Origin of the sequence: Undibacterium sp. TJN25 (genome assembly GCF_049339885.1) — a bacterium.
Classification (GTDB): domain Bacteria; phylum Pseudomonadota; class Gammaproteobacteria; order Burkholderiales; family Burkholderiaceae_D; genus Undibacterium.
Genome location: NZ_JBMPPM010000016.1, coordinates 1 through 86,592, shown reverse-complemented (window position 1 = coordinate 86,592; position 86,592 = coordinate 1). Strand labels below are relative to the sequence as shown.

Annotated in this window: 79 protein-coding genes and 2 tRNA genes; 46 read left to right on the top strand and 35 right to left on the bottom strand. The window is 58.0% G+C overall.

Annotated features, from left to right (window positions below):
• Window positions 1–153: 153 nt before the first annotated feature.
• Complete coding sequence (locus ACO0LO_RS27175) at window positions 154–930, bottom strand: enoyl-CoA hydratase (RefSeq protein ID WP_422969358.1); 777 nt, start codon at window positions 928–930, stop codon at window positions 154–156.
• A gap of 195 nt (window positions 931–1,125) precedes the next feature.
• Here ACO0LO_RS27175 and paaG point away from each other — a divergent pair, with 195 nt between their 5' ends.
• From paaG to paaK, 3 genes are read left to right on the top strand one after another with little or no spacing between them, the layout of a single operon-like run.
• The gene (gene paaG, locus ACO0LO_RS27170) at window positions 1,126–1,920 is read left to right on the top strand and encodes a 2-(1,2-epoxy-1,2-dihydrophenyl)acetyl-CoA isomerase PaaG (RefSeq protein ID WP_422969356.1); all 795 of its coding nucleotides are present in this window, start codon (window positions 1,126–1,128) and stop codon (window positions 1,918–1,920) included.
• Between the two features lie 10 nt (window positions 1,921–1,930).
• On the top strand, window positions 1,931–2,380 hold the full coding sequence (gene paaI, locus ACO0LO_RS27165) for a hydroxyphenylacetyl-CoA thioesterase PaaI (RefSeq protein ID WP_422969355.1): 450 nt from the start codon (window positions 1,931–1,933) through the stop codon (window positions 2,378–2,380).
• Between the two features lie 12 nt (window positions 2,381–2,392).
• The gene (gene paaK, locus ACO0LO_RS27160; protein WP_422969353.1) at window positions 2,393–3,700 is read left to right on the top strand and encodes a phenylacetate--CoA ligase PaaK; all 1,308 of its coding nucleotides are present in this window, start codon (window positions 2,393–2,395) and stop codon (window positions 3,698–3,700) included.
• Between the two features lie 33 nt (window positions 3,701–3,733).
• On the opposite strand, the gene ACO0LO_RS27155 is transcribed toward paaK, so the two are convergent.
• Window positions 3,734–4,735 (bottom strand): murein transglycosylase A, encoded by a 1,002-nt coding sequence (locus ACO0LO_RS27155; RefSeq protein ID WP_422969352.1) that lies wholly within the window; start codon window positions 4,733–4,735, stop codon window positions 3,734–3,736.
• A gap of 19 nt (window positions 4,736–4,754) precedes the next feature.
• On the opposite strand from ACO0LO_RS27155, the gene ACO0LO_RS27150 reads away from it, so the two are divergent.
• Window positions 4,755–5,105, top strand: a complete 351-nt coding sequence (locus ACO0LO_RS27150) for a hypothetical protein (RefSeq protein WP_422969350.1) — start codon at window positions 4,755–4,757, stop codon at window positions 5,103–5,105.
• 2 nt (window positions 5,106–5,107) lie between these two features.
• On the opposite strand, the gene apaG is transcribed toward ACO0LO_RS27150, so the two are convergent.
• Complete coding sequence (gene apaG, locus ACO0LO_RS27145) at window positions 5,108–5,482, bottom strand: Co2+/Mg2+ efflux protein ApaG (protein ID WP_422969348.1); 375 nt, start codon at window positions 5,480–5,482, stop codon at window positions 5,108–5,110.
• A 153-nt stretch (window positions 5,483–5,635) separates the two neighbouring features.
• On the opposite strand from apaG, the gene rpe reads away from it, so the two are divergent.
• The 6 genes from rpe to trpC all read left to right on the top strand — a co-directional run bounded on the left by rpe (window position 5,636) and on the right by trpC (window position 11,231).
• Complete coding sequence (rpe, locus tag ACO0LO_RS27140; RefSeq protein ID WP_422969346.1) at window positions 5,636–6,301, top strand: ribulose-phosphate 3-epimerase; 666 nt, start codon at window positions 5,636–5,638, stop codon at window positions 6,299–6,301.
• 77 nt (window positions 6,302–6,378) lie between these two features.
• The gene (locus tag ACO0LO_RS27135; protein ID WP_422969344.1) at window positions 6,379–7,053 is read left to right on the top strand and encodes a phosphoglycolate phosphatase; all 675 of its coding nucleotides are present in this window, start codon (window positions 6,379–6,381) and stop codon (window positions 7,051–7,053) included.
• A 263-nt stretch (window positions 7,054–7,316) separates the two neighbouring features.
• Window positions 7,317–8,813, top strand: a complete 1,497-nt coding sequence (gene trpE / locus ACO0LO_RS27130; RefSeq protein ID WP_422969342.1) for an anthranilate synthase component I — start codon at window positions 7,317–7,319, stop codon at window positions 8,811–8,813.
• Window positions 8,814–9,380: an aminodeoxychorismate/anthranilate synthase component II gene (locus tag ACO0LO_RS27125; protein WP_422969340.1), complete on the top strand. Its 567-nt coding sequence runs from the start codon at window positions 8,814–8,816 to the stop codon at window positions 9,378–9,380.
• Window positions 9,381–9,397: 17 nt separating this feature from the next.
• A complete protein-coding gene (trpD, locus tag ACO0LO_RS27120; RefSeq protein WP_422969338.1) occupies window positions 9,398–10,429 on the top strand; it encodes an anthranilate phosphoribosyltransferase in 1,032 nt (343 codons plus the stop codon).
• 1 nt (window position 10,430) lies between these two features.
• Window positions 10,431–11,231, top strand: a complete 801-nt coding sequence (gene trpC / locus ACO0LO_RS27115; protein ID WP_422969337.1) for an indole-3-glycerol phosphate synthase TrpC — start codon at window positions 10,431–10,433, stop codon at window positions 11,229–11,231.
• 77 nt (window positions 11,232–11,308) lie between these two features.
• Here the strand turns inward: trpC and ACO0LO_RS27110 are convergent, their stop codons facing one another.
• A complete protein-coding gene (locus ACO0LO_RS27110; RefSeq protein WP_422969335.1) occupies window positions 11,309–13,252 on the bottom strand; it encodes a M61 family metallopeptidase in 1,944 nt (647 codons plus the stop codon).
• A gap of 162 nt (window positions 13,253–13,414) precedes the next feature.
• Complete coding sequence (locus ACO0LO_RS27105) at window positions 13,415–13,870, bottom strand: DUF3429 domain-containing protein (RefSeq protein WP_422969333.1); 456 nt, start codon at window positions 13,868–13,870, stop codon at window positions 13,415–13,417.
• Between the two features lie 340 nt (window positions 13,871–14,210).
• Here ACO0LO_RS27105 and ACO0LO_RS27100 point away from each other — a divergent pair, with 340 nt between their 5' ends.
• Window positions 14,211–18,173 (top strand): PAS domain S-box protein, encoded by a 3,963-nt coding sequence (locus tag ACO0LO_RS27100; protein ID WP_422969331.1) that lies wholly within the window; start codon window positions 14,211–14,213, stop codon window positions 18,171–18,173.
• Between the two features lie 21 nt (window positions 18,174–18,194).
• Here the strand turns inward: ACO0LO_RS27100 and ACO0LO_RS27095 are convergent, their stop codons facing one another.
• The 3 genes from ACO0LO_RS27095 to ACO0LO_RS27085 form a co-directional block, all read right to left on the bottom strand.
• The gene (locus tag ACO0LO_RS27095; protein WP_422969329.1) at window positions 18,195–18,776 is read right to left on the bottom strand and encodes a nucleotidyltransferase family protein; all 582 of its coding nucleotides are present in this window, start codon (window positions 18,774–18,776) and stop codon (window positions 18,195–18,197) included.
• A 37-nt stretch (window positions 18,777–18,813) separates the two neighbouring features.
• A complete protein-coding gene (locus ACO0LO_RS27090) occupies window positions 18,814–19,533 on the bottom strand; it encodes a DsbC family protein (protein ID WP_422969327.1) in 720 nt (239 codons plus the stop codon).
• A gap of 152 nt (window positions 19,534–19,685) precedes the next feature.
• Window positions 19,686–20,882, bottom strand: a complete 1,197-nt coding sequence (locus tag ACO0LO_RS27085) for a UbiH/UbiF family hydroxylase (RefSeq protein ID WP_422969325.1) — start codon at window positions 20,880–20,882, stop codon at window positions 19,686–19,688.
• A gap of 242 nt (window positions 20,883–21,124) precedes the next feature.
• Between ACO0LO_RS27085 and ACO0LO_RS27080 the strand changes: the two genes are divergently transcribed.
• Together ACO0LO_RS27080 and ACO0LO_RS27075 are read left to right on the top strand one after the other, a co-directional pair.
• A tRNA-Phe gene (locus ACO0LO_RS27080) sits at window positions 21,125–21,200 on the top strand.
• A 138-nt stretch (window positions 21,201–21,338) separates the two neighbouring features.
• Window positions 21,339–21,674 (top strand): hypothetical protein, encoded by a 336-nt coding sequence (locus ACO0LO_RS27075; protein WP_422969324.1) that lies wholly within the window; start codon window positions 21,339–21,341, stop codon window positions 21,672–21,674.
• Window positions 21,675–21,973: 299 nt separating this feature from the next.
• On the opposite strand, the gene ACO0LO_RS27070 is transcribed toward ACO0LO_RS27075, so the two are convergent.
• Window positions 21,974–22,231, bottom strand: a complete 258-nt coding sequence (locus ACO0LO_RS27070) for a hypothetical protein (RefSeq protein ID WP_422969322.1) — start codon at window positions 22,229–22,231, stop codon at window positions 21,974–21,976.
• Window positions 22,228–22,860 (bottom strand): TetR/AcrR family transcriptional regulator, encoded by a 633-nt coding sequence (locus ACO0LO_RS27065; RefSeq protein ID WP_422969320.1) that lies wholly within the window; start codon window positions 22,858–22,860, stop codon window positions 22,228–22,230. The genes ACO0LO_RS27070 and ACO0LO_RS27065 overlap by 4 nt, the downstream gene beginning before the upstream one ends.
• 126 nt (window positions 22,861–22,986) lie before the next feature.
• Here ACO0LO_RS27065 and ACO0LO_RS27060 point away from each other — a divergent pair, with 126 nt between their 5' ends.
• The 5 genes from ACO0LO_RS27060 to ACO0LO_RS27040 all read left to right on the top strand — a co-directional run bounded on the left by ACO0LO_RS27060 (window position 22,987) and on the right by ACO0LO_RS27040 (window position 26,432).
• A complete protein-coding gene (locus tag ACO0LO_RS27060; protein WP_422969318.1) occupies window positions 22,987–23,946 on the top strand; it encodes an SDR family NAD(P)-dependent oxidoreductase in 960 nt (319 codons plus the stop codon).
• Between the two features lie 214 nt (window positions 23,947–24,160).
• On the top strand, window positions 24,161–24,907 hold the full coding sequence (locus ACO0LO_RS27055; RefSeq protein ID WP_422969316.1) for an SDR family oxidoreductase: 747 nt from the start codon (window positions 24,161–24,163) through the stop codon (window positions 24,905–24,907).
• A 42-nt stretch (window positions 24,908–24,949) separates the two neighbouring features.
• Window positions 24,950–25,696 (top strand): SDR family NAD(P)-dependent oxidoreductase, encoded by a 747-nt coding sequence (locus ACO0LO_RS27050; protein ID WP_422969314.1) that lies wholly within the window; start codon window positions 24,950–24,952, stop codon window positions 25,694–25,696.
• 35 nt (window positions 25,697–25,731) lie between these two features.
• Window positions 25,732–25,962: a hypothetical protein gene (locus ACO0LO_RS27045; RefSeq protein ID WP_422969312.1), complete on the top strand. Its 231-nt coding sequence runs from the start codon at window positions 25,732–25,734 to the stop codon at window positions 25,960–25,962.
• A 396-nt stretch (window positions 25,963–26,358) separates the two neighbouring features.
• Window positions 26,359–26,432: transfer RNA gene (locus ACO0LO_RS27040), tRNA-Phe, on the top strand.
• A 113-nt stretch (window positions 26,433–26,545) separates the two neighbouring features.
• On the opposite strand, the gene ACO0LO_RS27035 is transcribed toward ACO0LO_RS27040, so the two are convergent.
• The 6 genes from ACO0LO_RS27035 to ACO0LO_RS27010 all read right to left on the bottom strand — a co-directional run bounded on the left by ACO0LO_RS27035 (window position 26,546) and on the right by ACO0LO_RS27010 (window position 34,060).
• Complete coding sequence (locus tag ACO0LO_RS27035; protein WP_422969310.1) at window positions 26,546–28,090, bottom strand: cryptochrome/photolyase family protein; 1,545 nt, start codon at window positions 28,088–28,090, stop codon at window positions 26,546–26,548.
• A gap of 373 nt (window positions 28,091–28,463) precedes the next feature.
• Window positions 28,464–30,164: a methyl-accepting chemotaxis protein gene (locus tag ACO0LO_RS27030; protein WP_422969308.1), complete on the bottom strand. Its 1,701-nt coding sequence runs from the start codon at window positions 30,162–30,164 to the stop codon at window positions 28,464–28,466.
• A 95-nt stretch (window positions 30,165–30,259) separates the two neighbouring features.
• Window positions 30,260–31,675, bottom strand: coding sequence for an MFS transporter (locus ACO0LO_RS27025; RefSeq protein ID WP_422969306.1), 1,416 nt, complete (start codon window positions 31,673–31,675; stop codon window positions 30,260–30,262).
• Between the two features lie 410 nt (window positions 31,676–32,085).
• Window positions 32,086–32,793 (bottom strand): SDR family NAD(P)-dependent oxidoreductase, encoded by a 708-nt coding sequence (locus ACO0LO_RS27020; RefSeq protein WP_422969304.1) that lies wholly within the window; start codon window positions 32,791–32,793, stop codon window positions 32,086–32,088.
• A gap of 321 nt (window positions 32,794–33,114) precedes the next feature.
• Window positions 33,115–33,393: a hypothetical protein gene (locus ACO0LO_RS27015; RefSeq protein WP_422969302.1), complete on the bottom strand. Its 279-nt coding sequence runs from the start codon at window positions 33,391–33,393 to the stop codon at window positions 33,115–33,117.
• A gap of 79 nt (window positions 33,394–33,472) precedes the next feature.
• The gene (locus ACO0LO_RS27010; protein ID WP_422969300.1) at window positions 33,473–34,060 is read right to left on the bottom strand and encodes a flavin reductase family protein; all 588 of its coding nucleotides are present in this window, start codon (window positions 34,058–34,060) and stop codon (window positions 33,473–33,475) included.
• A 276-nt stretch (window positions 34,061–34,336) separates the two neighbouring features.
• Between ACO0LO_RS27010 and ACO0LO_RS27005 the strand changes: the two genes are divergently transcribed.
• Entirely contained in the window at window positions 34,337–34,501 is a 165-nt protein-coding gene (locus tag ACO0LO_RS27005) for a hypothetical protein (protein ID WP_422969298.1), read from the top strand.
• Window positions 34,502–34,668: 167 nt separating this feature from the next.
• Here the strand turns inward: ACO0LO_RS27005 and ACO0LO_RS27000 are convergent, their stop codons facing one another.
• Window positions 34,669–35,055, bottom strand: a complete 387-nt coding sequence (locus tag ACO0LO_RS27000) for a VOC family protein (protein ID WP_422969296.1) — start codon at window positions 35,053–35,055, stop codon at window positions 34,669–34,671.
• 189 nt (window positions 35,056–35,244) lie between these two features.
• The gene (locus tag ACO0LO_RS26995) at window positions 35,245–35,667 is read right to left on the bottom strand and encodes a hypothetical protein (RefSeq protein ID WP_422969294.1); all 423 of its coding nucleotides are present in this window, start codon (window positions 35,665–35,667) and stop codon (window positions 35,245–35,247) included.
• Window positions 35,668–35,741: 74 nt separating this feature from the next.
• Between ACO0LO_RS26995 and ACO0LO_RS26990 the strand changes: the two genes are divergently transcribed.
• Window positions 35,742–36,122, top strand: a complete 381-nt coding sequence (locus tag ACO0LO_RS26990; protein WP_422969293.1) for a MerR family transcriptional regulator — start codon at window positions 35,742–35,744, stop codon at window positions 36,120–36,122.
• 33 nt (window positions 36,123–36,155) lie between these two features.
• On the opposite strand, the gene ACO0LO_RS26985 is transcribed toward ACO0LO_RS26990, so the two are convergent.
• The 7 genes from ACO0LO_RS26985 to ACO0LO_RS26955 form a co-directional block, all read right to left on the bottom strand.
• Window positions 36,156–37,133: an alpha/beta hydrolase family esterase gene (locus tag ACO0LO_RS26985; protein ID WP_422969291.1), complete on the bottom strand. Its 978-nt coding sequence runs from the start codon at window positions 37,131–37,133 to the stop codon at window positions 36,156–36,158.
• A gap of 224 nt (window positions 37,134–37,357) precedes the next feature.
• Complete coding sequence (locus tag ACO0LO_RS26980; RefSeq protein WP_422969289.1) at window positions 37,358–37,651, bottom strand: hypothetical protein; 294 nt, start codon at window positions 37,649–37,651, stop codon at window positions 37,358–37,360.
• A gap of 136 nt (window positions 37,652–37,787) precedes the next feature.
• Window positions 37,788–38,216 (bottom strand): hypothetical protein, encoded by a 429-nt coding sequence (locus ACO0LO_RS26975; protein ID WP_422969287.1) that lies wholly within the window; start codon window positions 38,214–38,216, stop codon window positions 37,788–37,790.
• Window positions 38,217–38,302: 86 nt separating this feature from the next.
• The gene (locus tag ACO0LO_RS26970; RefSeq protein WP_422969285.1) at window positions 38,303–38,560 is read right to left on the bottom strand and encodes a hypothetical protein; all 258 of its coding nucleotides are present in this window, start codon (window positions 38,558–38,560) and stop codon (window positions 38,303–38,305) included.
• A gap of 8 nt (window positions 38,561–38,568) precedes the next feature.
• Window positions 38,569–38,865, bottom strand: a complete 297-nt coding sequence (locus ACO0LO_RS26965) for an ArsR/SmtB family transcription factor (RefSeq protein ID WP_422969283.1) — start codon at window positions 38,863–38,865, stop codon at window positions 38,569–38,571.
• Window positions 38,866–39,212: 347 nt separating this feature from the next.
• Window positions 39,213–39,914, bottom strand: a complete 702-nt coding sequence (locus ACO0LO_RS26960; RefSeq protein ID WP_422969281.1) for a PEP-CTERM sorting domain-containing protein — start codon at window positions 39,912–39,914, stop codon at window positions 39,213–39,215.
• Between the two features lie 275 nt (window positions 39,915–40,189).
• Window positions 40,190–45,292 (bottom strand): diguanylate cyclase, encoded by a 5,103-nt coding sequence (locus ACO0LO_RS26955; RefSeq protein ID WP_422969279.1) that lies wholly within the window; start codon window positions 45,290–45,292, stop codon window positions 40,190–40,192.
• 271 nt (window positions 45,293–45,563) lie between these two features.
• Between ACO0LO_RS26955 and ACO0LO_RS26950 the strand changes: the two genes are divergently transcribed.
• Window positions 45,564–46,490, top strand: coding sequence for a hypothetical protein (locus ACO0LO_RS26950; RefSeq protein ID WP_422969278.1), 927 nt, complete (start codon window positions 45,564–45,566; stop codon window positions 46,488–46,490).
• Here the strand turns inward: ACO0LO_RS26950 and ACO0LO_RS26945 are convergent.
• On the bottom strand, window positions 46,487–47,617 hold the full coding sequence (locus ACO0LO_RS26945; protein ID WP_422969276.1) for a Gfo/Idh/MocA family protein: 1,131 nt from the start codon (window positions 47,615–47,617) through the stop codon (window positions 46,487–46,489). The genes ACO0LO_RS26950 and ACO0LO_RS26945 overlap by 4 nt on opposite strands.
• A gap of 405 nt (window positions 47,618–48,022) precedes the next feature.
• Here ACO0LO_RS26945 and ACO0LO_RS26940 point away from each other — a divergent pair, with 405 nt between their 5' ends.
• Window positions 48,023–48,730, top strand: coding sequence for a PEP-CTERM sorting domain-containing protein (locus ACO0LO_RS26940; RefSeq protein ID WP_422969274.1), 708 nt, complete (start codon window positions 48,023–48,025; stop codon window positions 48,728–48,730).
• Window positions 48,731–49,010: 280 nt separating this feature from the next.
• Here the strand turns inward: ACO0LO_RS26940 and ACO0LO_RS26935 are convergent, their stop codons facing one another.
• The 3 genes from ACO0LO_RS26935 to ACO0LO_RS26925 all read right to left on the bottom strand — a co-directional run bounded on the left by ACO0LO_RS26935 (window position 49,011) and on the right by ACO0LO_RS26925 (window position 52,029).
• A complete protein-coding gene (locus ACO0LO_RS26935) occupies window positions 49,011–50,219 on the bottom strand; it encodes an ABC transporter substrate-binding protein (protein ID WP_422969272.1) in 1,209 nt (402 codons plus the stop codon).
• Between the two features lie 81 nt (window positions 50,220–50,300).
• Complete coding sequence (locus ACO0LO_RS26930; protein ID WP_422969270.1) at window positions 50,301–51,479, bottom strand: acyl-CoA dehydrogenase family protein; 1,179 nt, start codon at window positions 51,477–51,479, stop codon at window positions 50,301–50,303.
• 85 nt (window positions 51,480–51,564) lie between these two features.
• Window positions 51,565–52,029, bottom strand: coding sequence for a MaoC family dehydratase (locus ACO0LO_RS26925; protein ID WP_422969360.1), 465 nt, complete (start codon window positions 52,027–52,029; stop codon window positions 51,565–51,567).
• A gap of 224 nt (window positions 52,030–52,253) precedes the next feature.
• On the opposite strand from ACO0LO_RS26925, the gene ACO0LO_RS26920 reads away from it, so the two are divergent.
• The 3 genes from ACO0LO_RS26920 to ACO0LO_RS26910 all read left to right on the top strand — a co-directional run bounded on the left by ACO0LO_RS26920 (window position 52,254) and on the right by ACO0LO_RS26910 (window position 55,547).
• Window positions 52,254–53,765 carry a class I adenylate-forming enzyme family protein gene (locus ACO0LO_RS26920; RefSeq protein ID WP_422969268.1) on the top strand — a complete coding sequence of 504 codons (1,512 nt, stop codon included), beginning with the start codon at window positions 52,254–52,256 and terminating at the stop codon, window positions 53,763–53,765.
• 16 nt (window positions 53,766–53,781) lie between these two features.
• Complete coding sequence (locus ACO0LO_RS26915; protein ID WP_422969266.1) at window positions 53,782–54,510, top strand: IclR family transcriptional regulator; 729 nt, start codon at window positions 53,782–53,784, stop codon at window positions 54,508–54,510.
• Window positions 54,511–54,716: 206 nt separating this feature from the next.
• Entirely contained in the window at window positions 54,717–55,547 is an 831-nt protein-coding gene (locus ACO0LO_RS26910) for an aldo/keto reductase (protein ID WP_422969264.1), read from the top strand.
• 48 nt (window positions 55,548–55,595) lie between these two features.
• Here ACO0LO_RS26910 and ACO0LO_RS26905 read toward each other — a convergent pair whose 3' ends face one another.
• Together ACO0LO_RS26905 and ACO0LO_RS26900 are read right to left on the bottom strand one after the other, a co-directional pair.
• A complete protein-coding gene (locus ACO0LO_RS26905) occupies window positions 55,596–57,212 on the bottom strand; it encodes a CHAD domain-containing protein (protein WP_422969262.1) in 1,617 nt (538 codons plus the stop codon).
• A gap of 350 nt (window positions 57,213–57,562) precedes the next feature.
• Window positions 57,563–57,742, bottom strand: coding sequence for a hypothetical protein (locus tag ACO0LO_RS26900; RefSeq protein ID WP_422969260.1), 180 nt, complete (start codon window positions 57,740–57,742; stop codon window positions 57,563–57,565).
• 387 nt (window positions 57,743–58,129) lie between these two features.
• Here ACO0LO_RS26900 and ACO0LO_RS26895 point away from each other — a divergent pair, with 387 nt between their 5' ends.
• A complete protein-coding gene (locus ACO0LO_RS26895; protein ID WP_422969258.1) occupies window positions 58,130–59,776 on the top strand; it encodes a DUF4214 domain-containing protein in 1,647 nt (548 codons plus the stop codon).
• A gap of 29 nt (window positions 59,777–59,805) precedes the next feature.
• On the opposite strand, the gene ACO0LO_RS26890 is transcribed toward ACO0LO_RS26895, so the two are convergent.
• Window positions 59,806–60,420 (bottom strand): glutathione S-transferase family protein, encoded by a 615-nt coding sequence (locus tag ACO0LO_RS26890; RefSeq protein WP_422969256.1) that lies wholly within the window; start codon window positions 60,418–60,420, stop codon window positions 59,806–59,808.
• 368 nt (window positions 60,421–60,788) lie between these two features.
• Here ACO0LO_RS26890 and minC point away from each other — a divergent pair, with 368 nt between their 5' ends.
• The 10 genes from minC (at window position 60,789) to prmC (ending at window position 72,322) form a co-directional block, all read left to right on the top strand.
• Window positions 60,789–61,571, top strand: coding sequence for a septum site-determining protein MinC (minC, locus tag ACO0LO_RS26885; RefSeq protein WP_422969254.1), 783 nt, complete (start codon window positions 60,789–60,791; stop codon window positions 61,569–61,571).
• A gap of 54 nt (window positions 61,572–61,625) precedes the next feature.
• Window positions 61,626–62,441, top strand: coding sequence for a septum site-determining protein MinD (minD, locus tag ACO0LO_RS26880; protein ID WP_422969252.1), 816 nt, complete (start codon window positions 61,626–61,628; stop codon window positions 62,439–62,441).
• 1 nt (window position 62,442) lies between these two features.
• Window positions 62,443–62,706, top strand: a complete 264-nt coding sequence (minE, locus tag ACO0LO_RS26875) for a cell division topological specificity factor MinE (protein WP_188567979.1) — start codon at window positions 62,443–62,445, stop codon at window positions 62,704–62,706.
• A 400-nt stretch (window positions 62,707–63,106) separates the two neighbouring features.
• Window positions 63,107–63,799 (top strand): response regulator transcription factor, encoded by a 693-nt coding sequence (locus ACO0LO_RS26870; RefSeq protein ID WP_394779956.1) that lies wholly within the window; start codon window positions 63,107–63,109, stop codon window positions 63,797–63,799.
• 145 nt (window positions 63,800–63,944) lie between these two features.
• Window positions 63,945–65,657, top strand: a complete 1,713-nt coding sequence (locus ACO0LO_RS26865) for a FecR domain-containing protein (protein WP_422969250.1) — start codon at window positions 63,945–63,947, stop codon at window positions 65,655–65,657.
• A gap of 78 nt (window positions 65,658–65,735) precedes the next feature.
• Complete coding sequence (locus ACO0LO_RS26860; protein WP_422969248.1) at window positions 65,736–68,171, top strand: CHASE2 domain-containing protein; 2,436 nt, start codon at window positions 65,736–65,738, stop codon at window positions 68,169–68,171.
• A 113-nt stretch (window positions 68,172–68,284) separates the two neighbouring features.
• Window positions 68,285–69,559 (top strand): glutamyl-tRNA reductase, encoded by a 1,275-nt coding sequence (hemA, locus tag ACO0LO_RS26855; RefSeq protein ID WP_422969246.1) that lies wholly within the window; start codon window positions 68,285–68,287, stop codon window positions 69,557–69,559.
• Window positions 69,560–69,672: 113 nt separating this feature from the next.
• Window positions 69,673–70,752, top strand: a complete 1,080-nt coding sequence (gene prfA / locus ACO0LO_RS26850) for a peptide chain release factor 1 (RefSeq protein ID WP_422969244.1) — start codon at window positions 69,673–69,675, stop codon at window positions 70,750–70,752.
• Between the two features lie 209 nt (window positions 70,753–70,961).
• Complete coding sequence (locus tag ACO0LO_RS26845; protein ID WP_422969242.1) at window positions 70,962–71,471, top strand: disulfide bond formation protein B; 510 nt, start codon at window positions 70,962–70,964, stop codon at window positions 71,469–71,471.
• 5 nt (window positions 71,472–71,476) lie between these two features.
• Window positions 71,477–72,322 carry a peptide chain release factor N(5)-glutamine methyltransferase gene (gene prmC / locus ACO0LO_RS26840; RefSeq protein WP_422969240.1) on the top strand — a complete coding sequence of 282 codons (846 nt, stop codon included), beginning with the start codon at window positions 71,477–71,479 and terminating at the stop codon, window positions 72,320–72,322.
• A gap of 7 nt (window positions 72,323–72,329) precedes the next feature.
• On the opposite strand, the gene ACO0LO_RS26835 is transcribed toward prmC, so the two are convergent.
• Entirely contained in the window at window positions 72,330–73,799 is a 1,470-nt protein-coding gene (locus ACO0LO_RS26835) for an ATP-binding protein (RefSeq protein WP_422969238.1), read from the bottom strand.
• 83 nt (window positions 73,800–73,882) lie between these two features.
• Window positions 73,883–74,572, bottom strand: a complete 690-nt coding sequence (locus ACO0LO_RS26830; RefSeq protein ID WP_394779948.1) for a response regulator — start codon at window positions 74,570–74,572, stop codon at window positions 73,883–73,885.
• 329 nt (window positions 74,573–74,901) lie between these two features.
• Here ACO0LO_RS26830 and ACO0LO_RS26825 point away from each other — a divergent pair, with 329 nt between their 5' ends.
• From ACO0LO_RS26825 to ACO0LO_RS26780, 10 genes are all read left to right on the top strand, one after another.
• Window positions 74,902–75,453 (top strand): Spy/CpxP family protein refolding chaperone, encoded by a 552-nt coding sequence (locus tag ACO0LO_RS26825; RefSeq protein ID WP_422969235.1) that lies wholly within the window; start codon window positions 74,902–74,904, stop codon window positions 75,451–75,453.
• Window positions 75,454–75,492: 39 nt separating this feature from the next.
• On the top strand, window positions 75,493–75,705 hold the full coding sequence (locus tag ACO0LO_RS26820; protein ID WP_422969233.1) for a hypothetical protein: 213 nt from the start codon (window positions 75,493–75,495) through the stop codon (window positions 75,703–75,705).
• A gap of 106 nt (window positions 75,706–75,811) precedes the next feature.
• The gene (locus tag ACO0LO_RS26815; RefSeq protein WP_422969231.1) at window positions 75,812–76,864 is read left to right on the top strand and encodes a cadherin-like beta sandwich domain-containing protein; all 1,053 of its coding nucleotides are present in this window, start codon (window positions 75,812–75,814) and stop codon (window positions 76,862–76,864) included.
• 85 nt (window positions 76,865–76,949) lie between these two features.
• Window positions 76,950–77,363, top strand: a complete 414-nt coding sequence (locus tag ACO0LO_RS26810) for a GNAT family N-acetyltransferase (RefSeq protein WP_422969229.1) — start codon at window positions 76,950–76,952, stop codon at window positions 77,361–77,363.
• Window positions 77,364–77,611: 248 nt separating this feature from the next.
• Window positions 77,612–79,960 carry a Tex family protein gene (locus ACO0LO_RS26805; protein ID WP_422969227.1) on the top strand — a complete coding sequence of 783 codons (2,349 nt, stop codon included), beginning with the start codon at window positions 77,612–77,614 and terminating at the stop codon, window positions 79,958–79,960.
• Between the two features lie 214 nt (window positions 79,961–80,174).
• The gene (gene grxD, locus ACO0LO_RS26800; protein ID WP_422969225.1) at window positions 80,175–80,492 is read left to right on the top strand and encodes a Grx4 family monothiol glutaredoxin; all 318 of its coding nucleotides are present in this window, start codon (window positions 80,175–80,177) and stop codon (window positions 80,490–80,492) included.
• Between the two features lie 438 nt (window positions 80,493–80,930).
• Window positions 80,931–82,559, top strand: coding sequence for an HD domain-containing phosphohydrolase (locus tag ACO0LO_RS26795; RefSeq protein ID WP_422969223.1), 1,629 nt, complete (start codon window positions 80,931–80,933; stop codon window positions 82,557–82,559).
• Between the two features lie 47 nt (window positions 82,560–82,606).
• Window positions 82,607–84,442, top strand: a complete 1,836-nt coding sequence (locus tag ACO0LO_RS26790; RefSeq protein WP_422969221.1) for a CHASE2 domain-containing protein — start codon at window positions 82,607–82,609, stop codon at window positions 84,440–84,442.
• Complete coding sequence (locus ACO0LO_RS26785; protein ID WP_422969219.1) at window positions 84,439–84,966, top strand: hypothetical protein; 528 nt, start codon at window positions 84,439–84,441, stop codon at window positions 84,964–84,966. Before ACO0LO_RS26790 ends, ACO0LO_RS26785 begins: the two co-directional genes overlap by 4 nt.
• Window positions 84,963–85,844: a M48 family metallopeptidase gene (locus ACO0LO_RS26780; RefSeq protein WP_422969217.1), complete on the top strand. Its 882-nt coding sequence runs from the start codon at window positions 84,963–84,965 to the stop codon at window positions 85,842–85,844. The genes ACO0LO_RS26785 and ACO0LO_RS26780 overlap by 4 nt, the downstream gene beginning before the upstream one ends.
• A 373-nt stretch (window positions 85,845–86,217) precedes the next feature.
• On the opposite strand, the gene ACO0LO_RS26775 is transcribed toward ACO0LO_RS26780, so the two are convergent.
• Window positions 86,218–86,451 carry an XRE family transcriptional regulator gene (locus tag ACO0LO_RS26775; protein ID WP_422969215.1) on the bottom strand — a complete coding sequence of 78 codons (234 nt, stop codon included), beginning with the start codon at window positions 86,449–86,451 and terminating at the stop codon, window positions 86,218–86,220.
• Window positions 86,452–86,592 lie beyond the last annotated feature (141 nt).

Sequence of the window (86,592 nt, the reverse complement as noted above, 5' to 3'; positions counted from 1 at the left end):
CATCCCGCTCAAAAACAGCCCAACTTCCCGCTGTCCCTTTCGCGTTATTTGCTGCTTGCCTCGACGGGAGCCGAACTATAGCAAGCCTCATCCAAACTTGGCAAGCGCTTTTTGAAAATAATTTATTTCATTACCGCGCCCGCCAGATTCACCTTACTTATTAGTGAAGTTCGCAGGACGTTTTTCCATGAAGGCTTTCATGCCTTCCTTCTGGTCGTCGGTGCCGAAGCTGCTATGGAACAGGCGGCGCTCATACTGCACGCCTTCCGACAGCGTAGTTTCGTAGGCGCGGTTGACCGAGTCCTTTACCATCATGATGATGGGCAGGGACATCGATGCAATCGTGTTCGCCGCCGCCAGCGCCTCTTCCAGCAACTTCTCCAGCGGCACAATGCGCGATACCAGACCGGCACGTTCCGCCTCTACCGCATCCATCATCCGCGCGGTCAGGCACATATCCATGGCCTTGGATTTGGAGATCGCGCGCGGCAGGCGTTGCGTGCCGCCGGCGCCGGGCAAGGTGCCCAGCTTGATCTCAGGCTGGCCGAACTTGGCATTCTCTGCGGCGATGATGAAATCGCACATCATCGCCAGCTCGCAGCCGCCGCCCAGCGCATAGCCTGCCACCGCGGCGATGACCGGCTTGCGGATCTGGCGTATCTGTTCCCAGTTGCGCGTAATGTAATCGTTCTTATAAGCGTCCATATAGGTATAGCCAGCCATCGCGCCGATATCGGCGCCGGCGGCAAAGGCTTTTTCGCTGCCGGTGATAACGATGCAGGCAATCGCCTCATCCTTGTCGAAGGCTTTCAGCGCAAAACCCAGCTCATCCATCAGCTGGTCATTCAGCGCATTCAGGGCCTTGGGGCGGTTCAGCGTAATCAGGCCTACTTTCTCTCTGGTTTCCACCAGAATATTTTGATAATCCATATCAGCTCCTTTGTTTTTGATGATTTTTGCCATGCGTTATTTGCAGGCGCGACGAATTGACAGCTAGATTGTAGCGTTTCAGCCGGAGAGGTTAGCACAAATCATTTAATTAACCGACTGGTCGGTTTTTTAATTACAATCAGAGTCAGCGAGCTGATACTGCTTACTATTTACCTGCAGAAAGAGGATACGCACATGCCTGAAATCCTGTTTTCCCGTAGCGACGCTGTCGCCACCATCACGCTGAACCGGCCCGACAAGCTGAACAGCTTCACCCGCTCCATGCATGCGGAACTGAGTACCGCGCTGAGCCAGATTGAAAATGATCCTGCTATCAGGGTACTCGTGCTGACCGGTGCCGGGCGTGGCTTCTGCGCCGGCCAGGATCTGGCGGACCTGTCGTTCGAACCCGGCGCCATGACGGATCTGGGCGAATTAATAGACAAGCACTTTAATCCACTGATACGCCGGCTGCAGGACCTGCCCATGCCGGTGATTGCCAGCGTACGCGGCGCGGCGGCTGGCGCCGGCGCCAACCTGGCACTGGCCTGCGACATCGTGCTGGCCTCACACTCCGCCAGCTTCCTGCAGGCTTTTGCCAAAATCGGCCTGCTGCCGGATTCCGGCGGCACCTGGTTCCTGCCGCAGAAGGTCGGCATGGCGCGCGCCATGGGCCTGGCCATGCTGGCCGACAAGCTGCCAGCGGAAAAAGCCGAGCAATGGGGCCTGATCTGGAAATGCGTGGACGACCGCGAAGACAAAGACGCACTGGACAAGGAAACCCAGGCGCTGGCAACCCATCTTGCCAGCCAGCCGACCAAGGCGCTGGCAATGATCAAGCATGCCTTGCGCGCCAGTCTGCACAACACGCTGCCGCAGCAACTGGCGCTGGAGCGCGACATGCAGAGTGAACTCGGCAACTCGCACGACTATGCCGAAGGCGTCAATGCCTTCCTCGAAAAACGCGCACCGCGTTTTACCGGCAACTGAGGGCTCCCGCATGGACGATGCACTGATACCGCCTGAGCCACCGTCGCCGGCCATCGTGGCGGCTGCCATGTATGCACGCGACACGGCTGCACAGAGCATGGGCATCAAGATCACCGATATACAGCCGGGCAGCGCGGTCGCCAGCATGCCGGTCAGGCCGGATATGATACAGGGACACAATACCTGCCACGGCGGCATGATCTTCAGCCTGGCGGACACTGCTTTTGCCTATGCCTGCAACAGCCAGAACCAGGCCACTGTCGCAGCCGGCTGCAATATCGAATTCCTGAAGCCGGCCTTCCTGGACGACCTGCTGACGGCCGATGCCAGGCAAGTCACGCTGTCAGGCCGCAGCGGCATCTATGACGTGCTGGTCAGCAACCAGCATGGCGAAATCATCGCCGTATTCAGGGGCAAGTCGGCAGCAATCAAAGGACAGGTCATTCCACAGGCAGAGTAATCAGAGGGCAGCATGAGCGCAACAGCATTCCCACTTGAAGCGATAGAAACCGCCAGCCGCGACGAATTACAGGCCTTGCAGCTGCAGAGACTGCAATGGTCGCTGCGCCACGCGTACGACAATGTTGCCTACTACCGCGAAGCCTTTGACGCCGTCGGCGCCCATCCCGACGACTTGCGCAGCCTGGCAGACCTGGCCCGATTCCCATTCACGACCAAGAAAAGCCTGCGCGACAATTATCCCTACGGCATGTTCGCGATACCGCGCGAGCGTATAGTACGCATCCACGCCTCCAGTGGCACGACCGGCAAACCCACGGTGGTCGGCTATTCGCAAAACGACATCGACACCTGGGCCAATTGCGTGGCGCGCTCCATCCGCGCAGCCGGCGCCAGACCGGGCGATATCTGCCACATCAGCTACGGCTACGGCCTGTTTACCGGCGGCCTGGGCGCGCACTATGGCGCAGAACGCCTGGGCCTGACCGTCGTGCCCTTCGGTGGCGGCCAAACCGAGAGACAGGTGCAGCTGATACAGGACTTCAGGCCCGACATCATCATGGTCACGCCTTCGTACATGCTGGCCATTGCCGATGAAATGGAGCGCCAGGGCATAGATCCCACGTCCACATCGCTGAAGACGGGCATCTTCGGCGCTGAACCGTGGACGCCTGAAATGCGTAGCGCCATCGAAAAACGGCTGTCGCTGTCCGCTGTCGATATCTACGGCCTGTCGGAAGTGATGGGGCCGGGCGTCGCCAGCGAGTGCGCTGAAAGCAAGGACGGCCCCACGGTATGGGAAGACCATTTCTATCCCGAAATCATCGACCCCGATACCGGCGAAGTATTGCCGGACGGAGAATTCGGCGAGCTGGTGTTCACCTCGCTGAGCAAGGAAGCGCTACCCATCATCCGCTATCGCACCCGCGACTTGACGCGCCTGCTGCCGGCCAACCCGGACAATGGCGGTCGTACAATGCGCCGCATGCAAAAAATCACCGGCCGCAGTGACGACATGATGATCGTGCGCGGCGTCAATGTATTCCCCACGCAGATAGAAGAACTGATCCTGAAACAGGCGGTGCTGTCGCCGCACTATCAGTGCGTGTTGACCAGGGAAGGCCCGCTGGACACGCTGACCGTGAGGGTGGAAGTGAAGCCCGGCGGTGCCGGTGCGGAAACAACATCGGCAAAGCTGGCGCTGATGCACGACATCAAGGCGTATATAGGCACTTCCGCCGATGTAGAGATACTGCCGGTCGGCGGCATAGAGCGCAGCGTCGGCAAAGCCAGACGGGTAGTGGACCAGCGCAGCAAGTAGCGCCGCGCCTTAGCTATTCTGTAATACCCAGGATCAGGATTTAGGCAGCAGCAGCCACATCTGGCCGCGCTGCTTCATGCGCCCGGCCTGCTCGCCCGCTTCCGAACCGAAGCCCCAAAAATAATCCGCCCTGACCGCGCCACGAATCGCGCCACCGGTATCTTGCGCAACGACCAGCTTTTGCAGCAGTTGCGTACTATTAGGCTGCGTCGTCGCTAGGAACACGGGCGCACCCAGCGGCAGGAACTGCGCATCCACGGCGATAGAGCGCTGCGCCGTCAGCGGCAGACCCTGCGCGCCTTTCGGACCTATCCTCGGATCGGCCAGCTTTTCTTCCTTGAAGAACACGACGCTGGGATTGCTGTTGAACAGTTCATTCTGGCGGGTGGGATTTTGTTTGATCCACTCCTTGATACCTTGCGCGGACGCTTGGCTGGTGGTCATTTCCCCTTTATCCACCAGGTAGCGGCCTATGGATTTGTATGGATAGCCGTTCTGGTCTGCATAAGCGACGCGGATAGTTTCATTCGTATCGGCGAAATACACGCGGCCCGAGCCCTGCACCTGCAGAAAGAAAGCCTCCACCGCATCATCAACCCATAGCATCTCCTTGCCTGCCAACGCCTGCTCGGTATCGGCACGCGACGCATACGGCACCACCTTGTTGCCGACCAGGCGGCCCCGCAGGCGCATATTTTTCAACTCTGGATAAATGCTGCCCAGATCTATCGTCAGCAGATCGGCCGGCACCGGATACAGCGGCGTCTGGTAAACGCCGCCCCGGGTGCGGGAGCCGCGCAGCAGCGGTTCGTAGTAACCGGTGATCAGGCCTTCATTGCTGCCGTCCGGGTTGATGACCTGATAAGGCGTGAACAGAGATTCGAAAAAGACGCGCATCGCAGCGCCGTCTTTTACATCAATGTCCTTGGCAATCGTGCACGGCTCCTTCCATTCCGGCTTGAAGCGCATCGCATTGCAAGACGCCATGAACACCGGCCACGTTTCGGTCAGGTCGTCTGCCCCCCAGCCCGGCATGTCGGCAAAAGAACCTGCCTTGAAATTCGCATTCGGCTTGGCGGCTGTCTGCGGAATAGGCTTGGCGGTCGGCGCAGCAGGCGTAACTGGCTGCGGTTTAGGTGTTTCCTTGAGTGAAACCGGGGTAGTACAAGCGGAAATCAGTAATGCCATCGCGAGTACGGGTAAAATTGCAGGAAATTTGAACATCAGGAAGATAAATATGTGGTTATTGGGACTGGAAGCCGGCACGGCAATGTTTTTGCTGATCTTTATTGTATGGTGGACGATGTTTTCAGGTAAGAAACCGGAACATCCGCCACAACAGCCGCCCGTTGACAACAAGGAGGCCGATTCTACAGGCTCCGCAAAATCCGGGCCGGATCAATAAGATCAGTGCAGCGTGCGCGGCAGCGACAATACGAACTCCGGTATCGTCACATTGAACTGGTGGCCGTCTTCCGCCACGCAAAAGTAAGTACCTGTCATGCTGCCCTGCGGCGTCGTGAATGAAGTGCCGCTGGTATATTCAAAAGCCTGGCCAGGTTGCAGCAAAGGCTGATGACCGACAACACCCAGCCCCTTCACTTCCTGGCTGCGATTCTTGGCGTCGGTAATGATCCAATGGCGCGAAATCACCTGGGCCGCCACCGAACCGGTATTCTTGATCGTAATCGTATAGGCATATACATAGTTGCCGTGATCGGGATCGGACTGCTCTTCCAGGTATTGTGTCGCGACCGACACGTTCATTTCGTATGCTGACATGCAGTATTCCTTCAATAAATTGGCCGCCCTGCAGGTTCAATAAGAACCAGTAGCAAAGGCATATCGGCTCATTGCACACCAAAAGCCCCTCCATTGCAAGACCTGATCAGCGCGCAAGGGTAAAATAGCGCATCTTTATTGCTATTGACCATCATGACAACTTACCGCATCGCTCCCAGTATCCTGTCCGCCGATTTCGCCCGCTTGGGGGAGGAAGTCCGCAACGTCGTCGCGGCCGGCGCCGACATGATCCACTTTGATGTGATGGACAACCATTACGTTCCCAACCTGACGATAGGGCCGATGATATGCGAAGCGATACGTCCGCACGTGCAAGTGCCCATCGACGTGCATCTGATGGTCAAGCCGGTGGACCGGATCATCCCCGACTTTGCCAAGGCCGGCGCCAATATCATCAGCTTCCATCCTGAAGGCTCGGAACATATAGACCGCAGCCTGCAACTGATACGCGACCACGGCTGCAAGGCAGGCCTGGTGCTGAACCCGGCCACGCCGCTGAACGTGCTGGAACATGTGATGGACAAACTGGACCTGATCCTGCTGATGTCGGTCAACCCCGGCTTCGGCGGCCAATCTTTCATTCCGCACACCTTGAAGAAAATTGCGGCCGTCCGAAAACTGATAGACGAATCCGGCCGCGACATCCTTCTGGAAGTCGATGGCGGCATCAAGGTCGATAATATCGCCGCGGCGGCACAGGCAGGCGCTGATACCTTTGTCGCCGGCTCCGCCATCTTCGGCAAACCCGATTATGCGGCTGTCATCAAGGCCATGCGCGCCGAATTAGCCGGCATCTGATCCGCCCCGGGCCCACCAAGCCCGCGCAATCCAGCGGCAGCTTCTTCCTGCCGCTGCCAATTTACTTCCGGAAAAGCATGTTCACACATATCAAGGCCGCCATCATCGACCTGGACGGCACAATGCTCGATACCGCGCCCGATTTCCTGGTTGCCATCAACCGTATGCGCGCCGAGTTCAGCCTCGCGCCGCTGGCCCTGGAAACCATCAAGCATTTTGTCGGCAAGGGCTCGGAAAACCTGATTCACCGGGTACTGGCAGTCGACTATGCCGAGCCGCAGGTGGCGCAGCATTTCGACGCCGCAATAGATTCCTACCAGCGCCATTATCTCAGCATCAACGGCGACTACAGCACGCTGTACCCGGACGTCATCCAAGGCTTGCAGGCACTGCGCGCCAAAGGGCTACGGCTGGCCTGCGTCACCAACAAGCCGATTGCCTTCACCACGCCGCTGCTACAAAAGAAGGGGCTGAGCAATTATTTCGACGTGGTCTACGGCGGCGATTCCCTGGTTCGTAAAAAGCCAGACCCGCTGCCCTTGTTGCAAGTTTGCACGGATTTTGATCTGCCCCCCGCACAGGTGATTGCCATAGGCGACTCTTCCAACGACGCTATCGCCGCTCGCGCAGCCGGTTGCCCAGTGCTGAGCGTTCCCTACGGATACAATCACGGGGAGGCTATACAAAATATTGACAGTGATGGTATAGTCGAAACCTTATTGGAAGCGGCACGACTGATTTCACTAAACTAGTTTATTATTTAATCGCTACACTATCCCCAACGTTCACTATCCAAAGAATGTTTCTCGATAAAAAACGTCCCGCAATCACACCAGGCACTTTTGAGGCCTGGCTATGGCGACGCTGGCAATTCTGGTCTAACTAACCACCTATTTGCCGCGAAAGCTTCTGCACACCCTCGCAAAAGCTTTGCACGTTTTACAATTTGTCTTATCCGCCCCAACTCCACCCTCCGTGGACGCTGTGAGTCCGCAAGGGCGGCAGAAAGAGAACCATGACCGAACTCGAATTCAAATCGCTGGCCGCGCAAGGCTACAACCGTATCCCCATGATCGCGGAAGCTTTTGCCGATCTGGAAACGCCCCTCACGCTTTACCTGAAACTGGCCCAGCCCCAGCAAGGCGGCAAGAATACCTTCCTGCTGGAATCGGTCATGGGCGGCGAACGTTTTGGACGCTACTCCTTCATCGGCCTACCGGCGTCGACACTAATGCGCAGCTACGGCACACGCAGCGAAGTCGTCAAAAACGGCGAGGTGATAGAAACCGTGGAAGGCAATCCGCTGGATTTCATCGCCGATTTCCAGGCCCGCTTTAAAGTAGCGCTGCGCCCCGGCATGCCGCGCTTCTGCGGCGGCCTGGCCGGGTATTTCGGCTACGACACCGTGCGCCATGTAGAAAAACGGCTGGCGCACTCCACCCCGAAGGATGACCTGGGCCTGCCCGACATCCAGCTGCTGGTAACGGAGGAACTGGCCGTCATCGACAACCTGTCCGGCAAGCTGTACCTGATCGTGTACGCCGACCCTACGCAGCCGGAAGCCTATTCCAAGGCAAGGCAAAGGCTGAAGGATTTGCGCGGCATGCTGCGCAGGAGCGTCGATGCCCCTGTCACTTCCGCATCGGTACGGACCGACACCATACGCGACTTTGCCAAGGCCGATTATCTGAAGGCCGTGGACAAAGCCAAGGAATACATCATGGCCGGCGACCTGATGCAGGTGCAGGTGGGCCAACGTATCAGGAAACCATATGTCGATGCACCGCTGTCGCTGTACCGCGCGCTGCGCTCGCTGAATCCCTCTCCTTACATGTACTTCTACAATTTCGGCGACATGCAGATCATCGGCGCGTCTCCGGAAATCCTGGTCCGCAACGAAAGCCTGAACGACGGCAGCAAGAAGGTCACGATACGGCCGCTGGCCGGCACCCGCCCGCGCGGCTCGACACCGGAACGCGATGCAGAACTGGCGACCGAGCTGTTGTCCGACCCGAAGGAAATCGCCGAGCACGTGATGCTGATCGACTTGGCCCGCAACGACATCGGCCGCATTGCAAAAACCGGCAGCGTCAAGGTCACCGACCAGATGGTCATCGAAAAATACTCGCATGTGCAGCACATCGTCTCCAACGTGGAAGGCGCGCTGCAGCCCAACCTTTCCAACCTGGACGTGTTGAAAGCAACCTTCCCGGCAGGTACGCTGTCGGGCGCGCCGAAAGTGCGCGCCATGGAACTGATCGATGAACTGGAGCTGACCAAGCGCGGCATCTACGGCGGCGCCTGTGGCTACCTGTCCTTCGGCGGCGAAATGGATTTGGCGATTGCCATCCGCACCGGCGTACTGAAAGACGGCATGCTGTACGTGCAGGCGGCGGCCGGCATCGTGGCCGACTCAGTGCCCGAAATGGAATGGCAGGAAACCGAGAACAAGGCGCGCGCGGTATTGCGCGCAGCGGAACAAGTGCAGGACGGCCTGGACGGAGATATTTAAATGCTGCTGATGATAGACAACTACGATTCCTTCACCTACAACCTCGTGCAATATTTTGCCGAACTCGGTGAAGACGTGCGCACCTACCGCAACGACGAAATCACGCTGGACGAAATCGCCGTGCTGAAGCCCGACCACATCTGCATCTCGCCCGGCCCATGCACCCCGCGCGAGGCCGGCATCTCGGTGCCGCTGCTGCAACGCTTTTCCGGCGAGATCCCCATTCTCGGCGTCTGCCTCGGCCACCAGGCGATAGGCGATGCCTTCGGCGGCAAGGTGATCCGCTCCAAGCAGGTCATGCATGGAAAAACCTCGGCCATCGCGCATACCGGCGTCGGCGTGTTCAAGGACTTGCCCAGCCCGTATACCGTTATCCGCTACCACTCGCTGGCGATAGAACGGTCTTCGCTGCCGGCTTGCCTGGAAGTGACGGCCTGGACCGAAGACGGCGAAATCATGGGCGTACGCCACAGGGAGTTTAATCTGCAGGGGGTGCAGTTCCATCCGGAATCCATCCTGTCCGAGCACGGGCACGCACTGCTGAAAAACTTCCTTCTCAATGCATAAACTGTATCGGATCTGACATGACGATTACCCAACAAGAAGCCTTGCTGCGCTGTATTGAGCACAGGGAAATATTCCACGACGAAATGCTGTCGCTATTCCGCCAGATCATGGGCGGCGAGATGTCCCCCATCATGATTGCCGCGCTGACTATGGGCCTGCGCGTGAAAAAAGAAAGCATAGGCGAGATCACTGCAGCGGCCCAGGTCATGCGCGAATTCTCGACCAAGGTGCCGATGGCTAACACCAAAAACCTGATCGACATTGTCGGCACAGGCGGCGACGGCGCGCTGACGTTCAATATCTCCACCGCGTCGATGTTTGTCACTGCTGCAGCCGGTGCGCGCGTGGCCAAGCACGGAGGGCGCAGCGTATCCTCGTCCTCCGGCAGTGCCGACGTGCTGGAATCCTTCGGCGTCAACATCAACCTGACACCGGAACAGATCGCGCAGTCCATCGCGCAGACCGGCATAGGTTTCATGTTTGCGCCCAACCACCATGCAGCGATGAAACACGCCGCGCCGGTACGCAAGGAACTGGGCGTACGCACCATCTTCAACATCCTGGGACCACTGACCAATCCTGCCGGCGCGCCGAATATCCTGATGGGCGTGTTCCATCCCGACCTGGTGGGCATCCAGGTGCGCGTACTGCAAAGGCTGGGCGCACAGCATGCACTGGTAGTCTGGGGGCGCGACAACATGGATGAAGTGTCGCTAGGCGCACCTACCATGGTCGGCGAACTGGTGAATGGAGAAATCCGCGAATACGATGTCCATCCCGAAGATTTCGGCCTGCAGATGGTATCCAACCGCAACCTCAAGGTCTCCAATTCCACGGAGTCCAAGGACAAGATACTGGAAGCACTGAACAATGTCCCCGGCCCGGCCACCGACATCGTTGCGCTGAATGCAGGCACTGCCATCTACGGCGCCGGCATTGCCGATTCGATTGCGGACGGCGTCAAGAAAGCGCAGGAAGCGATACGCTCCGGCGCCGCGCGCGCCAAGCTGGAACAGTTCATCCAGGTCACACAGCAACTGGGGGCATGAGATGTCGGACATCCTCAACAAAATCCTGGACGTCAAAAAAGACGAAGTGGCAGCAGCAAAAAAGCATCAGTCGCTGGCCAGCCTGCGCGGCGACGTGGAATCGAACCTGGAAGCCCGGGCCGGCCTGCGTGGCTTTGAAGCCAGCCTGCGCGGCAAGATCGGCGCTGGCCGGGCCGGCGTGATTGCCGAAATCAAAAAGGCATCACCGTCCAAGGGCATCTTGCGCGCCGACTTCCACCCTGCCGATATCGCCACCAGCTATGCACAGCATGGCGCCGCTTGCCTGTCGGTGCTGACGGACGTGCAATTCTTCCAGGGTTCGCCCGACTACCTGCAACAGGCCCGCGCGGCCTGCGACATCCCGGTACTGCGCAAGGATTTCATGATCGATCCTTACCAGGTTTACCAGGCGCGCAACTGGGGTGCGGATTGCATCCTGCTGATTGTTGCGGCGCTGGACCATGGGCTGATGGCGGAGCTGGAGGCCTGCGCACATGAACTCGGCATGGACGTGCTGGTGGAGGTGCATAATGGCGAAGAACTGGACGCTGCGCTGAAATTGAACACCGCACTACTGGGCATCAACAACCGCAACCTGCGTACTTTTGAAGTGTCACTGGACAATACGCTGGCGCTGCTACCGCGCATCGCCCCGGATAAACTGGTCATTACCGAATCCGGCATCATGAACAGTGGTGACGTCAAACGCATGCGCGACGCCGATGTGCATGGCTTCCTTGTCGGCGAGGCCTTCATGCGTGCCGAGAATCCCGGACAGGAATTGCAACGGCTATTCAGTTAAAACGATAATAGCGTATTCCATAAAAAAGCCGCAGCCGGTTAAGTCCGGGTGCGGCTTTTACTTTGGTGCACGCCGGATCAGCCCTTGCGCGCCTTTGTAAAGGTGGGGCGATAGGCCTGCAAGGGAAAGGCCTTCTGTTTTGCCCCTGCCTTTTCGGGACCTTTTACTACGAACTGAAGCGCGGGTACATCGTCAGCCTGCAACTTCGCATCCACGGTGAACAGTTCATCACGGCGGAATGCATGGATCTCTACGCTAGTTCCGACGGTATAGCGTGCCAGCGCACTGGCGAGTCCGTCTGCTGCATCGGCCGCAGTAACGCGTAAACCGTTGACAGCCACCAGTACGTCCCCTGCTGACAAGCCGGCACGATGCGCCGCCCGGCCTTCAAAGACGCTGGCAAGCCTGGCATCTCCGCCTTCTTTCACCACGCGCACACCGAGTCCGGGTTTCGACGCAATACGCTTGTCTTCCAATGTCACGCCAAAATCCGCATACAGCGTCGCCAGCGGCAGATCTTCCGTGCCGCGCACATAGCGGTCAAAGAAGCGCTTCAGCTTCAGTCCTGTCACTTCTTCCACCAGCGCTTCTATTGCATTCTCGGGCAGGCCCTGCTGCTTGCCTGACAAGGCTTTCTGGTAAAAATCGCGGCCATAGGCCTGCCACAGCGCGCGCATGACATCATCCAGCGATTTCTTGCCGCCGGTTTCTGCACGTATCGTCAGGTCCAGCCCCAATGCAACCAGCGAGCCCTTGGTATAATAGCTGACGATGGCATTCGGCGAATTTTCATCCTGGCGGTAGTATTTGGTCCATGCATCGAAACTGGACTCCGCCACGCTTTGCTTGCTGCGGCCCGAACCGCGCGTCACCGCATTGACGGTCTTGGAAATCAGCTTGAAGTAAGCCGCTTCGTCAATGACGCCGGAACGCACCAGCATCAGGTCGTCGTAGTAACTGGTGAAGCCTTCAAACAGCCACAGCAGGCTGGTGTAATTCTCGCGCTGCAGATCATAGCTGGCGAATACCGCCGGCTTGATGCGCTTGACATTCCAGGTATGGAAATATTCGTGGCTGCACAGACCAAGGAAATTGCGGTAAGCATCGCTCATCTCAGGCTGGTGCTTCAGCGGCAAATCATTGCGTGAGCAGACCAGCGCCGTGGATGCCCGATGTTCCAGGCCGCCGTAGCCGTCCCCGACCACCATCGTCATGAACACATAGCGCTCCATCGGCGCGCGCCTGCTGCGCGGCTCGAAAAGCGCAATCTGCGATTCGCAGATTTTTTTCAGATCGACGGCAATACGCGGCAGATCCAAATTGGGCACTTTGCCGGTCACGACAAAATCATGCGGCACGCCGCAAGCCTCGAAACTGACCAGCGCAAACGTGCCCATCTCCACAGGATGATCAATCAGCGCGTCATAATTTTCTGCAATATAGGTGCCGAAGCCGTAACGCCTGGCTTTCAGTTCCGGCAGGGATGTTGCCACGCGCCAGGCCTTGCAAGCCTCATCATCGGCACGCTGGATATCAACGACGTGCGCAGATGACTCCTGACCCACAACCCGCAGGAAAACGCTGGTGCCATTGAAGAAACCGTGGTTCTGGTCCAAGTGCGCCGCGCGTACCGAAAGATCCCACGCATAGACTTCGTATTCCACCGTCAGCGGGCCGGCACATGGCGCGGCCTGCCAGCTATCCTTGTCTATCTTCTTCAGTGCAATCTTTTTGCCACCGCTCTGCGCGCTGATGCTGACAATATGCCGCGCAAACTCGCGCACCATGTAGCTGCCGGGGATCCACGCGGGCAAAGCGAAAATCTGTCCTTCAGAATCGGGCGCCGCCACCTGCAGGCTCACCTGGAACAGGTGTCCCGCCAGGTCTTTGGGGACAATAGCGTATTGCACAGGATGGGTTGCTGGACTGACGGACTGCGCGGAGCGGCTGCTGGATGTATTTGTATTGCCATGCGGGCTTTTGGCCTTTGCTGCCATCTTGGGTTGCAAGATTTTTTTCATGCTGAACATTCTTTCTGTAGAGACTATTCTTGGAAGCTGTCGCAAAAACTACGCTGGCGTTGTTGTTTCTCCCAGCCAGCCTGAATTTGCAACGACTTCTTATTTCTTATTGCACTATGATCTGTTCAAATACTTGCCTGCATTGCTCCGGCAGGCCTTACCTTATTGGCGCAGGTTCGCGGCGATGAAGGTAAACGCCAGCGCAGTCACCACGACGCAGGTCAGCCGGAAGCGCAGCACGGCAAACCAGTCGGGCAAATTGTATCCCTGGTACAGTTTTTTATCGACGCGGTACAGCACGACAAAACCGACGATCTGCACCAGGAAACCCAGGCCGGGATCCACCGTCATCGCACACCATGCGACCAGGCTGGGCAGCACGCCCCACAGCAGCGCCTGCCTGATTTCTTCGGAGGGCTTGTTGGGCGACATCAGCGCGATCCCCCATTGCAGGCCGCCGCGGAAAGCCAGGATGGCAATGCCATAGGCCAGTTGCGCCTTGATCAGGTAGGGTAGCCAATCGGGATGAAACAGCCAGCACGCCAAACTAAGGAAAACAAAAGGAATCAGGCCGGAAAAACCCAATTGGTTTGCCAGGCGCTTGTTAATAAAATCCATGTCTGAGGCTGATAGGTTATTTGAGACGAATGCGGGATAGGTTGATACTTTTTTTATAACCCACGATATCGATCGATGCCGCAAGTTCTAGTGCAGAACAATAATTCGCTGCTATTTTATGGGGAAACCCGACTATTAGATATATTCAGCTGTCCTATACGCAATATATACACAATAAAAAACGTTTTTCTTTATCCAAAAAGCGTCACCCTGCTTTAAAAGCAGACTAATTTCCTTTTCGGAAACACAATAAAAGCGTAATCTGTCACCAGGGAGATGGCCGCGCAGACTTTAAAGGTTCCCACCTCGTTTTCGCCTGATGTTGAAGTCCTATAAAAAAATGACATCGAATCACACGCTGCAAAAATTCCGTCAGTTGTTTACCAGCATGGCCAGAGTATTCTGCTGTGCAGTATTTCTGCTGATGTTTGCCGGAGCAGCCCGCGCAGAAACCGGCGAACAGGCCAGCCAGACTGCCGGTGCCCGCTTGCCTCTGGCGGTGATGCTGGTGTCCTACCATGCCGGCCTTTCCTGGAGCGACGACCAGGTGGAAGGCGTCAAACAGGCGCTTGCGAACGAAGCAATCGACCTGCGCATCGAATACATGGATACGCGCCATGTAGCGCCCACCGCCGCCTACTATGCGCAGCTGGAACAGCTGCTGCTGGACAAATATGCCGGCACGCCCCCGGCCGTCTTGCTGGCCAGCGATGACAATGCGCTGGACCTTGCCTTGCAACTGAGGCAGGCGCACTTTCCCGGCATTCCCATCCTCTTCAGCGGCATAGGCAGCAACCGCGGCGACAGCCTGAAGCAATCCGCCCGAGTGGCGGGAGTGTTCGACAATGTCGACGTCAACAAGAACATAGGCCTGCTGACCCGGCTGCGGCCGCAAACCACAAGGCTGCTATTCATCCATGACGACAGCCGCACCAGCCGCATCCAGCTGGAAGAGGTGCAGAAAATAGCACCGAACTGGCCGCAATTCAGGTTTGAATATCTGGGCGGCATGACGGTGAAGGCCTTGCAACAAAAACTCTCCAGCCTGGGCGACAGCGACATGGTGTTCATGCTGTCGTTTGCGCGCGACGCAGACGACAGGGTATTCAGCCCCAGCGAGGCTACCGACATGTGGGCTGCAGCGGCCAATGCCCCGCTGGTGGCGCAACGCGACATTGAAATGCGGCCGGGCGTGCTGGGCGGCTTCCTGGTAACCGGGCGGCATCAGGGCAAGATACTGGGAGACCTGGCCGTCAAATGGCTGCACGGCACGCCGGTGGAACAGCTGCCCCTGCTGGAAAGCGCCACGGCGCCGACCTTTGACTACGCGATGCTGCAGCGCTGGAAGATAGACGCCGCCAGCCTGCCTGCCGACAGCATCATCCTCAACAAGCCTGCACCTTTTTTTGACACCTCCAGCCCCTTCTTCAGCCTGACGCTGTCCATGCTGATCAGCCTGATGGTGATCATTGCATTGCTGCTCTTCCTGCTGCAGACAAAAAAACGCAGCCAGCTCGCCTTGCGGGAAAGTGAAAAAAATTACCGCGAGCTATTCAATTCCAGCAACGAAGCGATCTTCATCCATGACATGCACAATGGCGCGATCATCGACGTGAATGCCCGCTTCACCGCGCTGTACGGCTACCCGCGCAGCGCCGTCCCTAGCCTACAGATAGAAGACCTGAGCTCCAATGTCGCCCCCTACACGCGCGCAGATGCCTGGGCCTGGCTGCTGAAGGCCCGCGATGAAGGGCCGCAGCTTTTCGAATGGAACGCCAAGCACCAGGACGGTACCTTGTTCTGGGCCGAGGTTTCGCTGCACCTGGAAGACATCAACGGCAGCCGGCGCATCGTTGCTTCTGCGCGCGACGTGACCGAACGGAAACGCGCGGTAGCGCGCGCCAATGCGCTGGAATATCACATGCAGCAGGTTTTCCAGAACCTGCCCGTGGCGCTGTTTGCCGTTGATGAATCGCACAGGGTCACGCAGTGGAACACGCTGATGGAAAACATCACCGGCGTACCGTGCGCAGAAATGCTGGGCCGCAGCGAGGCCTGGCGCGGTTTTTATCCAACGGCCCGCGCCACGCTGGCCGATATGGTGCTGGACGGCGCCAACCTCGACGACCTCAAGAAACTGTACAGCGGCGATATTACCAATAGCAAGGTATTACAGGGCGCGGTAGAAGCGGAAAACATGTTCTACCGGACGGATGGTCCTGCGATATGGGTGCACATTACCTCCGTGGCTTTGCGGGACGAATCCGGCACGCTGGTTGGTGCACTGGAAACCATGGTCGACATCAATGAACGCAAGGTGGCCGAACTGGCCTTGCGAGAAAGCGAATTCAGGCTGCGCGCCTTCATCGACAATACACCGTCCATCGTCTACATGAAGGATCTGCAGGGCAAGTACGTGATGGTCAACGACAAATTCAGGCACGTGTTCGATGTGACCGACGATGATCTGCTGGACAAAACGGACCACGGCATCTTGCCTCAGGAAACGGCTGACGTCATTCGGCAGACGGACCTGGAAATGCTACAGCTGAAGGCGCCCATCACGCGGGAAGAAAAGATCGAACAAGACGGCATGGTCTATGAATACCTGTCGATAAAATTTCCCATTTTCGGCGCCAAGGGAGAAGTTGCCTATATCGCCGGCATTTCCACGGATATCACCGAACGCAAGAAAATCGAGGCCGCGCTACAGGCCAGCGAGGCCAGCTACCGCACGCTGATAGAACATGCGCCCGAGGCCATCCTGGTTTTCGACGTCCAGGATAATTCACGCATCATCGAACTTAACCGCCATGCAGTGCAGCTTTACGGCTACGGACAGGCCGAACTGCTGGGAAAAACACCGGTAGAGCTGAGCCGCCCCGTGCAGGCCGATGGCCGCAGCGCGGTAACGGCGGCAGCCGAATATATAAACCAGGCGCTGAGCGGCGTGGAAACCCGCTTTGAATGGATCAGCAGGCATGCCGACGGGCACGACATTCCCTGCGAAGTACAACTGGTCCGCCTGCCTGGAAAGAACAATGAAGTCCACGTGCGCGGCAGCGTCACCGACATTACAGAACGCAAGGCCGCCCAGGCGGTGATACTACGCGAACGCAATTTCCTGCAGGCGCTGCTGGAAGCGATCCCCATTCCCATCTTTTACAAAAACCGGGCCGGCATCTACGTAGGATGCAATGAGGCCTTCCTGACCATCATGCGGCTGAAACGGGAAGACATCATCGGCAGGGAGTTGACCGACTGGCTGCCGCAGAACCTGGCCCAGATCTACCTGGATAAAGACAAGGAACTGTATGTCGGAGACGGCCGGCAGGTGTTTGAAAAACTGATCAACCAGCACCTGGGTGACCCGCGTCACATCGTTTTCCACCGCGCGGTATTCAAGGACATGGAGGGCAATATAGGCGGCGTCATCGGCGTCATGCTGGACGTGACCGAACTGCAAAATACCCGCATTGCGCTGGAAGAGCTGAACCATGTGCTGGAAAGCCGTGTTACCGAGCGCACCTCCGAGTTGCAGCAGGCCATGAAGCACCTGATACAGTCGGAGAAACTGGCGGCGCTGGGCAACCTAGTGGCGGGCATCGCGCATGAGCTGAACACGCCTATCGGCAACATCGTCACCGTGGCTTCCACGCTGAAAGATGAGACTTCCACCTTCAACAGGAAGCTCAGCGACGGCAGCATGCGCCGTAGCGAAGCACTGGCATCGGCAGCGCTGATGCAGCAGGCGGGGGAGATGATAGAAACCAATGCCGTACGCAGCGCGAAGCTGATTTCCGACTTCAAGCAGGTAGCGGTGGACCAGTCCAGCGCCCGGCGCCGCACTTTCGACCTGAAAGACACGATAGAAGAAGTGCTGACGACGCTACACCCCATGCTGAAACGCACCACGCACCAGATCGCCATCCATATTTCTGAAAAGATCGAGCTGGACAGCTACCCCGGCCCCATAGAACAGATCATCACCAACCTGATCACCAACTCGCTATTGCACGGCCTGGACGACAGCGGCGGCCTGATCAGCATTTCCGCCCATACGGAAAACAGCATCGTCGTCCTGGAATACAGCGACAACGGCAAGGGCATGAGCGAAGATACGCTGGCCCAGATCTTTGATCCCTTCTACACCACCAAGCTGGGCCAGGGCGGCAGCGGACTGGGGCTGTATATCGTGTACAACCTGGTCAATGGCGTATTGGGTGGAAAAATCAGCGCTACCAGCAGCCCCGGCGCGGGCGCGCATTTTCACATGCGGCTGCCACGGACGGCCGCCGCCTGAACCGCAGAGAATGAATAAAACCTACTCCAGATCGGAAGGCAGGTCGATATCGCGGTGTATGCCAGCATCGTCCACATCCACCTCGGTCACCGGATAATGTTTCAGCAGGCTGCGTGCGCCCTGGTCGCCGCTCAGCGCCAGCAACTGCGGCAAATAACTGCTTGAAAAACCCACAGGATTGCCGCGCTTTCCCTCATGCACCGGTAAAACAATACCGGCGCCGGCGCGCAGCGCCTGCAGCATTGCCTGCAAAGTAGATTGCTGCACATAAGGCATATCGCCCAGCGCAATAATCCAGCCGGCGCAATCGCCACCCTGCTGCAAGCCATGAACAAGGGAAGCCGCCATGCCCTGCCCCGCATCGGCACAGGTCTGCACGCGGCAGCCGGCAGCCTGCAATGCATGCTCCAACGCAGGGGTAGCGGGCCGGGTCACGGCCAGCACATCAGGTAAGACAGCCAGGAGATTGCGCGCACTGGCAACCGCCACGGCTTCGCCGGAAGGCAAAACCTGCATCAGTTTATTTTGCACGCCGCTGGCGTCAAAGCGGGAGCCCTTGCCGGCAGCAAGCAGGATTCCCAGCCAATGGCCGGATGCCGTCATGGCGACATCTCCCTATAGCCTGGCATCTGCGATGGTGTTACTTGAGCGAAGCGAGTTTGGCCTCAAAGGTCTTGGCATCGACCGCGCCCGGCATACGGGTGCCGTCGGCAAAGAAAATGGTCGGCGTGCCGGACACATTCAGCTTGCGGCCCAGTTCATAGACCTTGTCATTCGGTGTATTGCAGCTTGCCGCAGCCACAGGCGCGGCTTTGCCGTTCAGCATCCAGTCGTCCCAGGCCTTGCTCTTGTCGGCCGAGCACCAGACATTCTTGGACTTGGTGGCCGAATCTTCCGCAAGGATGTTATACATGAAGGTGTATACCGTGATGTTGTCCACGCCTTGCAGGGTATGGCGGAATTTTTTGCAGAAACCGCAGTTTGGATCTTCAAAGATCGCCACCACGCGCTTGCCGTTTCCCTTCACCATCTTCACCGCAGCATCCAGCGGCAGGTCGGAGAACTTGATCTTGTTCAGGTCCGCTATCCTGTTCTTGGTATAGTCGACGGAAGTTTGAGAATCGATGACGCTGCCGACAAACAGGAATTTTGCCTTTTCATCTGTGTACAAAATTTCGCTGCCTATGCGTACTTCAAACAAACCCGCATACGGCGTCTTCGTCACGGAATCCACCACCACGCCCTCGCCCAGGCGCGGCTCCACCAGTTTTTTGACGGCCGTCTCTTGCGCGGTTTCAGCAAACACGGAGGCCGATACCAGCATCATCAGCGCAGCCAGGATATTCTTTACGTTCATCATGTCATTCCAATAAAAATTCTGCCGGCTTCCATGCCGGACATTCTTGATGCAGGTGCAACGCCCTGCCTATGCTGCAACGATATCAGAAATACCGGACCGCTTCATGCGGGCGCCATTTGCCGATCCATCTGCTGATTCACTACCTTGCCAACTTACTTCCCCATCGCATGACCGATCAGCTTGCGCTTTAAGACCGGCAAATGGTCCAGCAAGTTCAATCCTATTTTGCGCGCCAGCCGCACCGGTTCCAGGTCGGTGCCGAACAAGCGCGCCAGGCCATCTGTGGTCAGCTGCATCAGCAGCACTTCCTCCTTGCGCGCACGCGCATAACGGTTCAGCACACGCCCGTCGCCGCAATCCCGGTGCTCTTCGCGCTGCGCGATGGTATCCAGCAGCGTGCGCACATCGGCAAAGCCGAGGTTCATGCCATGGCCGGCCAAAGGGTGCACCACATGCGCGGCATCTCCTATCAAGGCCACGCGTGGCGCCGTCATCGCATGCGGACGCATCAGGTTCAGCGGAAACGCCCTGACCAGTTCCGGCTGCAAAGGCGTCAGCTCGCCTAGCTGCTGTGCGCAATACGCGGCCAGCCGCGCCGCCAGCGCTGCCGTCGGCTCACGCAGCAGCTCCTGCGCCAGCGCATCCGGCGCCGACCACACCAGCGATACGCGCTGCCCCGGCAAAGGCAACAGCGCAATAATCCCATGCGCTTCGTCAAACCACTGATACGCAACACCGTTGTGCGGCTTCTCGCAGGCAAAGTTGCTGACCACACCCTGCTGCCCGTATGGCCGGTAATCCAGGCCGATTTCGCATTGCCCACGCACCCAGGACTGCGCCCCGTCCGCACCCACCACCAGCGCTGCACTGAGACTGTCGCCATTTTCCAGCTGCACTCTAGCTTCGTCCGCATCCACCCTCAACTCAGTCGCGCGGCCAGCCACAATGCTTACATTCTGCGCAAACTTCAATGCGCTATCCAGCGCCTGGTTCAGGTTGCGGTCTTCCACGATCCAGGCCAGGCTGTCCGTATGGGCGCCATAGGCATCAAAATTCAACTTGCCGGCGGCCGACGACGCATCGCCATATACCTGCATCGCCTCCACCGGCGCCACCCGCTCCGCATCCAGTGCCCCCCACACCTTGAGGCCGGACAGCAGACGCTGCGCCACATGGTTCAGCGCATACACACGCACGTCCCAATCCTCGGACCGCACCGCAGGCGTGGCACCCGGCGGGCTCAGCAGGCTGACACGCAAACCCGCCTGGGAAAATCCCAGCGCCGCCGCCTTGCCGACCGCACCGTTACCTACAATGCAAACGTCGCTGTGATTAGTGTTCTTGGGCATAAGGGCTCGAAAGGAAGGGCGTGAACGAAAGGATAGATACAAGGGCAAATGCAGGCAAAGTCATGCCATCATTATACGGCAGTGCCCACCGCCGACAGCAGCCCGGAGGCCATGCGCTACGCGCGAGACAGGACTGAAATCCGACAAAAATTGGTCTTTCATCAAGCAATATGGCATGCACGTGAAATTTCTTAAGAAAAAACTTGCATAACGCACCTCGGATCGCTATACTTCTTCGTCTTGGCCTGGTAGCTCAGTCGGTAGAGCAGAGGATTGAAAATCCTTGTGTCGGTGGTTCGATTCCGCCCCGGGCCACCAAGAATAATAAAATGAATCAAGGGCTTACAGTGATGTAAGCCCTTTTTCTTTGCGCCCTCGGTTCTACAATTTTGGATTACGTTCTACAATTATTCCCGTTTTGATTCCAATATGCTGTGAAGTTCATAGGGGTTTCAGATGAAATTGCAAAATAAGAAATTGCGCAATAAGAATATAAACCGCCCCTCCACGAAGGCGTATGACCGCCTAGCCAAAGCTCAATCAATAGCAGCAATTGCAGCCTCTATCGCGATACCGTTAATACTTGCGGTGTTCGGCTTCCTTGTCCAACAACAGTTGGCTTCCCACGGGTTAAAAAAGGATTATGTTCAGATCGCGACTAATATTTTGAAGGAAAATCCAAGCCTGCAAGATAAAGAACTAAGGAAATGGGCTGTCCAGGTTCTCGATCAAAATTCTGTAATACCATTTTCAGCAAACCTTAAGCGAGTTTGGAGAAGGGCAACCCGGTAATCTTGGATAGATACATATTCCCTTCAGCACCGCCGCCCTGCATGGACCCCGCCCAAAGAAATAAAGCTATTCGACCTCATAAAGTCGAAAATCAAAGGTCAAGTATTGGACATAGGTGACCCCACTGTATTTGTAAAAGCTCTCCTTAAAGAAACGGAAACCGCTGCAATCAACACCGCGGCCTTAAAGCGTCTTCAACGCTGGGTAATTCTGAGTAAGGAAATATCAGACAAATACAATGAGTCAATAAATACACACGACTCTGGAGCGAAAGCCAAAACCGGTTCGTAGTATCGAAATTATTTTAACGTACAACAGTGTGCGCTAATTATTTGAGGAGAGATGATTTCAACAGACGTTGGAGGGGCTTCAGGCGCTGCCCTTGAAGCGCCAAAAACCGTAAGCGCTTTTGCGCGCAGCGACGACGGTTGCACCGCGTTCTTGTTGTAGGATTTCGCCATCGCATGGGCCTTGAGTGTCTCCGGCAACTGTCCCACGGTATCGAGCCAACGTTCCAGATGCGGGAACGGATCGACGCCTCCTCCATCCAGCATCAAACTTCTCGCTTCGCATTTCCAAGTCGCGGCAGAAGGACCAATTCCGCCGCTTCTGCGGCGTCATTGAGGAGCGTCTTCCGCGGCGCGCCCATCTGCGCACGCATGGTCAGACCACGGGAAAGGTCGAGAACCTGACTCGCGCGCGCGGCGACGGGAAAGTCAGACTGGATTTCTCCTGTGCTGATCCCATCGCAGAAACGGCGCTCCACGAGTGCCAGGCCGGCAGCCACGGCGTCCTGCAGGAACTGCCGGACCTCAGCATCGTCGACGAGCGGCGCAACGCACAACAGAAGACACCCAGGGGCCGATCCTTCCGCGGTCGCACTTTCTACGGCGTGCTTCAGGAAGCCGACGAGCGAGTCGCGAAGACTCGGCGGCGAGAAGAGCGCCTGCGCAGCGCGAGCGCCCTTCGCTTCAGCATACGCCCTAAGGGCGCGCAGGAATATCGTCCGCTTATCCCCGAAGACGGAATATAGGGTTGGCCGTTTCACACCCATGCCTGCGACGAGATCGTCGATCGTCACGCCGTCGTAACCCTTCGACCGGAACACCTGGGTTGCCTTTTCCAGCGCGTCCCTCTCGTCGAAGCTTCGCGGACGTCCCCGCGGCCTAATGGCATTTTGAGACATTTCAGTTCTAAAATCCTTGACTCTACGTTTACGCCACTATAATATAACTGAACAGTTAAAAAATAACAAGGCCGCCCTTACCTTGCAGGGACTCCTTCAACCTTATTCTTCACTACGGATTCGCCCATGAAATATTCGACCGCTCTCGTCACCGGCGCCACCTCCGGGCTCGGTTATGCGGCAGCCAGCATTCTCGCCGCAGAGGGCTGCCACCAGGTAATCGTCACCGGCCGTAGCCTGGCTCGGGCCCAGGAAACGACCGCTCAGCTCGCGACTGAAACCAAGACCCAGGTCTTCACGCCGCTGGGGCTGGATCTGGAATCGCCGGCCAGCGTTCAGGCCGCCCTCGAAGAGCTTGTCAAGCGAGGTCGGCCGATCGACTTCCTACTTCTCAATGCCGGGATGATCCCTGGCAAGGCGCGCGTGATCACTGCGGCGGGCGTCGAGGCTTCTCAAGCCCCGCTGATCGGCCATCATCAACTGACTGTCGGGTTACTCCGCGCCAACTTGCTAAGCCATGAGGCGCGGATCGTTATCGCCAGTGCGGAACCTGCCCGAGGGGGCGTACCCATGTTCAGCTACACCGACGTGCCGGCCTTCGCGGCCAAGTACTACCGGGGTGACCAAACCGCCGCTGTGGAAGCCCTGATCCGCAACGGGCCGAACGTGAAGTACGTGCCCAACAATGCATATGCCGACGCGAAACTCATTGTCGCTTGGTGGGTCGCGGCACTGGCTCGCCGGCTCCCCTCCGGCATGGGCGTGTACGCCGTGTCGCCCGGTGCCGCGACCGCTACCAATGTTTCGCGACAAGCTAGCCTGGCCGTGAAGTATCTGTTTATCCCAATCGCGAACCTCATTCCCGGCATGAATCAGACGCCGAAGACCGCAGCCCGTCGGTACCTCCAGGCGTCGGAGTTCGGAACCGACATCTCAGGGCAATTCTTCGCCTCGGCTCAAGGGAAGTTCTCCGGCCCAATTGAGGCGCAGCGCCACCCACACCTCCACGATCGCGCCAGCCAAGAAGCCGCGTGGCAGGCCGTCGTCAAGGTCTCCGGCGTCGACTTGTCCAACCGGCACTCTTAAGCTCGGCGTCCTGAAGAAGGGGCGGTCGCGGCGAAATGGACGCGGTCACCAGGATCAGCAGGCGATTGCGGAGTTACATGACGTCCACGGGTCTTACGGTATTCCGAAATAAATAGTTTTTAAAAAAAACTCTAGTCGCGGTCTACCACGCCTATTTTAGTACTAAATAGTTAAAAATAATTAATGCAACCCTAACCTCTCAAGGAGAATACATATGGACCGGTACCAAGATAAAAAGGTGGTGATTATCGGCGGCACGAGCGGCATGGGGCTCGCGACCGCGAAGATGCTTCTCGATGAGGGGGCGAGTGTTCTGGTGACGGGTCGCTCAAAAGCCGGCCTGGAATCGGCACAGAAAGAGCTTGGCACGGGCGCCATCGTTGTTTCGAGCGACGCGCGTTCATTGACGGAAATCGACGCACTCGCCTATCGGGTGAAGGCCGAGTTCGACATCTTCGACCTGCTCTTCGTCAACGCCGGGTTCAGTATTCCAACGCCTCTCGAGAGCGTGACCGAGGCCATCTACGACGAGATGTTCAACCTGAACGCCAAAGGACCGTTTTTCGCGGTCCAGAAGCTCGCACCGATGATCAGTCGGGGAGGCTCCGTCGTCCTCACGACCTCGATCGCCAACGTCAAGGGAATGCCCGGCCAAGCCACATACGGAGCCGCAAAGGCTGCGCTGCGATCATTCGCCCGGGTGCTTGCCGCTGAGCTTCTTCCTCGGGAAATTCGCGTGAACGCGGTGACGCCCGGCCCTATCGACACGGGCATCCTCGACAAGGCGATCCCCGACAAAGATGCGGCCGCCAAGATGAGGGTACATGCGAGCGGGATGGTCCCCATGAAGCGCTTCGGGACGTCGGAGGAAATCGCCAAGGCCGTCCTCTTTCTCGCGTTCGATGCGACCTTCACGACCGGCGCAGAGCTTCCGGTCGATGGCGGTTGGTCGCAAATCTGAACGCGGTGCAGGCCGCACGTTTCACCATACAGGGGGACAATAATGTCTTTATTGAAAAACAAGATTGCCGTCGTCACCGGGGGTAGCAGCGGCATCGGCCTCGCGACCGCAATGAGGTTCGTTGAAGAGGGTGCCTACGTTTTTATCGCCGGCCGCCGGCAGGCCGAGCTCGACAAAGCTGTCGCGGAGATCGGCTCGAACGTCACTAGCGTAAAGATAGACATCGCCAAGCTCGATGACCTCGACCATCTTTACGAGACCGTGGCGAAAAAAGGCAAGATCGATGTGATTTTTGCGGGAGCGGCTTTCGTCGAAAAGACGATGACAGCCGCAGCCACGCCTGAACATTTCGACAAGACCTTCAACACCAACGCTCGCGGCACTTATTTCACCGTTCAAAAGGCGCTGCCTTACTTGAACGATGGTGCTTCCATTATCCTCGTGGCGTCCGCCGGGAAGAACAAAGGCCTTCCAGGCCGCAGCACCTACAGCGCCACCAAGGCAGCGCTCCGGTCATTTGCCCGGACGTGGACTAACGAACTCAAAGAACGGAGGATCAGGACCAACGTGTTGAGTCCTGGCGCGGTCGACACACCAATGTTCGACGACCAGTTCCCATCCAAAGAAGGAGCGGCCGAAGCGAGAAAGCAAATCACTGCGATGACGCCTTTGGCACGTTTGGCGTACCCCGATGAGATCGCCTGCGCTGCTTTGTTCCTTGCCTCGGATCTGAGCAGCTACGTCGCCGGCATTGACCTGCCGGTCGATGGCGGTCTGACGGCTGTCTAGCCCGAACCTCGCGACCACCTTAGGAGGAGTCTCTGATGACACACACAGCGAACCACTCGGTACCAGGGCAGGGCAAGCTTCGCCGCGCCCTCGCGGCCGCCTGGGCTTTCCTACAATCGATGGAGTCCACCAGCTTCGACTATACGCTCGATCGCATCGAACGCTTGGAGCGGGAGGTGGAACGACTGAAAGAGGAAATACGTCAGGGCCGCGATCCGCAGGCAGTCGATGCTCACAACGCGAGCGCCGCTGCATCCGAACAATGACTCGGCCGCTGGCGCATCCCTGAAAGCTTGATTTTGCAAAGATACCGATATGCGTCCCTTCTTGGATTGGCACCGCCAATCCGCACTCCGATAGTGAGGCCTGAAATGCGGATTCTCCTTTGCCAGTCTCTTCGTATGAATCTCAAGAAGGGATGGGGTGACGGCAAAATCGTCGCACCGGAATGATACCTCGCCCCACGCTACCGGACAGGCAGGAAATGGCCGGTCCGTGACCGGTGCTTAGTACAGATTTCGTCGCCGCTGTGACCACAATGCTTGTTGGCGAATGTAGGTATTGGCAGGCAAATTCCCGACGTAATCCACCTGCCGATTTGGTGATGGATTGTATCGGTAACATTTTGTGGATCTTAAGCAGAACGCTGGCGTGACGGATTAGGCATCGCCAGCCAGTCGAAGGCTAGGGATTGAAAATCCTTGTGTCGGTGGTTCGATTCCGCCCCGGGCCGCCAAGAACATGTTTTGGCGATACGCCAACTCTAATGGGTTGGCGTTTTTGTTTCTGAAACAGGGAGCTTTTGCACCCGGCCCATTTTCGATTCTTGAGCCCCTCCCTCTTTCCTCGCTAAATTAAATCCAAATTTTCCAATATCCGTTGCGCTTGCGCCTGGAAGTCCGCGATCGCTGCCTTGTCCATTTTCTCCAACTGCCGATACACCATGCCGATGCGCGGATTCTTCGCTAAAGTAGCCGCATTGCGATGAAAAAAATCCCAATACAGCGCGTTAAACGGGCACGCATGGTCGCCAATCCGAGCTTTTTTATCGTAGTGGCAGCCTTTGCAATAGTCGCTCATGCGGTCGATGTAGGCGGCGCTGGAGACATATGGTTTGGTGGCTAATGCTCCCCCGTCGGCGAATTGACTCATGCCGATGGTATTGGGCAATTCCACCCATTCAAACGCATCGATATAGATGCCCAAATACCAGTGATGCACTTCCACCGGGTCCAGGCCTGCAAGGAGCGAGAAATTCCCGATCACCATCAAGCGTTGAATATGATGCGCGTGTGCCTGATCCAGCGATTGCGTGATCGCGTGGGACACACAATTCATCTTGGTTTTACCATCCCAGAACCACCTCGGGAGAGCGCGCGTGTGACCAAAAAAATTCTTCTGCGCGTACTCGGGCATGCTCGCCCAATAGACACCGCGCACATACTCACGCCATCCCAGTATCTGCCTCACAAAGCCCTCCACAGCGGCCAATGGCGCGCGGCCCTCCTGATATGCCGCCTCCGCTTTGGCAACAACTTCGCGGGGATTCAGCATTTTTACGTTCAACGCAAACGACAGCAGCGAATGAAACAAGCGCCACGCTTTAACACTCATCGCATCTTGAAAATCGCCAAACTGGGGTAAGGCATTGGCGATAAACATATCCAGCTGGTGCAACGCCTCTTCCCGGTTAAGGGCCCATGCCAGCTGATCGGCATTGGGGTTGCCAAAGCTCTTGACGCCCGCATCGACGATGGTCGCCCACAGACCCGAGTGATCATGCAGGGTCCGCGTGTCTTGCGGCTCGGCGGGCGCTCCGCGCCAAGGCTTGCGATTGTCGTGATCGTAGTTCCACTGACCGCCGAGCGGCTTCTTCGAATCGTCCATCAACACTTGATGCTCCAACCGCATCTGGCGGTAGAAGTACTCCATCAACCATTGTTTGCGACCCGTGAAGATATCGGCCGCGTGATTGCGCGTCGTATAAAAATGATCGCTATCGACCATCCGCCATGGGATCGCTGCGCGGCGTCCGTGGTGATATAACTGCTGATCCAGGCGCCATTCATCCGGGGCCTGGTATTCGAATTCGGCAGCTTGGTAATGAGTGGCAAGCGCATCGATATTGGCGCAAATCGCCTGCTGATTGGATGCGTCGTCAATGGCTACATAGTGCACCCTGTGACCGGACTCGCCTAACTGCCGGGCCAGATCGCGCATGGCCGCGAAAATTGCCAGGATTTTTTGGGCGTGGTGCAGGACGTAATCAGTCTCTTGCCGCACTTCCATCAAAACATAGATCGTCGCGTCATCCGTCTCGCGGAACCAGCGATGTTGCAGATTGAGCTGGTCGCCCAGGATCAGTCGGAGCGTGGGTCCGGGATTGCGTTTCATTGCTGTCAAATCATTCTCCGAATACCCTGTTCACCAACGTTGCCCCTCTCGTGCTGGCCCGCCGCGCGCTTGCTGACTGCAAACCCACTCACTCCGGCGCATCAATACAATACTTGAAAATCCTTGGGTCCGTGGTTCGATTTCGCTCCGTGCTACCAAGGAGTTCCATTGCAAGACGCCAAAATTCCCGGGATAGCGTTTTTATTCGCAGGCCGAAATCCGTTTCGTAGCGCCAGGCAAAACGCGCTCACAATGCATGGGCCACAGAAAATCTGTCAAACACGACGTACCTGGCAAATATCGTCGCGCTAGCTAAGATGAGTACCGGGACCAGTATGCTCCCGGCGAGGAGCTTGAACGGGGTTAAAACCCATCAAAATGTTTCCCAACCATCATCGCTGGCGGCATGCGTATGTTCAGCCCGTTTGATAGCATGCAGTTTAAATCCCGAGGGCCTTGCCTGAGCTTTCAATCTCGGCACCGACACGACACCGCGAACAGGAATGGCCGCAGCCTTTACCGGAGCCGCCGTGCTAAGGTGCGCTGCATTGATCTTGAACGTACTGACCAGATCAGCCAGGGTGCCGGCCTGATCCTGCATCGATGACGCGGCAGCGGCGGCCTCCTCCACCAACGCGGAATTCTGTTGGGTCACCATATCCATCTGGGTAATGGCTTGATTTATCTGCTCTATCCCGGCTGCCTGCTCGCGGCCAGCGGCCGTGATCTCACTGATGACATTGCTGACACGCCTGACGCTTGCCACCACCTCATCCATCGTCGCGCCGGCCTGGTTGACCAACTGGCTTCCCGCGTCCACTTGCTCGACTGAATTGGTAATGAGCTCCTTGATTTCTTTCGCCGCGGCGGCTGAACGTTGCGCCAGATTGCGTACCTCGCTTGCTACCACCGCAAATCCGCGCCCTTGTTCGCCGGCTCGCGCGGCCTCCACAGCGGCGTTCAGGGCCAGGATGTTGGTTTGAAACGCAATGCCATCAATGACAGCAATAATATCGACGATCTTTTTTGCGGACTCGTCGATAGAACCCATCGTATGTATGACCTGGGATACTACGGCACCGCCCTTGAGGGCGACATCGGACGCAGAAGCTGCCAATTCGTTGGCCTGCTGGGCATTGGCAGTATTCTGTTTCACGGTACTGGTCAGCTCCTCCATGGAGGATGCGGTTTCTTGCAAGGAACTCGCTTGCTGCTCGGTGCGCGACGATAAATCCAGGTTGCCGCTGGCAATCTGGTCTGAAGCCGCGGCGATGGTATCGGTGCCGGACCGGACCTGGCCAACGATACGGGCCAGACTATCATTCATCTCCTTCAAGGCCAGCAATAATTGCCCGGTCTCATCCTTGGACCTGATCACAATGCTGGAGGTCAAATCACCGGCAGCAACCGTCTGCGCGATTCTCACTGCATCCTTAAGAGACGCAACAAGTTTTCTGGTCAACATCAGGCCCGCGCCTGCAACCACTACAATAACCACAGCGGCAATGCCGACAGCAAGCCACTTGGCGTGGCTCAGCGTTTCGGCAGCCTCTTCGGCAGCCGTCTTGCCAAGCTCGGCATTGTATCGGCGATGCGCATCAATCGCTTCCGCAAGTTTGCTGGTGATGGCCTTGTTGGCAATCGCAAAGTCGCGCGCCTCATCTACCTTATCTTCCTTGGCGAGCGCCTTCACTTTACCTAGAAGCGAGTATAAATTCGCCAGGGCGTCACGGTCAGCTGTCAACAAGGCTTTGTCGTCATCATTGGACAAGTTTTCCTTGTCATATTTGTCAAGCGCTTCAACGACTTCGGCATGCACGCTATTCATCGCATGCTCCGCCTCCACTTTCATGGCGGGGTCTTTCAGTGCAATGTACTGCCAGATCAGCAGGCGTAGCCGCCCAACCGCGCCGGACGCCTTGTCGAGAGCGTGCAAGCTGGGAACGGTATTGACGTTGGCATAATTGGCGCCTTTATAGACCTGCGCCATCTGATAAATCCCCAGACCGGCCAGGCTTGCCAGGCCCAGCACGACAGTTAAAATCAATGCATACAGGCGTTGTGCGATAGTCATTCAATTCCCCTTGTTTATTTTCAAAATCAGTTGCCTGAGCTGCCCTCATCCAGGCTTAAATACCGGTAAATTCAGCGCTATGAGCAGCCCCGACTTCAGACAGCATTTTCCAGCGGAGCCATGCCGGCCCGGCTCCAGAAGGCGGTCGCAGCGGCGACAAGCAGCAGCGCAGCCGAGATGCCCATCACGCAATGCACGCTGCTCGTGATTTCAGCGTTGCTGCCGCCCGCGACAATCGCACCGAAAATGGCGACACCGGTAGCGCCGCCGACCTGGCGCGCCGTGTTCAGCACGGCCGACGCGGTTCCCGCCTGGTGCCGTTCTACGCTGGACAAGATTGATGTCGTCATGGCCGGCACCGCGAAGCCCATGCCGATCGGGACCAGCGCCAGGCCCGGCAACATGTCGAGAAAGCCCGCATGATCCGAGATGCCGAAAATGCCCAGCAGCGCGTAGCCTGAGCAACCGACCAGGGCACCACCCACCATGAGCGCGCGCAGTCCTGTGTGCGCCGACAGGCGGCCGACGACAATGTTGGAAAAGAAGGCCGTCCCGGTCAGCGGCAGGAAGGTCAATCCAGTCTCGATCACCGTATAGCCACGCACTTTTTGCAGATAGAAGCTGAGCACGAAGATCACGCCGTAATAAGTAAAATTGGCGAGCACGCCAAACAGCACGGCGCCCGAAAAGGGCATGCTGTGGAACAGCGCCAACGGCAGCATCGGCGCCCGCGAACGGCTCTCGACCATCAGGAAAACGACGCCGGCGATAACGGCCAGCATAAGGCCGCCTTGCACCACCAGGCTGGAAAAACCCAGTGTGTGGACCTCGATCACCGCGCCAATAAAGCCGATCAGCGCGAGCACCGACAGCAGCTGGCCTGGCAGATCGAAGTGGCGCGCCGGTTCCTTGCTCACCATGCGCGGCACGACGCAATATGTCAGCGCGAAGCCAATCACGCAGATCGGCACATTGACCCAGAAAATGCTGCGCCAGCCCGCCGTCGACAGCAGCAAGCCACCGATCACCGGGCCAGCGGCGATCGATATGCCGCCGGCCGCCGTCCACCAGCCGATCGCCTTGGCCAGCATATTTTTATCGTGGGCATAGGTGGAATTGAGGATGGCCAGCGAGCTGGGCACGAGCAGCGCCGCGCCCACCCCTTGCACAGCCCGCGCCACATTCAACGCCATCGCCGACGGCGCCAGCGCGCAGGCAATGGAGGCCAGCGTAAACAGCGCAAAGCCGCTCAGGAACACGCGCTTCGAGCCGAATTTGTCGCCCATCACGCCGGCCGACAATAGAAAGGCGGCGAAGCCCAGCGTGTAAGCATCAATCACCCACTGCAGGGTGCTGACCTCGGCGCCCAGTTCCGCGCCCATTGTGGGCAGCGCAACGTTGACGATGGTGACGTCCAACTGGACAATGATGAAGGCGAAGCTGCTGGCTAGCAGCACCGCCAGTGACGGCTGCGGCGGCTGCGGCGGCGCCGGGTTTGATGTTGTATGCATATTGTTTTCTATAGACACGCTGAAAAAAAATCCATCTGATCCCGACAACGCCGGTGGCGATGCATGTTTCAGCGTTTCTGGAAGGTGGCCGGCTGCGATGGTTTGACGTCACACGCAATTCGCCCGACGCACAGAAATTTCAGCAAGACAATAGCGCCGCCTTGATTCCGTGAGACCGCCATCGCAACAGCTAATCGGGCACGGGAATGCCCCCTTCATTGAGCGGCACCCGCTGTACGGGCCCATGCAATAGCAGCTGCGGCAGACAAGCTATTGCGGCAAGAGGGATGAAACGCGCGGACTTGGTCTTTGCTACCGGTGAACTGGATGTGAGACATTTCAGTCCGTCTTTAGATGAAGTGTCATGCGGAACCCTTCGCAAGAGCCGGTAAGGGTTCCGTCAGCATCCCTTACCGGCCGGCGCTCTGGCCGCCGTCGACGTGCAGGATTTCTCCCGTAATGAACTCTGCCGTATCCAGGAACACAACAGCGCTGGCAACTTCGCTCGCTTCGCCCATGCGGCCCAGCGGATGGAAGCTGCCCAGCATTTCGTGGTATTCCTCAGCATGCATAGGCGTCTTGGTGACGCCCGGCGCGACGGCATTCACGCGAATGCCTTGCTTGGCGTATTCGATTGCCAGCGCCCTGGTGACGGCGTTGAGGCCACCCTTGGTCATTGCTGCCAGTGCCATATGCGCTCCGCTGATGCCGTTGTCGATACTAGCGGTGACAGTCACCACGTGGCCGCTCGCATGCTTTTCCATTTCGGCGATAGCCAGTTTGGTGATGTGATAGAAGCCCGCCATATTTACGTTCATGACCGCGTTGTAGTCTTCGATGGTGTTCTCGGTGAAAGGCTTGCCGATGTAGATGCCGGCATTGTTCACTAGCGTGTCGATGCGACCAAATCGCGCAATGCCTTCGGAAATAACACGCTGGGCGGTCGCTGGATCACCAATATCACCTGCTACCGTCAGAATGTTCGGGTCCTCCGATGGCTTGATCGACCGCGAAGTCGCGATAACACGGTGGCCGAGCTTGCGAAACGCTTCCACGACTTCAGCGCCTATGCCTTGCGACGCGCCGGTAACGACGACAACCTTTTGTGATGCACTCATGCTTTACTCCAAAATAAGATAGTGGGGTTCAAGGCCGCTCGCACCGATGGCTTCGATGGCGGCACTTATACCCGGCAAGGCCAGCAATCTTCTGGCTACCGATGCGCAAATTTTACGAGTTATGGGTTTTCGCTGAAGCGATAGCTGTGATGATTTTGGGACATTTCCAGTGCATTCCTGGTCACCATCTTTAAATTTCCAGAAACTTATGTATTTGAAATGTCGAACAATTACCACGCAAAGACACGGCCAACTGAACAGCCTCTAGCACGTGCCAGTAGTTTCATTCAGCGGGGATTACTTTGACTACCTGCGCTTTGATCAGAGTCGGCGATGCTGGCTAGAACAACTCGCCCGCATATATATTCGAATGCTAACCGCCGCAGCCTGACGGCCCGCTGCATAGTCCTTGACCGCGACTACCAAGGCGTGGACGGCGCAGTCAAGATCATCTGATTGAGCGATGTCGAAGGAAGCGAGCCCTGCCCGTTCGTCGCTACCCTTAATCTCTGCACACAAGGTTTTGGCCAGCACGTCATAGTGGTTGGCGCGCGTCGGGTCGTCGCTGCCGGATTCAACTTGCAGGGTGATCGCCAGCATGTTGCCACCTCCAACGCGCTGATAGTTTTTAACTATCAGTTGGCATGCGGCCTTTCGGCTCGCTCACCTTGATTCCTGATTAATCGCTGGCATCTGTCCGGGCGTTTAAGCCCTCGCCAATCGCGTAGAAGTGGCCGCCGGCGATATAGTGCAGGCTACGCCAATCCGGGCCTGCATGTTCAAAATTCCAATGGCCATTCTGGAAGACGCGGCTATCGGCCCACGCACCAATGACTTGACCGATAAACAGATCATAGGTGTCCTGGATGTGTGGTTCCGGTATCAGCTTGCAGGCAAGCCAGGCCGAACAACCCGCCACCATAGGCACATCATACCCATCAATGCGGAATATGCTTGCTCCCGACCGGGCCAGCTTTTCCGGGTCTTGATGCAGACTTTTGTTGCCCAGTTCGTAGGTCAGTTGCAGCTGCGCTGCGGTCGGCACCTGAATGACCAAGTGGCCGCTCTTTTCGGCCAGTTCGCGTGTCTTGGTGCTTTTGTCCAGCACTACCGTCAGCTTGGACGGAGAAAAGTCCAGTGCGCATGACCACGCTGCCGCCATCGCATTATCGACGCCCTCAAAGCCGGCCGACACCAGCACGGTGGGGCCATGATTGAGCAGGCGGTAGGCCTTTTCCAGCGGCACCGGTAAAATATGGTTATCCATTTTTCCTCCCATAAAAACTCGCAAAGTCCAGGCAAATAGCATTTTTTCGAAAGAATGAAAGCTACAAACGCTGTATATCAGAATTGCTGCGGCATACCATTGACTACGCCTCCTCCCAAATCTCAATCGGCAGAGGGCACTGAGCCTGAATAGCCAAAATCTTCCATCTCCCGTTCTTCCGAGCAGACATCCCGAAGCCGCAAACGGCGTCTGCATCGCGAACAATCAATATACGCTGAACCTGGCTGAGGAGACCTTGGCCGCGGTGACGACGACTTGTTCAGCATAGGCCGGCCGTTCATCGCCAACTCGGACCTGATCCATCGCCTGAGCAACGACGCACCGCCGGCAGAGGCGCCGAAGGAATACTGGTATGGCGGCAACGCCATCGGCTATTCGGATTGGCCAGGCATGAATGGAAAGGTCTGGCTGGGAAACTAGCGCGGCACCTATCAAAGATCGATGCCCCCTTCGTCGATCTTTGAACTTAACAATCAACGTCACCATGAATCCGTACACTCAAACCAGGATGCGCCGGCTGCACTTGGGTAACGCGTTTATGAGGCCCTGGAATCATAGTAGCGTTTGCTAAAAGCCTGCATCGCTATTCACTGGCCTTCCGGCGGCTGCCACAGTTCGACTTTATTGCCATCCGGATCGATGACCCATCCGAACTTGCCGTACTCCGACTCGTCAATCTTGTCTTCCACCCGGCATCCTTCGGCACGCAGTGCTGCCAGCAGGGCGTGGAGATCATGCACCCGGTAATTGATCATGAACGCAGCGGTACTCGGAGAAAAATAATCGGTGTCCTCCTTGAACAGATTCCACGCTGTTGTTCCCGTGCCTGAGGGATTGTCCGGGCCGGCCCATTCGAAAGCGGCGCCACCCCAGTCTTGAACCTTCAGCCCTAGATGGACCCGATACCATTCGGCCAGCCGCTTCGGGTCTGCCGATTTAAAGAACACGCCGCCAATGCCAGTAACACGTTTCATATGGGCTCCTAGAGTATGCGAGGATCGTAAGGACGTTTGCGTGTCATGTACCATGTACCACGGTGCATGTAACGTAACATGAGCGCAGCCCGCTCCGTGTTTGGCACGGGCCGCAACAGCTGCTCAAGCATCCTACTCTCATGTAAAAGCGCGATCAAGGTGCCCGCTCCTTACATACCCGGCACGCGCTCAGGCATTCGTTGCCTTTGCCTGCTGGATAGATACAGGCAGCCACTGAAGCACGCCCCAGGCCATCTCGGGCACGATGAACAGCCAAAGCAAGGGCGCGCCGGTAACGGCCAGCGCCCAGATCATCCACACCGAAAACAGCAGCCGCGCGAAGCCGTCGAAACGGCCAAAGCGCTGCTGCGGGTCGCCAAGGCGTAGCAGCGCCCACATCAGCACCACACTGCCCAGCAGGCAAGCGAACAGCACATGGAAGGGAGCAAACGCCGGCAGCGCAGCGCCGCCCAACCACTGGTTGATGCCATCCAGCTGGGCATGAACGTAGGCAAAACTCCAGGGCGTGGCGAACGGCGCCGTCACGAGCAGGTCGTAGAGGGCGCTGCCGAGGACGATTTTTCGGAAGGTGGTACTTGAGATAAAAGCCATGGAGTCTCCTTGAATGATGACCCATGCTAAAGCATGGAGTACACTCCAAGGTCAAACGATATTTGGGGTTGAGCATGCAAATCGGTGAAATCGCCGTTGCCACTGGGCTAAGCCGCGACACTTTGCGCTTTTACGAGAAGCGCGGCCTGCTGCGTGCCCGCCGCAGCGCCAACGGCTATCGCGACTACCCGCCGGAAGCCGTGGAATGGCTGCGCTACATCCGCCTGGCGCAAACGCTGGGGTTCAGCCTGGCGGAGATAGAGGCCGACCTTCCGCTGCTGGCCGAGCCGGACTCCTCCGGCCCGCAGTTGCGGGCTGCACTCACGCGCAAACTGGCAGACATCGACCAGCGCATTGACGGCCTGCACATGCTGCGCGCCGAGTTGTCACGTCGTCTCGGCGAGGATATGGTGGCATGCCCGCTGCAACAAGCGCACCTGGCTGTGGACGGGTAAGTTATCTTGCATGTCGCCGGCCAGGCAAATAACTCACTGTTGCCGGGCAAAAAACGCCCAGATCATCTCCGGCCCGTTCGGCTCCATCGGTGATGGACCAAGCAGCCGCGGACGCCGCCAGTAAGGCTGTGGGATGCCGTGTCCGCCACCATGAATGGCAACAAACTCGACTTCCGCTTTACCGTCATTGTGCCAGCCCAGGTGCTCGACGCCGTTGCCGTTGGATACCGTATTCTGCATCGTTGCAGGCGCGCCGGCGATCTTGTTGAAGTCGGCAAAATACTGGGCCGATTCGCGCGCCGAGCGGACATTGCCGCCTTTGTAGAACATACCGAGCAGGTTAACCTCACCGCCCTTGAACGGCACCAGCGGATCCTTGGTGCCGTCCATGATCATCACGGAAGTACCGGGGTTTGCGGGCTTGCACTTGAAATTTTCCGGTGCGGGCACATTCGCCGAAACTGCCGCCACTGCGCGGAAGCGGGAAGGCGCCTCCAATGCCAACCGCAGCGACATGAAACCGCCGGCCGAGACGCCGGTTGCAAACACACGGCCGGGCGCAACGCCGGTATCGATGATGAGCTTATCCACCAACGCTGTCAGGAAACCTACATCATCCACCTCGCGCCCCTTCGCACTGAAGTCGCCGACCTTGCTGCAGTCGTTCCAGTCGAAGCTGTAGGAGTCAGGATACACGACTGCAAATCCGTTCTGGTCGGCAAGACGCTCAAAGCCATAACCGGTGCCGGTGCGGATTTCCGCAGCGCCTTCGCCTGAACCGTGCATGACCAGCACCAGCGGTGCACCTTTCGGCAGCCCCTTCGGCACGTAGCTCAGGTAGGTGCGCTTGAGCCCGCCGACCTCTATCGAGCCCTTGCTCAGCGTGCCGGACAGTTGCGGCAGCTCAGGATCGGGTGAATAAATAAAGTAGCCGAACAGCGCACCGCATAGCGCGACAAAACCAAGTAGCGCCAACAGGCAGTAGCCAAGAAAACGCAGCAGCTTCTTCATCGTGCGCACCCGCTTGCAGAATCCAACACGCGCAGCAAGCAAATGGCGGCAGGCATGGAGGCAGCAGCGCCGTCCATTAATTGCCGGGAACTATCGTGGTGAACCACATTGGACCATACAAGCATGACTAACCTCATTAAAATAAACCGTGCAAATCTAGAAAAGCAGCTTTGGCTTATCCGACTTTCTTTTACATTTTTTCGACAACGGTAGGCCGAATCTGACTATCGCTTTAGCAATTGATCGCAATGTGCGCCCACGGATTCGGCGGCCATTGCGCTCTTTTCACCCTTCGCCGCCTGCATGCAAATGGCGAAGGCCTCTTCTTTCGTCTTCGGCTGATCGCTCTGGCTTCTTAGCCTTGTATTTTCTTCCATCAGCATCTGATTTTGCTTGAGCAGATAGTCGACGCGCTCCCGTTCTGACATCGATGCTGTCAAACCCAAACTGTCTTGTGCGGCGCAGGCGCCGGAAACGAAGCCAGCTGCGATCAATAGCGCGGCGATGATGGTTTTCATGGTGACACCTTTCATTTAATGTAATCGGGCATGGCGAACGCCGACAGAAACTGTTCAGTCGCTCGCAAAGGAGTAGCAGATTTGGCAGCGCTGGAATGACGCTAATCGTTCAGCCGATGGGCGTGAACCTTGCCGGCTAGGTGGCGGTGGCGCCTGACGCAGATTTGATCCACCGGTCGCCACGTTGTTGCACATAGCGTGAAAATACATAGTGCCAAGGGATAACGAACGGCACAATGACGACCCACAAAATGTCTGAGACCATCGCAAAGGAAGGATCGTCCAGCTTACCGGCCGACCATAGTGGAGCGGCAACCACGATCAGCCAGGTTGTCTTCCACAGCAATTCCCACAGCAGCACGGGCAGCATCTGCAACGGATAGCGCAGCCCTAGGAGCGACAGAAACCAAAAAGCGGCCAGCATGCACTGCACCACGCCTCCCGACGGCGTCCAAGGGGTGTCGTGGTGGATCACTCCCGGCAGGACGACAATGCCGAGCCCGACGACGACGAGCAGGTACATGCCCCGCAACAAGTAGAGACGAATCAGAGAAACTTCATTCATGGCCTGTGCTCCTTCTATGGTTTTTCTTGCCTGATGAGTGCTTGAAGCGAGCTACCTGCCGACTGTGCGGCTGGCTGCTCCACTTCCTATTCGACTTCCTTCAGAATTTTCTCCAGCCCGTTCAGCCGGGATTGGATATCAGCCAGCGTCGCCCCCAGGGAGGCGATCGCCGCCGCCGTCTCGGCCTGGGCGGTCGCTGCCTTGGCCGCAATTTCTCGATAGGCTTCATCCTGGCCCAGGCGTACCCTGGCCTGCAGAACGGCCGATACATACTTCATGAAAAAGACAATCACCACTGCGGCGGCCGGGAAAAAGAACGCTGCAAAAAAGACACTTTCGGACATATGAGCCTCTACGCTTCAGGGTTGCTGGTCAGGGACTTCGCCGCCTCGGCAATCGCGGCCGGGGTCAGTTCGATGGCAAAGTTGGAAACTTCAAAATAGTTGAGCGCCTTGCCGTCGTGCGACAACTCAAGTTTGCTGATGACGAGACCCGCGCCTTCAAGCTTCTGAAGATGCAGGTGCAGCAAAGGACGGCTGATGCCGATCTCGCGTGCCAGTTGACTGACGTAATTGCGTCCGCCCGTCTCCAGTGCCGCCATGATGCGCAGCCTGTGCGGATTGGCGAGCGCCGCCAGCATCGCCAGCATCTGATCCCCATCAAGTAATAAGTTTTTTGATTTCACGTGTAAACAATATCTGACATGTGACAGGCGGTCAAGCCTATTTTGCAAATAGTTCGGACGGTAACTTCGGACAGTAACAACACCTGGCGCCATTGATTGGGGGGCGGGCGCAAGCGGATTCGAGAGAAAAACCGGGCTGGATAACGTAGCGCCGGACTCGGCCGGTCAGGAACAAGCCGCGCCTAGTCCAGCCTAGCACTGTACGGCAGCACATGCGATCACTTCACGTCATGGGGAAATACGACCCCTCAATGCAAAACGGCCCGGAATTTCATTCCGGGCCGTTTTCAGCAGAAGTGTCTGAAGGTGAATCAGGCCTGGCGGCGACGCGCCACTGCAAACAAGCCGATCAGTGCAATGCCGAACAGGGCCAGTGATGCAGGTTCTGGGACTGCCCGTACAACAATGGAAGTAGAATCTGCAACGATACCCTTGGAATTAACGGCTTGCAGCTGGAAGCTATATTGACCCGCCGTCAACGGATTAAAGTGATAGTTATAGAGCAGTTCGTCCAAGTCAAAGCCCATGTTCATGGAGTTTTGCGCACCAGTGAATAGACCGATGTCGATTGTCTTAAACGATTCACCGCTGGTAGGATCAACGTCCACCAGCAGGCGATAGCTATACTGCGCCAACGCCAAAGCATCACCACCGATGTAAAAATCAATATTCCAAAGCGCCAGTTTCTGGAAAACGGACGACGCGTCATGTTGATCAGCCCCTGCCGCAGAAAAGAAAGTACCATGGCCATCGTTAGTCAGGGCAGGGTCGTTATAGCGCCCAGTAGCTGTCAGCCCCAGTGTTACTGTGCCGAGCCCAATCTCGTGACCAAAAACGGAAACAGTAGGGTTCAAGGTTGATATCGCGACATTGCTGTTCGAAATACCGGTGCCGCCAAATGTAGCCTGCGGCAAGGCGCCAAACTTGTCGTAAGAAGGAATCAGCGTGGCGGAAGCGCTTAGCGAGGCCAGCGCCAGGCAAAGGGAAAACAGGTATTTGATTGAAAGTTTCATGATCTATTTTAGGTATAGGCATTCGAATGCCATTAATAATTAACACGCCGGCTTTGCTGGCATGTCTCTCCCGTACACCATTCCCTACAGCAAATAGTGTACCAGCGGCAAAATAAATGATATTTATCTTTTAAATCAATTACCTACAAACAAAACAAAGACGCGCTGAATAATTGGCGTGCAGAAAATATTAACAATTGTAAAGTTTACCGACATCCCAACGTCATGGTGCCGGGCAGGGTTGAATGCGTTATCGGCCTTTGATCAGCCTGAGGTCAGCCTTGAGTCAGGGCCACGCAGTTACGCCCGTCACGCTTGGCGCGGTAAAGCGCGTCGTCGGCAGTGCGCACCAGGCTTTCCGAATCTCCGCCGCCCCAGCGCGACTCGATGGCAACGCCTACGCTGATGGTGAGCCTGGCGAGCGCAGAACGCTCATGCGGCAGGTTCAGGTCTTCGATGGAACGCCGCATGGCGTCGGCAACCCGCTGGGCCACGACGGCGTCGGTGTTCGGCAAAACGATGGAAAACTCTTCGCCGCCGTAACGCGCTGCCAGGTCACTGGCGCGCCGCGTGCCTTCCTGCAGCACGCGCGCGACGGTCTTCAAGCATTCATCGCCGGCCAGGTGGCCGTAGTAGTCGTTATATTTTTTAAAGTGGTCCACGTCGATCATGATGACGGCCAGCGGCTGCCGGGTGCGCGTGGCCCGCGCCCATTCGCTGCCCAGCACTTCATCGAAATGGCGGCGGTTGGCCAGCCCGGTAAGGCCGTCAGTTGCAGAAAGCGTGGCCAGCCTGCGGTTGGCGTCTTCCAGCTGGGCGGTGCGTTCTGCGACTCGCTGCTCCAGGCTGTCATACAGCCGCGCGTGCGAAATCGAAATCATCGCCTGCGCGCCCAGGATGCGCAGGAACTCGACGCGCTCTGCCGTGAAGGATGCTTCCGCCAGGTTGTTTTCCAGGTATAGCATGCCGCTGACCAGCCCTGCCTGGCGGATAGGCAGGCACATCACCGATCCCGGTTTATGCTCCAGCACATACGGGTCTCCCGAAAAACGCAGCGAACTGGCAATGCGGTCTTCAATCACTTCCGCGCCGGTGCGGGCGGCGTAGCGCAGCATCGACAATGGAAACTGCGGGTCGCTGCCGGCGTCCAGGATCACCATGCGCGACTGCAGTACCGTTACGCTGTCGCCGGCGATATCCGCTTCCAGCCGCCAGACATCGCCGCTGAGCAACAGCAGGCGCGCCACCTGTGCACCGGAATTTTCCTGCACGATGGCGATCAGCCGCTGCAGCACCTTGCGCAGGCCGACTTCATTCGACAAGGCCAGCGAAGCCTTGACGATGGAAGCCAGGTCCAGCGCAGCGTTGACGGATGCGGCAGTGGTCGCCGTGATGATGCTCTCCGTGATCAGCCCCAGGCCTGCGGGCCGTATGCGCGGCGCAGCGTGCCGGGAAGAGGCTGAGGGCCCCAGGATGTTTTCATGCAACGCAGCCAGTTGGGCCGCCTTGCCTTCCGCACCCCACTGGCGGTAATGGGACAGCGCATCGCGCAAAAACACTTCGGCGGCGCGGTGCTGGCCCTGCTCCAGCCAGAATTCGGAGCACAGCTCGCTGCCCAGCGCCTGGATGTTGATATAAGCTGTGTCGCGCGCAGCATCGATGGCTTGCTGGTAGCGGCGCATGGCAAGCGGCACGTCCTGGTGGTAGCGCGCGACTTCAGCCTGCAGCAAAAGATGCCTGGCGGCGAAGTTATGCGGTCCAAATTCTGCCCACGAAGCCAGCTTGTCCTGCAAGGCCTGCAAACGCTCAAGCAATGCAGCGGCATCCGCGCGCTGAGGATTTCGCCGTAGTGCGCGTATCCAGACCATCGCGGCGTAAAAGCTGGCCTCCGGCACTTTTGCCTGGCCGCGCAGCATCTGCGCCACCACGTCCAGCTGGCCGGCCAGCACTTCTGCATCAGCACCATCGAACAAATACGCGTTGCGAATTTTCCCCTGCAAAAAATAAGCCTGGTACAGGCGCGAGCCGGCATAGTCAGCCATGAAACGCTCTTCACTGAAGGCCGCATCGTCATAGCTGCCTTCGCGCACGGTCTGGCCCATCAATGCCTTGATAGGCTGCACCGCACCTGCGACAGTGCAGTCGGCCAGGTTGGCCTGTCCGTTGGCGCGCATCAGCACCACGTCGCGCTCGGTGGCCTGCAGCAAATCCGGCAAGTATTGCCCCAGGATCAGCTTGTCGGTCGCGCGCACAGCGGCAACCACACCCACATTGACGAAGTCGCCGCTGTCCAGCGCATAGCCGAAGGCATCGTCGTACAATGTGCCGGAAATGCTCAGGGGGCGCGACCAGTGGTTGATCAGCGTGGCAAACATTAGGCAGGTCAAAGCGCGGGTCTTCAGGTCAGTGCGGCGGTTCGCCAGTTCAAGCGCCATCGCGCCGAAGCTGTAATCGGGCCTGTCGTTTTGTGCGCGCGTCGCCTTGAAGGATGCATAGCCCACATAGGCTGCCGACGTAAAATCGCTATTTCCCTGCGACAGAGACAGCCGCGCCATCGACAGCAGCATGACCTGGCTCAGCGGCTGCTTGCCGGCGTAATAGGCGGAAACCCAGATGCTTTGCATCATTTGCATGGCAGCAACCGAGTGCGGGTCCTGAAGGTCGCCGGCCGCCAGCAGTTCTTCCGTGCTTTTGCCGGCACGCAGGCTCTCATTGTCGGCCGCGATAGCGTTCACGCTGGCCATCAATGCTGCATCGTCGTCCGGGATATCAATCTGCAATAGCGCCAGCCCCCCTCGCAGCACGGCAATGGCATCCAGCAGCCTCCCTTGCAATTGGTATTGGTGAGCCTGCACGCTGAGACAGCGGATTTTCTGCAAAGGCGCATCGTAACGTGCCAGCACCACAGGATACACCTCCTCCGCAGCATCGAATTCGCCACACAGATAGGCGGTCTCTGCTACGCCTAGCTGCAAGTCCAGAGACAAATCCGGATGCTGCAGCCATGCAGCGTCCGGCAGCAAGGCTGCGCCTATACGCATGTGACGCAGCGCCGCCTGGAACGCCGCCGAGCTGCGCGCTTTCGCGCCCGCCCGCAGGTTCAAGCCGGCCAGCAACAGGCGTTCATCCACATCCGTCATCAGGCCGCACCCTGCATTGAGCTGGTCGGTGATGGCGAACAGCTGCTCCTCCAGCATCTCCGGAGTCGCATGGAGGTAAAGCAGGCGGCCTGTTTTCAGGTGGTTTTCCTGCCGCTGGTTTTCTTCAGCAACTGCATAGGCCGCCTGCTGCACCCGGTCATGCAAAAAACGGTAGCCTATCTGTGCAGCGGGCTCGTCCTCATCCAGGTATTTATAGGCATGGTCCAGCGGGTGAATCAGGCCGGCCTTCAGCGCGGGCCATAGTGTTTGCTGCGCCGCGTACAGGGATTTTTCGCTGACGACGGCCAGTGTTTCCAGGGTGAAGCGGTTGCCGACGGACGCAGCCAGCTGCAGCATGCGCTGGGTGTCTTGCGGCAGGCGCCGGATTTTTTCCAGCATCAGGTCAACCACGTTGTCGGTGTAGTCGGCATTTTCCAGCGGCTGCATATCCCAGCGCCAGCTGTTTTGCCCGAAGTGGTAGCGCAGGTGGCCCGCATCGTGGATCGCATGCAGGAACTGGTTAACGAAAAAGGGATTGCCGCCGGTTTTTTGGTAGCACAGCCGCGTCAACGGTGCGCATTCTGCGACGGAGGCGCGCAAGGTGTCGGCGTTCAGCTGGGCCACGTGAGGCTCGCTCAGCGCAGCCAGCGTCAGCGTCGTCATGCGCACACCTGTTGCATGCAAAGTGTCGCGCAGTGCCATCAGCGGATGGGCGCCGTCCACCTCGTTGTCGCGGTAGGCACCGATAAACAGCATGTAGCGTTCATCCGGCTCGCGCAGGAAAAGCTCTATCATCTTCAGCGTGGGCGCATCCGCCCACTGCAAATCGTCGAGGAAGATCACCAGCGGATGAGACGCGGATGAGAACACCTGGACGAAGCGCTGGAACGCACGGTTCAGCCGGTTTTGCGATTCCACAGGCGGCAATGGCGCCACAGGCTCTGCCGCACCGGTGATCAGTGCAAGTTCAGGTATCAGTTCAATGATGACGCCAAGATTGGCAGCCAGCGCCTCACGCAGCTTGCCCGCCCATTGCTGCACCTGCTCTTCAGGCTCACTCAGCAATTGCCGGATCAGTTCCTGAAACGCCTGGATCAATGAAGCGTATGGCACATGGCGGCGATATTGGTCGAACTTGCCCGACACAAAACAGCCGCGCCGCGCCACGATAGGTTTATGCACCTCATTGATGACAGCCGACTTGCCGATGCCCGAATAGCCGGCCACCAGCAGTATCTCGCCGGGCCCTGCGCTGGCCCGTTCAAACGCCGCCAGCAGCGCCTCAATCTCGCGCTCGCGGCCATACAGCTTTTGCGGAATCAGAAACTTGCCGCTGTGGTCCGACAAACCCGCAGCCAGACTGTGCGCCTGCGCGGGCTCCTGCACCAATTGCCGACATAGTTCAAGGTCTCGTTTTAATCCATGCAGGCTCTGGTAGCGTTGCTCGGCATTCTTTTCCAGCAGGCGCTGCAATACGGACAGCAGCGCCTCCGGCAAGGCGGCCAGCTGCGGCAACGACCAGTCGGGCGCGCGCGCAATATGGCAATGCACCAGTTCCATCGCATCGGTCGCAGCGAACAGCGGCCGCCCTGTCAGCAGCTCATAAAAGGTCGCGCCGACCGCGTAATAATCGGCGCGGTAGTCGATGATGCGGTTCATGCGCCCGGTTTGCTCCGGCGCCATGTAGCGCAGAGTGCCTTCCAGCGTATTCGGATTGTCTATGCGTTGCGCTTCCTGCCCGAGTTCGCAGGCAATGCCGAAATCGATCAGTTGCAGGCGGCGTTGCGCATGGTTCCAGATGATGTTGGAAGGATTGATGTCCTTGTGGATGATGCCGTTGGCGTGGACAACTTCCAGCGCTGCGCACAGCTGCAACGCGATATCGAAGAAATCGTCGAGCGGGAACACGAGTCCGGGCGCGGAATCGCCATTGTGCGGCCAGTGTTCGCGCAGCAACCTGTTCAGTGAATGGCCGCCGATGTCTTCCTGTATCATCGTCCAGCGCCCGGCATCCTGCCGCAGCGCCAGCGGCCGCACCACGCCCGTATGCGCGCAACGCTGCGCTATTGCATGCTCACGCTTGAACTGCGCAATCTCCTGGAAGGAAGGAGATTCCTTGTTGGGAATCTTGACGATGACGGTCGTATTGAATTGTGCAGACGATGCCCGGTAGACCAGCGATCTCTCGCTGGTGTGCAGCCTTTCAATAATATCGTAGTCGTAAGGAGCAGCGCTCACGTTTTCCCCGTTGCAGTGTTAGGGGCACCACGCAATGTGTGCGATTGCGATCTTCGGTTGCGCAGCGGCGCGCGGTCCAAATATGCACAGGTGCCGGGACAGGCTGCTTTAACATATTTAACAATTGCCCTTAGTATACATCGGATACCCCGCCAGCATGCATTCCGCCATGATAAGCGAAGGCTGTTTTCCTTAAGGCCGGCTACGGTAAAATGCCGGAACCGTCGCTCCGCGGCCCCAAGTATCCAGAAGAGACAGATAGCCAGCTGCAATGACAAAAGATCTACTTATTTCTGCCAACAAGCCGCTGCTATCCCAGCAGCCTGCGCCGGTAAGCTCCAGACAGGCCGAACTGACACGGCAGTTTCTGGCGCCGCTATTGGCGGAACTGGAACAGTATCTGCTGGCGGTACGCGCGGAAACCGATGCGGCGCTGGCGCCGCTGCTCAGTAAGGATGCTGAAAGGCCCTACCCGAAAGGCCGCTGCACCGAAATCAGTCTCGATGTGCAGAAGCGCATGCAGCAGCGCCTAAGCCAGCCACAGCATCCGGTGGAGCAGGCGCTTGTCGCCTTCCTGAGAGGGGGCGGCATCATCCGCCATATCTGGGGAGCACTGAGGGAGAGTTATTTCCAGAACGCCTTCCAGTTCGGCGCGCTGTACGTGGACGTGTCCAACGACACCGTGGTCGTCACCAAGCCCAAGGTTGAAATCCTGCCCATGGAAGACAGTGGCCTGCTGGCCATTGCCGACTTGCCGCATTTTGCGCGCGTGGCAGAACGCTATTGGAACACGACGCTGTACGCCAATCATGCGGCACCGTCGCTGGCGCCGGTATTGCCGATGATAGGCTGGACTCCAGGCTCGCCCATGCGCCTGCATTCCGTCAGCGATTACATGATAGACATGATGCGCAGGGACGCATTCAAAGGCGCGCGCGAATGGCTGGCGTCCGCTCCCGTGTTGCCGGATGAAGTCGCTGCACAACTGCGGCAATACGGCAGCGCCCGCGTGCCGATAGTGCAGAGCGATGGCGGCAAGGCAGCGCTGGCCGCCTGTGATAGCGCCGCCCAGGCGGAAGCCCATCTTGATCTTGACTGGCGTGCCGCGCGCATTGCCGATTACTTTGCACTGGTCGCCAACGCCGCAACAGCGCAGGCAGGAGACAGCTCCGCGTTAAGAGCCGGTTCCGCCACCTAAGCCAGCGTGACGCGGGTGCCGGTGCGGTTGGATGTGTCGATATGCGTGATCAGTTCATGCATCTTCAACGCATCCTTGAACGTCGGCGCCAGCGTGCTGCCGTCGCGCACGTCCCTGGCATAAGCCGCATACAGATGCGCCAGCTCCAGCGTACTGCCACCCAGGCTGCTGGCCGGCACCCAATCGTATTCAGCAGGCACCGGTAGTTCCCTGAGCGGCTGCGCATCGCCGCGCGCGCCTTCTATCAGATTGAATGCATCGCCGAAGCTGGTGCTGTTGGATATTTTCAGGTCGCCTTCCGTGCCGGTGATATCAAGCTGGACGCCGAAATTATTGCGCTTGCCTGCCTCCAGATGCACAGACAGCACGGCGCCGTTGGAGAAGGTGCCGCTCAGCACGACCTGGTCGGGGCTGGTATGCGGCTGCGTCTCGCCGGTTTCTATCAGCGTCACTTCCTTGAACTGGTTGACGGTGAGGCCGCTCAAGGTCTCTGGATAGCCGAAATGGGTAAACAGCACGTCAAGGAAATGGCCGCCATAGATCGACAGCAGGCTGGAGAAGTTTGCTTCCGGCACCGTGTAGTACAGCGCGGCGATACGGTGGCGCTGGAAATATTCGACACTGATGTGCAGCCGTATCGAACGCAGTTCGCCTATATAGCCCTGCGCCAGCAGGTCACGCACATAGCGGTAGCCGGGCGCCAGCCGGCGTTGCAGGCCGACGATATGGCGCACGCCGGCCTGGTCGGCCAGCTGCATCAGTTCTTCAGACAACGCGCGGCTCGGCGTCAAGGGCCATTCGCAATACACATCCTTGCCGGCGGCGATGGCGGCGCGTATGCCCTCCTCATGCTGCGGCGCAGGTGTAAGCACCAGCACCAGGTCCACTTCCGGATGCTGCACCAGCGCCTGCAGCGAATTGACTGCATAGCGGATGCCGTGGCGCTGTGCTACCGCATCGGCCTTTTTCTGATCGCGGCTGAACACCGCGGTAATCTCAAACTCCGGCAATAGCTTCAGCGAGGGGATGTGACCGTATTCGGCCCAGGTGCCTGCACCGACAATGCCGACCCGGATTTTGCCCGCTGTATTGCCCGCGAGATTGCGGGCCACGCTTACTGTGTTCATGTTCTCTCCTGATGTGTGATGTAAATGACACGCTGCGTGGAATACCGGTCATCCGGTGATACAGCGCATTCTGTACACACATGGTGAGGCTGTTACAGCTTCAGATAAATGGGCGGAAGTTCCACACATATCGGATATCTTCTTCCGCAATGGGCAGTAACTACCGCGATTTCTGCTTTCAAATTCCGACATATCTGTCGGGCGTTTTTACAAATGTCCTCGCAAGCTCTCCATAAACAGATGCATCAATGCATTTATTTTTTTCAAGCACTTGATTTCAATCAATAAAATTTAACAATCTTGCAATGAGCACGGATGTTGCTTAGTCATGACTGTAGGTAACAACACCAAGTCAAAATCTGATTTCAGATTTCCAAAAAGTAATAATACCCGGGAGAACTAACAATGATCAAAACCACGTTGCGCACACTTACAGCAATCGCACTTGCCGCTTCGACGCTGACAGCATTCGCCGCACCGATCACGCCAACCTACACAACGTTTGCCAACCTTCCAGCGGCAACTTATGGCGGCAGCGGCATCCCTACAGATCCAAGTGCAATAACCGTGGTGGAAGCCAGGACCGGCACACTGACGCTGGGTCTGGCGGCAACACAGCGTGGCGTCGGCCCCAACCTGGGAAACAACAGCGCAGGTACTTATTTGGCAAACCCTGGCGTCAGCAGCGGCAATGCGTCGACCTGGAATTTTGACTACTACGTCAATGTCAGCGCCGGCAGCCTGTCCGACTTCACGTACAAACTGTTCTACGACTTTAATCCAGGTGTCGATACTGATGCATCCCTGCTTGGCGCATGGAATCTGACAGGCAGCGGGACCACCTTGCAGGATTCGCAAAACCTGGGGTTCAGCTTCCTGACAACAGGCTTTCCAGGAGTGATCACTCCGCCGGCAGGAACCTTCAATCCGAATGCCAACGGCGAATACAGCTTTGCGCTGGTGGCATATAACCTCGCAGGACGTGAAGTAGGCCGTTCGGCGATCAATGTCGATGTTGGCACTATCCCTGAGCCAGCCAGCCTGTCGCTGATCGGCCTGGGATTGCTGGGCCTGGCATCACGCCGTAAATCTGCAAAAAGCAAACAAGCTTAAGCTACATCAAGCTTAGTCAAGCCGGACAAATCCCGCCTGCGGCAAACGCCGCAGGCGGGATTTTGCATTACGGCTCTGCCACACTGCCTATAACAGCGTCCCCACCATCCGGGACAGCATGCGGATCGCATCGCTGCGCGCATGAGGTTTTGAGCGGTGCGGAAAGATGGACGCCATCTGTCCCGGGAAATGATTCAGCTGCCGCGTCAACGGCCCCGGAAACCCACGCTTTTCTGCAGCGCAGCTCTGGTCCAAGAATATATTTATTTTTATAGCAGGGTTATTTCCACAGCGCGCAAGCGCTTTCGGATTTTGGCGTAAATGCCTGATCCCCCGGCACAGTCTGCACCAGCTTGTAATAATCCCAAGGGTATTTGGATTCCGCAGGTGACTTCACCTGCATCAGGTACATGTCATGCACCATGCGGCCGTCCGGCCGTATCGTGCCGTTTTTGGCGAACATGTCGTTGATCTTGTTGGCCTTCATATACGCAATCACCTTATCAGAATTATCCGTGCCGGTTGCCTTGATTGCGTTCAGGTAAGTCAGCGTGGCGGAATAATCTCCAGCCTGCGAAGAAGTCGGCTGCATTTTCATCTTTGCATAAAAGCGCTTGGACCAGGCGCGGGTATCGTTGTTCATGTCCCAGTACCAGGAATCGGCAAGGTACATGCCCTGTGTCACGTTCAGCCCCAATGCATGGACGTCGCTGATAAAGATCAGCAGACCGGCCAGGCGCGCGCTCTTGTTCACGCCAAACGCATTGGCAGTCTTGATGGCGTTGATCGTATCGTTGCCTGAATTGGCAAAGCCGATGATCTGCGCCTTGGACGCCTGCGCGGTGATGATGTAAGAAGAAAAATCGGCAGCATCCTGTGGATGCTTGACCGAACCTAATATCGTGCCGCCTGCGGCCTTGATGACCTTGGTTGTATCGCTTTCCAGTGATTTGCCGAAGGCAAAATCGGCCGTCACGAAATACCAGGTTTTTCCCCCTTGTTTGACGATGGCTGAACCGGCCACCCTGGCCAGCGCCACGGTATCGTAAGAATAGTGGATGGTATTGGGATTGCAGTCTTCATTGGTCAGGCGGGCCGAACCTGCCGATACGACAATAGCGAGTTTTTTCTTGTCGGCGGCCAGTTTCGACACCGCCAGCGCGGCAGCGGAATTGGCGCCGTGAATCACCATTCCCACGCCTTCCTCGTCAAACCACTGGCGCGCCTTGGTGACGGCATTGTCGGGTTTGTTCTGATGATCGTAGGTAAGGACTTCAATTTTTTTACCGAGCACTGTACCGCCAAAATCGGCGACGGCCATCTTGATCGCCTCGGCGCCGCCGCGACCGTCCAGGTCGGAATAAGTGCCGGACATGTCGGAGATGAACCCGATCCTGATTTTATCGCCCGCTACCTGGGCAGCCGCCGGCAGGGCCGCGGAAAACGCCAGTGTGCTGGCGATGGCAAGTGCAATGGTACGTATCTTCATCTCTATGTCTCCTGGATGGTCGCGCCTGAGATTGATCTCACGTCGCTTTGGTTTTGGAATGTGCTGCTGCCCGGTGTGTTTTCAGCGCGGCTTTAATGCCTGCTTCGTCAACCCCGCCAGCAAGAATTTTCCGATGGTATTCTTGAGAACCTCGGCCGATCCACCTGCAATCTCGTAGGCTTTGGCATCACGCAGATAGCGGCCGAAAGGTGCATTTTCAGTCGTGCCGTAGGCGCCGCAAATCTGTACCGCCTTGCTGGCGACTTCGGTGGCAACCGCGCAGGCTTTCAGCTTGGCTTCGCTGGAATAGCGGTCTATGCTGTCATGGCGGTCGAGTGCATCGGCAGCGGCGTAAATCAGCAGGCGCGAGGCATCAATGTCCGTCAGCATGTCGGCGAAATACCATTGTATGCCCTGGAAATCGAGCACTTTCTTGTCAAATGCAACGCGGTTCCTTGCGAACTTCAGCGCACCCTCGAACGCTGCACGTGCAATTCCCACGCTGATGGCGCCGGCCAGCGTGCGGGAATAATCGAGCACGGTGACCGCCTGGCGCACACCTTTTCCTTCGGTGCCGACCAGATGGTCCAGCGGCAGCCGCACGTTCTCCAGCCGCATATTCATGTGCGGCCCGTTGCGCAGGCCGAAAGTAGCGGCGGTATGGCCCTTGTAGATCGTCAGCCCTGGCGTATCGCGCGGCAGGGCAAATACGGAAACACCCTGGTCCGTCTCGGCCAGGATAATGAAAAATTCCGCAGCGGAACCGGAAGTGATGAAGGATTTTTCGCCGTTCAGCACCCATTCTCCGCCTTCTACACGGGCCTTGGTGTCCAGGTGGCGGATGTCGCTGCCATGGTTGGCCTCCGTCAGGCTGTAGGAGCTCAGCAAGCCTTTACTGAACAATGGCAAATAACGGTCCTTCAGACTATCCGAGCCGAACAGCCGCAACATCGTCTGCGCCTGGAAAATGGTGATCAACGAAATGCCTACCGCAGCGCTGGCCACCGACAGCTCTTCAAAGATGGCTACCGCATGGGCATAGCTTTTTCCGTCGCCGCCGTAGCGGGTGTCCAGCGTCGCAGTGCTATAGCCCTTGGCCGCCAGCGCTTTCATGATCGCTACAGGGTAGACATCGTCGCGGTCTATGTCGTCTGCCTGGGGTGCTATCTCGGCCGCCGCATACAGGCGGATTTCTTCCGTGAACCGCGGGTCGACCTGCGGCCGCCACAAGGCGGCGCTTATTTCAATGTCATCATTCATGTGTGCTGCCCGATAAGAAACCGATAAGGAACCGATAGAGTACGTGTTGGAGTGACGGCTTAATGCTGAGGAAAGACGACGGAGATCAGCGGCCGGCCAGCAGGCGCTTGGCGGTGTAGGTCATCACACAGTCGCCGTGCTGGTTCAGCACGCGGTTGACCGAGGTCACCACGGCCCTTCCGGCACGCGACGTGGGGCGGATGTCGGTAACTTCAATTTCTGCGTGTATGGTGTCGCCGACATGCACCGGAAGATGGATCACCTGGTGCAACTCCAGCATCGCCAGCCCTGTTCCCTGGATCATGGATTGCAGGATGAACCCCTCGATGAGCGTATACGTCAGCGCCCCCGGCACCGGCCGGCCCGGCATCGCGCCTCCGGCAAACGTGCTGTCGATGAAAATCGCCTCCAGCATGCCCGTCACCGAAATGAAATTTACCAGGTCCGTCTCGGTGACGGTGCGCCTGAAGGTGTCGAACTTCTGCCCTGCCGCCAGATCCTGCCAGTAGGCGCCCTGCCCTAAACGCTGTATGCCGTCGGATTTCACTATGGTCTCCTGCGTTCACGGTCGCCGTGAACAATATTTTATTTGTGCCGCCATCAGGTAAATCTTGATTTCGCGTGTTGGCAGTATAGATTGAAGCAGATAGAATATCAACATACTGAATTTATTTTCAACCAGCTGAATTTTATAAAAATGTTAATTCACGAACGCCGTTCCCAGGCGTTCCGAACACGCCCCAATCGACAGCAAACCTATAAGCGAAAAATCCCATGATCAACCGCCTCTTGCAGCTCGCTGCCACGCAGCCGCTCTCACCATTTATTTTTCATGAGGAATCGGCATGGACTTTCGCCGAAGCCGCGGATCTTGCGCAGCGCGGCGCCAGCTGGCTGGCCAAACTCGGCGTCCAGCCGGGAGACAAGGTGGTGGTGGCAGTCAGCAACCGGCCGCTGTTTCTGTTTTACTGGTTTTCCGCCCTCGCGCGCGGGGCGACAGCGATCCCGGTCAGCCACGAGCTGTTTGGCGACGCACTCCACTACATCGTCACCCAGAGCGAGGCAAGCGTCGTGCTGACAGAAGGCGCAGAACTCAAAAGGATCAGGCTGGATCTCGCCAGCCTGCCGCTGCGGGTGGAAGGACATGAATCGGAACAGGCGTTTGCACAGCAAATGTCTGCTCTGCCGCAGGCCGCGCCGGCAGTGCTCGGCAATGACTTTCTCGCAGCCATCCTGTACACCTCGGGCACCACCGGCCAGCCCAAGGGCACGCTGATCCCCAACCGCAGTTATCTGGCGACCGGGAAAAAAATTACCGAAGCCATCGGCATTACCAGTAGAGACCGCATCCTGACCTTCCTTCCGCTGCATCATGCGAATCCACAGATGTACGCCGTGCTTTCTGCACTGACGGTCGGGTGCAGCGTCATCCTCGTTCCCAGATTCTCCGCGTCCGGCTTCCTTGAGCAGGCCGCCCGGTATCAGGCAACCGGCTTTACTTATGTGGGCACCGTGCTGAATATCCTCGCCAAGACCATCGTGCAGCCGGCCGCAACATCGCTGCGCTGGTGCGTAGGCGGCGGCGCTCCCACGGATATCTGGACCGCCTTGCACGCCAGGCTGTCGCTCGATATTTTTGAGTTATACGGCATGACCGAAACCGGCGGCATGGTAACCATGAATACGGCTACCCATACCCGCGTGGGATCGGTGGGCGTTGCACGCGACGACTTTGAAGTTGCCATACTAGGCCCCGAAGATCAGTTGCTGCCGCCGGAAAACAGCGGTGAAATAGCGGTCAGGCCGAAAGTGCCTTTCGTCATGACCACCGGCTATTTCAGGAAACCGCAGGAGACCCTGGATGCCATGCGCAACCTCTGGTTCCATACCGGCGATCTGGGGCATATGGACAAGGATGGTTTTTTGTATTTCGAACGCCGGAAAAAGGAATTGATACGGCGCGGCGGCGAGATGATCTCACCCGTGGAAATAGAACTTGCCGCGCTCAAGCATGCAGGCATTGTTGACTGCGCCGCAGTCGGGGTCAGCGACCCCATGCTGGACGAGGAGATCAAGCTGGTCATTGTCATGCGCGGCAAACTCGACGCAGACGAAGTGGTTTCATTTTTGAGAACCGTGCTGGAAAAGCATAAAATACCGCGTTATATCGAATTTGCAGACCATATTCCGAAGACCGCTACGCAGAAGGTGCAGCGATTCAAGCTGACATCCAATTCGGACCTTACCATCGATACCAAAGCCGCAAAATCGATATGCGCCCCATAGAAGACAGGACCAGAAAATGACAGTGCCGGCAGCCAGCAAAATTCTTGACATCATTGAAGCCTTCGCGCGCGAACGCCGCCCCATGTCGGTATCCGCGCTTGCCAGCGCGACAGGCATCCCCGTATCGAGCTGCCATGGCCTGGTAAAGACCCTGGAGGAACGCGGATACATATTTGAACTCAAGCATCAGCGCGGGTTTTATCCGACCAAGCTTCTGGAAAAAAGAGTGGATGAAATTGCCAAGCATAATCCACTGCCGCTGTGGGTTTTACCAGCGCTCGAGAAAATCCGCGACCAGAGCAATGAGACCGTGCTGTTTGGCAAGCTGGTGAACGGCGCGGTGCTGTATATCGAAGTAGTGGAAAGCAAGCAATATGTGCGCTACATCGTACAAGTCGGCGACATACGGCCGTTGTATGCATCGGCGGTCGGCAAGGCCCTGCTGGCCGGCCTGGAGGAAAGCGCGCGCATGGCTATCATCAACCGCCTCAAGTTCGTGCAATACAATGAGCAAACCATCTCCAGCAAGCAGCAGCTGATCGATCACCTGAACGAGTGGTCGCCGAAAGGCTGGTTCATGACCGACGGCGATTACCTGGACGGCGTCAATGCCGTTGCGGTATCCATCGTGATAGAAGGCGAGCTTTACGGATGTGCCATCGCCGGACCAACGCACCGTATCGAAGAAAACCTGGAGAAGCACGTCGAACTGATCAAGTCCTTTGGCCCGCACCTCGCAGAATAAGCTACCAGATACAAGAAGGCTGGAAAAACAGAGCCTCAACAGAAAACAATTGATGCCTCGCAGTCACTTATCTAATAACCGCGACGCCATCGCACAATTGGCCGTCGGGGAACAGAATTTCCTTTTTGCGCACCGTCCGTTCCATACGCTAGAACGCCGGCGTTGAATTCAACTGTGTCCCCTCAACCATCTCAAGAGTAACTATTATGCATGCGATACAAACACAAGGAATCAGTTTCCCCAGCCTGGGCCTGGGCACCTTCCGCATGGAGGGAGACGACTGCCGTGTTGCCGTGGAGAGCGCGCTGGACCTGGGCTACCGGCATATAGACACAGCGGCGATGTATAACAATGAAGAAGCGGTAGGCGCCGCCATTGCAGCGTCCGCCATCGCCCGCAAAGACCTGCACGTCACCACCAAGGTGTGGCATGCCAACCTGGCGCCGGATGCGATTCTCCGCTCTTTCGATACCAGCCTGGACAAGTTGAAGCTCGACTATGTGGACCTGTTCATGGTGCACTGGCCCAGCAAGGAGATGGACTTGCCCGCAATTTTCGAGACGCTGGCCGCGCTGAAAGAGCAAGGCCGCATACGCGCAATGGGCGTATGCAATTTCACGATAGACCTGCTGCGCACCGTCATCGAAGACATCGGCGCGCCTCTGGCCTGCAACCAGATTGAATACCATGTATTGCTAGACCAGACACCGGTACGCGCCTACCTGGCAAGCAAGGGCATCCCCATCGTGGCCTATTGCCCGCTGGCGCAGGGCAAGCTCGCCGACAACGCCGCCCTGGCTGCCATCGCCGGCAAGCATGGCGCGACACCGGCCCAAGTGGCGCTGAAGTGGCTGCTGGACCAGGAAGGTGTCGCCGCGATTCCTAAGGCGCAAAGGCCGCAAAGCCAGAAGGCCAATCTCGATGCGCTCAAACTGACGCTTGATGATGAAGACAGGCGCGCCATTGCAGCGCTGCAAAAAGACATGCGTTTTGTCAATCCGCCCTTTGCACCGGCGTGGGATAAATCTCCCGCTTAAAGGCAATAGCACAGGCGGCATGTACGACAGAACCTGGCCGCCCCGGATTCAGGACTTGCCGGGCAACTCTATGGTCTCCAGGTGCCGCCACTGTTTTTCCATTGCCGCAATCGCATGCTCGGCGCGCGCAGCCAGGCAACCCCTGGCAAAACCGACAGGCACACCCAGCTCTGCGTGCGCTTGCTGCAATTGCCCGAGCAGGCCGGATGCAACCACTACGTCGTTGCATTGCCCCAGGATTTCCTGCAAACCCGTCATTGCTTCCATGTACAGCCGCATGCGCCGGGACGGAAATAGTGAATGGAAAAATTCCGCCGTGTAACGCAGCTTCTTGGAGGCGATGCGCAAACGATGCCGCGCATGCACTTCTGCCTGCATGCCATGCCCACTTTCTCCCGTCGGCCCTTGCGCGACAACATCCGTGGCATGCACCTGCTTGCCGCGCTTGCCGCATTTGTACAGGCGGCGTTGCGCCTGCTCCATCTTCCTGCCGGCAAACTTGATGATGCGCTTGTCCAATTCCTGCTGCACATCTTCTCGTCCGGGATCGTTCCAGCCGGCGCCATGGGCGCGTGCACTCAGGTTCAGCACCAGCCGGGCAAAGCGCGGCGATCTGACCGCCACAGCGGCTGCTTCATGCTTTTTGCCCGCCTCGGCCAGCGCTGCCGCTTGCAGCGGCGCCAGTTGAACACCGGCCGGCATGATATCGGCCGCTTCCGCCACTGCAGCCAGCGTGGAATGCGCCAGCACATCCCAGTCTCGGGCAGCACCCAGCTGGCCGGATAGCCATTCCATATCTTCCTCGACCTGTTTCGGCACAATGACGATGTCTTTGTACAGCCCGAATGCTGAACGCAGGCGGCGCAGGCCAACACGCATCTGGTGCAGACTTTCCGGCGCATCGCTGTCTGCCACACCCGCCTCATTGCCCTGTATCTGCGCCACGCAATTGCCGAGGATGACGCGGAACGCCTGCTCCGCATCCATCTTTTTACGCAAAACCAGCTCGCTTGCCTTGACTGCGGAAGGAGCCTGCGGCTGCGCCTGTTGAGACAAATATAGTATATAGCCGCGCTGGGCCTTGCTGATATCGCAGATACGCAGCGGGATCTTTTTTTGCAATTGCAATGCCAGCTCAAACAGGTGTACGGCTTTGCCTGATTTCAGCTCAAGTTCGATCTCGCTAATATCTTTGCGTCTGTCGCCGCTTTGCACATAACCCTGATCCAGCACAAATTCCACCTCTTCGCCAGTGGGCAAACGCAAATCCCAGACGGTACGGGTTATCTGTGTCGTAAAGACTGGTTGTATATTCTTGCCCGCGCATTGCAGCAAAACCGCCCAGGCTTTTTCACCTGCCACGCGCTTTTGCAAGGCGGCAAGATCGGGCAGCGGGCCATCAAGCGCCGACTCCCATTCATGGCGCTGATGCAAGCCCCCGGCTGCGCTGCCTCCGCCCTTCAATGTCTGTATCCAGCGCTTGCCTGTCTGCCTGACCCTGAGACCGAATTTACTGCGCCACAAGTGCAAGTCCGGCGTATCGAAATAAGTATCCGACATCTGTTGCCGGCGCGGATTGCGTACTGCGTATTCTTTCAGCAAAGGATGCTTGCGCAAGATCCCGGCATGCCTTATATGGATGCTCAGTTTCAATTCTGTTTCCATATACATCCTCCCGGGATTTCAAGGCGTGCCAGCTTGATGAACAGATATGCCGGCCGTTTCCATGAATATCAAGCTTATTCGTTCAGCTTGCAGCGCATAGATGTCGCGACGAAAACGCAACAGAAACAACAGTGCCGTCCATCACAGGCAAGCGCGGTATTTGAAATTTTAGGGTAGCGGGAAAGGCACAACAGCCTCGCAGATGGAGGTGCTGCACAGGCAGCGGGGCCAGTGAAAGTGATAACAGCGGCATAGGCAATGTAGACAGCAGGCACGAGGCAAAGCCTGCTCTCTTTTTATCTACCTGCCACCCGGGGAATTGCCGGGTAAGCAGCGCGGACGCTGCAGGCTCAGGCGCCCTGGGCCGATTTTTTTGCCTGTGCATTGGCCAGGCTGGCATCGCGGGCGTCTTCAGCCCTTCTGCGGGAATCCGTACGTTTGCGCATCACGATGGCATATTGCTGGGCGCTCATCGGTGGTACCGTCATCAACTGCTTCAGTAAGGCACTATTTTCTTCAATATATTTCATAACTTTCCTTCCAATATACGATGAAGCTGATCAAGCGCTGGCACAGCTATAGCCGGACATATGGCCAAGACAATGTTGCAAAATCAGACTGGCTCTTATCTGTCGCTGCCAAGGGAATTTTGCAACAATTCTCATGTACTGAACTATCCCATAGTATTACCTGAATCGGCAACCGGCGTATTGATTTCTTTTCCCATACGGACAGATAACAAAAACACCCCTCTAAAATTGCAAAATAAACATTGCTGCAATAATTGCATGATAAAATTTTTATAACAAACCGTTGAGGAAGGCCAGGTGTGATTCTTCCCACCAGCCTGCGTTTCACTTACCAGTTCCAGATATACATCCTGCATTTACACCCTTATACCGGCCACAGCATAAACTATGCCTTCTCCAGCCACTTCCAGCAGCATCAGTGCAGTAAAACAGTCCGGCTCCGTCCTCATCGATGCACTCATCCACGGCTTAAAGTGGGGCGGCTCGCTTGGCTCCGGCGTGGCACTTAGTTACAGTTTTCCCTGGACAAACGGTGACACGGTTTTTTTGGGCTATAACGGATCTTCAGGATATTCAACGCTGGACGAAGCAAATGCGGTTCTGCATTACGGCCTGAACGTACAGCAGCAGCAAGCCGCCAGCGCCGCCTTGCAAGCCTGGGCCAATGTGGCAAATATCCAATTTTCGCAAGTTACCGATACCGCCAGCAATGTCGGCGATATACGCTTTGGCTTTACCTCTGCCAATAATCTGAGCAGCATCGGCACGCAAGCCTGGGGATGGGCGCACTACCCAAGCTCCAGCTCTCCAGTGGGTGGCGATATTTGGCTGAGTACACAGGGTCCCGCTGCAAGCAACCCATCCTGGTCGCCGGGATCCGAAAATTACCAGGCGATTATTCATGAAGTAGGCCATGCGCTTGGTCTCAAGCATTCGTTTGAAGATGGAACAGTATTGCCTGCCTCACTGGATTCCAACACTTATACGGTGATGAGCTATAACGATCCTGTCGACAGCCTTTTCAGGACCATCGTTTACAAACAGAACGGTGCCTACTCATGGCAGACTTTTCACGTTAACGCAGAAACGCCGATGGTGCTGGACATCGCAGCGATGCAATACATCTACGGTGCGAACAAGAGCTTCCATACCTCCGATGATGTCTATACCTTTGATCCTCACATACCGTTTGTCAAAGCCATCTGGGACGCCGGCGGCAATGACAGCATTTCTGTCAGCAATTTCACTGAGGGCTGCGTCATAAACCTGGTTCCAGGCAGCTATTCCAGTATCAGGATTTTGCCGGATGCGGCGCCGGCAAACTATACCGGCCCCACTCCGACCTATGACGGCAGCAATAACTTCGGCATTGCTTTCGGCGCCATCATAGAAAACGCCGTCGGTGGCAAGGGCAACGATGTGTTGACGGGCAACGATGTCGCCAATCGCCTTACCGGCGGCGGCGGAAACGACCAGCTCGATGGCGGCAACGGCACGGATACTGCTGTCTATGCCGGCATCAGGTCTCAATTCACGGTCAGCAAAAACGGCTCGGGTTACAGCGTTACCGACAGCTCGGGTACAGAAGGTGCTGATGCTGTCGTCAATATTGAAAGGCTGCAATTCGCCGATGCGGCAGTTGCACTCGATACCAACGGAGTTGCAGGCGAAGCTTACCGTATCTACCAGGCGGCGTTCGACCGGGTACCGGACCTGGCAGGTCTCGGCTACTGGATCCGCGATATGGACAAGGGTTCCAGCCTGATCGACGTTGCAAGCGGTTTCATCGCCTCCCCGGAGTTCCAAAAACTGTATGGCGCCGCGCCGTCCCATACTGCGATGCTAGACAAGCTGTACCAGAATGTACTGCACCGTACGCCCGACCAGGCCGGATATGCTTACTGGATCAAAGAGCTGGATAGCGGCCAGATATCCGCCGCCGGGATATTGGCCAGCTTTAGCGAAAGCGTAGAAAATCAATTGCAGGTCATAGGCAAGATCAGCAACGGCATAGACTATCTGGTCTATACGTGACTGGAGCCTGCAAGGAAGACCGGCGCACCTCATTTCAGCTCCGTCTTCCGCCATGCATCCAGCTGCTGTACCCGCGCAAACCAGGCCTGGATATGTTCATACTGCTGCAGTGGCAGGCTGGCCTGCTCGATATACATCAGCGGCGAAGCAACGGCAAAATCGGCCAGCGTCAGACCTGATCCGCACATCCACTCCCTTCCGCGCAAATGATCGTCCAGCACCTGTGCGAATTGTTCGATCTGGATCTTGCCGCGCTCCAGTTCGCGCTTGTCCGGCGTGCCGACGCCGTACATCGACTTCATCATGTTTTCCCATACATAGATGCCGAGAGCCGGGCCGAAATGCTGCGACAGCCAGAACAGCCAGCGGTTGACATTCACGCGGGCGCGGGCATCAGCCGGATAGACGGTCTGGCCCGGCGTCAACTCCGCCAGATATTGCATGATCGCGCAGGATTCCCACAGCACAAAATCGCCATCGACCAGCACCGGCACCTTGCTGTTGGCATTCAATTCGGTCAGCTGGCGGCGCTGTTGCAGGCTGGTCAGATCCAGCGTCGCCAGTTCCACCGGCAGGCCGAGGTGGATGGCAGTCATGACGGCGCGGCGGGCGCTGGCGGAATACCGATGGTGATACAGGCGCATGATGAATTCCTTGAGATTGATTGGTATTGTCTGTTTTATCCGCTGAGGCACTGCCAGTCTGGCGGTGTAGAATGACAGAATCTGTCAGTAGTCATTTTTGCAACATCGACAGCTATCGAAAGCCCCTGGCGGATAGCTTGCAAGGTCGCCCACCTGCTGCGTGCAGCATGATGCGCAACAACCCGGCAGGTAAAGGAACGAAATGGAAGGGAAAGCGAAATAGGGAGACTATTTTTTGCAATCTTGCGCTTCGCTTGGTACGATGACTGCTTTATAAGCAAATAAGGCTTTTGCTCCCGGCTTTGCGGTGTTTATGCAGGCAGGAACGGCAGCCCTGCTTCCCTTGGTTTTCTACTTATTTGCCATTTATGCAAAACAGCCTCACGCGCAAGCCCATAGAAATAAAGATATCGACCGTCGTGGCAGTTGCCGTGATTTTGCATGAAGCATCCACCGCAGCGCTGGAAACAGCGCTGAAGGACATGACCGCAGGCACGCCGGATTTTTTTGACGATGAATTTGCGGTCATCGACGTGGAGCCGGTCAGCGAGCAAAAGCTCGACTGGGCTGCGCTGATCCCGCTGTTCAAATCCTTCGGGCTGAATCCGGTCGCGGTGCGCAATGCGCGCGCCGAAGACCATGCCGACATCAGCGCCAACGGCCTCAGCCTGGACATCGTCAGCAAGCCGCGCCAGGAAGTGGACTTGCCGGCAGCGGCTCCCGCTTCTGCAGCTGTCCCTGCACCGGCACCGGTTGTGGAGATACAGCCCGCCCCGGCTCCAGCTGCGGCCCCGCCTTCGACAGGCAATATCCCCGCGATGGTCATCGATACGCCGGTGCGCGCCGGACAGCGCATCTATGCGCGCGGCGCCGACCTGATCATTACCGCCTCCGTTAACAACGGTGCCGAAGTGATCGCCGACGGCAGCATCCATATTTATGCGCCGCTGCGCGGTCGCGCACTGGCCGGTGCGATGGGCAATACCGAGGCGCGCATTTTCGCCATGGGAATGGAGGCCGAACTGGTGTCCATTGCCGGCATCTACAGGACATTTGAAAATGGCCCGCCTGCACTGGCGGCCAACCAGCCGGTACAAATCAAGCTGATAGGCGACAGTATTGAAGTATCATCGGTCAAGTCAACGGGCTGATACGGGAAATACCGTATCCACCACTACAGCATATATATCTAAAAGGAGTTCTTTGTGGCAAGAATCATCGTTGTGACATCCGGCAAGGGCGGCGTAGGCAAGACCACTTCCAGTGCAAGCTTCGCTTCCGGCCTCGCGCTGCGCGGCCACAAGACGGCGGTACTGGATTTTGACGTGGGCTTGCGCAACCTGGACCTGATCATGGGGTGTGAACGCCGTGTGGTCTACGACCTGATCAATGTCATTAGCGGCGAAGCGACGCTGAACCAGGCGCTGATCAAGGACAAGCATTGCGACAACCTGTTCATCCTGCCCGCTTCGCAAACCCGCGACAAAGATGCGCTGACAGAAGAAGGCGTCGAGCGTGTACTGAACGACCTGGTCAAGATGGATTTCGAATACATCGTCTGCGATTCGCCGGCAGGTATAGAACGCGGCGCGGTCATGGCGCTGGCATTTGCCGATGAAGCGATCATCGTCACCAATCCGGAAGTCTCTTCGGTGCGTGATTCCGACCGCATTCTCGGCATTATCCAGGCCAAATCCAAGCGTGCCCAAAACGGTGGCGAGCCGGTCAAGGAACACCTGCTGATCACACGCTACTCGCCGAAACGCGTGGAAGGCGGAGAAATGCTGTCTTACACCGACGTGCAGGAAATCCTGCGCATACCTTTGATCGGCGTCATACCGGAATCCGAAACCGTATTGCATGCGTCCAACCAGGGCAATCCGGCGATCCACATGAAAGGCAGCGACGTCTCCGAAGCTTATGAAGATGTGGTTTCCCGCTTCCTCGGCCAGGAACTGCCTTTACGCTTTATCGCCTACGAAAAACCAGGGCTGCTTCAGCGTATCTTTGGAGGAAAGTAATATGGCCTTGCTCTCTTTTTTATTCAACACCAAGCCGAAAAGCGCGAATACCGCGAAGGAGCGCCTGCAGATCATCATTGCCCGCGAGCGCAGCGGCCGCGACGGCTATGATTTCCTGCCGGCGCTGCATGCAGAACTGATCGCCGTCATTTCCAAGTACACCAAGGTCAATGCCGACGACATCAAAGTCTCTCTGGACCGCCAGGGCAACCTGGAAGTGCTGGATGTCAATGTGGTATTGCCGGAGGCGGAACTGCGCAGCTGAAACTATTTTGTAAAACCGGGCCGTTAAATTTGTTAATCCATTAGCTTATTGACTATACTGGAACTCATTGTTAAATATTGATAACGATTGACGATGCGTTCTGAACTATTCCGGCCGGCGTTTCCATGGCGCCGGCCTCTTCCTGCAAACAAGTCCAGACACTGCTCGCTGACGCAGCCGATAGTTTTTAACTATCATTTTTACTTAAACTCTGAGAACTTTGCTTAACTTCGGTCAAATTAATTCTCAAAAGCAACATTAAGTGGTTTTTTTGAACTTTATTGTTTCATTATAGAAAACTTTACTTATCATTAGGTACAATGACGCTTTTATCAATATGTAAAATGGCACAATTTGCATTTCTGCCTTATCTATTGCATAACTTTATAAGTGGGCCCCTATGAGAATTGCCGTACTGGACGATGACAACAACTTGCTCGAGTTAGTCTGCACCATACTCAGTGCGGCCGGCCACTCCTGCCATCCCTTCCTCAGCGGAAAAGAAATGCTGCATCACCTGCGGCGCGACAGCTACGACATGCTGATCCTGGACTGGCAAGTGCCGGACCTGAGCGGCACCGAGATCCTGCAATGGGTCAGGGAAAAACTGTCGCCCACGCTACCCGTACTGTTCATGACTAGCCGTTCCGGCGAAGACGACATCGTTGCCGGCCTGGCAGCAGGCGCCGACGACTATATGATCAAGCCTATCCGCCGCAGCGAACTGGTCGCGCGCGTGCAGGCCTTGCTGCGCCGCGCTTATCCGGCGCAGGCCATGTCCGAACATCTGCAGTTCGGCATCTACAAATTTGAAACACGCGCTGGCCGCGTCAGCATCAACGACGTGCCGGTGGAAATGACGCAAAAAGAATTCGACCTGGCGCTGCTGCTATTTCGCAACCTGGGCCGCCCATTGTCACGCGCTTACATCCTGGAAGCAGTATGGTCGCGCGATATCGACATCCCTTCGCGCACGATGGATACGCATATTTCGCGCGTGCGCAGCAAGCTGGAACTGCGGCCGGAAAACGGCTACCGTCTGGCCCCTGTGTACAGCTACGGCTACCGGCTGGAGCAGGTTACCGCTGAATAGCAGCGGCCCGGCAATGCCGGGTTCCGCTGCCCCATTCCACTCATTCCTTCCTTTGCAGAACAACGCTTTACCTGCCTGATACAAGTACAAAGTGCCAGGGTACCAAGTACCACATCAGCGCAGCTGGCAAGACCCAGGAGATTGCATGACCACCGCTTTTCGCTTTATTTTTCTTCTGGCACTGGTTGGTGCAGGTCCCGGTCTCCCCCCTTCATTCGCAGCGCCCACAGCGTCTCCGGCCCGGCCGGCAGGCGAACCTGGCACGATCGTCAGCACGCCGCCGGACATGACTTATTACGCGCTGAAAGGCGACACACTCTCCACCATCGCACTGCGTTTCACCGAAAAGCTCAGCAACTGGAGCATCATCGGCAAACGCAACCGCATCACCAACGACCGCACCATCCCCGTCGGTTCCGCGATCCTGGTGCCGCTGGAACTGCTGCCGGAAGAAATGAGCAAGGCCACCGTGGTAGCCCTGGCTGGCCAGTCTGCCGCCAAAAATGCCGATGGCAGCGAATTCACGCTGCAGGTCGGCTCCACGCTGACAGAAGGCAGCCAGGTCACGACCAGCAAGAACGGCTTCCTGTCGCTGGCATTGCCGGATAATTCGCGCATTTCCATCCCGTCCAACAGCCAGGTAAAACTGAGCAAGCTGAGGATGGCGAAATACACCAAGAGCCCACGCACCGAGGTCACGCTGCTGCAGGGCCGCGTCGAATCGACGGTCACGCCGCTGGAGGCCAGCAAAGGCCGTTTTGAAGTGCGCTCACCGCTGGCGATTGCCGGTGTGCGCGGCACGCACTTCAGGGTAGGCATCAACGACAACGGTATTGCCAACGAAGTGCTGACCGGAAAAGTAGCGACCGGCAAACCGGAAAAACCGGATGCGGTGCTGGTGCCCGCTGGTCAGGGCAATATCGTCAGCAGCCAGTCGGTCGGCAAACCGCTGGCACTGCTGCCGCCGCCTGAACTCAGCGGCAATTACCAGTTGCAGGAAAAACCGACGATACAGATAGAGGTGCAAAAGCTGGAACGCGCCGCGGCATACCGCGCGCAGATTGCCAGCGACCCGGAGGCCCAGAACCTGCTGGCCGAAGGCCGCGTCAGCGGCACCGGCACGGATACCCGCTTCAAGTTCGACGGCCTGCCCGACGGCAGCTATTTCGTGCGCGCCACCGCCATCGACGCACTGGGCCTGGAAGGCATACCGACGATCCTGCCGTTCACGCTGAAAGCCCGACCGGAACCGCCGTTCAGCGTGCAGCCCAAGGCCAAGCTGCGCGCCGACAAGGTAGAGTTTTCCTGGACCGAGGCTGCCGATGCCAAGAGCTACCGCCTGCAGGTAGCCAACGATGCGGCATTCAGCAACATCGTGCTGGACCAGGCCGGCATCAACGACATACGGATGACTGCCGAAACCTTGAAGCCGGGCACCTATTTCTGGCGCGCCGCCACCGTTACCGAGAAAAACGGCCGACCGGACCAGGGCCCGTTCAGCGATGTGCAAAGCTTCGTGCTGATGCCGCCGCAGCCGGCCATGGCGCCGTTCACCGACAATGGCGACAAAGAGCTGTCATTCAACTGGCCTTCCGAGCCTGGCCAGAAATTCCTGCTGCAGATAGGGCGCGACCCCACATTCACTTCCTTATATCTGTCAAAAGAACTGGAGCAACCTGAATTGCGCATCCCGCGCCCGGATGCGGGCCAATACTTCATCCGCGTGCGCGCCACCGACGCTGACGGCTATACCGGCGCGTTTTCGTCCACGCAAAAAATCACTATCTACAGCCGCTGGGTCACCGGCAACGGCGAGGCAGTCATATCCAACGGCGGCGCCGTCAAATCCGGACAATAGGTCGCCAGGTAAAAACAAGATTTCCTGAAACTGCAAAAAACCATTCCAACATAAATAAGCGTTCAGAAAAGCCAGCCAATGATGAAGCAAAACGCGGATGCGAAGGCCAATACCGTTCTCAGTGTAGAACGCATCGCATTGCGGGAATGGCTGGTCATCAGCGTGCTGCTGCTGATCCTGGCGGCAGTGCTGAGCCTGTTTGATGTCATGGGCCGGCTGGACCTGAGCCTGTATGACCGCTTCATGCAGGCCAACTCGCGGCCGGCGCGCGATGACGTCATCATCGTTGCCATCGACGACTACAGCCTGGCGGAACTGGGCAAATGGCCGTGGCCGCGCACGCTGCATGCCGACCTGATCAACAGGCTGACGGCCATGCAGCCGCTGGCGATAGGCGTGGACATCAAATTTTCCGAACCGGAGAACGCTCGCGATGGAGCGCCAGACGGCGACGCCGCACTCGCCGCTGCGATCAGCGCCAGCAACCGCGTGGTGCTGCCGCTGAACTCCGAAGATGCCGGCGCCGGCCTGACGGCAACACTGCCGATACCTGCACTGGCCGCCGCGGCGCGCCAGTTGGCCCATATCCATATTGAGCAGGACAGGGACGGCATCGTGCGCAGTGTATTCTTGCGGGAAGGTACACGCGGCGAATGGTGGTCCCATTTCGCACTGGCGATGAAAGACCTGGGCAAGCCGCCCGCCGCCGGAAGGGCTGCGGACCTGCCGGGCGCCCGGCTGCCTGCGAGACTGCGCCAGATACAGTATGGCAGCACGCCGGCGCCGAACGTGTGGCAACGTGACTACCAGATGCACATCCCCTTTTACGGCAGCAGCGGCCATTTCAAGTCGGTTCCGTATGCCGCGGTGCTGCGCGGTGAGGTGCCGGCGGAATTTTTCAGGAATAAGTATGTGCTGGTGGGCCCGACCGCCATCGGCATGGCAGATTCCTTTCCGACCCCGGTGTCCGGCAACGACGGCGTCATTTCCGGCGTGGAAATCAACGCCAATATTTTGGCCGGCCTGCTGGATGGACGCTCGATCGCCTTCGCGCCGGCGTGGCAGTCGCTGCTGTTCTGCCTGTTGCCGGTTGCTTTGACGCTGATGTGCTATTTCCTGCTGTCGCCGCGTATATCACTGCTGGTCACGGCATCCGTGTGCGTGGCGCTGCTGGCGGCCAGCTATGCCGCCCTAGCGACAGGACTGTGGCTGCCGCCATGCGCGGCGCTGCTGACGCTGGTGCTGGCGTATCCGTTGTGGAGCTGGCGCCGGCTGGAAGCGGCAATGCGCTACCTCGCCGCAGAATTCATCTTGCTGGACCAGGAACCCCACGTCCTGCCGGAACTGGCGGCTCCCGGCAAGGCCAAGCCGGCGCCTTTGCAGGACGCGCTGGAACAACGCATCAATGCGATGCAGATTGCCGCCCGCCGCGTCCGGGACCTGCGGCAGTTCGTCACCGACAGCCTCAGCAGCCTGCCGGATGCCACCCTGGTCACAACCATAGATGGAAACGTGCTGCTGTCGAACCAGCCGGCCAAGGCCTACTTCGCCAGCATAGGTTTTCCGAATGTGCAGGACGCGCTGATGCCCTACCTGTTTGCCGGCATGAGCAACCCCAAGGCGCTGGACCAGACGCCCAATGTGGAATTCAGCTGGTGGAATCTGCTGGACCTGCAGCACACCGCTACCATCAGCCAGGGCATAGAAGTGCTGGATACGCAGGGCCGCAACCTGATCGTCAAGAGCGCACCGTGCTATTCCGGCAGCAAGGAGCTGATAGGCTGGATCGTCAGCGTCATTGACATCACTGCCATCCGCAGCGCCGAGCGTAGCCGCGATGAATCCCTGCACTTCATCTCGCACGACATGCGCTCGCCGCAGGCGTCTATCCTGGCTTTGCTGGAATTGCAGCAGGACCAGTCCACCGCACTGCCGCAGGCCGAATTCATCGCGCGCATACAAAAGGCTGCCGGCGCCACGTTGAGCCTGGCAGACGATTTCGTGCAACTGGTGCGCGCCGAATCGCAGAACTACCGCATGGAAGAAACCGACATGCAGGACATCCTGCTGGATGCGACCGAAGAAATGTGGGCGCTGTCGAAGAGCAAGAACATCCGCATCCTCAGCCATACCCCTGCGGACGAATATCCGGTCAATGTGGACCGCAGCCTGATGACCCGCGTGTTGACCAACCTGCTGTCCAATGCCATCAAATACAGCCCCGCTGACACCTCCATTACCTGTAGCTTGCAAATTGAACAAGGCGCAGACGGCACCGTCATCATCTGCAGCATCAGCGACCAGGGCTACGGCATTGCAAGGGCAGACCAGGCCCGCCTGTTCCAGCGCTTTCAGCGTTTCAAGCACGGCGACCAGGTCAAGGCGGACGGCATAGGGCTGGGTATGGTATTTGTCAAAACAGTCATAGACCGGCATCACGGACAGATTGCCTTCCACAGCGTGCTTAACGAAGGAACAACTTTTCATATTAAATTGCCCGTCTTTGATGCATGACAAACTATTCCGGGCAAAATACATAGTTCTTTTAGGCAAGTATGAAACGCGCAACCGGGAGCGCGTTATAATGACGGCTTAATTCCGAGCGCTTGATTCCCCGCCACCACACCATGCAACTGTTAGCTGTCGGCCTCAACCATACGACTGCGCCTGTCTCACTACGCGAAAAAGTCGCTTTTGCTCCTGACCAGATCAGTCAGGCAGTGGTTGCCGCGCGCTCATGGTTTGGACGGGATGGCCAGGATTTCGGCAATGAGGCGGCAATCCTGTCCACCTGCAACCGCACTGAGCTGTATGCGGCCAACCAGGTGGAAAACCCGATCGATGCCACCGCCCACTTCCTCGCAGACTTCCACAAGCTGCCGTATGCCGAGCTGCGCCCCCACCTGTACACCCTGCCGCAGGATAATGCCGTGCGCCATGCGTTCCGCGTCGCCTCCGGCCTGGATTCCATGGTGCTGGGCGAACCGCAGATACTGGGCCAGATGAAGGATGCCGTACGCCAGGCGGATGCCGCCGGCGGCCTGGGCACCTACCTGCACCAGCTGTTCCAGCGCACCTTTGCGGTAGCGAAGGAAGTGCGCACTACCACCGAAATCGGCGCCCATAGCGTATCGATGGCTGCCGCAGCGGTGCGCCTGTCGCAACGCATCTTCGACAAGATCTCAGACCAGCACGTGCTGTTCATCGGCGCCGGCGAAATGATAGAGCTGTGCGCCACGCACTTTGCCGCACAGAACCCGAAAAGCCTGACTATCGCCAACCGCACGATGGAGCGCGGTGAAACGCTGGCGCACCGATTCAACGGCAAGGCAATACGTCTGGCCGAACTGCCGCAGCAGCTCGCCAATTTCGACATCATTATTTCCTGCACCGCGTCGTCGCTGCCCATCATCGGCCTGGGCCTGGTGGAACGCGTCGTCAAGGCGCGCCGCCACCGCCCGATGTTCATGGTGGACCTGGCCGTACCACGCGATATAGAACCTGAAATCGGCGCATTGGACGACGTCTTCCTGTACACCGTGGACGATCTGGGCAACGTCGTACAGACCGGCCTGGAAAACCGCCAGGCCGCAGTCGCCCAGGCGGAAGCCATCATTGAAACCCGTGTGCAGTCCTTCATGCACTGGGTGGACGGCCGCGTGGTCGTGCCCGTGATCCAGGACCTGCATGAAAGCAGCGAACTGATGCGCATGATGGAACTGGAACGCGCGCGCAAGATGCTGGCCAAGGGTGAAGATATCGACGCCGTGCTGGAAGCGCTGTCCAAGGGCATCACTGCCAAATTCCTGCACGGCCCGCAACAGGCCCTGCACCAGGCCAAGGGCGATGAACGCGCCCGTCTGGCCACGCTGCTGCCGCAGCTGTTCCGCACCAAGCGTTAGCGACTCCATCCTTCCCTGCGCATAGCCAGCCTGACCGGCCCGCGCTTCCGCACCACCGAGACCAGGCGCATCCGCGCACTGCTTCCGCAAAAACTCCGCTCTATAGGCAACACATGAAACCATCGATGCTTTCCAAGCTCGACCAACTGGCTGAACGCCTGGTCGAAGTCAACCAGCTGCTGAACCAGGAGGGCAGCACCAATGACATGGACAACTACCGCAAGCTGAACCGCGAGCACGCGGAGCTGGGACCGCTGGTGGAGCTGTACCAGAATTACCAGCAGGCGCAGACTGACATCGACGCCGCGCAGGAAATGATGGGCGATCCGGAAATGAAGGAATTCGCGCAGGAAGAAATCGCTGCCGCCAAGGCCACGATGGAAACGCTGGAAAGCGATTTGCAGAAAATGCTGCTGCCAAAGGACCCGAACGACGAGCGCAATATCCTGCTGGAGGTGCGTGCCGGCACCGGCGGCGACGAGGCGGCACTGTTCGCCGGCGATCTGCTGCGCATGTATACCCGCTTTGCCGAACGCAACCGCTGGCAGATAGAAATGATGTCGGAATCGCCTTCCGAGCTGGGTGGTTACAAGGAGGTCATTGTACGCATCGCCGGCCTGGGCGCGTATTCCAAACTGAAGTTCGAATCCGGCGGCCATCGCGTGCAAAGGGTGCCGGCGACGGAAACCCAGGGACGCATCCACACGTCGGCCTGTACCGTTGCCGTAATGCCGGAAGCGGATGAACTGGCCGATGTCGTCATCAACACCGCCGACCTGCGCATCGACACCTTCCGCGCCTCCGGGGCCGGCGGCCAGCATATCAACAAAACCGACTCTGCAGTGCGCCTGACGCATCTCCCCACCGGCATCGTCGTTGAATGCCAGGACGGCCGCAGCCAGCACCAGAACAAGGCTCAGGCGATGCGTGTGCTGGCCACCCGCATCATGGATGGCCAGCTACGCGAGAAGCAGGCCAAGGAAGCCGCCACCCGCAAGAGCCTGATTGGCTCCGGCGACCGTAGCGAACGCATACGTACCTACAACTATCCCCAGGGCCGCATGACCGATCACAGGATCAACCTGACGCTGTACAAGCTGGACTTCATCATGGACGGCGAGTTGACCGAACTGACCAACGCGCTGATCGCCGAACACCAGGCTGAACTGCTGGCCCAACTCGGCGACGACTAATCTGGACGGGTGTCGCGCGGTCCTGTAGCGCTGACCGCCGCAACGTGTCCGTATGGACATATTGTGGCAATATGTAAGAACCCGGCAAAATTGTAACCAATTGGAACCAAACCGGGCCCGAGTGCTCATAATTGCGCATTCGAACGCACAACAATAATCCATTGTATGCTGCGATATAAATAATTAGCCTGATAGGTCAGCTCCCTTTTATGAACATCTCCAAGACCCTGCTCATTACCATCGCAGCCACCTGTGTCGCGCTGCTCGGCGTTGCACTTTACCTGCAGCTCGGCGAAGGCATGCTGCCCTGCCCACTGTGCGTACTGCAGCGTTATATCTTCCTGGTGATTGCGCTTATCTGCATCCTCCTGCTGGCGCTTCCCGCTACCGTGCGCAAGACCGGCTCGTGGATAGGCGCGGTCATCGCACTGGCAGGCGTTGGCGTCGCATTGCGCCACCTGTGGGTCAAGGCCCACCCGGCACTGTCCTGCGGCGTCGATCCTTGGGAAGTGGCGCTGAACAAGGCCTTTACCGCTGACCTGATCCCCGTGCTATTCAAGGCAGACGGCATGTGCAGTACTGAATATGAACCCATCCTGGGCCTGTCGATTCCGCAATGGTCGCTGGTATGGTTCGCGATATTCGCGCTGGCTTTCATCATCATCGCCCGCATCAACAAAAAAGCCGCAGAACGCAACGTCTTCGGCAAATCCCGCTGACCGGCATGGGCAGCGCGGCAAACGGCATCACCATCGCCGCTTGTGAAGCCGCGTCGCCGCTGGACAAGCTGGAAACCCGCATATTAATGATGCACGCGCTGGGCCTGACCCGCATCCAGCTGATTACCCGCTCGGAACAGGTGCTGGCAGCTGAACAGCTGAATGCATTGCAAAACCTGATACAACGCCGCGTCGCCGGCGAACCGATCGCTTATATCACCGGTGAACGCGAATTCTACGGACTGTCTTTTACCGTCACGCCGGATGTGCTGATTCCTAGGCCCGACACCGAACTGCTGGTGGAGCTGGCGCTGCAATATGCGCCTCAAAACGGCAACCTACTGGACATGGGCACCGGCTCTGGCGCGATTGCGATAGCAGTAGCACACCAGCGTGCGGATCTGCAGGTGACCGCGCTGGACGTCAGCGAGGCAGCTCTGAGCGTCGCCCACTCCAATGCACAAAAGATTCTCGGCCAGCATTCCCCGCGTCTGCGCCTGCTGCAAAGCGACTGGTACGGCGCGCTGGCAGAGCAGCGTTTCCATACCATCGCCAGCAATCCGCCCTACATCGTCAAAAACGACCGCCACCTGGGCGAAGGCGACCTGCGCTTTGAACCTGTCAACGCGCTGACCGACCATGGCGACGGCCTCAGCGCATACCGCACCATCATCGGCGGGGCAGCGGGACATTTGCATGCGGATGGATGGCTATTGATGGAACATGGCTACGACCAGGCGGAAGCGGTGCGTGGCCTGCTCACGCTGCAGGGCTTTACACAGGTGCAAAGCTGGCGCGACCTTGCAGGGATAGAGCGGGTGTCGGGCGGCGTCCTCTCCACCGCCAGCTAGGCGCTGTTCAGCCACCCGCAGGAAAGGTACAGGGGAGCGTTATTTCCACGCACAAGCCGCCTGCATCGAGATTGGACGCACGGATGCTGCCGCCGTGTGCCAGCAGTACCCGCTTGGCAATCGTGAGCCCCAGGCCGTAGCCTTGCTGTGCGCGGGTAGTCTGGCTGCCACGGAAGAATGGCTCGAAGATCGCGGCCATTTCCTCATCCGGCACGCCGCTGCCATGGTCAAGCACCGAAATTTTCAGCAAGGCATGTTCGCGGTCTGCGCTGGCGGCAACCGTCACCGTCGTACCCTCGGCGGTATGCTTGATGGCATTTCTCACCACATTTTCCAGTGCGCGGTAGAGCAGCTCAAACTTGCCCATCACGATCACTTCGGCATCGCCGGTAAACTCCAGCATGCGATGGTTGGCCTCCGCTTCAAAGCTGCCGTTTTCCACCACTTCAGCCACCAGGTCGGCCATGCCGATTTCTTCATTCGCGCCGGTAACGCCGGCCTCAATGCGGGATAGGGTCAGCAGTTCGCCGACCAGCCGGTCCATGCGCATGCTTTCGCCTTCCAGCCTGTCCAGTGTCGCTTCCATTTTTTCGGGCTGCTGGCGCGCCAGGCCTATCGCTGCCTGCAAGCGTGCCAGCGGCGAGCGCAGCTCATGCGAGACATCGTGCATCAGCTGCCGCTGCCCTTCCATCAGCACATGCAGCTTGCCGGCCATCAGGTCGAACTCGCGGCCCAGGTCCGCCAGTTCGTCGCGCCGGCTGCCCATCGATTTACCGACACGTGTTTCCAGCTTGCCGCTGGCAAGCTCGATAAAGGCACTGCGCAGATTGCGGATCGGTTTGGACATATACCATGCCAGCAACGCGGCAAACAGCAGGCTCGCCACGAAGGAGGATACCAGCGGCACTACCGGGTAATACACGGATGGAGGCCGGCCGCCGGGTTCGCCGCGCAGGCGATCCGGGTTGCCGCCGAAGCCCTGCCCCGGCCCGCCGGATGCGCCTTCATGGTCAGGCGCCGGATGATCGCCAAAACCCGGTTCAAAGCGGTGCTCAGGATTGTCCCTGTCCCAGGCGTCTTCCATCGCGGAGAAAAATATCAGGTAGGTCTGCTTATCCGGGCCGGCCACCTTGCGCATCAGCAGCGAAGAAGGCCCCTGCTCTATGCTTTTCCTGATTTTTTCTATGCTGGCCAGGCTGACCAGGCGGCCCAGCACGTCGCGGTTGCGCTCATCAATGACGTAGATCTGGAAACGGCGCAGGTTGCCGGACAGGCGGCGCAAAGCCTCGGGGCCGCCCTGCTGCAAGGCGATTTCGGCGGATTCCACGATCAGCGCCACGTGGGCCTGGCGGTTGGTATTGCGCACCAGCCTGTCTTCGGTACGGTGCTTCAGCCACAAGGTGCCGCTGATGCCGATGATGGCCGTCACCTGTGCCAGCAGGATGAAAAAGAAGAACTTCCAGAATAAACGGCCCATCAGTGCTTTGTCCTGTCAGTTGCTTCGGGAGATGAGGTAAGGGATGAGATAAAACAGGGAAAGCCCTATTAACAGGGAAGGCCCTATTCTTTAATGAGCATGTAGCCTTGGCGGTAGACGGTCTGGATGATGACCCTGTCGCCGGAAAGATTATTCAGCTTCTGGCGTATGCTGCTCAGGTGCACATCGATGTTGCGGTCGAACCTGGCCAGCGGGCGCCCCAGGCCCTGCTCGGACAGGTCGTTCTTGCTGACCTTGTGGCCGGCATTGCGCGCCAGGATATCCAGCAGGCTGAATTCGGTGCTGGTCAGCTCCAGCGGCTTGCCGCTCCACTCTGCGCGCCGTTGCTCGGACCAGATGCTCAGCGCGCCTATGGTCAGCACGGAATCTGAAATTTTTTCCTGGTCCGGCACCTGGGTGCGGCGCAGGATAGCGCGAATACGCGCCACCAGCTCGCGCGGCGTGCAGGGTTTGGGAACGTAGTCGTCGGCGCCCAGTTCGAGGCCGATGATGCGGTCTATGTCGTCGCCCTTGGCGGTCAGCATCAGCACCGGCATGCGGCTTTTTCCGCGTATGCGGCGCAAGGCTTCCACGCCGTTCATGCGCGGCATCATCACGTCGAGTACCGCTATTGTGTATATGCCGGTCATCGCTTCGGCGACGCCGGCTTCGCCATTATAGGCAGCAGTGACCTCAAAGCCTTCGCGTTCAAGATATTGCTTCAGCATGTCGACCAGCTCGACATCGTCATCTACCAGCAGGACCCTAGTCATATCTCTTCATCTCACACTTCTTGTAAGGAAATCCATTTCCGCAATATTGCATCCATGGACTCCGCTGATCATAGCGATAAACCCACCGTCCGCACAGGCGTTACAAGGCAACTTTACCCAATTTTACACCGCCTCGGCGCCGTAATTCACAAAAGCAGGGACGATCAGCGCCAGGCAGGGACACGTCTGCATCTTTACCAAAATTTACATGCGGTTAACTTAATTTTACCGGCTATTCAAAGACAATCGTTTCATCAGCTGCCGCGCAAGTCTGCGGGCTCCGTGAAACGCTGCAAAGAAAACAATATACAACAATCTGGAAACCATCAATGAAGACAATTACCGGCAAGTTCAGCGCAGTCAAACATTCTGTGCTGGCCGCAGCGCTGGCGCTGGCGGCACAAGGTCCCGCACACGCACAAGGCATGCCCGAAGCCCATGACGGCCCCGGCATGGAAGGCCACGGCTTCATGCATCCCGGCATGCCCGGGTTTGACGCGCCGTTCGGGCACATGCCGGGACCGCGATTGCTGCACGGCCTGCAACTGAGCGAGGAACAGCAGGACAAAATCTTCGCCATCCAGCATGCGCAGCAGCCACAGTTGCGCGAGCAGATGAAGACCGTGCGCAAAGCCCAGGAAGCCCTGCATGCGATGCGCTTCTCTGCGCAATATGACGACAGCAAGGCCAAAGCATTGACTGATCTATCCGCCCGCGCCATGGCCGACAGCGCCTTGCTGCGCCTGCGAGGCGAGCAGCAGATCTACGCGCTGCTGACGGCAGAACAGCGCAAGCAGCTTGAAGAAATGCGCGACGGGTTCAAAGCCCATGCAGTCCGCGATCCCCGCAAAGGAATGGAAGCACCTAAACAAGCAAAATAAAACAGCAGGCCGCCAGTCCACACTACCAGGGAGAGTCCCATGAGCATCAGCAGCATTGCCAACAGCTTTTCCATCGCACAGCTGACACAGGTCGGGAGCACGAGGCAAATCAGCTACAGCAACCGCGCTGATAGCAGCAACCGCCCTGCCCCGCCCACGGGTGGCGGCCTGCCGGATGCGACCGCGCAGGCACTGTCGCAAAACCTAGGCGCCAACAGCGGCTCCGGCAACCTGGTCAATACGCTGGCCTGAGCGATAGCTAGGGAGCGTTCATTTTTATACGCTCCCTTCTGACTGCCGCCAGCCAACCGCAAGCATCTGCACTCCCCCCTCAGCACTATCATCAGGAAAACGCCACATGACATCTCCTTCCACCGATTCCCGCATTCTTTCGCGCCGCAAGGCGCTTCTGCTCGGCGCCTTCGGCGCCACTGCACTGGCCGGTTGCGGAGGCGGCAGCGGCAGCAGCGCCAGCACGGCGTCGGATACCACCACAGTCGTCAGCAAGGACGACACGCTCAGTGCATTGGGCCTTTCCGCCGGCAGCCTGTCGCCGGCTTTTTCCAGTGCCATCGACCTCTACTCCGTCAGCGTGGCAAACAGCGTTGCCAGCGTCACGCTAACACCGGTTTCCGGCAGTGCAGCAGCAAGCATCAAGGTCAACGGCGCCGTCGTCGCCAGCGGCACGGCATCGGCCGCCATCAGCCTCGCAGTGGGAACGACGAACATCACCATCACCGTAACAGCCGAGGACGGCGTCACGATCAGCACCATCACGATAACGGCAACCCGCGCCGCCGCGGTGTCTGCCCAGAACCTGGCCGTCATTGCGCAGGACGAGATCGGCCCCTTCCCACTGCTGGCCATCCTCAGCAATGCAGCGATCGTGCGCAAGGATATCCGTGAAAGCAAAGCCGGCCTGCCGCTGACGCTGAACCTGACGCTGACCAATATCAACAGCCAGTCCCAGCCGCTGGCCAATGCTGCGGTATATATCTGGCAGTGCAATAAGGACGGCGAATACTCCGGTTACAGCAGCCCGCAAAACGGCAATCACCAAGGCGAGACCTATCTGCGCGGCATCCAGATTACCGACGGCAATGGCCAGGTCAGCTTTACCACCATCTATCCCGGCTGGTATGCGGGACGCATCACGCATATCCACGCGCAGATCTACGTCAACGACAATCTCAATGTCACCGCCACGGCGACAACACAATTCGCCTTCCCCGACGCAGTGACCACCGCAGTCTATGCGACCTCGCTGTACACACATGGGCAGAACACATCGGTTGCCAGCACCGCCGCCGACCACGTGTTCAGCGACGGCACCAGCACGCAAATGCTGAGCCTGGCTGGCGACACCACCGGCGGCTACGTCGCCACGCTGAATATCAGCATCGCCGCCTGAGCGCCCAAGAAAGGATGAAACCGGCGACCGCCAGACGTGCCGCCGCTATAATGGTCCGCTGTTCATCCATCTCAATGACGCGGCCATGGAAATCTCTACCGACAAGTCAGCTCTCGACATAACGCTGATACACCAGTTCCTGTCCACGCAAAGCGCCTGGGCCAAAGGTATACCGCGGGAACTGGTGCAGCGGAGCATCGGCAACTCGCTGTGCTTTGGCGGCTATGCAGATGGCCGCCAGATCGCCTTCGCACGCGTTGTCAGCGACTTTGCGACTTTTGCCTACCTGGTGGACGTGTTCGTGGTGCCACAACAGCGCGGCAAGGGCCACAGCAAGGCACTGGTGAAAGCGGTGCTCGCACATCCCGACTTGCAAGGCCTGCGCCGTTTCATGCTGGCCAGCTCCGACGCGCGCGGCCTGTATGCGCAATTCGGCTTCCGGGCACCCGCCAGGCCGGAAATACTGATGGAAATCAGCAGGCCCGATTTGTATCTATAGAATTTTTCGGGAAAAACCCGAAGCGAGGAATTGCCTGCCGTTAATGCGTATTGGCTGATGAAGCGCGCACGCCGGAAGCGCATAATGCGACTGGCGGGCGAGTATGGCGCAGTGAGTACTTTTCTTGCTGCAATATCATCTTTGGATGCCGCGGCCCTACCCTTAGTCGCACAGGCTGTCAAGACTGGCGCAATCGTACAGAGTGCGTATCATCACCGACTTGTTTTTCTTTTTCCCTTTGAATGTTTATGTTGCCTTCTATTGAACAACGCCTTGCTGTTGAGCTTGCGGCCAAACCGGTGCAGGTTGCTGCTGCCGTCACCCTGCTGGATGAGGGCGCCACCGTGCCGTTTATCGCGCGCTACCGTAAAGAGGTGACCGGCGGGCTGGACGATACGCAATTGCGCCTGCTGGAAGAGCGCCTGCGCTACCTGCGCGAACTGGAAGACCGCCGCAGCTCCATCCTGTCCTCCATTGATGAGCAGGGCAAGATGACACCGGCGCTGCTGGACGCGATCACGCATGCGGAAGACAAGACCCGCCTGGAAGATCTATACCTGCCTTACAAACTGAAACGCCGCACCAAGGCACAGATCGCCGTGGAAGCAGGCTTGCTGCCGCTGGCAGAAGCCTTGCTGGCCGACCCGAACAAGAATCCGGAAGAAGAAGCTGCCGCCTACCTGAAGCCCGCCTTCAAGACCGACAGTGGCGACAACCCCGGCGTTGCCGACACCAAGGCCGCGTTGGACGGCGCCCGCCAGATATTGATGGAACGCTTCGCCGAAGATGCCGGCCTGCTGCAAACCCTGCGTGAATACCTGCTGGACCACGGCATTGTCGAGTCCAAGGTCGTCGCCGGCAAGGAAGATGCAGGCGCCAAGTTCTCCGATTATTTCGATTATTCCGAAACCCTGGGCACGATCCCCTCGCACCGCGCGCTGGCGCTGTTCCGCGGCCGCCGGGAAGAAATGCTGACCGTCGTGCTGCGCCTCGATACCGAAGAAGAAAAACCGAAATGGGATGCGCCGCTGAACCCGTGCGAAAGCCGCATCGCCGGCCGCTTCGGTGTCAGCAGCCAGGGCCGCCCTGGCGACAAATGGCTGGCCGATACCGTACGCTGGAGCTGGCGCGTCAAGGTGTTCATGCATCTGGAAACCGAACTGATGACCAGCCTGCGCGAACGCGCAGAAGTGGAAGCGATCAACGTCTTCGCCCGCAACCTGAAAGACCTGCTGCTGGCAGCGCCCGCCGGCCCGCGCGCCACAATGGGCCTGGACCCTGGCCTGCGCACCGGCGTCAAGGTGGCAATTGTGGATGCCACCGGCAAGGTCGTTGAATACGCCACGATCTACCCGCATCAGCCGCGCAATGACTGGGACGGTTCGCTGCATGTGCTGGCCCAGCTGGCGCAGAAGCACCAGGTATCGCTGATTTCCATCGGCAACGGCACCGCGTCGCGCGAAACCGATAAGCTGGCGCAAGACCTGATCAAGATGCGGCCTGAACTGAACCTGACCAAGATTGTCGTATCTGAAGCCGGCGCATCCGTGTATTCAGCCTCGGAATTCGCCTCGAAGGAATTGCCGGACCTGGACGTATCGATCCGCGGCGCGGTATCCATCGCGCGCCGCCTGCAGGATCCGCTGGCGGAACTGGTCAAGATCGATCCGAAATCCATCGGCGTTGGCCAGTACCAGCATGACGTCGGACAGACCCAGCTGGCGCGTTCTCTGGATGCCGTGGTCGAGGATTGCGTGAATGCGGTCGGCGTCGATGTCAATACCGCCTCCGCGCCTTTGCTGGCGCGCGTGTCCGGCCTGTCGGCCAGCGTGGCGCAAGCCATCGTCAATTTCCGCGATGCCAAGGGTATGTTCACCTCGCGCGCCGAGCTGCGCTCCGTACCGCGCCTGGGCGACAAGACCTTTGAACAGGCGGCCGGCTTCCTGCGCGTCATGGGCGGCAATAATCCGCTGGATGCGTCTGCCGTCCACCCGGAATCCTACCCGCTGGTTGAAAAAATCCTGGCCGACATCAAAAAGGATGTGGCCGGCGTGATTGGCGATGAACGCCTGCTGAAGTCCCTGAGCCCGGCCAAATATGCCGATGACAAATTCGGCGTGCCGACCATCACCGACATCCTGAAGGAGCTGGAAAAACCGGGCCGCGATCCGCGTCCGGAATTCACTACCGCCACCTTCAAGGACGGCGTGGAGGAAATCCGCGATCTGCGCCCGGACATGATACTGGAAGGCGTGGTTACCAACGTAGCCGCGTTCGGCGCCTTTGTCGATATCGGCGTGCACCAGGATGGCCTCGTGCATATCTCGGCGCTGTCCAACACTTTTGTCAAAGACCCGCACACGGTGGTGAAAGCCGGCCAGGTCGTCAAGGTGAAAGTACTGGAAGTGGATGAAAAGCGCAAGCGCATCGCGCTCACAATGCGCCTGACCGATGCAGCCCCGCAACCGGGCAGCAAGCCGGAACAGAAAGGCGACCGCAATGACGCCAAACGCCTGGCCCAGCATCAGCGCCAGCCGCAGGCAGCGGCGCCCGCCAACAGTGCCATGGCGGCGGCTTTCGCCAAACTGCGCAGCTAAGTCACATTTCCGCCAAGCAAGCCCTGCGTGTTTAAAGCGCAGGGCTTTTTTTGTTTTTGGCGCAAAGTCCGCCTTTGCCCTGTACCGGTGAGCGCAAAGCCAGTTTCCTTTATAATGCAGGAAATGGGATAGTGGTCGTGAATTTGCCCGAGGCGCTTGCTGCCGCGAAATGACACGAAATCAGTTTCCCAGAATCAATTATTAAGGAAGCATCATGAGCGACGAAGTACAAACCTGGATCAAAGAAACTGTAAGCCAAAACCCTGTAGTGCTGTTCATGAAGGGCACGGCGCAATTTCCGCAATGCGGCTTTTCCGGCCGCGCGATACAGCTGCTGAAAGCCAGCGGCGTCTCCAACATGGTCACTGTCAATGTGCTGGAAGACCCGGCTGTGCGCCAGGGCATCAAAGACTTTTCCAGCTGGCCTACCGTGCCGCAACTGTACGTCAACGGCGAATTCGTCGGCGGCTCCGACATCATGAACGAGATGTTTGACAACGGCGAACTGCAAACCCTGCTGAAGTCCGAGTAACTCCCCCTCTGATCAGCATAGACAAGCGCCTGATCGTCGCCCTTATCGGAGCGACAGGCGTGGTGTACGGTGCGCGCCTGCTGCAGGCGCTGCGCGACATTCCCTCTTGCCAGACCCATCTGCTGATTTCCGACGCCGGCATGCTGAACCTCGGGGAACAGTCTCAAAGGCGCTGAATAACGCCGCTTCCCTTCCCTTCCTGTCATTTCCATATGCCCCTTGGCCCCATGTGTTGCGCAAATATTTGTGCCGGCGTTGCCGCCGCAGAATAGATTTGACTTGGGCCGGGGAAAAAAGTAACGTCAGGGAAAAGTGTATTGCGCGCGGACTCCTTTTTCTGCCGGTCCCTCACGCAGCCATCACCTATAAATAACAAAAAATATACAAAGCTCGCAACCGCTTTTGCCCATTGCTGCTTGCGCAGGGAAACGGAACACCATGACCACGCTCAACCATACCCAGATTGCCCAGAGGCTGGAGCAACTGACCGAACTCAGCGTGGCGCTGAGCAGCAGCCACGACATCCCGCTGCTGCTGGAACGCATCCTCGTCACCGCCAAGGCGATGACGAATGCCGATGGCGGCACGCTGTACCGCGCCAGCACGGACAAGAAAAGCCTGGAATTCCATATCGCCGTCAATGACACGCTACGCATGTATCGCGGCGGCCTCAATGAAGAGGCCATCGACATGCCGACCATCCCGTTGTTCAATGATGACGGTAGCCAGAACCTGAGCGCGGTGGCAGCCTATGCAGCCAACCTGAAAAAAGCGGTCAACATTGAAGACGTGTACCAGACGCCGCTGTTCAATTTCTCCGGCATGCGCAAGTTTGATGAAGCACATGGCTATCATTGCCAGTCGCTGCTGACGGTACCGCTGCTGGACCATGAAGAAGAACTGATAGGCGTGCTGCAGCTGATCAATGCACTGGACACCGGCACTGGCGCGGCGCATGCATTTACCGATACCGACAAGCGCTTCATCGAGGCGCTGGCGTCACAGGCCGCAATTGCCGTCAGCAACCAGCAGCTGATATTCCAGCTGGAGCACCTGTTTGAATCGCTGGTGAACCTGATCAACATCGGCATCGATGAAAAATCGCCGAATACAGGCCGTCACTGCCAGCATGTGCCCGAGCTGACGATGATGCTGGCCGAAGCCGTGCACAAGACCGACTCCGGGCCGCTGGCCGACTTCAAGATGAGCGGACGCGACCGCCGCGAACTATGGATGGCGGGGCTGCTGCATGATTGCGGCAAGATCACGACGCCGGTGCACGTGATAGAAAAATCGACCAAGCTGGAAACCCTGTTCGACCGCATACACAGCGTGGATACTCGCTTTGAAGTAGTGAAGCGCGATGCCGAAATTCGTACCCTGAAGCAGAAATGCGCGGCAGGCATCAGCACAGAGCAGGCTGCGGAGCTGGACGCCGCACTGCAAAGGGAAATCGCGCAGCTGGACAGTGACCGCGACTTCATCCGCAAGGCCAACATCGGCGGCGAACGCATGAGCGCCGAAGACCAGCAGCGCGTTACCGATATCGCCAGATACCGCTGGACCGGGCCGGACGGCACCGAGCGCGACCTGCTGGACCAGGAAGAGCTGGGCAACCTCAACATACGCGCCGGCACACTGAACGACGCGGAACGCAAGATCATCAACAACCACATCTCGGTCACGATACGCATGCTGGAGGCGCTGCCCTGGCCCAAGCACCTGAAGAACGTGCCTGAATATGCCGGCGGCCACCATGAACGCATGGATGGCAAGGGCTATCCGCGCGGGCTGATCCGGGAGCAGATGTCGGTGCAGGCCAGGGTCATGGCGATTGCCGACATATTTGAAGCGCTGACCGCCCGGGACCGGCCATACAAGCCGGGCAAGACGCTGACCGAATCGCTGGACATCCTGGGCAAGTTCAGCCTGAACGGCCACATCGACCCCGACCTGTTCAATGTCTTCGTGCGCGGCAAGGTCTACCTGGAATATGCAGAGCGCTTCATGGACGCGTCGCAGATCGACCATGTCGATGAAAGCCTGATCCCCGGCTATCAAACCTGAGCCCTGAGCATTGACCTCGTAACCTCTTAGCCGCCTGCCGCAACCACATGAAAGCACCCGCGAGGTACCTGCCGCTGTTCGGCCTGCTGTTTTTGCTCGCTGCCTGCGCCGAAATGAGCTGGCTGCACGAGCTGCGCCCGCTGGAAAACCGGCTGTCGGATTTCTTCGTGCGCCACCATGCCCGCAAGCTGCTACCGGACCCGGATATCGTGCTCGTCAATATCGACGACGCCAGCCTGGCGCAGATGGAAAACATTGCCGGCAGCTGGCCTTGGCCACGCGCAGTGCACGGCGAGCTGGTGGAGGGCATTGCGCGCCAGCAGCCGAAGGCCGTCATCTTCGATTTTCCTTTTGTCGAGCGCGATGTCTATCGCCCCGACAGCGATTCGCTGTTCAACCAGGCGCTGCAGGGCAAGCACAACATCTACTTCCCGCTGATACGCCAGCCCGCCGCGCAGGATAGCGCGGGACCGCAGCTGGCCCAGGTGGCGCCGCAGCTGGGTCTGGTGCGCGGCCAGCACGCAGATCCGGACGCGCGCGCCGCATTGATACCGCCGCTGGCAGTGGCGCCGCAGCACTGGCGCATCGGCACGATCAATTTTTCCAATGACGCAGACGGTGTAGGCCGGCGCTACGCGCTGTACACCGACCTGCAGGGCTGGCTGCTGCCCTCGCTGCCGGCGCGGGTCGCGCAAGACCTGGGCTACGCGGTGCCGCTACAGGCCGACATGCTGCTGAGCTGGCGCGGCGGCGCGAGATCGTATGCCCGCATCGCCTACGCCGACCTGTACCAGGACTTCAACCGCGAGAAGCCGTTGCGCGATCCGGCGGAGCTGCGTGGCAAGATCGTTATCATCGGCACAGATGCCTCGGCGCTGCACGATATCCGCGTAACTCCGCTTGCCAGCCTGTATCCGGGCGAGGAAATCCTGGCTACCGCCATCGACAACCTGAAAAACCGCCGCATCATGCACTACGCACCCGCCTGGGCTCCGCTGGCCTTCGGCCTGGCGCTGCTGGCCGCGCTGTATGCGCAGCTGTCGCGGCGTATCTACGTCCTCAGGACCGGCCTGGCGCTGCTGGCCGTCAGCGCCGCCGCCCTAGCCGCCAGCTATGCGGCGCTGGATTACCTGCTGCTGTTGCAGCTGCTGACGCCGCTGTGCGTGGCCTGGGCCTTTTATCTCGCATGCGCGCTGCATGAATACCAGCGCGAGCGGCAATCGCGCCAGCAGGCGGTGCAGCTGTTCAGCCGCTTCGTCAACCCGCACGTAGTGAAAGAACTCGTGGCTGGAGGCGGGCTCAGCCGCGCCGGCGAGAGCCGGCAGATTACCGTTCTGTTTTCCGATATCCGCGGCTTTACCACGCTGGCGGAAAACCGCACGCCGCAGGAAGTGGTGAGCCTGCTGAACCGCTATTTCTCGCTGCAGGTGGAAGTCGTCTTTCGCCACGGCGGCTCGCTGGACAAGTTCATCGGCGACTGCATCATGGCCTTCTGGGGCGCACCGCTGGACGATCCCGAACATGCAAAACATGCCGTGCAGGCGGCGCTGGAAATGGCACAGGTGCTGCAGCAGTTCAAGAGGGAATTGGGCATACAGGGAAACAGCTTCGACGTCGGCATAGGCATCCACTCCGGCCCGGCCGTGGTGGGGCTGATAGGTTCTGAACAGCGGCGAGAATATACGGCCATAGGCGACACCGTGAACCTGGCCAGCCGCATCGAAGGGCTGACCAAGGATGTGGGTGCCCGTATCCTGGTGTCGCAGCAGACGATGTTGTTATGCGGCGACGCGCTTGACTTTGCCGCGGCAGGCTCCTATAAGGTAAAAGGAAGAGAACAAGAAGTCGCGCTATATACGCCGACAGAAAAGAGCGAGAGATGAAGAAATTATTGGCCCGACTATTGGCCATATCGTTGGTGGCCGGCTGCTGCATCGTCTATGCAAAAGACCTGGTCAAGGAGTTCGCCTTTACGGTGCGTTCGACGGAATTGAAGTCCGGCCCGGCCAGCGACACCACCACCGTCTCCCGTCTGGCAGAGAACAACAAAGTCGAAATCCTCACCCGCAAGGCCGCCTGGATGCAGGTCAGGGCAGACAGCCTGACAGGCTGGGTCAAGATGCTGAGCCTGCGCTTCGGCGACGCCACTCCCCCGCCGAAAAACGAAACCAGCGGCCTGCAATCGATGTACAACCTGGTCACGACCGGCAAGAGCGGCAGCAATGTCACCACCGGTGCGCGCGGGCTCGATGAAAGAAAATTAACGGTCGCCGTCCCCAACCCCAAAGCCCTGGACGCGATGCGCACCTATGCCGTCAGCAAGCCCGATGCCCAGCGCTTTGCCAAGGCCGAGAAACTGGACCCGCAAACCGTCGACTATGTCAGCGCCTCCGGAGGGAAAAAATGAAGAATACATTCCTGCTGCCGCTCGCCCTCGCCGTTGCGCTGTTGTGCTCGTCCTGCATGGTCGCCATGGCGCCAGCCCTTGCGCCGGCGTTAATCCAGAACGTGGACATGAACAAGGTAATGAAAAGCGTGCAGGGCGCGCAGGACGCCGTCACCGACATGACCGATGCGCAGGAAGTGATACTGGGCCAGCAGATCACCAGCAACCTGCTGAGCATGGCGCCTCTGCTGCAAAACCAGCGCGCGCAGCGCTACGTGAACAGCGTGGGCCGCTGGCTGGCGCTGCAAACCGACCGCCCGGATCTGCCGTGGACCTTTGCCGTGCTGGACGACCCCGAGATCAATGCCTTCGCCACTCCCGGTGGCTATGTCGTGGTGACGCGCGGCCTGCTGATCAGGATGAAGAGCGAAGCCGAACTGGCCGGCGTGCTTGCGCATGAAATGTCGCACGTACTGAAAAAACACCACCTGATCGCAATACGCAAGGCCGCCGGCATCAATGTCGCCACCGACCTGCTGACCTTTGGCGCAGAAAAGAAAGCCGTCAGCCCCGAGCTGATCAAATGGGCCACCGCCGGCACCGAACTCTACACCCGCGGCCTGGATCAGGATGACGAACTGGAAGCAGACCGCATGGGCGTCGTCATCGCCGCCCGCGCCGGCTACGACCCCTACGGCCTGCCGGCCGTGCTGCAAACGCTGGAAGGCATGAACCCGGCCGACCCCGGCCTGTCGCTGCTGTTCAGGACACATCCCTCACTGTCATCAAGGCTGAATGCGCTGGATACGGTAATGACGCCAGGCTTCGAGCGTTTTGACAAGCTGCCCAACGTGCCTTCGCGGTTTGTGGCTTCTATTGCGGGGGTGAGCAGGAAGTGAGTTCGGAGAGATAAATGCCGCCATCCTTGCTTCTGCATCGAAAACCTACTGCGATATCGAAGGCCGAAGGTATTGCCGCAGAAGCAGGATAGCCGAACAGCCATGCAAACAAGAGAGAGCTAGCTCGTAGCGAGAGCTCTTTTTATAGGCGGGACTGACAATAAAAAAGGGCTCACATTTCTGTGAGCCCTTAGTGCTACTGGTACCGGCTGCCGGAATCGAACTGGCCACCTGATGATTACAAGTCAATTCGATGTCATTACATGGCATGACAGTGTCTTACATTTCAACAACTTAGTACATCTGACGTTACATTGATATCGTGTGACATCACTATATTGTTGACAGATTGTTGACGCAAAAACAGAACTGCCTATGCAGCAATACGTTCATCTACTAAGCGGATTTCAACACGTTTACCGACCGCAGTTGCGGCCCGCATTAGGCTATCAAATTGGATATTAAGATTATCTGGGTCAAGTAAACGATCGACTTGGGAACGACTAGTCTCCATGCGAGCCGCCATCGCAACTTTCGTGATGTTCTGCTCAAGCATGCTCTCACGCAATTGCTCTGCAAGAGCTCGTTTAAGAGCTTTCGCAGTCACCTCTTCATAAAAGCTGTTCTTTTGCTCGCTGAATTGACCCGGTCAGTTTGATCCACCTTCCACTGCCTGGCGAAGGCTGCCACCCGGTCGTACGACCCCTCGAATCCCAATTCCCTTAGATCCAAGTGCAGTTGTTTCAGG

What these genes read in the sequence shown, in the direction of transcription:
- ACO0LO_RS27175 (WP_422969358.1), bottom strand. Translation starts at nt 930, where the DNA reads ATGGATTATCAAAATATTCTGGTGGAAACCAGAGAGAAAGTAGGCCTG.
- paaG (WP_422969356.1), top strand. Translation starts at nt 1,126, where the DNA reads ATGCCTGAAATCCTGTTTTCCCGTAGCGACGCTGTCGCCACCATCACG.
- paaI (WP_422969355.1), top strand. Translation starts at nt 1,931, where the DNA reads ATGGACGATGCACTGATACCGCCTGAGCCACCGTCGCCGGCCATCGTG.
- paaK (WP_422969353.1), top strand. Translation starts at nt 2,393, where the DNA reads ATGAGCGCAACAGCATTCCCACTTGAAGCGATAGAAACCGCCAGCCGC.
- ACO0LO_RS27155 (WP_422969352.1), bottom strand. Translation starts at nt 4,735, where the DNA reads ATGCCGGGCTGGGGGGCAGACGACCTGACCGAAACGTGGCCGGTGTTC.
- apaG (WP_422969348.1), bottom strand. Translation starts at nt 5,482, where the DNA reads ATGTCAGCATACGAAATGAACGTGTCGGTCGCGACACAATACCTGGAA.
- rpe (WP_422969346.1), top strand. Translation starts at nt 5,636, where the DNA reads ATGACAACTTACCGCATCGCTCCCAGTATCCTGTCCGCCGATTTCGCC.
- ACO0LO_RS27135 (WP_422969344.1), top strand. Translation starts at nt 6,379, where the DNA reads ATGTTCACACATATCAAGGCCGCCATCATCGACCTGGACGGCACAATG.
- trpE (WP_422969342.1), top strand. Translation starts at nt 7,317, where the DNA reads ATGACCGAACTCGAATTCAAATCGCTGGCCGCGCAAGGCTACAACCGT.
- ACO0LO_RS27125 (WP_422969340.1), top strand. Translation starts at nt 8,814, where the DNA reads ATGCTGCTGATGATAGACAACTACGATTCCTTCACCTACAACCTCGTG.
- trpD (WP_422969338.1), top strand. Translation starts at nt 9,398, where the DNA reads ATGACGATTACCCAACAAGAAGCCTTGCTGCGCTGTATTGAGCACAGG.
- trpC (WP_422969337.1), top strand. Translation starts at nt 10,431, where the DNA reads ATGTCGGACATCCTCAACAAAATCCTGGACGTCAAAAAAGACGAAGTG.
- ACO0LO_RS27110 (WP_422969335.1), bottom strand. Translation starts at nt 13,252, where the DNA reads ATGAAAAAAATCTTGCAACCCAAGATGGCAGCAAAGGCCAAAAGCCCG.
- ACO0LO_RS27105 (WP_422969333.1), bottom strand. Translation starts at nt 13,870, where the DNA reads ATGGATTTTATTAACAAGCGCCTGGCAAACCAATTGGGTTTTTCCGGC.
- ACO0LO_RS27100 (WP_422969331.1), top strand. Translation starts at nt 14,211, where the DNA reads ATGACATCGAATCACACGCTGCAAAAATTCCGTCAGTTGTTTACCAGC.
- ACO0LO_RS27095 (WP_422969329.1), bottom strand. Translation starts at nt 18,776, where the DNA reads ATGACGGCATCCGGCCATTGGCTGGGAATCCTGCTTGCTGCCGGCAAG.
- ACO0LO_RS27090 (WP_422969327.1), bottom strand. Translation starts at nt 19,533, where the DNA reads ATGATGAACGTAAAGAATATCCTGGCTGCGCTGATGATGCTGGTATCG.
- ACO0LO_RS27085 (WP_422969325.1), bottom strand. Translation starts at nt 20,882, where the DNA reads ATGCCCAAGAACACTAATCACAGCGACGTTTGCATTGTAGGTAACGGT.
- ACO0LO_RS27075 (WP_422969324.1), top strand. Translation starts at nt 21,339, where the DNA reads ATGAAATTGCAAAATAAGAAATTGCGCAATAAGAATATAAACCGCCCC.
- ACO0LO_RS27065 (WP_422969320.1), bottom strand. Translation starts at nt 22,860, where the DNA reads ATGTCTCAAAATGCCATTAGGCCGCGGGGACGTCCGCGAAGCTTCGAC.
- ACO0LO_RS27060 (WP_422969318.1), top strand. Translation starts at nt 22,987, where the DNA reads ATGAAATATTCGACCGCTCTCGTCACCGGCGCCACCTCCGGGCTCGGT.
- ACO0LO_RS27055 (WP_422969316.1), top strand. Translation starts at nt 24,161, where the DNA reads ATGGACCGGTACCAAGATAAAAAGGTGGTGATTATCGGCGGCACGAGC.
- ACO0LO_RS27050 (WP_422969314.1), top strand. Translation starts at nt 24,950, where the DNA reads ATGTCTTTATTGAAAAACAAGATTGCCGTCGTCACCGGGGGTAGCAGC.
- ACO0LO_RS27045 (WP_422969312.1), top strand. Translation starts at nt 25,732, where the DNA reads ATGACACACACAGCGAACCACTCGGTACCAGGGCAGGGCAAGCTTCGC.
- ACO0LO_RS27035 (WP_422969310.1), bottom strand. Translation starts at nt 28,090, where the DNA reads ATGAAACGCAATCCCGGACCCACGCTCCGACTGATCCTGGGCGACCAG.
- ACO0LO_RS27030 (WP_422969308.1), bottom strand. Translation starts at nt 30,164, where the DNA reads ATGACTATCGCACAACGCCTGTATGCATTGATTTTAACTGTCGTGCTG.
- ACO0LO_RS27025 (WP_422969306.1), bottom strand. Translation starts at nt 31,675, where the DNA reads ATGCATACAACATCAAACCCGGCGCCGCCGCAGCCGCCGCAGCCGTCA.
- ACO0LO_RS27020 (WP_422969304.1), bottom strand. Translation starts at nt 32,793, where the DNA reads ATGAGTGCATCACAAAAGGTTGTCGTCGTTACCGGCGCGTCGCAAGGC.
- ACO0LO_RS27015 (WP_422969302.1), bottom strand. Translation starts at nt 33,393, where the DNA reads ATGCTGGCGATCACCCTGCAAGTTGAATCCGGCAGCGACGACCCGACG.
- ACO0LO_RS27010 (WP_422969300.1), bottom strand. Translation starts at nt 34,060, where the DNA reads ATGGATAACCATATTTTACCGGTGCCGCTGGAAAAGGCCTACCGCCTG.
- ACO0LO_RS27000 (WP_422969296.1), bottom strand. Translation starts at nt 35,055, where the DNA reads ATGAAACGTGTTACTGGCATTGGCGGCGTGTTCTTTAAATCGGCAGAC.
- ACO0LO_RS26995 (WP_422969294.1), bottom strand. Translation starts at nt 35,667, where the DNA reads ATGGCTTTTATCTCAAGTACCACCTTCCGAAAAATCGTCCTCGGCAGC.
- ACO0LO_RS26990 (WP_422969293.1), top strand. Translation starts at nt 35,742, where the DNA reads ATGCAAATCGGTGAAATCGCCGTTGCCACTGGGCTAAGCCGCGACACT.
- ACO0LO_RS26985 (WP_422969291.1), bottom strand. Translation starts at nt 37,133, where the DNA reads ATGAAGAAGCTGCTGCGTTTTCTTGGCTACTGCCTGTTGGCGCTACTT.
- ACO0LO_RS26980 (WP_422969289.1), bottom strand. Translation starts at nt 37,651, where the DNA reads ATGAAAACCATCATCGCCGCGCTATTGATCGCAGCTGGCTTCGTTTCC.
- ACO0LO_RS26975 (WP_422969287.1), bottom strand. Translation starts at nt 38,216, where the DNA reads ATGAATGAAGTTTCTCTGATTCGTCTCTACTTGTTGCGGGGCATGTAC.
- ACO0LO_RS26970 (WP_422969285.1), bottom strand. Translation starts at nt 38,560, where the DNA reads ATGTCCGAAAGTGTCTTTTTTGCAGCGTTCTTTTTCCCGGCCGCCGCA.
- ACO0LO_RS26965 (WP_422969283.1), bottom strand. Translation starts at nt 38,865, where the DNA reads ATGCTGGCGATGCTGGCGGCGCTCGCCAATCCGCACAGGCTGCGCATC.
- ACO0LO_RS26960 (WP_422969281.1), bottom strand. Translation starts at nt 39,914, where the DNA reads ATGAAACTTTCAATCAAATACCTGTTTTCCCTTTGCCTGGCGCTGGCC.
- ACO0LO_RS26950 (WP_422969278.1), top strand. Translation starts at nt 45,564, where the DNA reads ATGACAAAAGATCTACTTATTTCTGCCAACAAGCCGCTGCTATCCCAG.
- ACO0LO_RS26945 (WP_422969276.1), bottom strand. Translation starts at nt 47,617, where the DNA reads ATGAACACAGTAAGCGTGGCCCGCAATCTCGCGGGCAATACAGCGGGC.
- ACO0LO_RS26940 (WP_422969274.1), top strand. Translation starts at nt 48,023, where the DNA reads ATGATCAAAACCACGTTGCGCACACTTACAGCAATCGCACTTGCCGCT.
- ACO0LO_RS26935 (WP_422969272.1), bottom strand. Translation starts at nt 50,219, where the DNA reads ATGAAGATACGTACCATTGCACTTGCCATCGCCAGCACACTGGCGTTT.
- ACO0LO_RS26930 (WP_422969270.1), bottom strand. Translation starts at nt 51,479, where the DNA reads ATGAATGATGACATTGAAATAAGCGCCGCCTTGTGGCGGCCGCAGGTC.
- ACO0LO_RS26920 (WP_422969268.1), top strand. Translation starts at nt 52,254, where the DNA reads ATGATCAACCGCCTCTTGCAGCTCGCTGCCACGCAGCCGCTCTCACCA.
- ACO0LO_RS26915 (WP_422969266.1), top strand. Translation starts at nt 53,782, where the DNA reads ATGACAGTGCCGGCAGCCAGCAAAATTCTTGACATCATTGAAGCCTTC.
- ACO0LO_RS26910 (WP_422969264.1), top strand. Translation starts at nt 54,717, where the DNA reads ATGCATGCGATACAAACACAAGGAATCAGTTTCCCCAGCCTGGGCCTG.
- ACO0LO_RS26905 (WP_422969262.1), bottom strand. Translation starts at nt 57,212, where the DNA reads ATGGAAACAGAATTGAAACTGAGCATCCATATAAGGCATGCCGGGATC.
- ACO0LO_RS26900 (WP_422969260.1), bottom strand. Translation starts at nt 57,742, where the DNA reads ATGAAATATATTGAAGAAAATAGTGCCTTACTGAAGCAGTTGATGACG.
- ACO0LO_RS26895 (WP_422969258.1), top strand. Translation starts at nt 58,130, where the DNA reads ATGCCTTCTCCAGCCACTTCCAGCAGCATCAGTGCAGTAAAACAGTCC.
- ACO0LO_RS26890 (WP_422969256.1), bottom strand. Translation starts at nt 60,420, where the DNA reads ATGCGCCTGTATCACCATCGGTATTCCGCCAGCGCCCGCCGCGCCGTC.
- minC (WP_422969254.1), top strand. Translation starts at nt 60,789, where the DNA reads ATGCAAAACAGCCTCACGCGCAAGCCCATAGAAATAAAGATATCGACC.
- minE (WP_188567979.1), top strand. Translation starts at nt 62,443, where the DNA reads ATGGCCTTGCTCTCTTTTTTATTCAACACCAAGCCGAAAAGCGCGAAT.
- ACO0LO_RS26870 (WP_394779956.1), top strand. Translation starts at nt 63,107, where the DNA reads ATGAGAATTGCCGTACTGGACGATGACAACAACTTGCTCGAGTTAGTC.
- ACO0LO_RS26865 (WP_422969250.1), top strand. Translation starts at nt 63,945, where the DNA reads ATGACCACCGCTTTTCGCTTTATTTTTCTTCTGGCACTGGTTGGTGCA.
- ACO0LO_RS26860 (WP_422969248.1), top strand. Translation starts at nt 65,736, where the DNA reads ATGATGAAGCAAAACGCGGATGCGAAGGCCAATACCGTTCTCAGTGTA.
- hemA (WP_422969246.1), top strand. Translation starts at nt 68,285, where the DNA reads ATGCAACTGTTAGCTGTCGGCCTCAACCATACGACTGCGCCTGTCTCA.
- prfA (WP_422969244.1), top strand. Translation starts at nt 69,673, where the DNA reads ATGAAACCATCGATGCTTTCCAAGCTCGACCAACTGGCTGAACGCCTG.
- ACO0LO_RS26845 (WP_422969242.1), top strand. Translation starts at nt 70,962, where the DNA reads ATGAACATCTCCAAGACCCTGCTCATTACCATCGCAGCCACCTGTGTC.
- prmC (WP_422969240.1), top strand. Translation starts at nt 71,477, where the DNA reads ATGGGCAGCGCGGCAAACGGCATCACCATCGCCGCTTGTGAAGCCGCG.
- ACO0LO_RS26835 (WP_422969238.1), bottom strand. Translation starts at nt 73,799, where the DNA reads ATGGGCCGTTTATTCTGGAAGTTCTTCTTTTTCATCCTGCTGGCACAG.
- ACO0LO_RS26830 (WP_394779948.1), bottom strand. Translation starts at nt 74,572, where the DNA reads ATGACTAGGGTCCTGCTGGTAGATGACGATGTCGAGCTGGTCGACATG.
- ACO0LO_RS26825 (WP_422969235.1), top strand. Translation starts at nt 74,902, where the DNA reads ATGAAGACAATTACCGGCAAGTTCAGCGCAGTCAAACATTCTGTGCTG.
- ACO0LO_RS26820 (WP_422969233.1), top strand. Translation starts at nt 75,493, where the DNA reads ATGAGCATCAGCAGCATTGCCAACAGCTTTTCCATCGCACAGCTGACA.
- ACO0LO_RS26815 (WP_422969231.1), top strand. Translation starts at nt 75,812, where the DNA reads ATGACATCTCCTTCCACCGATTCCCGCATTCTTTCGCGCCGCAAGGCG.
- ACO0LO_RS26810 (WP_422969229.1), top strand. Translation starts at nt 76,950, where the DNA reads ATGGAAATCTCTACCGACAAGTCAGCTCTCGACATAACGCTGATACAC.
- ACO0LO_RS26805 (WP_422969227.1), top strand. Translation starts at nt 77,612, where the DNA reads ATGTTGCCTTCTATTGAACAACGCCTTGCTGTTGAGCTTGCGGCCAAA.
- grxD (WP_422969225.1), top strand. Translation starts at nt 80,175, where the DNA reads ATGAGCGACGAAGTACAAACCTGGATCAAAGAAACTGTAAGCCAAAAC.
- ACO0LO_RS26795 (WP_422969223.1), top strand. Translation starts at nt 80,931, where the DNA reads ATGACCACGCTCAACCATACCCAGATTGCCCAGAGGCTGGAGCAACTG.
- ACO0LO_RS26790 (WP_422969221.1), top strand. Translation starts at nt 82,607, where the DNA reads ATGAAAGCACCCGCGAGGTACCTGCCGCTGTTCGGCCTGCTGTTTTTG.
- ACO0LO_RS26785 (WP_422969219.1), top strand. Translation starts at nt 84,439, where the DNA reads ATGAAGAAATTATTGGCCCGACTATTGGCCATATCGTTGGTGGCCGGC.
- ACO0LO_RS26780 (WP_422969217.1), top strand. Translation starts at nt 84,963, where the DNA reads ATGAAGAATACATTCCTGCTGCCGCTCGCCCTCGCCGTTGCGCTGTTG.